The 115,343-nt window shown below is 62.4% G+C and carries 82 protein-coding genes and 1 tRNA gene (2 of these 83 cut by a window edge); 41 read left to right on the top strand and 42 right to left on the bottom strand.

Going from position 1 to position 115,343, the window contains the following annotated elements; genetic code table 11:
- Positions 1-968, bottom strand: the 5' portion of a protein-coding gene (locus tag JN279_RS12345; protein ID WP_096449490.1) for a glutathione S-transferase family protein. The gene continues 16 nt to the left of window position 1, outside the view; 968 of the gene's 984 nt are visible here — the first part of the coding sequence; it begins with the start codon at positions 966-968; its stop codon lies off the left edge, out of view.
- Between the two features lie 273 nt (positions 969-1,241).
- On the opposite strand from JN279_RS12345, the gene JN279_RS12340 reads away from it, so the two are divergent.
- The 5 genes from JN279_RS12340 (at position 1,242) to JN279_RS12320 (ending at position 4,972) form a co-directional block, all read left to right on the top strand.
- Entirely contained in the window at positions 1,242-1,766 is a 525-nt protein-coding gene (locus JN279_RS12340) for a GNAT family N-acetyltransferase (protein WP_096449493.1), read from the top strand.
- A 129-nt stretch (positions 1,767-1,895) separates the two neighbouring features.
- Entirely contained in the window at positions 1,896-2,657 is a 762-nt protein-coding gene (locus JN279_RS12335; RefSeq protein ID WP_096449495.1) for a 3-hydroxyacyl-CoA dehydrogenase, read from the top strand.
- Between the two features lie 131 nt (positions 2,658-2,788).
- The gene (locus JN279_RS12330; RefSeq protein WP_202352892.1) at positions 2,789-3,571 is read left to right on the top strand and encodes a HugZ family pyridoxamine 5'-phosphate oxidase; all 783 of its coding nucleotides are present in this window, start codon (positions 2,789-2,791) and stop codon (positions 3,569-3,571) included.
- Between the two features lie 155 nt (positions 3,572-3,726).
- Positions 3,727-4,071, top strand: a complete 345-nt coding sequence (locus tag JN279_RS12325; protein WP_027047319.1) for an ArsR/SmtB family transcription factor — start codon at positions 3,727-3,729, stop codon at positions 4,069-4,071.
- 103 nt (positions 4,072-4,174) lie between these two features.
- Complete coding sequence (locus JN279_RS12320; RefSeq protein WP_202352891.1) at positions 4,175-4,972, top strand: TrmH family RNA methyltransferase; 798 nt, start codon at positions 4,175-4,177, stop codon at positions 4,970-4,972.
- A 25-nt stretch (positions 4,973-4,997) separates the two neighbouring features.
- Here the strand turns inward: JN279_RS12320 and JN279_RS12315 are convergent, their stop codons facing one another.
- Positions 4,998-6,146 (bottom strand): hypothetical protein, encoded by a 1,149-nt coding sequence (locus JN279_RS12315; protein ID WP_096449503.1) that lies wholly within the window; start codon positions 6,144-6,146, stop codon positions 4,998-5,000.
- A gap of 160 nt (positions 6,147-6,306) precedes the next feature.
- Entirely contained in the window at positions 6,307-6,843 is a 537-nt protein-coding gene (locus JN279_RS12310; RefSeq protein WP_244277619.1) for a DUF1134 domain-containing protein, read from the bottom strand.
- Positions 6,844-7,232: 389 nt separating this feature from the next.
- Between JN279_RS12310 and chpT the strand changes: the two genes are divergently transcribed.
- Together chpT and JN279_RS12300 are read left to right on the top strand one after the other, a co-directional pair.
- Entirely contained in the window at positions 7,233-7,862 is a 630-nt protein-coding gene (gene chpT, locus JN279_RS12305; RefSeq protein WP_096449505.1) for a histidine phosphotransferase ChpT, read from the top strand.
- 225 nt (positions 7,863-8,087) lie between these two features.
- Positions 8,088-8,456, top strand: a complete 369-nt coding sequence (locus JN279_RS12300; protein ID WP_096449507.1) for a response regulator — start codon at positions 8,088-8,090, stop codon at positions 8,454-8,456.
- 97 nt (positions 8,457-8,553) lie between these two features.
- On the opposite strand, the gene ctrA is transcribed toward JN279_RS12300, so the two are convergent.
- Positions 8,554-9,249: a response regulator transcription factor CtrA gene (gene ctrA, locus JN279_RS12295; RefSeq protein WP_006203583.1), complete on the bottom strand. Its 696-nt coding sequence runs from the start codon at positions 9,247-9,249 to the stop codon at positions 8,554-8,556.
- A gap of 451 nt (positions 9,250-9,700) precedes the next feature.
- Between ctrA and JN279_RS12290 the strand changes: the two genes are divergently transcribed.
- A complete protein-coding gene (locus JN279_RS12290) occupies positions 9,701-10,078 on the top strand; it encodes a hypothetical protein (RefSeq protein WP_056578132.1) in 378 nt (125 codons plus the stop codon).
- Positions 10,079-10,175: 97 nt separating this feature from the next.
- Here the strand turns inward: JN279_RS12290 and JN279_RS12285 are convergent, their stop codons facing one another.
- Positions 10,176-10,574, bottom strand: coding sequence for a winged helix-turn-helix transcriptional regulator (locus JN279_RS12285; protein WP_096449509.1), 399 nt, complete (start codon positions 10,572-10,574; stop codon positions 10,176-10,178).
- An 89-nt stretch (positions 10,575-10,663) separates the two neighbouring features.
- Here JN279_RS12285 and JN279_RS12280 point away from each other — a divergent pair, with 89 nt between their 5' ends.
- Positions 10,664-11,590, top strand: a complete 927-nt coding sequence (locus JN279_RS12280) for an NADP-dependent oxidoreductase (RefSeq protein WP_202352890.1) — start codon at positions 10,664-10,666, stop codon at positions 11,588-11,590.
- Between the two features lie 71 nt (positions 11,591-11,661).
- Here the strand turns inward: JN279_RS12280 and sciP are convergent, their stop codons facing one another.
- Positions 11,662-11,937, bottom strand: coding sequence for a CtrA inhibitor SciP (gene sciP, locus JN279_RS12275; protein WP_006203587.1), 276 nt, complete (start codon positions 11,935-11,937; stop codon positions 11,662-11,664).
- Between the two features lie 287 nt (positions 11,938-12,224).
- Between sciP and mnmA the strand changes: the two genes are divergently transcribed.
- Entirely contained in the window at positions 12,225-13,415 is a 1,191-nt protein-coding gene (gene mnmA / locus JN279_RS12270; RefSeq protein ID WP_202352889.1) for a tRNA 2-thiouridine(34) synthase MnmA, read from the top strand.
- 78 nt (positions 13,416-13,493) lie between these two features.
- Here the strand turns inward: mnmA and JN279_RS12265 are convergent, their stop codons facing one another.
- Complete coding sequence (locus tag JN279_RS12265) at positions 13,494-14,453, bottom strand: Gfo/Idh/MocA family protein (protein WP_096449513.1); 960 nt, start codon at positions 14,451-14,453, stop codon at positions 13,494-13,496.
- A gap of 240 nt (positions 14,454-14,693) precedes the next feature.
- On the opposite strand from JN279_RS12265, the gene JN279_RS12260 reads away from it, so the two are divergent.
- A tRNA-Met gene (locus JN279_RS12260) sits at positions 14,694-14,770 on the top strand.
- A gap of 129 nt (positions 14,771-14,899) precedes the next feature.
- On the opposite strand, the gene JN279_RS12255 is transcribed toward JN279_RS12260, so the two are convergent.
- Together JN279_RS12255 and JN279_RS12250 are read right to left on the bottom strand one after the other, a co-directional pair.
- On the bottom strand, positions 14,900-18,028 hold the full coding sequence (locus JN279_RS12255; protein WP_202352888.1) for an efflux RND transporter permease subunit: 3,129 nt from the start codon (positions 18,026-18,028) through the stop codon (positions 14,900-14,902).
- Positions 18,028-19,092 carry an efflux RND transporter periplasmic adaptor subunit gene (locus tag JN279_RS12250; protein ID WP_446720420.1) on the bottom strand — a complete coding sequence of 355 codons (1,065 nt, stop codon included), beginning with the start codon at positions 19,090-19,092 and terminating at the stop codon, positions 18,028-18,030. Before JN279_RS12250 ends, JN279_RS12255 begins: the two co-directional genes overlap by 1 nt.
- A 129-nt stretch (positions 19,093-19,221) precedes the next feature.
- On the opposite strand from JN279_RS12250, the gene JN279_RS12245 reads away from it, so the two are divergent.
- From JN279_RS12245 to JN279_RS12235, 3 genes are all read left to right on the top strand, one after another.
- Positions 19,222-19,800 carry a TetR/AcrR family transcriptional regulator gene (locus tag JN279_RS12245; RefSeq protein WP_202353704.1) on the top strand — a complete coding sequence of 193 codons (579 nt, stop codon included), beginning with the start codon at positions 19,222-19,224 and terminating at the stop codon, positions 19,798-19,800.
- Positions 19,801-19,853: 53 nt separating this feature from the next.
- Positions 19,854-21,155: a beta-ketoacyl-ACP synthase II gene (gene fabF, locus JN279_RS12240; protein ID WP_202352886.1), complete on the top strand. Its 1,302-nt coding sequence runs from the start codon at positions 19,854-19,856 to the stop codon at positions 21,153-21,155.
- Positions 21,156-21,225: 70 nt separating this feature from the next.
- Entirely contained in the window at positions 21,226-22,041 is an 816-nt protein-coding gene (locus JN279_RS12235) for an oxidoreductase (RefSeq protein ID WP_202352885.1), read from the top strand.
- Between the two features lie 292 nt (positions 22,042-22,333).
- On the opposite strand, the gene JN279_RS38085 is transcribed toward JN279_RS12235, so the two are convergent.
- Positions 22,334-22,624: a hypothetical protein gene (locus JN279_RS38085; RefSeq protein ID WP_210347619.1), complete on the bottom strand. Its 291-nt coding sequence runs from the start codon at positions 22,622-22,624 to the stop codon at positions 22,334-22,336.
- A gap of 46 nt (positions 22,625-22,670) precedes the next feature.
- Between JN279_RS38085 and JN279_RS12230 the strand changes: the two genes are divergently transcribed.
- On the top strand, positions 22,671-23,363 hold the full coding sequence (locus JN279_RS12230; protein ID WP_202352884.1) for a N5-glutamine methyltransferase family protein: 693 nt from the start codon (positions 22,671-22,673) through the stop codon (positions 23,361-23,363).
- A gap of 52 nt (positions 23,364-23,415) precedes the next feature.
- On the opposite strand, the gene JN279_RS12225 is transcribed toward JN279_RS12230, so the two are convergent.
- From JN279_RS12225 to JN279_RS12205, 5 genes are read right to left on the bottom strand one after another with little or no spacing between them, the layout of a single operon-like run.
- A complete protein-coding gene (locus JN279_RS12225; RefSeq protein ID WP_096449651.1) occupies positions 23,416-23,676 on the bottom strand; it encodes an acyl carrier protein in 261 nt (86 codons plus the stop codon).
- Positions 23,677-23,731: 55 nt separating this feature from the next.
- Positions 23,732-25,288: a class I adenylate-forming enzyme family protein gene (locus JN279_RS12220; RefSeq protein WP_202352883.1), complete on the bottom strand. Its 1,557-nt coding sequence runs from the start codon at positions 25,286-25,288 to the stop codon at positions 23,732-23,734.
- A complete protein-coding gene (gene asnB, locus JN279_RS12215; RefSeq protein ID WP_096449653.1) occupies positions 25,278-27,305 on the bottom strand; it encodes an asparagine synthase (glutamine-hydrolyzing) in 2,028 nt (675 codons plus the stop codon). The genes JN279_RS12220 and asnB (JN279_RS12215) overlap by 11 nt, the downstream gene beginning before the upstream one ends.
- A gap of 6 nt (positions 27,306-27,311) precedes the next feature.
- Positions 27,312-28,295 carry an NAD(+) synthase gene (gene nadE / locus JN279_RS12210; RefSeq protein ID WP_096449655.1) on the bottom strand — a complete coding sequence of 328 codons (984 nt, stop codon included), beginning with the start codon at positions 28,293-28,295 and terminating at the stop codon, positions 27,312-27,314.
- On the bottom strand, positions 28,292-31,036 hold the full coding sequence (locus JN279_RS12205; RefSeq protein ID WP_096449657.1) for a non-ribosomal peptide synthetase: 2,745 nt from the start codon (positions 31,034-31,036) through the stop codon (positions 28,292-28,294). The genes nadE and JN279_RS12205 overlap by 4 nt, the downstream gene beginning before the upstream one ends.
- A gap of 317 nt (positions 31,037-31,353) precedes the next feature.
- On the opposite strand from JN279_RS12205, the gene JN279_RS12200 reads away from it, so the two are divergent.
- Complete coding sequence (locus JN279_RS12200; RefSeq protein ID WP_096449659.1) at positions 31,354-32,088, top strand: AAA family ATPase; 735 nt, start codon at positions 31,354-31,356, stop codon at positions 32,086-32,088.
- Positions 32,089-32,159: 71 nt separating this feature from the next.
- Here the strand turns inward: JN279_RS12200 and glmS are convergent, their stop codons facing one another.
- Positions 32,160-33,983, bottom strand: coding sequence for a glutamine--fructose-6-phosphate transaminase (isomerizing) (gene glmS, locus JN279_RS12195; protein WP_096449661.1), 1,824 nt, complete (start codon positions 33,981-33,983; stop codon positions 32,160-32,162).
- Between the two features lie 636 nt (positions 33,984-34,619).
- On the opposite strand from glmS, the gene JN279_RS12190 reads away from it, so the two are divergent.
- Positions 34,620-36,095: a hypothetical protein gene (locus JN279_RS12190; protein WP_244734540.1), complete on the top strand. Its 1,476-nt coding sequence runs from the start codon at positions 34,620-34,622 to the stop codon at positions 36,093-36,095.
- A 43-nt stretch (positions 36,096-36,138) separates the two neighbouring features.
- On the opposite strand, the gene JN279_RS12185 is transcribed toward JN279_RS12190, so the two are convergent.
- From JN279_RS12185 to JN279_RS12145, 9 genes are all read right to left on the bottom strand, one after another.
- Positions 36,139-37,482, bottom strand: coding sequence for an HlyD family type I secretion periplasmic adaptor subunit (locus tag JN279_RS12185; protein WP_202353702.1), 1,344 nt, complete (start codon positions 37,480-37,482; stop codon positions 36,139-36,141).
- A gap of 26 nt (positions 37,483-37,508) precedes the next feature.
- Positions 37,509-39,221, bottom strand: coding sequence for a type I secretion system permease/ATPase (locus JN279_RS12180; RefSeq protein ID WP_244734536.1), 1,713 nt, complete (start codon positions 39,219-39,221; stop codon positions 37,509-37,511).
- A gap of 394 nt (positions 39,222-39,615) precedes the next feature.
- Positions 39,616-40,533, bottom strand: a complete 918-nt coding sequence (locus JN279_RS12175) for a class I SAM-dependent methyltransferase (protein ID WP_244734533.1) — start codon at positions 40,531-40,533, stop codon at positions 39,616-39,618.
- An 86-nt stretch (positions 40,534-40,619) separates the two neighbouring features.
- Entirely contained in the window at positions 40,620-41,879 is a 1,260-nt protein-coding gene (locus JN279_RS12170; RefSeq protein WP_202353700.1) for a polysaccharide biosynthesis/export family protein, read from the bottom strand.
- Complete coding sequence (locus tag JN279_RS12165) at positions 41,866-43,143, bottom strand: hypothetical protein (protein WP_202352881.1); 1,278 nt, start codon at positions 43,141-43,143, stop codon at positions 41,866-41,868. Before JN279_RS12165 ends, JN279_RS12170 begins: the two co-directional genes overlap by 14 nt.
- Positions 43,140-44,144 (bottom strand): NAD-dependent epimerase/dehydratase family protein, encoded by a 1,005-nt coding sequence (locus JN279_RS12160; protein ID WP_202352880.1) that lies wholly within the window; start codon positions 44,142-44,144, stop codon positions 43,140-43,142. The genes JN279_RS12165 and JN279_RS12160 overlap by 4 nt, the downstream gene beginning before the upstream one ends.
- 44 nt (positions 44,145-44,188) lie before the next feature.
- Positions 44,189-44,863: a sugar transferase gene (locus tag JN279_RS12155; RefSeq protein WP_202352879.1), complete on the bottom strand. Its 675-nt coding sequence runs from the start codon at positions 44,861-44,863 to the stop codon at positions 44,189-44,191.
- Positions 44,860-45,996 (bottom strand): DegT/DnrJ/EryC1/StrS family aminotransferase, encoded by a 1,137-nt coding sequence (locus JN279_RS12150; protein ID WP_202352878.1) that lies wholly within the window; start codon positions 45,994-45,996, stop codon positions 44,860-44,862. Before JN279_RS12150 ends, JN279_RS12155 begins: the two co-directional genes overlap by 4 nt.
- A 32-nt stretch (positions 45,997-46,028) precedes the next feature.
- Entirely contained in the window at positions 46,029-46,751 is a 723-nt protein-coding gene (locus JN279_RS12145) for a nucleotidyltransferase family protein (protein ID WP_202352877.1), read from the bottom strand.
- Between the two features lie 586 nt (positions 46,752-47,337).
- Here JN279_RS12145 and JN279_RS12140 point away from each other — a divergent pair.
- The gene (locus tag JN279_RS12140; protein ID WP_202352876.1) at positions 47,338-48,015 is read left to right on the top strand and encodes a LuxR C-terminal-related transcriptional regulator; all 678 of its coding nucleotides are present in this window, start codon (positions 47,338-47,340) and stop codon (positions 48,013-48,015) included.
- Positions 48,016-48,144: 129 nt separating this feature from the next.
- Here the strand turns inward: JN279_RS12140 and JN279_RS12135 are convergent, their stop codons facing one another.
- Positions 48,145-49,887: a sensor histidine kinase gene (locus tag JN279_RS12135; RefSeq protein ID WP_202352875.1), complete on the bottom strand. Its 1,743-nt coding sequence runs from the start codon at positions 49,885-49,887 to the stop codon at positions 48,145-48,147.
- Between the two features lie 288 nt (positions 49,888-50,175).
- Here JN279_RS12135 and JN279_RS12130 point away from each other — a divergent pair, with 288 nt between their 5' ends.
- Entirely contained in the window at positions 50,176-50,853 is a 678-nt protein-coding gene (locus tag JN279_RS12130) for a helix-turn-helix transcriptional regulator (protein ID WP_096449685.1), read from the top strand.
- Between the two features lie 253 nt (positions 50,854-51,106).
- Positions 51,107-52,168 (top strand): NAD-dependent epimerase, encoded by a 1,062-nt coding sequence (locus JN279_RS12125; RefSeq protein WP_202353699.1) that lies wholly within the window; start codon positions 51,107-51,109, stop codon positions 52,166-52,168.
- A 62-nt stretch (positions 52,169-52,230) separates the two neighbouring features.
- Here JN279_RS12125 and JN279_RS12120 read toward each other — a convergent pair whose 3' ends face one another.
- The 6 genes from JN279_RS12120 to JN279_RS12095 form a co-directional block, all read right to left on the bottom strand.
- On the bottom strand, positions 52,231-53,433 hold the full coding sequence (locus JN279_RS12120; protein ID WP_202352874.1) for an acyltransferase family protein: 1,203 nt from the start codon (positions 53,431-53,433) through the stop codon (positions 52,231-52,233).
- Positions 53,434-53,693: 260 nt separating this feature from the next.
- The gene (locus JN279_RS12115) at positions 53,694-55,862 is read right to left on the bottom strand and encodes an oligosaccharide flippase family protein (RefSeq protein ID WP_096449689.1); all 2,169 of its coding nucleotides are present in this window, start codon (positions 55,860-55,862) and stop codon (positions 53,694-53,696) included.
- Positions 55,863-55,938: 76 nt separating this feature from the next.
- Positions 55,939-58,140, bottom strand: a complete 2,202-nt coding sequence (locus JN279_RS12110) for a GumC family protein (protein ID WP_096449691.1) — start codon at positions 58,138-58,140, stop codon at positions 55,939-55,941.
- 1 nt (position 58,141) lies between these two features.
- Positions 58,142-60,139, bottom strand: coding sequence for an asparagine synthase (glutamine-hydrolyzing) (gene asnB / locus JN279_RS12105; protein WP_202352873.1), 1,998 nt, complete (start codon positions 60,137-60,139; stop codon positions 58,142-58,144).
- Position 60,140: 1 nt separating this feature from the next.
- Positions 60,141-61,400, bottom strand: coding sequence for a polymerase (locus tag JN279_RS12100; protein WP_096449695.1), 1,260 nt, complete (start codon positions 61,398-61,400; stop codon positions 60,141-60,143).
- Positions 61,397-62,620, bottom strand: coding sequence for a glycosyltransferase (locus JN279_RS12095; RefSeq protein ID WP_202352872.1), 1,224 nt, complete (start codon positions 62,618-62,620; stop codon positions 61,397-61,399). The genes JN279_RS12100 and JN279_RS12095 overlap by 4 nt, the downstream gene beginning before the upstream one ends.
- Before the next feature lie 293 nt (positions 62,621-62,913).
- Here JN279_RS12095 and JN279_RS12090 point away from each other — a divergent pair, with 293 nt between their 5' ends.
- From JN279_RS12090 to JN279_RS12060, 7 genes are all read left to right on the top strand, one after another.
- Entirely contained in the window at positions 62,914-65,682 is a 2,769-nt protein-coding gene (locus JN279_RS12090; RefSeq protein ID WP_202352871.1) for an AMP-binding protein, read from the top strand.
- Between the two features lie 420 nt (positions 65,683-66,102).
- Positions 66,103-67,599 carry a calcium-binding protein gene (locus JN279_RS12085; RefSeq protein WP_202352870.1) on the top strand — a complete coding sequence of 499 codons (1,497 nt, stop codon included), beginning with the start codon at positions 66,103-66,105 and terminating at the stop codon, positions 67,597-67,599.
- 95 nt (positions 67,600-67,694) lie between these two features.
- Positions 67,695-67,919: a DUF768 domain-containing protein gene (locus JN279_RS12080; RefSeq protein WP_096449704.1), complete on the top strand. Its 225-nt coding sequence runs from the start codon at positions 67,695-67,697 to the stop codon at positions 67,917-67,919.
- A gap of 383 nt (positions 67,920-68,302) precedes the next feature.
- The gene (locus JN279_RS12075; protein WP_202352869.1) at positions 68,303-68,950 is read left to right on the top strand and encodes a response regulator transcription factor; all 648 of its coding nucleotides are present in this window, start codon (positions 68,303-68,305) and stop codon (positions 68,948-68,950) included.
- A gap of 306 nt (positions 68,951-69,256) precedes the next feature.
- Positions 69,257-73,702 (top strand): DUF5801 repeats-in-toxin domain-containing protein, encoded by a 4,446-nt coding sequence (locus JN279_RS12070; RefSeq protein ID WP_446720419.1) that lies wholly within the window; start codon positions 69,257-69,259, stop codon positions 73,700-73,702.
- Between the two features lie 78 nt (positions 73,703-73,780).
- On the top strand, positions 73,781-75,610 hold the full coding sequence (locus JN279_RS12065; protein WP_244734721.1) for a type I secretion system permease/ATPase: 1,830 nt from the start codon (positions 73,781-73,783) through the stop codon (positions 75,608-75,610).
- 13 nt (positions 75,611-75,623) lie between these two features.
- Entirely contained in the window at positions 75,624-76,955 is a 1,332-nt protein-coding gene (locus tag JN279_RS12060; protein WP_202352867.1) for an HlyD family type I secretion periplasmic adaptor subunit, read from the top strand.
- A gap of 22 nt (positions 76,956-76,977) precedes the next feature.
- Here the strand turns inward: JN279_RS12060 and JN279_RS12055 are convergent, their stop codons facing one another.
- The 9 genes from JN279_RS12055 to JN279_RS12015 form a co-directional block, all read right to left on the bottom strand.
- Positions 76,978-77,076, bottom strand: coding sequence for a putative RiPP precursor (locus JN279_RS12055; protein ID WP_198421140.1), 99 nt, complete (start codon positions 77,074-77,076; stop codon positions 76,978-76,980).
- A 101-nt stretch (positions 77,077-77,177) separates the two neighbouring features.
- Positions 77,178-77,726, bottom strand: a complete 549-nt coding sequence (locus JN279_RS12050; protein ID WP_202352866.1) for an invasion associated locus B family protein — start codon at positions 77,724-77,726, stop codon at positions 77,178-77,180.
- The gene (locus JN279_RS12045) at positions 77,711-78,172 is read right to left on the bottom strand and encodes a DUF4189 domain-containing protein (protein WP_202352865.1); all 462 of its coding nucleotides are present in this window, start codon (positions 78,170-78,172) and stop codon (positions 77,711-77,713) included. Before JN279_RS12045 ends, JN279_RS12050 begins: the two co-directional genes overlap by 16 nt.
- A gap of 37 nt (positions 78,173-78,209) precedes the next feature.
- Positions 78,210-78,878: a hypothetical protein gene (locus JN279_RS12040; protein ID WP_202352864.1), complete on the bottom strand. Its 669-nt coding sequence runs from the start codon at positions 78,876-78,878 to the stop codon at positions 78,210-78,212.
- 13 nt (positions 78,879-78,891) lie between these two features.
- Entirely contained in the window at positions 78,892-79,452 is a 561-nt protein-coding gene (locus JN279_RS12035; RefSeq protein ID WP_202352863.1) for an invasion associated locus B family protein, read from the bottom strand.
- A 7-nt stretch (positions 79,453-79,459) separates the two neighbouring features.
- The gene (locus JN279_RS12030) at positions 79,460-84,502 is read right to left on the bottom strand and encodes a beta strand repeat-containing protein (RefSeq protein WP_446720418.1); all 5,043 of its coding nucleotides are present in this window, start codon (positions 84,500-84,502) and stop codon (positions 79,460-79,462) included.
- 499 nt (positions 84,503-85,001) lie between these two features.
- Positions 85,002-85,520, bottom strand: coding sequence for an AraC family transcriptional regulator (locus JN279_RS12025; RefSeq protein ID WP_202352861.1), 519 nt, complete (start codon positions 85,518-85,520; stop codon positions 85,002-85,004).
- 194 nt (positions 85,521-85,714) lie between these two features.
- Positions 85,715-86,632 (bottom strand): AraC family transcriptional regulator, encoded by a 918-nt coding sequence (locus tag JN279_RS12020; protein WP_202352860.1) that lies wholly within the window; start codon positions 86,630-86,632, stop codon positions 85,715-85,717.
- 313 nt (positions 86,633-86,945) lie between these two features.
- A complete protein-coding gene (locus JN279_RS12015; protein WP_096449722.1) occupies positions 86,946-87,137 on the bottom strand; it encodes a hypothetical protein in 192 nt (63 codons plus the stop codon).
- Positions 87,138-87,455: 318 nt separating this feature from the next.
- On the opposite strand from JN279_RS12015, the gene JN279_RS12010 reads away from it, so the two are divergent.
- From JN279_RS12010 to JN279_RS11945, 14 genes are all read left to right on the top strand, one after another.
- Positions 87,456-88,919 carry a phospholipase D-like domain-containing protein gene (locus tag JN279_RS12010; RefSeq protein ID WP_202352859.1) on the top strand — a complete coding sequence of 488 codons (1,464 nt, stop codon included), beginning with the start codon at positions 87,456-87,458 and terminating at the stop codon, positions 88,917-88,919.
- Between the two features lie 123 nt (positions 88,920-89,042).
- Positions 89,043-89,897: an endonuclease/exonuclease/phosphatase family protein gene (locus tag JN279_RS12005; protein WP_202352858.1), complete on the top strand. Its 855-nt coding sequence runs from the start codon at positions 89,043-89,045 to the stop codon at positions 89,895-89,897.
- A gap of 63 nt (positions 89,898-89,960) precedes the next feature.
- Positions 89,961-90,308: a hypothetical protein gene (locus JN279_RS12000; RefSeq protein WP_202352857.1), complete on the top strand. Its 348-nt coding sequence runs from the start codon at positions 89,961-89,963 to the stop codon at positions 90,306-90,308.
- A 140-nt stretch (positions 90,309-90,448) separates the two neighbouring features.
- Complete coding sequence (locus tag JN279_RS11995) at positions 90,449-91,051, top strand: ANTAR domain-containing response regulator (protein ID WP_027045429.1); 603 nt, start codon at positions 90,449-90,451, stop codon at positions 91,049-91,051.
- A complete protein-coding gene (locus JN279_RS11990; RefSeq protein ID WP_202352856.1) occupies positions 91,048-92,286 on the top strand; it encodes a CmpA/NrtA family ABC transporter substrate-binding protein in 1,239 nt (412 codons plus the stop codon). The genes JN279_RS11995 and JN279_RS11990 overlap by 4 nt, the downstream gene beginning before the upstream one ends.
- Positions 92,287-92,613: 327 nt before the next feature.
- Positions 92,614-93,942 (top strand): CmpA/NrtA family ABC transporter substrate-binding protein, encoded by a 1,329-nt coding sequence (locus tag JN279_RS11985; protein ID WP_244734526.1) that lies wholly within the window; start codon positions 92,614-92,616, stop codon positions 93,940-93,942.
- A 31-nt stretch (positions 93,943-93,973) separates the two neighbouring features.
- A complete protein-coding gene (gene ntrB, locus JN279_RS11980; protein WP_202352855.1) occupies positions 93,974-94,864 on the top strand; it encodes a nitrate ABC transporter permease in 891 nt (296 codons plus the stop codon).
- Between the two features lie 10 nt (positions 94,865-94,874).
- Positions 94,875-95,672, top strand: a complete 798-nt coding sequence (locus tag JN279_RS11975; protein ID WP_096449734.1) for an ABC transporter ATP-binding protein — start codon at positions 94,875-94,877, stop codon at positions 95,670-95,672.
- 4 nt (positions 95,673-95,676) lie between these two features.
- Positions 95,677-98,127 (top strand): nitrite reductase large subunit NirB, encoded by a 2,451-nt coding sequence (nirB, locus tag JN279_RS11970; protein ID WP_202352854.1) that lies wholly within the window; start codon positions 95,677-95,679, stop codon positions 98,125-98,127.
- A gap of 211 nt (positions 98,128-98,338) precedes the next feature.
- Positions 98,339-98,668 carry a nitrite reductase small subunit NirD gene (nirD, locus tag JN279_RS11965; RefSeq protein ID WP_096449738.1) on the top strand — a complete coding sequence of 110 codons (330 nt, stop codon included), beginning with the start codon at positions 98,339-98,341 and terminating at the stop codon, positions 98,666-98,668.
- Positions 98,669-98,670: 2 nt separating this feature from the next.
- Complete coding sequence (locus tag JN279_RS11960) at positions 98,671-101,349, top strand: nitrate reductase (RefSeq protein ID WP_202352853.1); 2,679 nt, start codon at positions 98,671-98,673, stop codon at positions 101,347-101,349.
- Positions 101,350-101,464: 115 nt separating this feature from the next.
- Positions 101,465-102,883, top strand: a complete 1,419-nt coding sequence (locus tag JN279_RS11955) for an MdtA/MuxA family multidrug efflux RND transporter periplasmic adaptor subunit (protein WP_202352852.1) — start codon at positions 101,465-101,467, stop codon at positions 102,881-102,883.
- A complete protein-coding gene (locus JN279_RS11950; protein WP_202352851.1) occupies positions 102,880-106,014 on the top strand; it encodes an MdtB/MuxB family multidrug efflux RND transporter permease subunit in 3,135 nt (1,044 codons plus the stop codon). The genes JN279_RS11955 and JN279_RS11950 overlap by 4 nt, the downstream gene beginning before the upstream one ends.
- Complete coding sequence (locus JN279_RS11945; RefSeq protein ID WP_202352850.1) at positions 106,011-109,295, top strand: efflux RND transporter permease subunit; 3,285 nt, start codon at positions 106,011-106,013, stop codon at positions 109,293-109,295. Before JN279_RS11950 ends, JN279_RS11945 begins: the two co-directional genes overlap by 4 nt.
- Positions 109,296-109,313: 18 nt before the next feature.
- Here the strand turns inward: JN279_RS11945 and JN279_RS11940 are convergent, their stop codons facing one another.
- Positions 109,314-115,343, bottom strand: partial view of an MBG domain-containing protein gene (locus JN279_RS11940; RefSeq protein WP_202352849.1) — the 3' portion only. The gene runs 594 nt beyond the window's last position; only the last 6,030 of its 6,624 coding nucleotides appear in the window; the start codon falls outside the window, past its right edge — the gene reads right to left on this strand; the stop codon is at positions 109,314-109,316.

Genomic DNA, 115,343 nt, shown 5'->3' with positions numbered 1-115,343 from the left:
GCCCGGTCATGCGGCGCGCCATAGTCGAGTTCCGGGCCTACCGGCACGATCCGCGTCGGATTGATCGTTTCGTGGCTGGCGTAATAATGCGCCTTGATGTGATGCAGGTTCACGGTCGCGGCGACACCAGGCACCTGATAGAGGTCGCGCAAATAGTTCGACAGGTTCGGATAGTCGGCGATGCGGCGCAGATTGCATTTGAAATGGCCGACATAGACCGGGTCGAAGCGCACCAGCGTGGTGAACAGCCGCCAGTCGGCCTCGGTGATGCGGTCGCTGACGAGATAGCGCTGTTTTGACAGCCGCTCCTCCAGCGTGTCCAGCGCCGAGAACAATTCGCCGAACGCCTCCTCATAGGCGCGCTGCGTGGTGGCAAAGCCGGCACGATAGACGCCGTTGTTGACCGCGGGATAGACCAGCGCGTTGACGCGGTCGATCTCACCGCGCAGGTCCTGCGGATAAAAGTCGAGGCTCGCATCGCCCCATGCGTCGAACGCCGAATTGAGCATCCGGATGATCTCGGAAGACTCGTTGGAGACGATCGTCTGCTCCTTCTTGTCCCACAGCACCGGCACCGTCACCCGACCGGAATAGGCGGGATCGGCCTTGGCATAGATCTGATGCAGGAAATCGAGGCCGTAAAGCGCGTCGCCCGTGGCGCCGTCCTCAGCCAGGAATGTCCAGCCATTGGCGCCCATGAAATGATGCACGACCGAGACGGAGATGATGTCTTCCAGCTTCTTCAGCGCGCGAAAAATCAGCGTCCGGTGCGCCCACGGACAGGCAAGCGAGACATAGAGGTGATAGCGCCCGGGCTCGGCCTTGAAGCCGCGCGTCCGGCCCTCGGCCGGCGCCCCGTCAACGGTGATCCAGTCGCGCCATTGCGACTGCGTCCTCACGAACCTGCCGCCGCTGTCCGCCGTATCATACCAGCGATCCTGCCACCTGCCTTCGACCAGCAATCCCATGCAAATCTCCTTGCGTCCTCACCCTAATGTAGGCGCAAGGTTGTCCTGCCGAAGACGTCAGGTGCTGAACAGACCGTCACTTGACGGAGACGGCGGACATATCAGGCCAATTGCAGCGACCGAAAATTGATGCTAGCGGACACTCCGCATGTTCGACTTTGCTTTGATCCGGTTTGACCGACGACGAAAGAGCGCCCGCGCTTGATGAAGCGCTGACTGGCGAATGCTGCCGTTTGCAGCAAACCTTTCCTCCTTTACCGGAACGCAAAGACCATGAGCCTTGCCGACGTGAAATACCTGCCGGAAACTCCGGCGCACGACCCTGAAATCGAAGCCATCAACGACGAGGCCTTCGGGCCCGGCCGTTTCGTGCTGGCCGCCTACAAGATCCGCGAAGCCGGCGGCCACGAGCGGGCGCTGTCCTTTGTCGCGGTCGACGGCGATATCGTCGTCGCCTCGGTGCGCATGACGCGCATCGCAGCCGGCGCCGGCCGCGCGCTGATGCTCGGACCGCTCGCCGTGCGGCCGGCCTTCAAGAACCTGGGTATCGGCCGCCGGCTGGTGGCGATCGCGCTCGAAGCGGCAGCAAAGGCCGGCGCACCAGCCGTCATACTGGTCGGCGACGAGCCCTATTACGGACCGCTCGGCTTCAAGCGGATCCCGCGCGGCCAGATCTCAATGCCGCGCCCTGTCGATCTCGACCGCCTTTTGTCGCACGAGATCACAACGGGCGCGGTTGCCAGGCTCGCCGGCGAAGTCGGCCATGCCAGCCAGGCCAGGGTCGCCGAGCACGTCTAGGCCATGGCTTGACCTTGCCCGCCGATCCGGGCCTGATCCGTCCCTGTTTTCTTGGAGCAATTCCAGGAAGATGTGAAACGGTTCGGCGCTTTCGTGAAATAATGAATTGCTCCGGGAGAGGATGACGTCATGAACCCGAACGGCCAGATCGCAATCGTCACCGGCGGCGGCTCCGGCCTTGGCGAGGCAACGGCGCGTGCGCTTGCCGCCAAGGGTGCCCGCGTCGCCATCTTCGATGTCGGCATCGACCGCGCCGCCAAGGTCGCGGCCGAGATCGGCGGCATTGCCGTGCAATGCGACGTCAGCAACGCCGACAGCGGCGCCGCAGCCGTCGCCGAGACGGCGAGCAAGCTGGGCGAACCGCGCATCCTGGTCAATTGCGCCGGCATTGCCATAGGCGTGAAGACGATCGGCAAGGATGGGCCCCATCCGCTCGATCAATACCGCAAGGTGATCGAGGTCAATCTGGTCGGCACCTTCAACATGATCCGCCTCGTCGCCGACCGCGCCGCCAGGCTTGAGCCGCTGCAGGGTGGCGAGCGTGGCGTCATCGTCAACACCGCTTCGGTCGCCGCCTATGACGGCCAGATCGGCCAGGCCGCCTATTCCGCCTCCAAGGGCGGCGTCGTCGGCATGACGCTGCCGGTGGCGCGTGATCTTGCCCGTTCCGGCATCCGCGTCTGCACCATTGCACCCGGCATCTTCAAGACGCCGATGATGGCCGGCATGCCGCAAGACGTACAGGATTCGCTGGGCGCCGCGGTGCCCTTCCCGTCCCGCCTCGGCGAGCCATCCGAATATGCCGCGCTTGCCTTGCACATCGTCGAAAACCAGATGCTGAACGGCGAAACCATCCGCCTCGACGGCGCCATCCGCATGGCGCCGAAATAGCGCTGGCCGACCTGCTGTCGGAAGGACCGATCCGCCTGCAGGGCCAAGGTGAGGAAGGAAGCGGATCAGGCGACCTTGCCAAATCCGACCTGCGGCGCCGATAAGCGATAGAAATTGTGGCGAGCGTTTTGATGCAACAAAATCCAGATAAGGACGTGATCCGCGAGACCGACGCGGAGGCGATCCGGTTGGCGAAAACGCTTCTGCGCAGCGCCCGCTTCGGCGCGCTGGCGGTGCTGGAACCGCGGACCGGGTCGCCGCTGGCAAGCCGGGTGGGCGTCGCCACCGACATCGACGGCGCGCCGCTGATCCTGGTCTCGATGCTCTCGGCGCACACCCCTGCCATGCTTGCCGATCCGCGCTGTTCCCTGCTGCTTGGCGAACCGGGCAAGGGCGACCCGCTGGCGCATCCACGCCTGACGCTGATCTGCCAGGCATTGCTGCTCGAGCGAGGCTCGGACGCGCATGCCCGTGCCGAGCGCCGCTATCTCAACCGCAATCCCAAGGCGAGCCTCTATGCCGGGCTCGGCGACTTCTCGATCTTTCGCCTCGAGCCGCAACGCGCCAGCCTCAATGTCGGCTTCGGCAAGGCCTATCTGCTCGATCGCGCCGATTTCGTCACCGGCGGACCCATCGTCGAAGAGCTCGCGGCGAGCGAACAATCAGCCGTCGAACACATGAACGCAGATCATCTTGACGCGATCGCCGTCTACGCGCATCATTTTGCTGGGGCATACGGCGACGGCTGGAGCATCGCCGGTTTGGACGCAGACGGCATGGATTTGGTGTCGAGAGACAATGTTTGCCGGGTATTCTTTCCACAACCCCTGGTTTCAGCGCGGGAGTTGAGACCCGTCCTGGTCGATATGGCCAGGCGCGGCCGGGCGGCCGGGCAGGCAAATAATGAAACTTAATTGCATTTGATCAAAAGCAACACTTGAGATTTGAAAGAAATGTTCTACCCTTCAGAGATGGCGCTGACTCGTCAGAGGCCGATCACAAGTGAATTTATGGATTCAGGCACCATTGCCCCCATGGCGCCTCGATGAGCAAACAGCATGGGGCATTCATGGTCTCGACAAAGCTAATCGCCAACGCCGAATCTGCTGCCGAATTTTTGATGCTCATGGGCAACGAAAAGCGGCTCTTGATTATGAGCTATCTGATCGACGGTGAAATGTCGGTCGGCGCCATCGCCGACAAGGTGATGCTCAGCCAATCCGCGCTCTCCCAGCATCTGGCCAAGCTGCGGGCGCTCGACCTCGTGGAAACCCGCCGCGACCGTCAGATGATCTACTACTCCTGCAAATCCGACGCGGTGCGCGAGCTGCTTGTCGTGCTGGATGGTATTTTCGGCACCGGCAAGGAGGATCTGTCCCAGATGGCGCAGAGATTGCGCCGCGCCGGGACTTGACCGAACGCTCCCGCGGCCGTTTACCTCGCTGACGATTTCCGGAGCGTGGCTCGTGCGTCTCTCCCGACGCACGAACCGCGCTCTCGATGTTTGAGCGCGGGACATGGACCCAATTCGCATCGACGACCCACGGGATTCGCGCGTCGCCGCCTATCTCGATATCCGCGAACGCGATCTTGCTGGCCGGCAAGGCCGTTTCGTCGCCGAAGGCAAAGTGGTTCTCGACCTGCTTCTGTCGTCCGGCCGCTTCGGCGCCGAATCCATTCTTGTCCTGGAAAACCGGCTCAACGGCCTGAACGACATCCTGCACAAGGCGCCTGCCGACCTGCCGGTCTACGTCGTCACCTCAGCGGTGATGGACGCGATCGCCGGCTTCCACATGCATCGCGGCATCCTGGCCATCGGCCGTAAGGCGACGCCGCAAGCAGCCGGACCATTGCTGGATGCCTTGCCAGCTCAAGCCTTGGTCGTGGTGCTCGTCGGCATCGCCAACCACGACAATATGGGCGCGATCTTCCGCAATGCCGCCGCCTTCGGCGCCGATGCGGTGCTGATGGACGCGACATGCTGCGACCCGCTTTACCGCAAGGCGATCCGCGTTTCGGTCGGCGCCGCGCTCAAGATTCCGTTCGCATTCTTCACCGACACCGCTGGCTTTACGGCGATGCTCGCCGAACGGGGCTTTCAACAATTCGCCCTGTCGCCGCGCGGACGAACCGACATACGCGATGCAAAGCCGGCCGGGCGCCTAGCACTCTATCTCGGCACCGAGGGCGAAGGCCTGCCCGAAAGCCTGCTTGCGCGCCTGCAAACCGTGCGGATCACCATGTCGAAAGGTTTTGACAGTTTGAACGTCGCCGCGGCATCAGCTATCGCGCTGCATCACTTTTCACATCGTTGAACAGGCGTGACGACAGACCGCCGCTTTAGTTCGCGGCCGCCTTCTGCAAAGCCCGCACGCGGTCGGCGAGGCTGCGGTCGCCGCCGCCGGATCGGCTTTCCTGTGGTGCCGCCAGCGCCTTGGCGATCGGTGAATCAGGCCCCTCGAGCTTGGCCGTCAGGTGGACGACTTCAGCCGCCAGCTCGTTCATCTGCTCGCGCAACGCGGCACTGCCATTCGCCGAGCCCGGCGATGCAACCGCGCCGAGATCCGCCTTGAGCCGCTTGTTCTCGCGCGCCAGTGCCGTCAGCCTGGCCTCCAGCCGCTCGCGATCGCTGTCAAGCTTGGCGATCGCCTGATCCAGATCATCGCGCCTCTTGGCCTCGTCTTGCCCGGCTTCATCCGGCTTGCCGACCAGCCGCAAGGCCGATCCACCATCCTCGGCCTTCGCCTTTTCGCGCAGCCGCGCCAGCTCCTTTTCACGGCGGTCGAGCTTGTCCTCGCGGTCGGCGAGCGTTGCCAGCAGCCGTTCGACCTTCTTGTCGAGTTCGGCCGCCCTTTTCTTCTCCGCCTTCAGCGCATCGCGCGCGGCCTTGCTTTCGGCCGCGATCTCCTGCTGGCGCCGATCCGCTTCCTTGCGCTGGCCGCGCAGCAGCGAGATGTCGCTGGCGAGCTTCTGCAATTCGGATTCGCGCGCCACAAGCTCGATCTGCCGGCTGGAGGAGGAGAAACTGGCATCGTCGTACATATGCTCCAGCTTTTCGAGCTCGAGCGCCCGCTTCTCCAGCTTGCGTTCGGTTTCCTTGAGCCGCTCCGAAAGCTGATGCAGTTCCTCTTCGCGCTGCCGCAGCGCCTCGTTCTTGGCGCCGAGTTCGGCGAGCGCCTGGTTCTTGTCCGTGCGTTCGATCGCCAGCCCCTTCAACGCCTCGCGGCCCCGATTGATCTCGACGAGCTGTTCGGCGGCTTTCTCGCGCAGCGCCTTGACGTTCATTTCGAGGCGGCGCGTCGCCATGGCGTACTCGGCCCGGACGCGGTCCTTGTCGGCCTGGATCTCGGCCTGCGTCAACGGGATAGAAGCCTCGATGCGCCTGCGGGTCAACGCGACGGCACGCCGCCAGACGGCCGGAGCCACGATCAGCGCCAGAAAGCCGGCACACAGAAAGCCGAGGGCAAAGAACAGGACCGACTGAACCAAAGGACTACCCGCTATCGGCGGCAACCGCCGGAACTGGACCGCATCACACTGGCATGGCGGAAATCCGGCGCTGCGGCAAGAGCTTGCCACAGCGCATTGGGGGTCACAGGCCTACAAATCTCATGGAAAACTCGGCGCTGCGGTCATGGCGGATTGGACTTTAGAACGGATTCCACGTCGCCCGCTCGGTCAGCTTCAGATAGCCGAGATTGACACCAAGCCTGGCGCCGACGCCGGTGCGGATCGGCACCAGAAGCACATTGTTGTTCTTCAGCACATTGAAGCCGACGCCCGCCACGACATAGGCCGACCCGGCGACGCCGCCATAGCGGTTGTAGAGGTTGCTGACATCGTCGAGATTGTAGACCAGCATCATCACCCGAGAGCCTTCGCCGCCGAAATCCCAGCCCAGCGACGGGCCTTGCCAGAACACTTTGTGGTCACCGGCATTCTTGGTGTAGAGCGTGCCTTCGCCATAGGTCAGGCCGCCGATCAGCGCGCCCGACCCCTCCTCACCCAGCAGATAGCCATTGGGCAGACCATAGGAGGCGAAGATCTTCTCGACGACGGTGGCGAGACCACCCGACGTCGCGCCGAAGAACTTGTGACCGGAATCGATAATCTCCTGAGCGGTGTATTCCTGGGCTCGCAGGGCTGAAGTCGAGAAGACGAGAACGCCCATCAGCGTGATCGCCATTGAGAGGACGCGGAGAAAGCTCCGGTCATAAAATCGGGAAAACATGCTTCCAATCTCCGTCATGGAGCACTTTCGCCGACGCCTCGCATCCGGTCCGGCTCTTTAGGCGGCCGTTAAGGATGACTGTTAGGGGCAAACTATGCCGTAATCCTTTTTCAACCATTAACTCCCACAGGAAGATGGCGGTTCAAAGGCTGGCTTTTGGGGTCGCGCGGCGCCGGGAGCCTGCGCGAACACGCCATTTGCCCCGACGACAATTTTGGGTTTGTTGCTGTACGTACGAGTGCTGTGTATTCAGAAAGCCTCGGGTTGGAGCGTGATTCGTGTGGGCAGGCGCGACGATCAATCGCTCGGCCAAGATTTGCGGAATTTTGCAGGGATTTTCACCGATGGCCGAACTGTTCACCCTTTCCGCGCCTGACCTGGCGGCGCTTCTGTGCAGCCGCGTCTGCCACGACATCATCTCGCCGGTCGGTGCGATCAACAACGGGCTCGAACTGCTTGACGAGGGCGGCGCCGACGAAGACGCCATGCGGCTCATCCGCCAGAGCGCCAAGAACGCCTCGGCCCGGCTGCAGTTCGCCCGCATCGCCTTTGGCGCGGCAGGCTCCGCCGGCATGCTGATCGACACTGGCGACGCCGAGGCGGTGGCCATCGCCTTCCTCAAGAATGAAAAGCCGGAACTGACCTGGAACGGGGCGCGCGCGCTGCTGCCCAAGAACAAGGTCAAGCTGTTGCTCAACCTGATCCTGGTCGGCAATGCCGCCATTCCGCGCGGTGGCAAGCTGGTCGTCACCCTCGAGAATCTCGAAACCGAGCCGCGCATTTCAATTTCGGCGAGCGGCCCGATGCTGCGCGTGCCGCCGAAGTTCCTCGAACTGCATTCCGGTCACAAGCCGGAAGAGCCGATCGACGCGCATTCGGTGCAGCCCTACTACACGCTGCTTCTTGCCCGCGAGGCCGGCATGACGATATCGATCCATGCAACGGCGGAAGAAATCGTGCTTTCGGCAGTCTGAGCGTCAGGCCGGCTTGTCGGGAGAACAAAGTATTTCAGCGGCGTAATATTGCCGTGACGGCTCGATTGGCAGCGGCAGCGAAGCATTCGCGAAGAAAAGCCTCTTCGGCGGCATCTTTCCAAAAATTTTACCTAAAGGCTTTTCGGGTTCTTTACCAGATCGGTCTAGGGTGCTCAGCAGATGCCCCGCACGACCGGATTGCCCCAGGGCAAAGAGGACCCGGAAATGAAACGCTGTATGTTCGTCGACGACTCAAGCGTCATCAGGAAGGTTGCAAAACGCATCCTGGGCGGTTCCGACATGGTGGTCATCGAAGCTGCCAGCGGGCTTGACGCACTGGAGATGTGCTCCGCCGACATGCCCGACATCATCGTCGTCGACGGCGCGCTGCCGGACGTGCCGGCGGTTGACCTCATCCGCCGCGTGCGCGCCATGGAAAGCCCGATAAAGCCGCAGATCCTGATCTCGCTCGTCGAACTCGACATCGCCTCGATCATGCGGGCCAAGCGCGCCGGTGCCCAGGGCTATCTCCTGAAGCCGTTCAATCGCCCGCAGCTGCTCGAGCGCTTTCGCAATCTGAAAATCGCCGCCTGAGAGGGCGGCCCACTCTCATTGCTGGTCCATAACGCAAAAACCCGGCCGAAGCCGGGTTTTTGTCTGAGATGGCAATAATTTGGACGGCGCTCGCCGCTCAGGCGCTGACGCGAATGTCTTCCGGTTCGCGCAGCACGTAGCCGCGGCCCCAGACCGTCTCGATGTAGTTCTGGCCACCGGACGCGGCGTCGAGCTTCTTGCGCAGCTTGCAGATGAAGACGTCGATGATCTTCAGTTCCGGCTCGTCCATGCCGCCATAGAGGTGGTTGAGGAACATTTCCTTGGTGAGCGTGGTGCCCTTGCGCAGCGAGAGCAGCTCCAGCATCTGGTATTCCTTGCCGGTGAGATGCACGCGCTGGCCGCCGACTTCAACGGTCTTGGCGTCGAGGTTGACCACCAGGTCACCGGTGGTGATGACCGACTGGGCGTGGCCCTTGGAGCGCCGCACGATGGCATGGATGCGCGCCACCAGCTCGTCCTTGTGGAACGGCTTGGTCATATAGTCATCGGCGCCGAAGCCGAGGCCGCGCACCTTGTCCTCGATCCCGGCCATGCCGGAGAGGATCAGGATCGGCGTCTTTACCTTGGAGAGGCGAAGCGTTCTCAGGACCTCGTAGCCGGACATGTCGGGCAGGTTGAGATCGAGAAGGATGATGTCGTAGTCGTAGAGTTTGCCCAGATCGACACCCTCTTCGCCGAGGTCCGTCGTATAGACATTGAAACTTTCCGATTTCAGCATCAGTTCGATGCTTTGTGCGGTTGCACTGTCATCTTCTATCAGCAGAACACGCATTTCATTCCCCTTTTCTGCTGCCGGATCATTTCACGACCCGTCCTGCCCCGGAGCAGTGGTTGCCTTGTGCAGAGGCTGCCATTGAATGGTTAACAAAACCTAATTTCCCGTCCACGACGGTATCAGATTTTTTAACCCCTTTCTACACCCTCTTGAATCTAATAACGAATCCCAGACCCAAATTCCTAATGCAACACATTAATAACCTGGACTAAGCGACTCCAGGGACTCATCGACGCGCCTTCGCTTCGGCGGCCGGAATTTTTACCCGGCCTTAAGCCCTGACCCGTATGATTAACAATGCCCGTAAACGAATGGTTACCGCCGGCAAAAAACTTTAGGGTTTTGTTTCCCATAGTTCGGGGAATGCCGGTGGACATGGGCAGCGCCTGGGCCTTTCCAGGTGGTTTGGACGATATGTGCGGGTGTGCGTTTCCGGGAGTACCGAATCATGAAGTCACGTGAAAACCTCGTTCGGCTGAAACAGTTTCAGGTGAATGAGAAGCGGCGGCAGCTGCTGCAGCTCGACATGATGATTGCCGAGTTCGAACGCATGGCCGTCGAACTGGAGCTTCAGATCACCGCCGAGGAAAAGAAAGCCGGCATCACCGACATCAATCATTTCGCCTATCCGACCTTCGCCAAGGCGGCACGTTTGCGCCGCGACAACCTCAGAAATTCGCAAAGCGACCTCGCCCAACAGCGAAGCGCTGCCGAATCATTACTCGGCGAAGCTGAAGCGGAGCTTTCCAAGGCTGAAATGCTGGAATCGCGCGATACCAAGATTCGCGAGGCCGAAACCGGCGGCCGCAGTGCCATGATCGGCTGAACCGGCCGAAATTCGCATCGTCGGCGCGTCCGCGCGGGCGCGCGGCTGGTGTTGCGGTGGCCTTGAACCCAGCCGAATTGCCGCAGAGATCACCGATCTAAGCGGCCCAATCCCCTTCATTTGTAGCAATCGCCCTGGCACGGGCATCCTTGATGTCTGGCGCATGCTGCTCCGCCCATGACCTGATCTGGGTGAGCAATCCCGCCAGATTCTGGCCGAGCTCAGTCAATTCATATTCGACGCGCGGCGGAATGACTGGGAAGACCTCGCGTCGCACCAGGCCGTCCCGCTCCAGCACACGTAATGTCTGCGTCAGCATCTTGGGCGTGATGCCTTCGAGCTTGCGGGCAAGCTCGCCATTGCGCAGCCGGCCTTTGCGCAGCGCGCAGACCACCAGGTAGACCCATTTGCTGGCCAGCATCTCGAGCACGGTGTGCGAAGGGCAGGTCCGCCGGTACGCGTCATAGCCAAAGGGAGACGTATCTTCACTATCCATGGGGTACCTATATATCAAAAAGGTACATACTAGACAAGGGAATATTACTATCCAAATGATAGCGGCACCAACCAAGCAGGAGAGATCACATGCGTGCCGTTACCCAGAATACCGTCGGCGGTCCCGACGTCCTAATTATTGCCAACCAGCCCGCTCCCTCGCCCAAGGCCGGCGAAGTGCTGGTCCGCGTCAAGGCAGCCGGCATCAATCCGGTCGATGGCGCCGTGCGCGGCGGTTACTATCCGCTGCTTGGCGAGCCGCCCTTCACCCTTGGCTGGGATATTTCAGGAACCGTCGAGGCGCTCGGCGCCGGCGTGACCGGCCTCAAGGTCGGCGACGAAGTGTTCGGCATGCCGCGCTTCCCCAAGCAGGCGGCGGCCTACGCGGAACTCGCCGCGGTGCCGGCCGACGAGATCGCGCTGAAGCCGAAGGCGGCGGACCACATCCAGGCAGGTGCATTGCCGCTGGCCGGTCTGACCGCCTGGCAGGGCCTTGTTCGCCATGGCGCATTGAAATCGGGCCAGCGTGTGCTGGTGCATGCGGCGGCCGGCGGCGTCGGCCATCTGGCGGTGCAGGTCGCCAAGGCGCGCGGCGCTTACGTCATCGCCACCGCCAGCCCGAACAAGCTCGATTTCGTTCGCAAGCTCAGCGCCGACGAGGTCATCGACTACACCCAGGGCGATTTCACCAGCCGGATCAGCGACATCGATCTGGTGCTGGACCCAATGGGCGGCGAGCACGCCGAACGCTCGCTGAAGGTCATCAGGAATGGCGGCGTGCTGGTGTCCTTGCTGAACCTGAACGACACCACCAGGGCGCTGGCCAGCGCCCGTGACATCCGGGTCGAGCGCATGTCGGTCGTGCCGGACCGTGAAGGCCTGGTGGAGCTTGGCCGGTTGATTGATGCGAACAAGCTCACCGTTCATGTCGCCAAGAGCTTCCCGCTCGAAGAGGCCGGTGCCGCCCACGCCTTTCTCGCCACCAAGCCGATCGGCAAGGTGGCGCTGACGGTCTGAGCTTCGGAAGGATCAGGTCCAAAACAAAAGGGCGCGGAGTACCGCGCCCTTTGATCGTGTTCGGGCCGGCTCTAGTGCCGGTATTGCTGGATGCGCGTGGTGCGCAGCCCGGCAAGGCCATATTCGTCGATCGACGCCTGCCAGGACAGGAATTCCTCGGTGGTCAGCTTGTAGCGCTGGCATGCCTCTTCAAGGCTCAAAAGCCCGCCGCGCACCGCCGCAACCACTTCCGCCTTGCGCCGGATGACCCAGCGACGCGTATTGGTCGGCGGCAGATCGGCAATCGTAAGAGGGCTGCCGTCAGGCCCAATAACATACTTGACTCTAGGTCTAACCAGATCGGTCATCGTACTCTCTACAAAAAACTCAAAGACCCAATCCCCGCCACGTTACCGCCACAGCTTTAAAAATTGCCTAAGCAGACCCTAATGACTAGGTAAGGATCGTGAACGGCGCGTTAGTCTTTTCGCAGGCATTTGAAACATCCGGCTGGAAGCCTTGAATTGGCTGGGAAAAATCCAGCCGATAGCGGATCGCCGGCAATCCGGGAATCGCCTTGCAAGCTGGCGTCGGCGGAAAGCTTGACCTATATTCTCGACATTGGCATTCAGATGCCGCGCAGAATGAAAGCATCATGAACAGTCTCGACCTTCCCGGACGTCCCGAAAACACCCGCATTGTCGTCGCCATGTCGGGCGGCGTGGATTCGTCCGTGGTCGCCGGCCTGTTGAAGCGCGAAGGCTATGATGTCGTCGGCGTCACCTTGCAGCTCTACGACCATGGCGCAGCGACACACCGGGCCGGCTCATGCTGTGCCGGACAGGACATCGACGACGCCCGCCGCGTCTCCGAGACGCTGGGCATCCCCCATTATGTGCTCGATTACGAGGAGCGCTTCCGCAAGGCAGTCATCGATCCCTTTGCCGAGAGCTATGTCGCCGGCGAGACCCCCATTCCTTGCGTCTCCTGCAATCAGACGGTGAAGTTCGCCGATCTGCTCGCCACCGCCAAGGAGCTGGGCGCCGACGCACTCGCCACCGGCCACTATATCCGCTCCGGCGCCAATGGCGCCCACCGCGCGCTCTACCGGCCGGTCGATGCCGACCGCGACCAGAGCTATTTCCTGTTCGCCACCACGCAGGCGCAGATCGACTATCTGCGCTTTCCCCTGGGCGGCCTGTCGAAGCCGCAGGTTCGCGCCATTGCCGAGGAGATGGGGCTGACGGTGGCGGCCAAGCAGGACAGCCAGGACATCTGCTTCGTGCCGCAGGGCAAATATTCCGACATCATCGCCAAGCTGAAGCCGACCGCCGCCAATCCGGGCGACATCGTCCACATCGACGGCCGCGTGCTCGGCCGCCATGAAGGCATATTGCGCTACACGATCGGCCAGCGCCGCGGCATCGGCATCGCCTCGGGCGAGCCGCTCTATGTCGTCCATCTCGATGCCGAACGGGCCCGTGTCGTGGTCGGCCCGCGCGAAGCGCTGGAGACGCACAAGATCTATCTGCGCAACATGAACTGGCTTGGCGACGGGCTGCTCGGCGATATCCCCGACGGCGGCCTCGAGCTGTTCGCCAAGGTGCGCTCGACCAGGCCGCCGCGTCCGGCCGTGCTGCGCCACGCGGCAGGCGTGACATCGGTCGAATTGGCCGACGGCGAATCCGGCATCGCGCCCGGACAGGCCTGCGTGCTCTATTCCGACGACGGCAACGAGGCCCGCATCTTCGGCGGCGGCTTCATCGAGCGCTCCGAGCGCGGCGCCGAGGCCGAAGCCATGCTGACGAAGCTGGCGGCAAGGCCGGCGCAAATTCCCGCTGAGTAAAACACCACTCTCCAGAGGCCGTTTCGAAATTCGCTCCGGTGAGTCAGATGGCCGCCGGAGTAGAATTTCCAGACGGTCTCAGGACTTCGTGTGGGTGACCGTGCCCGCCGTCAGGATGCGCAGGACCCTGATCGCCTCCTCGCCGCTGGTGCGTGGTTCGGCGCGCGTCTCGATGCAGTGGATGAAATGCTCCAGCTCGCGCGTCAGCGGCATGCCTTGCGCCACCGCGACATAGGACGGCTCGTTGGTGGTGAACGCCCATTGGCCGCTGTCCTGCCAGACCGCGTGGCGGTAGACGGCAAGCTTGCGCTCCCATGGCTCGACATCGTCGAACACCGCCATCGCCTTGGTGCCGACAACGGTCAGCCGCCGTTCGCGATAGGGATTGAGCCGCGAGGTGAAAAGATGGCTGCGCAGGCCGTTGGGAAAGCGCATGTGCAGATGCGCGAAGTCGCTGAGGTTGTCGAGGAGTGCCGCCCCCTCGCCGCGCACCTCGATCGGCTCGGTGCCGGTGATCGCCAGGATCATCGACAGATCGTGCGGCGCCAGATCCCACAACGCATCGTTCTCGGTGTGAAACTTGCCAAGGCCAAGCCGGTGCGAGTGGATGTAGCGGACCTCGCCGAGCTCGCCATTGTCGATCAGCCCCTTCAGCGTCTCGAAGGCGGGATGGAAACGCAGGACATGGCCGACCATGAAGACGCGGCCATTGTCCTTGGCCGCCTGCACCGCGCGCTCGGCATCCGGCACCGTCAGCGCGATCGGCTTTTCGACCAGCACGTCTTTGCCGCTCTTGGCGGCGCGCACGGCAAGGTCGGCATGGAACTGCGGCGGCAAGGCCATGACGATGGCGTCGATATCGTCACGCACGAACAGCTGGTCGGGCTCGATCGCCAGACAATCCTGTTCGCTGGCAAAGCCTTCGGCTCGCGCCCGGTTGGCGTCGGAAACCGCGTACAGCGCGCCGAGCGCCTTGAGGGTGCGGATGTGGTTGCTGCCCCAGTATCCGCAACCGAGGACTGCAATGCGCGGCTTCATCTGTTTCAAACTCTAAAAACTCGTGGCCGAGACATAGCGACGTGCCCGTTCGAACTCAACCCCGGCAGATGTAACCAAATGTCGGCGCGGCAAAGCTTTTTTCGGCAATGAGAATATGCGGCGATATGGAATGCATCGAAGCTTGACAGGCTCGCCCTCCCAACCTTATATCCGCGCGACCTTGGCGAACGCCTCGAAATGCCTTTCGATTTAAGGCGGATTTCGGGCCTTTCGCCGCCTGGCGGGGTAGCTCAGTTGGTTAGAGCACGGGAATCATAATCCTGGGGTCGGGGGTTCAAGTCCCTCTCCCGCTACCATTTGGTCAATAAGATCAATTGGTTACGTGGGCATCCGCTACCGTTAGCCATGCTGATTGCTCTCACTAGCATCGGCACACGAACCCGCCAGTCGCCCCGTGCAAACAAACGAGGCTCGGCAATGGTGCCCTACTCAGCAGCCATAACTGGTCGCATTTCCAGCTCCTCCGTCGAAACCTCATGGATTTCATCCGCAGTCGGGACCTCATCCGCAGTCGGCTTGATCCGGAACCACGCGGTGTAGAGCGCGGGAAGGAAGAGCAGGATCAACACCGTGCCCGCCGCCGTTCCGCCGATCAGCGTATAGGCCATTGAACCCCAGAATACGGAGTGTGTGAGGGGGATGAAGGCGAGCACGGCAGCAAGCGCGGTCAAAATGACGGGCCGTGTACGCTGCACCGTGGCCTCGATGACAGCGTGATAGTCATCAATGCCGGCAGCACGGTTCTCCTTTATCTGTTCGGTCAGGATCAGCGTGTTGCGCATCAGGATGCCAGCCAGTCCTATCATGCCCAGAATGGCGTTGAACCCGAAGGGCTGGTGAAAGGTGAGCAGCATCGGTACGACGCCGACAAGGCCAAGCGGTGCCGTCAGCATGACCATGAACATCGTTGAGAAGGATCGCACCTGCAGCATGATGACGATCAACATGGCGGCTATCATAGCCGGGAAGACTTTAGCTAGCGCGGTGTTGGCCTTTTCAGCCTCTTCGATTGATCCGCCCATTTCGATGCGATAGCCGACCGGAAGGGACGCAATCAGCGGCTGAAGGGCCTTCATGATCTGCTTGGAGACCTCCGGAGGCTGGGTCGCCTCATTGATGTCCGCGCGGATCGTGACAACAGGCGTGCGGTCGCGCCGCTTCAGGATTGGCTCCTCCTGACGGATTTCCGAATGCCCGATCTGGTCGAGCGGAATCGAGCGGCCGTCTCGACTCACGAGTGAGAAATCCGCCAGACGCGCCGGATCCAGCCGCTCGCCGCCGGCGCTGCGCGCCACGATGGGGACGTTGCGGATGTCCTCGCGAACCTGCGTAACGGGGATGCCGGTGAGAAGGAATTGCAGTTGCTGTGCCACCTCCGCCGGCGAGAGGCCGATGAGGTTCAGCCGATCCTGATCCGGGACGAAGCGAAGCACGGGCGTGCGATTGCCCCAGTCGCGGTTGGCTTGCCGCACATCCGGAACGCTCCGCATGATGTCGAGGGCCTTTTCGGAAATGCTGTAGAGTTGCTTGGAATCGGGTCCCATGACCCGGAACTCGACTGGGAACGGCGTGTAGGGGCCGAACACGAGCTGCGTGACGCGGACATACGCCTCGGGTGCAAGACCCTGCGCCACCGCCTCTCGGAGCCGGTTCTTCAACGCCTCACGCGCCTCGGCGTCCGGGGTTAGCACGACGATCTTGGCGAAGGCGGGATCAGGAAGCTCCGGGGCCATTGCGAAGAAGAAGCGCGGAGCGCCCTGACCGACATAGCTCGTGACGATCTTGGCCTCGGGCTGGCTGTCCAGCCAATTTTCGAGCTTCTCGACGGCTGCGGTCGTTGTCTCGATGCTACCACCTTCCGGCAGGCGAACCTCCACCAACACCTCGGGACGGTCGGATGTTGGAAAGAACTGCTGTTTGACGCCGGCCATACCGACGACTGAAAGCGCGAAGGCGATGCCAACAATACCGCAGGTTAGGAACCTATGGCGCACGGCAAATGTGATGGCCCGCCGCAAACGTCGATAGTTACGCGTGTCGTAAATAGCGTGGTGACCGCCTTCGACCGGTTTGATCGCGGGCAGCATCTTGACACCGAGATAGGGCGTAAAAACCACCGCGACGATCCATGAGACGATGAGGGCGAACCCCACGACCCAGAAGATGTTGCCGGCGTATTCGCCGGCCGTCGATCGCGCAAATCCCACCGGCACGAAGCCGGCGATCGTCACCAGTGTTCCCGATAGCATCGGCGCAGCAGTGTGGCTCCATGCATAGGCCGCCGCCTTGATGCGGTCCATGCCCTCCTCCATCTTCACCACCATCACCTCGATGGCGATGATGGCGTCGTCCACGAGTAGACCAAGCGCCAGGATGAGGGCGCCGAGCGTGATGCGATCGAAGAACCGGCCGGTCTCCAGCATGATGAGGAAGACGACGGCGAGCGTCAGAGGGACGGCAGCCGCTACGACGATCCCGACGCGCCAGCCCATGCTGATCAGGCTGATCAGCAGCACGACGCCGAGCGCCATCGCGAACTTCAACATGAATTCGTCGACCGCCGAGGTGATGTTGACGGCCTGGTCGCTTACCTTGTCGAGCGTCACGCCGAGCGGCAGTGTCTGTGTGATCACGGCAGTCCTGTCCTCCAGGGCCTTGCCCAGCGCACGACCGTCCCAGCCCTCCTGCATAACCGCCGCGAGCATGATGGTGGGCTCGCCCTGGCGTCGGATGAGGTATGTGGGAGGGTCCTCATAGCCACGGCTGACTTCGGCGATGTCGGAGAGCTTCAGCGTCCGCCCCCCAGCGACAATCGGCGTGTCGGCGATCGCCTGAACGCTGTCATAGGCGCCGTCGACCCGAATGAAGAGGCGCGGCCCCATTGTGTCGATCGAGCCTGCGGGCGTGACCGTGTTTCGCCGCTGCAAGGCAGCGACGATGTCCTGTGCCGACACGCCGAGCGTTGCCAGCTTGGCGTATGAAAACTCCACGAATATCTGTTCGGGACGTTCACCAAGGATGTTGATCTTTTTGACGCCGGGCACGTGCAGGAGGTCCTGGCGGATCACCTCCGCCTGCCTCGCCAGTTCCCGCATCGGCATGCCTTTGGCCTTCAGCGCATAAAGAGCGAAGCTCACATCCGAATATTCGTCGTTCACGAAAGGGCCAAAGACGCCGGGCGGCAGGTTGGGCGCTTCATCCCCGAGCTTCTTGCGAGCCTGGTAGAACTCCTCCTGCACGCCGGATGGCGGTGTGCTGTCCTTCAGGGTGAGCGTCATGTACGCATAACCTGGCCGTGTGGTCGTCTCCACCCGGTCGTACCAAGTTAGCTCCTGAAGCCGCTTCTCCAACGGTTCGGCGACGAGGTCCTGCATCTCTTGCGCCGTCGCGCCCGGCCACGCCGTCGTGACCGTCATGGTCTTGATGGTGAAATTCGGGTCCTCCGCCCGGCCGAGCATGAGGAAGGCGTAGGCACCGGCAGCCACCAGCAGAAGGATGAAGAACAGGGTGACGGCGCGTTCGCGAACGGCGATCGCGGAAAGATTGACGCTCATCAGTTGCTCCCGCTTTCGGACTCGGTCCGGACGCGAGCGCCTTCCTGCAGGAGGTGGGCGCCGAGCGACACAATGGGAACGTTGGAGTTCAAACCGGAGATCACGGCGGTTTCGCTGGTAACACGAACAAGCTGGACGGGCTGAAAGTGTACGGTTGAGGTGGCGCTGTCCAACACCCAAACGCCGGTCTTCCGGCCGTCATCAAGCACGGCTCCCAGTGGCACCTGGACCTCCGGCTGTTTCACCTGGCTAGTGAGCCGAATGGTTACCGTCGCGCCAAGCGGTGCCGCGGCAGCCTCACCGTCGAGCACATAGCGCGCCTCATACGTGCGGGTCTGGGCATCGGCGGAGTCCGACAGCTGCCGCAGATGCGCTGAATAACGACGCTCATCACCACCATACACGCTGGCCTCGGCTACCGAGCCTATCGCCGGCCGGATCGTTTCGGGAAGCGCGACAACCGCTTCGCGTGGGCCGGCCTTGGCGGTCCGGATCACGGGCTGGCCCGCAGCGACGACCTGCCCCGGCTCGCCAAGCGTTTCAACCACCGTTCCATCAGCATCCGCCAACAGGACTGCATAAGCCGCCTCGTTCTCGGCGACCCGTGCGTCGGCTTCGGCGGCGGCAAGTTGCGCTTGGGCTGTATCCATCGCAGCCTTCGCCTGCTCGTAGCGCTGCGGTGTAACCCAACCGGCGCGGAGCAAGCTGGCGTACCGCCGTTCATCCGGCTGCGTCTGAACGACTGTTGCGTGCGCTGCGTCAACGGCATTGCGTTTCGCCGAAAGCGCAAGGCGCAGATCGGTGTCGTCAATCCGCATCAGCGGCTGGCCGGCTTTGACCTCCTGACCGACGTCTACCAATCGTTCCACGATCTTGCCGGGAACCCGAAAGCCTAGATTGCTCTGCACCCTCGCCGCGATGACGCCGGTGAAGCCGCGCTCTAATCCGGTCACCGGCGCTGCCGATACGAGTCTGACAAAAGGCGCTTCCTGCCTTGGGTCGGTCACCAAAGGAGCCTCCTGCGCAGGAGTGGCAAACGTGGCGAATGCCGCCACCCATGACATCGCCGTCAGGGTCGATCCCAATACGATAACGGTTCTCTTTTTCACGCTCGTCGCCCCATCTCAAATTAGATTGCGTTCGACTTCTATATCGATTATAGATTACGAACGCAATCGAAAAGGAGACCGATGATGCGCGTGAGCCGAATCCAAGCCGCGGAAAACCGCGAGACCGTCATCAATGTGGCAAGCCGCCTTTTTCGCGAGCGCGGCTTTGACGGCATTGGCCTCAAGGATCTGATGAAGGGTGCAGGACTGACGCAGGGCGCCTTTTACAAGCAATTCGAGTCAAAGGAGGACTTGGCAGCGCAGGCGTCCAAGCGGGCGATGGAGAGCGCCACCCACCGTTGGTCGGACGCAACGGCGGCAAACCCTGAGAATCCGCTCGAAGCAGTGATCTCCTTCTATCTCAGCATGGGCCATCGCGGAGAAAGGATGGACGGATGCCCGATCGTGGCACTCGGTTCGGATGCCGCCAGACAGGGCCAGGACGTGAAAGCGTCGTTCGAAGCAGGCATCAACGAGCATCTGGAGATCCTCGGCCGTTTCATTGCCGAGGCCAATGGCGAGCAGTCCAATAGCAAGGCCATGGCCATTCTCTCGACGATGGTCGGCGCGGTGCTCCTCTCGCGGGTCGTCAATGACCACGACCTTGCGCAGGCTTTTCTGGATGCAGCGACCGATCAGGTGCGCGAAGCAGTCGCCGCTTGAACGGCGTGGGCAGCGCTGTCGGCGCACCCAAGTGACAAGTGATAGGAGAATAGATGCGACGGATTGTTGTTACAGGCATGGGAGCGGTCACGCCCCTAGCTGCCAATGTCGAAGCGTCATGGTCGCGTCTGCTGACCGGTCGTTCGGGCATCCGTAGGCTTCCGGACGATGTGGTGGGAGACCTGCCGGCGAAGATTGGCGGCGTGGTGCCCTCCTTGGATGAAGATCCGGACGCTGGTTTCGATCCTGATGGCATCCTGTCCGCAAAAGATCAGCGCAAGGTGGATCGGTTCATTCTCTTTGCGCTGGCGGCGGCGGAAGAGGCGCTTGCACAGGCGAAATGGAAGCCTGCCTTGGAGACGGATCGCCTGCGCACAGCAACGATTATCGCTTCAGGGGTCGGCGGATTCCCCGCCATCACCGAGGCGGTGCGCACGGTCGATCTGCGTGGCGCCCGCCGCCTGTCGCCCTTCACGGTGCCGTCCTTCCTGGTGAACCTCGCAGCGGGCCACATCTCGATCCGTCATGGCTTTAAAGGCCCATTGGGCGCACCAGTGACAGCGTGCGCGGCCGGCATCCAGGCGATCGGCGACGCCGCCCGTCTCATCCGCGCGAACGAGGCTGATATTGCCGTGTGCGGGGGCACGGAAGCATGCATCAACACCGTCAGTCTCGGTGGGTTTGCTGCCGCACGCTCCCTTTCAACCGGCTTCAATTGGGCGCCGGCTCAAGCCTCACGTCCCTTCGACATTTCGCGGGACGGCTTCGTCATGGGCGAAGGCGCCGGCGTGCTGGTCATCGAGGCGTTGAGCCACGCGCTGGCGCGCGGCGCAAAACCGCTCGCCGAGCTCGTCGGCTACGGAACGACGGCCGATGCTTATCACGTCACTTCTGGTCCCGAGGACGGCGGCGGTGCGCGCCGGGCCATGGAGATCGCGATTGCGCAAGCAGGGATTTCACCGAGCGAGGTTCGTCATCTCAATGCACATGCGACCTCCACGCCAGTCGGCGACCTGGGTGAAATCGAAGCGATCAAGAGTGTATTCGGGCGCGATTTCCCGATAGCTGTCAGCGCAACGAAATCCGCGACCGGGCACCTGCTGGGCGCGGCCGGCGGGCTTGGTGCCATCTTCTCGATCCTGGCGATCAGGGACCAGGTGGCACCGCCGACACGCAATTTGAGCGCACCCGATCCGGCCGCCGACGGCATCGACTTCGTCGCAAACGAGCCCCGGCCAATGGAGATGGAATACGCAATCTCCAATGGCTTCGGTTTTGGCGGCGTGAATGCCAGCGCCTTGTTCAGGCGCTGGATCGCCCCGGCGGACCGACGCGAGCGCCAGGGGCACTCATGATTGGCACCCTTCACGACGACCTTTCGTGCTTATGCCATCCCGATCCAACACAAAGAAAGAAATGATTTCCATGAACAAGATCAATCCTGGCGTCGCCCTGGTGACAGGGGCATCTTCCGGCATCGGGCGGGCTACCGCCGACGCCTTGCTCAGCGCGGGCTATCGTGTATTCGGAACCAGTCGTCGCACGGCCTCCAAACAATCCGACGGCGTTACCATGCTGACCTGCGACGTGACTAACGACGCGTCCGTTGCGAAAATGGTCGATGACGTTTTGGCCAAGGCCGGGCGCATCGACCTGCTCGTCAACAATGCCGGCATGGGTCTGTTTGGAGGTGCGGAGGAGTCCTCGACCGCCCAGGCCCAGGCGCTGTTCGACGTCAACGTCTTCGGCGTTTTCCGCGTGACCAACGCGGTGTTGCCGGCAATGCGGCGTCAAGGAACGGGCAGGATTGTCAATTTGAGCTCCGTGCAGGGGTTAATCCCAGCTCCCTATTTCACGCTTTACGCGTCGACCAAACATGCCATTGAGGGTTATTCCGAATCGCTCGATCACGAATTGCGCCCGTTCGGCATTCGCGTGTCGTTGGTGGAGCCCGCCTATACCCGTACGTCTTTCGAGGACAATCTCGCCGCCCCCGATCAGTTGCTTGATATTTATGATTCCGCGCGCGCTGGCATGACTGTAGCCGTGCGGAAAGCGATGGAAAAAGGCGATGCGCCCGAAGTGGTAGCCAAGACCGTTTTGGCGGCTGCGACCGATCCCGCTCCCAAGAAGCGCTATGCGGCGGGCAAAATGGCGCGCCAGGTCAGTCTCCTGCGCCGCTTCGTCCCCGCGTCCGCATTCGACAAAAGCCTTCGAAAGCAGCTCGGGCTGCCGGTCTGACGATTTCGGCTGCGGACAAAACGAGGTCTTCGAATCCAGATGCTGGCACTAGATAGCCAACGTGTACAACGTGTACATTGAGTAGAGGGAGCTATTCAAAATGGATCCTCATCCAAGACAGCGGAGCAGGAACCGCCGATCTGATGAGTGGGGGAAAGGCGGTAGCGCTCTCCCGCTGCAAAAATTGACTAAGCTATTGAAATAACTATTAAATAATGCCGCCGCGGCAGCGCCATCGGACAACAATCCTCAATAATTTCAATGCTCCCGACTGACGCTACCAACAGGATGCTCATATCCGCCACGAGTCATTCGGGCTGAAGCCGAACGCGGTCGACGGCAAAACGGCGACGAGGATGTTGCTGAGTATGCGATTGCTCCATGCATCATTGGCCCGCAGAGGAGCGTCGCCGCTCCTGATGAGCCGCGCCAACGACACCCGCGCGGTCCTAAAAATCGCTGCTTCTGACGGCGCACCCGGGCCAATGGTGATGCGAACATTTCCTGATTGAATTCGTCCGCCGACGGCGCATTGGACAGGCTCGATAAATTCATGGCTTCGGAGCAGGTTTGGCTGGCGCATGAATGCCGAACACCTATACTGGAAAGATCAAGCGAGTGGGTTCGCCATGAGCAATGAGTTCAGTGTCGCCGACGCCTATGGCACGGGCCGTGCCGCCTTCATGGGACTTGAGCTGCTCGTCGCGCCCGGTGCACTCGTCCCCCGGCCGGAGACGGAGTTGCTGGGCACGACGGCCCTTGGTGTCTTGCATCAAATGAACCTGCCGGCGCCGCGCGTCGTCGACATGTGCTGCGGCACTGGCAATCTGGCATGCGCCATCGCCCATCATGTCCCCACCGCGCGCGTCTGGGCGAGCGACCTCACCGATGGATGCGTTGACGTGGCACGCCGTAACGCTGCGCATCACGGCATGGCTGACCGCGTTTCGGTGCATCAGGGCGACTTGTTCGGCGCTCTCGCCGACCTGGGGCTTGACGGGACGATCGACGTGATCGTCTGCAATCCGCCCTACATTTCGGAAAAGCGGCTCGAGGGCGACCGCGCGCATCTGGTCGAGCTCGAGCCGCGTGAAGCATTCGCGGCCGGCCCTTACGGCCTCAGCATCCATATGCGGGTGGTGAAAGACGCGCCGCGATATTTGCGGCCTGGCGGCATCCTGCTCTTCGAGGTCGGCCTTGGCCAGGACCGGCAGGTGATGAGCTTGATGGAGCGCAGCAAGGCATATGAGAACATCCGCGCCGTCTCGAACGAAGCGGGCGAAGGCCGGGTGGTTCTGGGACAAGCCAAGGCGCAGGCATGAGTGCGGAAAACCAGCGCAATTCCAGGAACCGATCTGGGCTTTGCACCGGCAATCAATTCATCTTGCGGATGATGTATTGCTCGATCCCCTGAATGGAATCGAGGTTCTCAGGCAAGAGCTCACTATCTTCGACGATGATGCCGAAGGTCTCCTCGATAAAGCCGATAATCTCGAGCACCCCCGTCGAGTCGACGATGCCTTGATCGAGCAAGGACGTGTCGTTCACCAATGCCTTCACGTCGCTCACGTAGAAATTCGAAACCAGGAAGTTGCGGATCTGCTCGCTGTAGGTTCGGTCCTTGGTCGTCAACATGAATTCGTCCTCCGTAGCGACACCACCAATTTAGCGACCTCGTCGCCGACCCGTCTCATGACAGGGCCGTTTTCTTGAGTTTGCCCGTGTCAGTCATCGGCAGGCTGGCCACGACGACGATGGACTTCGGAACCATGAAGTTTTCCAACCGCTTCTGGCATTCCATCTGCAGCTGTTTTTCGCCGATCGTTCTACCATTCTCCATCACGACAAACGCTTTCACCGCTTGCCCAAGAAGTTCGTCGGGAACACCGATGACCGCCGCTTCCCGGACGCCGGGAATATCCATAAGGACGTTCTCCACTTCCTTCGGCGCCACCTTCTCGCCTCGCGATTTTATGATCTCGTCACCACGGCCAACGAAGTAGAGGTAGCCCTCCGCGTCCATCCGGCAGTAGTCGCCGGTGTATAGAACCTGCTCGCCGGGCAGCGGGCCTGGTTTGAGTTTCCTGGCTGTCGCCTCGGGCTTGCCCCAATAGCCCTTCATCACCGTTGCGCCGCGAATGACGAGCTGGCCGACGACGCCGGGGCCGACCCGCCTGTCATGTTCGTCGACGATCCACATTTCCGTATTCGGGATCGCGATCCCGACGCTCAGCGGCTTTCGCTTGAGATCCTCCGGCGGCAAATAGGTGCAACGCTTGCACTCGGTGAGGCCGTACATCGAATAGATGCGTGCACTCGAAAACAGCTCCCGAAGCATGAGAATATGCTTGAGCGGCAGGGCCGCCGCGGTGTTGGTGACGTAGCGAATGCTCGAGAAATCCTGATCCTTGAGGGACCTGAGTTCGGAAAGTGCCGCAAAGATGGTAGGCACGCCCGGAAAACCCGTAACCCGCTCTTGCCTGATCAGCCCGAGGACCTGCGCCGGGAAGGCGAACGAGCGTTCAAGCACCAGCCGCGCGCCGGTGCGAAACGCCATGATCATCTGGTACAGGCCGTAGTCGAAGGCGAGCGGAAGGACATTGAGGATCACCTCGTCTTCGGCAAGCTCGAGGTAGGAAGCGATCGAGGCACAAGCGGTCATCATGTTCCTGTGCGTCAGCATCACGCCCTTGGGTTCGCCTGTCGAGCCGGACGTGTAGATGATGGCGGCAAGATCGACATCGATGCAGCGCCGCGCCGGCGGTGCATCGCCGCCATCGGCGACTGCTGTGTCCCAGCGCACGGCATGCGGCAATTGGGAGAGCTCGTCGTCGTCGATCGATCCGGAAACGATCGTCCGCAGAAGTGACGGGCAGTTGTGCGCCGGCTCGCGGAAGATCGAGTGCAGGTGCGCGTCCGTGATCAGCGCCGCAGGTCGGCAATCGTTGAGCAGGTAATTGAGCTTGTCGCTTTTGGTCAGCGGGTTGACGATGCACACCACCGCATTCGCCTTGAGCACCGCCCAGAAGCTCACCACCGTCTCGACGGTGTTGTCGGCGAAGATCATCACGCGATCGCCGCGCACGACCCCTGATGCGGCCAAGTCCCGGGCGATCGCATTGGCGCGCGCCTCCAGCTCACCATAGGTGACACGCTGCTTGCCGCACACCAGCGCCACCTTGTCGCCGAACCGGCCGGCCGAGTGGGCGAGATAGTCGTGCAGCAGGGGTACGGCATCATGCAACATGCAAGCACTCTTCCCGATGTTCGCGGTCGACGTCGACGCTGAGCCCATGCACGTGGGTCGCACTGGGACAGCTCGCGACAAACTGCTGGTGAAGGAGTTGGGTCGACAGCACACCGACGAGCGCCATGTTGTCGGCATTGGAAAGATCGCCGTCGCCGGTCCTGGCCTGGCATTTGCCGAGCAGGCGTGTGACCGAAGCCGGATCAAAAACATTCGCCTTGCGTATCGCCGTCTCCGAAAGCGCTTCGCGAATGTATTCCGGCGCGGCGTCGGCGGTGAAGCAAAGCGCGTTGGGCGCCCGGAATGGCTGCTTCTTGCGTGTCACGACCTCGGCGGGCACGATCGGCTCCGCCACCCGTTTCAGCACGTGCTTCTCATCGAGGACACGCAGCTTGTAGGAAGGCGGAAGTGAATTGGCGAGCCTCACAAGTTCATCGTCCAGGAACGGGAAGCGCCCCTCGACGGAATGAGCCATCAGCATCCTGTCGCCTTGCGAGGAAAGCAGATAACCCGACATCAACGTCTGGACCTCGAGATACTGGTCCTGCGCAAGCGGACTCCAACGCGAAAACGCCGCGGGCAAGCGGGCGAGCAACTCCGACACGGCGTCGTGGCGTTGGGTCTCGGCGCGCAGGTCCGCGGAGAAAAGCCGCTTGATGGCGCTGGTGCTGCGCCAGCGCGTGTCATGAGCGAAGCCGGGCGCGTCATAGGCCTCGATACCGCGCCCGAAGAACTGGCGCGCCATCGCTTGCTGTTGCACCGGCGAGCGGGTGAGATAGGGGTAAAGCCGCTCCAGCAGGCGCGAGCGTCGTGTCGATGCCGGCTGGTGCCCCCAGAACCGGCGGACCTTGCCTTCGCGGAATAGGTCGTAGCCGGCGAACATTTCGTCGGCGCCCTCGCCGGTCAGCACGACCTTGATGCCGCGCTCGCGCACCAGCCTGGAGAGCAGGAACAGCGGCGCCGGGGCGGTCCTCAGTATCGGGCGCTCGGTGTGGTAGATCACCTCCGGAAAGATGGCGGCGATATCGCTGCGCGAAACCACCACTTCATGGTGCTCACTGCCGGTTGCTTCGGCAACCAGGCGCTGGAAGCGGGTCTCGTCATATTCGGCGTCGGCAAAACGCAAGGAGAAGGTCTGGAAGCGTCGGCCGGCGAAGCGCCTTCCCAGCGTCGCCACAAGCGAACTGTCCAGCCCGCCGGAGAGATAGCAGCCGACAGGCACGTCGGCGCGCACCATTCTGAGCGCCGTCGCAGCCTCGAGTGCGCTACGCACGCGCTCCACCGCCTCGTCGCACGACCCGGTGAACTCGCCCTGCGACGATCCGAAATTTTCTGGGTAGGACGGCTGCGAGAACACCTGCTCGCGAACGGTGCCGTCCTGGTAGGTGCGGACATGCCCTGGCACGACCTCATGGATTCCCCGAAATACCCCTTGCGGCGGAACGACCGTCCAGAGCGTGAAAGTCTGATCGAGGCCGGCGGGATCGAAGGCGCGCGGTATGGTCGGATCGGCCGCGAAAATGGCCTTCACTTCACTGGCGAAATAAAGGCGGCCCGCATGTTCACAGAAATGCAGAGGGCAAATGCCGAACCGGTCGCGCGACAAGACGAGACGACCCGCTATCGAGTCCCAGATTGCGATTGCCCACTGACCGTTCATCCGCTCGAAGGCCGCTTCGCCCCACGCACGATAGGCATGGAGCGCAACCTCCGTGTCGCTGCGGGTGCGGAAGCGGTGGCCGAGCGCAATCAGCTTTTCGCGCAGCTCGACATAGTTGAATATCTCGCCGTTGAACACGATCCAGCTCGTATCGCCTGTGTCGGCAAGCGGCTGCTGACCGCTGGAAAGATCGATGACGGACAAGCGGGCATGGGCCAGCCCGGCGCGTTTGTCGCGGTAAAGGCCGCGCTCGTCCGGGCCGCGATGCGAGAGCGCACCCACCATCCGCATCAGCGCCTCACGCGAAGGAGAAGCCGCCGCGGCGTTCAGCGCCACTATTCCAGCGATGCCGCACATCCCGGGTCAATCCTCGCCAATTTCCACGGACAGCAAAGGCCGCGCGTGAAGATAGTGGGCGGCCCGCCGTTTCGCGTCGATGTCCTTGAAGACTTTCTGCAGCTGGGGCTCGGTGAGGCCGGCAACCGCTGCGACCTCGTCGCCCGCGATCCCATGGTTCAGGCCGTAGAGGCATAGATCCATCAGATGATAGGGCAGCGCGAAATAGAATTCCTCCTGGCTTTGCGCCATGGAGAACGTGTCGGTGGTCGGTGCGCGCCGCCGGATTTCCTCGTCCACGCCGAGATATTCCGCGAGTTGATAAACCTGGGTTTTGTAGAGGTGAACGATCGGCATCACGTCGGCGGTTCCGTCACCTTGCTTGACGAAAAACCCCTGGTCGTACTCAAGAAGGTTTGGTGTCCCCGCAACCGCGTATTTGAGGCGGTCGGCGTGGTAGTATTCCGTCATCTTGCGCAGGCGCTGCTTGTAGTTGGTCGCGGCGACGATCTGCAGATAGGCGGCTGGCGGCAAACGCACCGTGTCGACCTTGCCCTCCGGATCCTGGACGGTGAGCCGGGTGATGTTGAGGCCGTTGCTCTCGAGAACCGGCTCGATCACCAGCTTGCACTTCCAGCCTTCCCCATAGTCGGGAACGACGGTCCGGATCGCTTCGAGCTGCCTTCCATAGGCGCCAATAGCCTCCAGTGCCGGGCCGATGTTTTCCAGGACGCTATCAATGCCAAGCTGCGCCGCGACGCGGCGGCCAAGTCTGAGTGAGTCGCCGGAGGAATCCCGCTCCGGCATGAACAGTCCCAGGACCTTGTCCTTGCCGAACGCGCGCGTGCACAAGGTCGCGACGACGGAGCTGTCGATACCGCCGGAAAGGCCGACGACCACGCCGCGACGATGGAGCGTGCCAAGAACCTGCTTGCGCAAGGTGTCAACGATACGATCGACCTCAGCACGAGCATCGAGCGCCAGCACATCCTTGCTGAAATGTGAGATCACGTCGATGACAGATCCTCCCTTTTGCGAGACTCGGCCGGGGAGTAGGTCTGCACGACGGCCGTCTCGATGAGCGGACGGTTGGTGGCAAGATTGGGCTCTATGACAAGGTCGATGTGGTTGCCCATGATCGGAACCACGTCCAGATGTGCCAAAACGCTATCCCAACCCAAGGTTCGAGGCATTCCCTCACGACGACACCGAAACAAGGTGCCGGCGATCGGCAGAGCCGGTTTCGGTGCATCCAGCCACCGGAAAAAAGACTGCGCCCGCAAGACCTCCTGCAGTTCCAGTTTGGTTCTGAAGCTTGTCGGGTTGAACTCTCCTTTGGCAAAGCGGTCGAGAAGCTTGGTGAGATACGCCTCGCGGCCGATTGCAACGGTGATTTTCGCAAGGGCTCGGCAGGCCATCCGGCGGGCGGATATGCGATTCGTGCGAATACGATGGAACGTGCGGGTCAGTGTCTCCCAATGATTGCTCGGCTCGTCCAGAAGGCTCGTATCGAGGATACCCAAAAACCTTACCGGTCGCCCGGCGGCCAGAAGCCGTGCCGCAACCTCGAACGCTACCGCGCCGCCGAGCGAATGGCCAAGAAGCCGCACGGGGCCGGCAGGTTGGGCGCGGCTGATCTGCTCGAGTGCGGCGTCAGCCATGGCCGCGAGACTGTTATGTCCGTCCAATATCGCGGCGAGGCCTGGATACCTTATGGGGTTCACCCGGGCGACCTTGCCCATGGCGGCTGCGAACGCGGCCAGGCTCGGGCCATAGCCGACGGACCCTGGAAACAGGAAAAGAACCGGGGGGTGATGCTTCTTCGCGCGCCGTTCGCCCGCCTGTGCGGACGCGACCGCCTCAACCATCTCGTCGAAGCTCATACCGACGGTGAAGGCCTCGAGGCCCAGCTCTTGCCCGATGGCGCTCTCGATCGCCATGACGCAATGCAGCAGCTGCAGCGAATCTCCTCCCGCCTCATCCCAGTTTCCCGCGGCAACGCCCGTGTTGAGAACCTGCATCCATGCGTGCTGCACGATTTGCCTTGTATTCCGTTCGCCTCCTGCGGATCGGGAAGTGGGCGGCTGGGCGGCCCGCGCCGTCTTTCTCTGCGAACGATCCATCTGGGTGAGCGTTGCCAGGTCGACCTTCCCTCCCAACAGGCGCGGGATCGCGGCAATGGTGTGCAACCGCAAGGGGCGCAGCGGCGCCGGCAACGTCGTTCTGATGAGCTGGCGAAGCTCCTCCGCGAAAGCAGCCCCTGCGAAGCGCTGGGGAACCGCGAAGGCGATGAGTTCCTCGGCCGGCGTCACGATTGCCACGGCATCCGCCACCGAAGGGGCGCAACGCAGGACCCGTTCGAGCTCGGCGGGCTCGACGCGTCGACCATTGATCTTGATCTGGCGGCCTTTGCGGCCGACGATGCGCAACAGGCCATCATCGTCCAGCCGAACGAGGTCGCCCGTTGCAAAAAGCCGAACACCGGGATCGTCCAGGTCCGGCCGCGCGGGAACGACGACACCGTTCTCCCAATGACCAAGCAGAACATAGGGGCTTCGGATCAGAAGCTCTCCGCTCTCGCCTGTCCCAACGTTGTGCCCCGCTTCGTCGACAATGGCGAATGCCATCCCGGGAAGCAGCCGGCCAACGGGGACCGTGGCGTCTTGCTCAGGCCAGTCCGGCGGCAAGAACCATTGCGAACCGGTGGTCTCGGTTGACGAGTAGCCGATCTGGATCAGGCACTGGTCGGAAACGGCTTTGCGCAGCAATGCGATGTCTGTCCACGACACTTTCTCACCACCGAGCCGGGCCACTCTGAGGGACCTGAACGTGTCAGCAGGGGCCTCGCTCAAGAGCGCCCGAAGCAGCGCCGGAACAAGATAGGCAACCGTCACGCCTTCGGCTTGCAACCGCGCGCGCACAGCGCGCAGGCCGACCGCCTCCACCTCGAGAAGATGCAACGTGGCGCCCGTCAGCAGTGCCGTAAAAATCTCCCGGCAACCGGCAATCGTGGCGGGTCCGGTCAGCGGCAGGAAGACGTCATCCGCGTTGATATGGCACGCATCGACATATTGCCGAACCCGCCACAGCAGGCTGCGTTGGCTGTTGACGATTCCCTTGGGACGTCCGGTGCTGCCTGAGGTGTAAAGCACCATTGCGGGTGCATCGACGGAAACGGACGTCGGTGGTGGCGACGCGGGTCGACTGTTCGGCGCGACGCTGGCGGCTATATCGATCCATACGATATCCTGTGCCAAATCGACGGAGCGAACCTCGCCAGCGCCTATGACGGCGCCGAGCCGCGCAGCATTCACAATCTCAATGATCCGGGAGCCCGGATCTCTCATGTTGAGCGGAACGGAAGGCCGCCCGGACATCATGCTCCCCAGCATCGCCACAGGATACCAGGCCGAGTTGGCCTGAAGGATTCCGACCGCCTGTCCTTCGGGAACGACAGCAGCGATCCGGTGAGACAATGTCTCGACAGCCCGGAAAAGCTCAGAATAAGTCAGGCGATTGGCGCCATCGCTGACCGCTAGCTTGTCAGGATATTGCCTTGCGACGTTTCCAAGGTGATCGATGAGGGGAATGTCCGCAAAGCCGGCGCCCATCTGTTGATAATGGCGCAAGACAGGCCCGCCCTCGTCGAGAGCATATTCGGGAATATCTGACCATTTGCGGGTCGTCGCCGGTCGACGATCCATCTTTAGATCTTCGTTCACCGCTTCAGAGTGCAAATACGCTGAAGACATTCAGGGCCCCACCGAACTGAATGTGGTACATTGCTCGCCACTGAAATCTTTTCATCAATCATTCGGATGATGCGTCGATCTTGATCAGACGATGTTTCCCGCCCCGGCCTCCCGGAAAGGTCTCCAGTTTCTCTCCAGCAACGGCTGGTTCGCCCAGAGGTCCCCGACCTGAGACGTTAGCCCAAGGCCGAACCCGCGTGCCTCCGGCAGCCGGTATGAAAAGTCATTCAAATGAATGTTGGTGTGGTTTGTAGTCTGGCTAAGCTTTGACCCGCAGGTGAATGAATGCTTGCTCGGAGACGCTTGGGCATACCGCCATGATCATCGAGTTGTTTGGGCCGCCTGGCGCAGGCAAGACCACCCTTCTTCGCGGCCTTTGCCGGGAGATGGCGAAACACGGCATCAACGTGAAGACAGTGAACGGCTATCGCCTGATCGAATATGGGTCGGTCCAGGATGACAGCCCGGAGGTGCGCCATGCCATTGGGCGTATCGGCAGGAAGATTGCCACCTCCGGTCCCGTCTTGTTGTCGACCTTGCCGAAGGACGGTGTCGCTGCGCGGCTTCTGGCTTCAATTCCCTTGAGAAGCCGCACATGGTCATGGCGCATGAAGATCGACATCGCCCTGTTGTGCGAGTCCTGGCGTCAAGCGCAGGAATCGGAAGGTTACTTCATTTTCGAAGAAGGCCTGATCCAGGCTTTGTGCGCGCTGGTTTTGCTGGCACGAACTCCAAGCATCGACGTGGTTCGTGACTGCCTGACGTTCCTGCCGCGACCGGACCTCCTTATCCAGCTCGATGCGCCGCAGGAAACGTTGCGCCGCCGTCTTATGGATCGGCATGCGCAGCAACCGCTCCTCGAGGTCCTGCTGTTCGAACTCGGCGTGGACAGGGGCTTGAGACAGGCCGATATATCGAGGGAGATCGGCGAGTGCTTGCGCCAAGATGGATGGCCCCTGATACAAATCAACGGTGCTGAACCTCACGATTTTGGCAAGGTCATCACGCGAGTCTTGGAAGAGCGTGAGACCGCCCCGAGTCTAGCGATGTAGTGGTCTCACGCCACCAAAATCCAAATAACAGAAGCCAGCGCGAAAGGCATCGTCGCCGTCCATCTCGCCCCCTACTCCACCGTCACGGATTTCGCCAGATTGCGCGGCTGGTCGACGTCGGTGCCCATGAACACGGCGGCGAAATAGGCCAGCATCTGGATCGGCAGCGCGTAGATGATCGGCGAGATGATTTCCGGCACGTCCGGCAGGATGATCGTCTCCATCGTCTTCACGCTTGAGTGTGCCGCGCCCTTGGCGTCGGTGATCAGGATGATCTTGCCGCCGCGTGCCGCCACTTCCTGCATGTTCGACACGGTCTTCTCGAAAATGCGGTCATGCGGCGCAATCACGATCACCGGCATGTTCTCGTCGATCAGCGCGATCGGCCCGTGCTTCAATTCGCCGGCGGCATAGCCCTCGGCGTGGATGTAGGAGATTTCCTTGAGTTTCAGCGCGCCTTCCATGGCCAGCGGGAAATTCGTGTCGCGGCCGAGATAGAGCACATCCTTGTAACGCGACAGTTCGCGCGCGATGCGCTCGATCTGCTCTTCGAGCTTGAGCACCTGGTTGGCATAGCGCGGCGCTTCCGAAAGCGCGCGCACCAGGGTCTTTTCCTCATCCTTCGAAATCGTACCGCGCGCCACGCCGGCGCGCACGGCGAGTGACGCCAGCACCGAGAGCTGGCAGGTAAAAGCCTTGGTCGAGGCGACGCCGATCTCGGGGCCGGCCAGTGTCGGCAGCACGACGTCGGATTCGCGCGCCATGGTCGATTCCCGCACATTGACGACGGCGCCGATCTTCATGCCGGCCTTGCGGCAATAACGCAGCGAGGCCAGCGTGTCGGCGGTCTCGCCCGATTGCGAGATGAAGAAAGCGGCGTCGTTGGCCGACAGCGGCATCTCGCGATAGCGGAACTCCGAGGCGACATCGATGTCGACCGGCAGCCTTGCATAGCGCTCGAACCAGTATTTGCCGATCAGGCCGGCCAGATAGGCGGTGCCGCAAGCCGAGATCGCCAGCCGGCCAATCTTGGCAAAGTCGAATGGCAGGTCGAGCGGCTTCGAGACGCCGGAGACGAAGTCGACATAATGCGCCAGCGTGTGCGAGATCACCTCGGGCTGTTCATGGATTTCCTTCTCCATGAAATGGCGCCGGTTGCCCTTGTCGACCATGAAGGAGGTCGACAGCGACTGCTGGCGCTTGCGCTCGACCTTCTTGCCGTCAATGTCGAAGATGGCGACGCTGTCGCGGCGCACCACCGCCCAGTCGCCGTCTTCGAGATAGGTGATCGAATTGGTGAATGGCGCCAGCGCGATGGCGTCCGATCCCAAGAACATCTCGCCATCGCCATGGCCGACAGCCAGCGGCGGGCCATTGCGGGCGCCGACGATCAGGTCTTCGTCACCCTTGAACATGATGGCCAGCGCAAAGGCGCCTTCCAGCCGCTTCAGCGCCTGGTGCGCGGCCTCGACCGGCTTCAGCCCCCTGGCGAGTTCGCGCGCCACCAGATGCGCGACGACTTCGGTGTCGGTCTGCGACGAGAAGGAATAGCCGTCGCGGACCAGCTCGTCGCGCAGTTCGGCAAAGTTCTCGATAATGCCGTTGTGGACGATGGCGACCCCATCGGAAAAATGCGGATGCGCATTGGTCTCATTGGGCACGCCATGGGTGGCCCAGCGGGTGTGGCCGATGCCGATCGTGCCATCGAGCGGCTCCTCCTTGAGCCGGCGCTCAAGGTTGATCAGCTTGCCTTCGGCGCGGCGGCGGGCAAGCTCACCACGCTCGATGGTGGCGACGCCGGCCGAGTCATAGCCGCGATATTCGAGCCGCTTCAGCGCATCGACGATAAGCGGCACAACCTGCGAGTGGCCGACGATCCCAACGATGCCGCACATGGCTTTGCCCCTCGACCTGCAGAATTCCGGTCCTTGTCGCCGTAGAAGCCACGATATCCCTCCTCGACTACGGGCTGATCGTTCATTTGAAGGAGCCTACGGCCTTATTCGCGACCAGAAACCGCCGTGCTTGCGAAGTGGTCCAAGAGGGCGCGGTCCGGGGGCGGAGTTTGCCTCACTAGCCGCGTGAAGCCGCCCGACGAACAGTTCGTTCGAATGATGCGCTTGCGTCGGCCCAGGCGCATGTTGGGTCAGCCGGCAAACCAAAACACACCCAACAGCCGGTTAGGCCCGGCCGCCTGATGCCCCCCTACAAGAGGCTGTCGGGCCGCTTGATCTGTCCGGGGCTTACACGCGAAAGCGCTCCTGACTGCCTCGCGTGCCGGCAAGCGAGCGGCGCTGGTGTCCACGCAACAAAAGACGTCAAGATGAACACGAGAGGGACCATCCGACGCAAAGCCATCCTGGCATAGGCCACAAAGGTGGGTGGAGGTGATTGGCGACCGCCAAACCGACGACTCGTTGCCGTCAAAAGCGCTGAATCGCTGGCACCCGGCATCGTTTGATTGCACGAAGACGCTGAACTGATCTCTCGATACAAATGGAAGCTCAATCCGCGCCTTGCTGGGTCCAGGCATGCGCAAGGGGGTGCAGGGCATGAAGTTCAGGGATCTGATCAAACGTGCCGACAACAGTGTGGAGAAGTCATTCGAGGACCTCGAAGCTGACTTGGCTGATGCCGTTGACGAGTGCCTCGGTTTGGATGACCTGTCAGCGTCGGCAATAGACCACGGCGCGGGCGAGCCGCCCATGCCAGACGACAACAGCGAACAGGACGACAGCGCGCAAACCGAGGATAATGCTGGCACCGACGATGCCGCCATTCCGGAACCCGTGCGACGGCTGACCTCTCATACGCAGAGCCGCATGGCTGCCTTGAGTTCCTTTGACGGGCTGTTTCGCGATGCGAAGCTGCATTTCGAGGAGATCAACGCGAAACTGTCCGAGATCGCAAGCACACATCAACTGACCTTCGAATTCTTTCACATCCTTCACGCCGACATTCTCCGCGCCAACGAACTGGAGCTGGCCAATCTAAACCTGACCGCGGAGCAAAGGAGCCTGTCGGACAAGCTCAATGATCTGAACCGAAGGCAGCATGAGCGTGAAAGCATGGTGGAAGCTTTGCAGCAGCGCGAGGCAAGCCTGGTTCAGGACAGCGAGGCGCTTCGTGGCGCATTGGCTGCGGCAAGGCTGGAGCTCGTGGAGGCCGCGAACACCAACGCAAAGAACGAAGCGGATTTCGGAGACCTCACAAACACGCTTGCCGCCGCGACCGTCGAGGCCGACAGACGCGCGCGCGAAAACAAACAGCTGCGTGAAAAGAATGTCAGCCTGTCGATCGACCTGGAAAAGGCGCTGAAGCGCGAGGACGAGGCGCGGCACAGGCTGGACGCATTCTCCTCGATCCATGCCACCGAAGCTGCGAAAAATTCCGAAATACTGGGTGCGCTCGGCAAGAGCGAAAAGGAAGCGACACGGCTCCACCACGCACTCGAGGTCACCCAGGCGAAACTGTCGGAGGTCACAGAAACCGCAAAGATCATGGAGGCGGACAAGGATGCCGAGCTCGAACGCTGCCGAGCCGAGATTCGGGGATTGCGTTCCGAAGTTCAGAGCCTCAACTCGCGACTGGAGCTCGCATCGAACGCAAATAACGAGGCCTCGGCCGAGATCGACAGGCTCAGGCTCCAATGGAGCGACGCCGTGGCGGAAAAGCAGGTGGCGGATGAGAGGTTGGCTGCCCTCACCAAGGAGGCCGAAACCGACAAGCTGAACCTTTCGAAGATAACCGCCAATTTTTCACAGCTGTCGCTGCAGCAGGCATCCGATCAAATACAACTCGATATCAGACGGCAGGAATGCGAGGACCTACGGGCCGAAATTGCATCGGTCAACGCCCGGATCAGAGATTTGCTGCCTTATGAGAGGCTCCATAGCACCACGAACGCCATGCCGCACAAGAACGATATGGCCAAGATTCCGGTGACGGCGGAGCGAACGGTGCGTACCGCTCGCCGCGTTCGCCGACGGGCGCTCACCGCGTCGTAGGAGCTAATCGCATTTTGCGGCTCGCTTCCAACAGTTCGCCATGTCATTGGCGGAAGGCCCTGGACATCTGATCCGTGAGAGGCTTCAGCAGATAAGACCAGACGCTGCGTTCGTCGGTGCTTATGTGGACCTCTGCCGGCATACCTGGTTTGAGCACCTTGGCATCGGTCAGGCAGGCTGCCTTGTTCTCGACATTGATACGCGCCGAGAAATACGAAAGCTGTTTTTGCTGATCCTTGATCAGATCCGCCGAGATGCGCTTGACCGATCCCTCGCAAGCCGGCGTGGTGCCGGCATCGAAAGCCGGAAACCGGATCGAGACGTGCTGACCTGGACGAACGTCGTCTATGCGCGATGGGGGGATTAGCGCGTCGACGACGAGGTTGTCGGCGTCGGGTACAATCATCATGATCACTTCCCCAGGAGCGATCACGCCGCCGATCGTGTGGATGGAGGATTCCTGCACCGTTCCCGATTGTGGAGCGCGGATGTTGGTTTTGGTCAATTCGTCTTGCGCGACGACCTTGCGCTCGCTGAGTTCGGTCTGCTTGGCTTCCGTTTCACGAAGCTCGCTCGTTACTTCACTGCGCCTTTGTTCATCAAGCTGAAGAATCTGCAATTCGGTCTCGCTGATCCGGGCCTGTGCCTCAGCGACCGCCGCCGCGAGGCGTCCTGATTCTCCGTGCGCCCGGGTGGCATCCAATCTGATGTTGCTCAGTCTCTCCTTGGACACCAACTTCTTTGTATAAAGCGCCTGGACATCGGTAAGATCTCCGTCCAGCAGGACCACGGACTGGTCTTCCGCGGCCTGCTGCGCCTTGAGGCCATCGATCTGGCGTTCGAGTTGCTTTGAACGGCTTTGCAATTGTGCCTTCTGCCCCGTCAACGCCGTTGCGCGGCTTTCGAACAGGGTACGCTCCCCGTTCACCAGTGCAGCCAATTCCGGGTCGCCCATCCGTGTTTGAAGGCTGGACGGAAGCTGCATTTCCGGCAGCCCCTGTCGCTCGGCCTCCAGCCGCGCAAGCCGGACGGTTGCGCGATCAAGATCCTGACTGATTATTTGCAGGTTGGCCCGCGTCAGCGTGTCGTCCAGCCTGGCCACCACATCGCCGGCCTGCACGTGATCCCCATCTTGCGCGAAGATGCCGCCGATCGTGCCGCCGGTCAGGTGCTGGACTTTCTTGATGTTGCTTTCGACCACCACGGTGGCAGGCGCAATCACCGCGCCGGCGATCTTGGTCAAGCCGAGCCAAAGCCCGCCGCCGGCAATCAACATGACGGTGACCGCCGCGCCCAGGATCAGGTTGGCCCTGATACCATCCCGCGCCTCGGCCGAATTCGCCTCGCCCCCTCGGCTCCCATCGTCGATCGGAGCAAATAAACCCATCGTCGCGTCAGACACGAAACAGCACCTCACGCATGACCGCTCACCCCTTTATGCATCGGGACAACCGCCGCCGGCCGTTCAGCAGGCGAAGGGAAAGGCCGGATAACGTTAGCCAGGACCTCTTCGCGGGAGCCAAAGGAGTGAAGCGTCCCATTCGCCATGACGAGCACCTTGTCGATATTGGTGAGGGCAGAAGGACGGTGAGCAACAACGATGACGATGCCCCCACGTCGGCGCACGCCCAGGATCGCGCCGGCCAGGGCGGTATCGCCATCGACATCCAGGTTTGAATTCGGCTCGTCGAGGACGACAAGAAACGGGTCGCCATAAAGTGCCCTGGCAAGCCCGACGAGTTGCCGCTGTCCGGCCGACAGGGCTGCCCCTCCCTCGCCGACGCGTGTTTGAAACCCATTCGGCAATCGCATGATCATCTTGTCGACACCCGCGGCCCTGGCGGCTGCCAGAACGCCCTTGGCATCGCCCTTACCGCCAAATCGCGAAATGTTATCGGCAACCGTTCCATCAAACAGTTCGACGTCTTGCGGCAGGTAACCGATATGAGCGCCAAGCTGCTCATGGCCCCATTGGTCGAGCGAGGCTTCGTCCAGCCTGACCGTTCCGCGAAGCGGCTGCCACACGCCCACCAGCGCGCGCACAAGCGTCGTTTTGCCGGAACCGCTTGGCCCGACAATGGCCATGCCCGTTCCTCCAGACAGGCTGAAGCTGACATTGGCTACGGTCGGTTTTTGCTGGCCTGGCGGAGCTATCGTGACTTCCTCGACCGCAAGCATCGCCTGCGGCCGCGGCAATTCCATGAGTTCGCCTTGGCTACCAAAGGCGGTCAGCGCCGCTGCCAGTTGGGAATAGCTCTGACGGAACGCCACGAAGCCTCGCCAGTTGGCCATCGCCGCGTCAACCGGGGCCAGCGAGCGGCCCAGCAATATGGAGGATGCTATGATCACACCTGGGGACGCTTCTCCTCCGATCACGAGATAGGCGCCCAGTCCTAGAACGCAGGACTGCAGGGCCATCCGCAGCGCCCTCGAGAGGGCACCGGTGGCGCCGACGATGTCGGAAAGCCGCTCCTGGTGCGAGAGATATGCCTGATTGATCTCGCTCCAACGGCGGGCAAGCCGCCCGGAAAGGCCCATCGCGCGCACAACCTCCGCATTGCGGCGGCCGGAATCGGCAAGATTGCGTTGCGAAACCATTGTCTCGGACGCGCGCGCCGCGGATGAGCGACCAAGGACTTCCGCGATCACCGTGAGCAGCACGACAACAATCGCACCGCTCGTTGCCAAGAGACCGAGCGCTGGATGCAGGAAGTAAATGATCAGCAGATAAAACGGTATCCACGGTGCGTCGAAGATGACGGTCGGCCCCAATCCTGAAAGGAAACCGCGCAACTGGTCGAGATCACGAAGCGGATGTATCCGGTTCGCATCCTGGCCGCCGATGAGCGGTAAGGACAGTGAGAGGCCGAAGACCCTTTGCTGCAGCTTCTTATGGAGACGATTGCCGATTCGAACCAGGAGGCGAAGCCGCACGAAATCAAGCAACCCGTAGACCGCGTAAAGGCCCAGCATTCCGATCGTAAATCCGACAAGCGTCGGAACGCTCTGTGAAGGCAGAACGCGGTCGTAGACTTGCAGCATATAGACGGAGCCGGTCAAAGCGAGAATGTTTATGACCGCCGAGAACACACCAACGCCTACCAGCGCGGGCACAGCGTCAAGCATGGCGCCACGTAGATCGGGCGAGCGTATCCCACCGGAACTCATGGCTTGCGACCTTCGACAAGAAGTCGTCGGGTCGGCCGATCGGCTCCGCCGGCCATGGACAAATTTTGGGTCTTCAGGAGCGTATCCCTCTTTGCCTTCTAATATTACGCCCCACTAACGTATCTGGCCTTCCGTCCAAATGTAGCGAAATCGTGGCGCCAGCCCGAGAAACCCGGAACTGACGCATTAAATCAGGGGAAAACTGTCGGTTTGAGGTGTGCTGGAAGGCTGCGGGGGCGTGTTCGAGGCAATGAGAGCGACACCGCGCCCTGCTTTCGAGGGGGTGAGTCGCCCCTCAGACAAACGGCTCTCCGGCGGTCTTCTGGGAGCCATTTGAATGTGCGATCTCTTTTTAGCGCTTCTTCGCAACAACCAGGAAATGCTGCGCCAGTTGTCCAGGAACGCGAAGAGTTCTGGACACCTTCTCGAAGGGCTCGATCAACGCTCCACAGACCCCTGGCAACAGGTTTCCCGGCCGCGGCAGATAGCCGTAAGGTATCATCTCCTCGACACGGAAGCCCGACGCGGTCAGGAGCTCCTTGAACGCCGTTGTGCTCAGCGTGTGGCGAATTGTGCGTCCAGACAACCGGTTGAGCAGCCGGCAAACCAGGCCGATGGGTGAAGTCGCATTCATGTGAACATTGCACACGAGTCGCCCGCCGTCTTTCAGATGCTCATTTATTGCCTTCAGCGCGTCCGACTTCAGTTGATCCTCTGCGTTCAGGAAGAAGCGAAATGCCGTTACGACGTCGAAGGTCTCGCCGAGAGGCTCCCTCGTCATATCGATGTGACGCAGTCTCACGTTGGGCGGAACTTGCGCGCAGTCGAGCATGGGTCTGGAAATGTCGGCGCCCACCACCTCGCCGAAGAGCCGGGCTGCCACGTTGGCGATGCGACCTGTTCCGCATGCGAAATCAAGGCACTTTCGGCCGGCTCCGCCCATTGGGCGCAGAACGTCCAGGATCAGCGGCTTTTCGATTTTCTCCCAAAGCGCGCCATAATAGCCGGACTCATGTGTTTTGTTGTAATGCGCGCCGTAGCCTGGCGCGCAATGGCTGGCTCTGTAGTCGTTCGACACTCGGTCGCCTTGCGGGTGGACCTGCTGGCTGGACGTCAGCTCCTGCCAAACCCTGGACTTACCGGTCTGAGGCCTGGCCCGCGGAATCCGCGCTGCTGAAGGCGTATCGTAAGCATAATTTGCCGACTGAGCCATTTGAGCCGAGTTCGTCGACGGCGCCGGCTTCACCCCTTGCTTGGAATTGAGCCTCACCAGTATCTCCCGTTACATTGCGTTCGACTGCCCAATCGAACAGTGAGCTCCCCAAGCCCATTTTATCGGACTGCGACCGAGGCGGCCTATTGGATCGCCGCGCTTTGCAGATCACTGTTGAACCGGGCTTCGACGGTATCCCCCGGCATCACAACCGTATCCTCGTCAGCCGAGAGCTTGCGCCACTCATCGCCTATCTTGCGGACGATCGTGACCTGAGCCTGGATCGTTTCGCCGGCAATCGGCAATGGCTGGGTGGATGCACCGGTCGGTTGCAGCTTCTCGCTGACGGCGTGGAGCCTGGCGGTGACATCCGCCAGCCGCGCGTTGGTGTCCTTCAGATCCGTCAGCAAGGCAATCTTCTTTTGATTGTCATTGCGTTCGTGCTGCCTGACATAGTCCTCCTGCTGGCGCCGCGCTCTCATAAGCTCGACCGTGGTTTGCAGCGCACCGCTCGACGACAGAAGCAAGGCGCGCCTGACATCGGCGAGACGGTTGTTGGTCAGATTGCCTGCGTCAAACGCCTTGGTTACTTTCGCCAGGTCTTCCTGGTCCGCCTTCACGCTCTCGGCCTCGACCTGTTCGCGCTTCTGCAAAACCTCGATTTGATCGGCCGCATCCTTCTCGCCCTTCTCGAGAAAAGCCTGCTCCTGCTGGAAATCGCTCAGCGCAATCTTCAGCCCGTCCGCTTCAGCCTGGGCGATCGCGGCTCCGACGCTGGGCGACAGGGGTGATCCCTGCGGCGTCTGCTTGTCGAAATCCGCCTGCCCCTGAAGTTCGGCGCGGATACGGGCGGCGTGAAAATAGTCTTTGGTGTAATCCCCCCAAAGTGTCTCGTAGTCGCGCCTGAGATCAACCGGATCGGGGCCTGTCTGGCCTGCCCGTGACCGCAAAAGGCTGAAGCCGCCGGAGACGGCAAGCGCCTGCCGCACGGTCATGAGCGGACGATAGGCCTGTTGTCCCGGGGTAAGCACGTCGCCCATCACATAGATCGGACGATACTCCGCGATGATGGCAGTCACGTCGTCCGGCTTGACGACAACCATCTGCTCGCGTCCATCGGGCAGACGCACATGGAAGATCTTGGTCGGCAAAAGCGCTTGCATGCGCGTCTGCAATTGAGACGCCGTCAGGCCTGCGACCATGATCATCCCGACTTCGGGAAGGGCGATGTTACCGTCCATCTGGACAACCGCGCGCTGCGTTCGCTCCGGGATCGGCGCTATCCCAATCTCGACGGTATCGCCAGGTGACAGTTGATAGGGCTCGGCGCCGCCTGCGATGGCCATCGATGTCAGGGACATCACGGCAGCCGCGGCAAGAACAGTTCGTTTAGTGAAGGCCATTTGCGACAATCTCCTTCTGGTTCGGCACCGGCTCCGAAGGCCATTCAACACGGGTAACGAAATCGTATACCGGCCCACCGGGCACACCCCAATTGCTCGACCAGACCACTTGTGAGCCATCAGGAGACGGCGAGGCATGCGTCTCGCTCCAGTAGTCGAAGTGCACGTTTTGCGTGTCCACGATGCGGCGGACCTCTCCGCTGCCGTCCATGCGCAGCGCAATGACCTGCTGCGCGTAAGGCGCCCAATCCGGGTGCTGCGATATTTCGTCTGGCGTGCCGCCATAGCTCAGAAACACCCAGCCCGGCCTGTCCAGGGATCTGAGCGACGCATGCATGGCCTCGCCATATTTCATCAGCAAGGTGACCTTGCCATCGGCCAATCGGCGCTTGATCACCTGATATTTGTCGGGATCCGATTTGCTGATCCCGACAGAGATTTCGCTGCCGTCGGCATCGACCGTCATGTCGCCGTGACCGGGCCGGTGGTGCTCCATCCACTTCTGGCGCAAGACGCCGTCGATGGAAAAGACGAAGGTCGGTTCATGGTCGTCCGACAAGGCCTGTGAGCACACTATGTTGATCCCGAGCGGGGAGATGGAGCAGGAGCCGGTGGTTCCTGGAAGCTGGCCAAGATCGATATCCGGGAATTTCTGCCGCTCCTTCAGGTCGTAGCCGAAGACCACCGCTTTGCCGTCATTGCGCGTCGCACGCACCGCAATGCGGTTGCCGTCGCGGCTCGGATTGCCTTTGTTGGGTCCGAACTGAAGCTTGCTGTAGGCCGCCGAGGTGAACACGATGTCCTCATGATCGGTGCGTGGCGCCCAGGTTGAAATCTGCCGGCCGCCAACGCAGATCATCAGCTCGGGATCCTTGGGATGCCATTCGCATTCAGTCGAGCGGTTGCGGTGGAACAATGGAACGTAGCTGTGCCCGTCGAGAAAGCACATGCCACCGCAACCGTTGACGATCAGGAGAAGGCTCTGGTCGGCGTTCCAAGCCTGTGCGCTCGAGTAACGGTGGGTGCAGTATTTCTTCCCGCAGACACCCGCCAGGCCGAGAATTCCGGGTTCGGTGATCCGCACGAAAATCATGCCGGACCATGGATCCGTCGTTTCGCGCAGATAGCCCGGCAGGTTTTTTGCGGCCTGTGAGGGCGACGGTTGCGATGCGCTGCTTTCGCGACCGCCGGCCATGTAGATATTCAGGAACATGGCACCGGCAATCAGCAACATTGCCAACATATGCCGGCGGAGCAGGGTCATGTCATATAACCCATTTCGCGCCGCACCCGGCCTTCACTAAAGCGCGCGCGCCACCATGCGATCGTTCGCTCCAGCCCGTCGCGCAGGCTGGTCTGCGCCCGCCATCCAGTCTCGCCCTCAAAGAGCGAGGAATCGGCGAGCAAGGCGCGAACTTCCGAATTTTGCGGCCGCAAACGACTTTCGTCGCGATGGATCGGTTTTTTGGAACCGCTCAATTCGAGAACAAGGTCCAATACGTCGGAGATGGTCACGGCGCGTTGGCTGCCGGCATTGTACGCGTGGCCGAATTCAAGCCCGGCCATGCCCGCAGTCAGGAACGCTGTCGCGGTGTCTTCCACAAAGGTCAGGTCGCGGATCGGACTTGTATCGCCGACCATGATCGACGGGCAATTCGGGTCGAGGGCCTGTCGGATGATGGTCGGCACGATGGCGCGCTCACTCTGCCGCGGACCATAGGTGTTGAAGGGCCGCATGATGACCACAGGCACATCGAACGACCTGGCGTAGGACTCCGCCATCATGTCGGCGCCGATCTTGGATGCCGAATACGGCGACTGTCCCTGCAGCGGATGCGTTTCGCGGATGGGCATGGTCTGGGCCGTTCCATAGACCTCGCTTGTGGAGGTATGCACCACGCGCTCCGTCTCCCATTGACGCGCCGCTTCGAGTACGTTCACCGTGCCCAGGATGTTGGTTTCCACATAGGACTGCGCAGCCGCGTAGGAATATGGAATCGCAATGAGCGCGGCCAGGTGAAACACAACGGCCTGGCCGCGCACGATCCGGTTCAGGAACGCGCTGTCGCGGACGTCGCCGCGGACAAGCTTCAGTCGGCTCCGGATGTTGTCCGGCAGATCATCCAGCCATCCATGGCTGTCGAAGGAATTGTAGAGCGCCAGAGCCGTGACATCCGCTCCGTTGCGGACGAGCGCTTCGGTGAGATGCGAACCGATAAATCCATCCGCGCCCGTCACCAGAACTTTCTTGCCGTTGTAGCTCATAACTGCGCATTCCCTTGGCTGACTGGAGCGCCTCTCTTTGGGGTTCATACATCGATCGGCTGTGATGGAACCCAGCCGACAACCGCCAGGAAGCCCCGCATCATCCACACGATGTCGGAGGCGATGGTGCGCTGTGGATAGTAGGAGAGGTCGAGTCTGGCTTTGGCGGGGAACATGACCTCCCGGTAAAACAGGATCGGATCCGTGGATTGGGGAAAGAAATGCGCCTCGTGCCGGAAGAGAACCTGGCTTGGCCCCAGCAGGCCGGGTTTGTATTGCAGGACGGCCTCGAGGCCGCCCCGGAAACAATCGGCGAAAGCCATGCTCTCAGGTCGCGGCCCGACGATCGCCATCTCGCCTTTGAGGACGTTCCACAGCTGCGGCAGTTCGTCGAACTTCGTTGCGGCCAGGAACCGGCCCACCGTCGTCATGCGGCTGTCGCCCACGACGGTCAGCGCGAGGCCTTGAGAGCCGCAGTTCACACCGAACTTGCGAAATTTGTACATGCGGAAGGGTCGGCCACCAGCGCCCATGCGGGTCTGTGCGAACAAGATCGAGCCTCCGCCTTCGAGCAGCAGCGCTCCGGCGATCAGCAGCATCAATGGTGCGAATAGGACGGCCGCGACGCCGGCGACCACGAGATCGATCGAACGTCTCGCCAGGCCGTGTACGGGCCTTGAGACGACGCGCCGATGCACGGAAAGATCTAATGCATTCATGCGGCAGTTCCTGTTTGGGCGCCGCCGTTGAGCGCGGTTGCGAGTGCAGACACAACCGCTTCGGCGACAGGTGAAGTGATCTGGGGATGCAGTGGAATTGTCAGCTCTCGCTGCGCAAAGTCCTCTGTCCGCGGCAAGGTGATGCCGGGATAACGCTCGCGATAGAACGTCATCTGGTGCACCGGCGGATAATGAATCGTGGTCTGTATCCCCTGCGTCCGCAGTTCGTCGATAACGTCCTGCCGCCTCGCGTAGCGCGGCAGGAGGACCGGCATGATGTGGTAAGCCGACGTCCGGGGTTCGCTGAATGGAATGGTCACGGCCGGGCAATGTTCTGCGATGAGGCGCCTGTAGAGGACAGCCAGGATGCGCCTGATTTCGTTCCACTCTTGCAGGTTCTGCAGCTGAACCAGCCCAATCGCCGCCCGCATCTCGTCCATGCGGTAGTTGAACCCGAGCATCGTGACATCATATAGCGGGGTACGACTGTTCAGCCGCTGATGTGTCCCGCTGGTCATCCCGTGCCCACGGGCCTGGCGAACCCTGTCGAGGAGATCGGGATCGCGGGCGATCACCGCGCCCCCTTCCGCCGTTGTCATGTTCTTGTTGCCATAGAAGCTGAAAGCCGCCGCGGTGCCGAACGTCCCCACTTCCCTGAGGCCGGGCGCATGCGCGGCATCCTCGATGATATGCAGTCCTCTAAGCCGGGCGAAACGCTGCCATTGTTCCCGATTGGCTAGATAGCCCGCGAAGTGAACGAGGATCACCGCTTTGGTGCGTGGCGTGCACCGCGTTTCGGCTTCCGAAAGCGACATCAGCGGCACGTCGACCGACTCGATATCGACAAAGACTGGAGTAGCCCCGACATAGAGCACCGCATTCGCGGTCGCCACGAACGTCAGTGACGGAACCAGCACTTCGTCGCCAGGGCCTATTCCCAGTGCATGCAGGATAAGATGAAGCGCCGCGGTGCAGGAACCGACCGCAACGCAATCCTGCGCGCCATGCATGGTGGCAAAGGTCTGCTCGAACTCTCGTACCCTGTCCCCCATGGTAAGCCAGCCGCTGTCAATCACCTTGGACAGGGCTACCTTCTCCGGCACGCCTAGTATCGGGGCGCTCACCAAGAGCATCTTGACCTCCTGAACTCGTTATTTGCAGGTTTTCATGCGGCCGCGGCTGCGACCTCGATCGAGGTCGACTGTTCTTCCCAGGCAATCGCTTGCGCATTCTGGAAGTCATCGACGCGACCGATGTCGAGCCAGAGACCGTCATGCTTGTACACATGGACGGTCGTGCCGCCCTGCATCATCTGCAGCATCAGATCGTCGAACCCAAAGGGGATGCCGGAAGGAATGAACCGCAGGACATCCGGGTTCATGCAGTAAATCCCCATGCTGACGAGATGGGAAAGCGTCGGCTTTTCCCGAAAGAGCTGAACGGCATTGTCGATCTCGTCGATGACGCCGAAGTCCATCTTGATATGGCGGCAGGCCGTGGCGATCGTAACCGGATCCTTGTGCATGCGGTGCGCGGCCACGAACCGGCTGAGGCTTAGATCGGTAAGAACATCGCCGTTGAGCACGACAAATGTATCGTTCAGTTCATCCCTGATCAAAGAGAGAGGCCCGATGGTGCCCAGTGGCTCCATTTCCTGGGTGTATCTGATCTTCAGATTCCATTGCGATCCGTCACCGCAGACGCTGCGGATCAAGTGCCCGAGATACCCGGTCGTGATATAGACCTCTTCGATACCGTTGCGCCGCAGCCACTTCAGAAGCAGCTCAAGAACGGGCCGGGCTCCTATCGGCATCAAGGGTTTCGGCAGGACCGACGTGAAAGGCCGAAGGCGCGTACCCATCCCACCACATTGAATCACCGCTTTCATCCGATCCTCCCGAGTTTATTCAGCCCGAACATCATAGTTGCGAATGGAGTGCTCGCAGGGTCGCCCACGAGCCAATCCGAACACCTCATCATGAATGGTATGATCACTCTGAATGGGTGTCGTCGTGCATTCGAATGGTAACGATCCCAAGCGTTTCCGGTATTAGATAGCCGCAGGATCAAGGGCAGACCCAAGCGCTTTGGACCTGACCATGAGACCAATGAAGTCGACTGAGTCTTGCGATCAAAAACAGTGATCCGCCAAGTGCCGGAACCGATCTGCGCGCGTCCAGTGAAGGCAGGTGCCGCATCCCGCAAACTGGTTCCGGACAAACGGGCACTCGACATCGCTCGGCAGGCAGTCACGAGAAGCCAGCGTTAAAAAAAATAACGACGGCTTTCGCAAATTAGTATTATATTAGCCATGCTTGATGTGCGCGAATGGGGATGTGCGGACATCACAGCGATGGGAAGACCAGTGGTTGGCCATGACTTCAGGGATCACCACGGTTCCGACCATCACAGAGGAATGGGAGGTTCCAGCGGGTTTTCTCGTCGGGAACCGGGTAACGCGTTGGGGTAGTTCAATGTATCGGATCGTCATCGCCGACGATCACGGCTTATATCGGCGCGGCCTTCGGCTAGCACTTATGGCTGGAATTCCAGGTGCCGAAATATTCGAGGCTGCGTGTTTCGATGCTGTGGTCAATCTTCTGGAGGAGCAGGCATCCGTTGATCTTGCGATCCTCGACCTGAACATGCCTGGGTTGTTTGATCAGCAAGTGCTCAGCGACGTTCTCTCCGCCTATCCTCACACACGCTTTGCCATCGTTTCCGGGGACGATTCCCGCTCGGAGATCCTGACCGCTCTTTCGATCGGGCTCCATGGTTACATCGTCAAATCGCAGAAAGACGAAGAAGTCGTGCTGGCCGTAAATGAGATCCTCGCGGGTCGGATCTACGTACCAGCACTCTTGTCCCGAACGTCTGGGGACCAGAGATCGTATGCCGCCCTGCCCTCGGCGAAAAATCCTTCCCGTCGACGCGTGGGTTCGAGCGATCTCGGCAGGCTGACATCGAGGCAGAAGGACGTCCTCAAGCTGATGGCGGAAGGGTATTCGAACAAGGAAATCGCCCGCAATCTGGATATTGCCGAAGCGACAACCAAAATCCATGCCGCTGCCATTCTGCGCGAGCTCGGGGTACGAAACCGGACTGAAGCAGCCGTTTTGCTGCAAACCTGGCAGTCGAGAAATGTGAGCTGATTTATGCCACCCGAAGCGGGTAGCGGTTTGGACCGGCATGCTGAGGGTAGACCTGCGAGACCGGCGCGTTTTGGATCCTGCTATGGATGCTGGTTTCCCAAATCCCAGATCGCATTGCGGCGACATGCGCTATAGTTCAATTTCCTTCCGCGATAACCGCAACGAGTATCGCAGTCCGTGCTCCGATATTTCCAGTTTCGGGGAATGACCGACAAGCGGTGTGCCATCCACGCCGATTATCATGGATCCGAAACCGTGGCGCACGACCTTTGAATTCTTCCGCCGTCCCGATTCCACCCAATCGAACACGAGATCGCCTCCTGCGCCGTCGGATGCGAATTGCCACTTAACTTCGACCTTGCCTTGTGAGTCACCCAGCGCACCGTGTTTCACGGAGTTTGTCGTCAGCTCGTGAAGGATCATCGCAAAGCTCTCGGCGGCGCCAGCTGGCACTGTGAGGGAGGGGCCGTCGATCGTTATGTCCCGCGTCTCCTTGAAGGGTTGCAACTCCTGGGCCACGAGATCGTGGAGCATCCCCGACAGGCTGGTATGACGAGACAGGAGCAGATGCGTCGCTTCCAGCGTTCTGATCCGGTCGACCAGCATCTCCTTGTATTTGGCAACGTCGTTCTCGGGAACATTGATCATCTTTACCAGGGCCGTGATCACCGGGAACAAATTGCTGAACCGATGGCGGTCTTCGAGCATGATGCGCTCGCGCTTCTTTACGGCGGCGCGAAGAAGCGTGGTTTGTCGACGCTCGGTCAGATCGGCCGCGATCCCGATGCGGATTGCGCGGTCGCCGCGTTCTTCCTGCCGTCCGCGCAGAGCAACCCAGCGTATGTGACCATCCATCCGCCTGACACGAATCTCGATGTCGTAGTTCACGGCCGACGAGGGTTTTGCCGAGGCAGCCAATTTCGGCCAGTCGGCTGGATGGATGACGGCCGAGAGTTCTTCCAAGCGGCGGACGGGCGTCGGCGGCAGGCCGAGAATGTCCCAGAACTTGCCGGAGCCCTCGACTGTCCCCTCCTTGAGATCTATTCGCCACGTACCCAGGCGTCCGGCAGACAGAGCGAGATCAAGCCATTCCTTCTGAGCACGGAGGGCCTCGCGTGCGGCGCGTCGCTCGGAAATATCGTCGATCACCACGAACACGCTCTCGGTCGATGCCTCGTCAGGCCGCGATGACGACAGGGACAGACGAGCCCAGAATGCCTTGCCGTCCTTCCGCAGCAGGCGAATATCCGCAGCGGACGACGAGGCGCCATTATCCAAATCCTTCAACACCCCCCGCACGGCATCTCGATCGTCGCCAAGAACGAGCCCTTCCAGCTTGAGCTGGGCAAGTTCCTCTCCTCCGTAGCCGGTCATCTCACAAAAGCGTCTGTTCGATTGCAGCAGTTCGCCACGTCGATTGGCATTTGCAAAACCCAGGGCAGCGCGCTCGAACGCCCAACGGTAACGACTCTCGGCGGCATCGATGGCAGCAAGCCTGGATTCTGCGACCTCAAGCGCCCCGCGCAGATCCTGTCGCAGGCGGTGGAACACAAATGCGATCAGGCCACCGGAGACCAGAAGGAAGATGGCGCTCGTCCAATCTTCAGCAGAGAGATGGGCGTTCAGAACGCATCGCATCCACAAGCCGGCGGCCGCCATGAGAAACGTCGCGGCGATGGCAACCAGACGCCCTTCGAGATAAACGATAACAATAATTATGGGGATAAACGCAATAAACGTCACCCCCTCGCCGAGATATATCGTATTTATCGCTTCGAGTACTATCGCTGCTGCAAGGACCAATAGCGAAGCTACATGAGCCAACGGCGTGTTTGACACGTTCGATTTGAGCCAGCGCAGATACGAACCCATGCGCCAGACTACAACCTTCTATCTAGTTCGTCGAGACTAGGCCGCGACAGGGCAGCCTAGTACCACTGCCGGATTGCTATGGCTTTGCCGGCGAATAGAATCAGGCTCGGTTGGGCTCATCAAAAGGCATGTTCAACGAACGCTGCGGAACAGACTTCCCGCGGATGTCTTCAGACGTGTCGAAATTCAAGCCAAAGGAGTGCATTCCCGTCGGTTGGCGGAATTCAAAGCAAGTAAATCGTGCAAAATTTACTTGGGTCAGTAGCAACTAGGGTTGGGGTAGAAGCGATGACACTGATTGAGAGGCGCAACGAGGCGGTTGCGATCAGCCAATACATTACTCTGAAAGATACTCGTCACGCACGTCCGATACATCTGCCGGATCGGCCGGACGCCAGAATTGGCGGACCGCAGCGACGCAGTTTGGAATCCATAACCGGCATGCTTGACCGCATCGGCTGCGGCTATCTCGTGCTGGACCGCGACAGGAAAGTGATCGAATGGAACGCTGCCGCTCAAGAGACGCTTGAGCGGCAGGGCGAAGCGGCCGACACAGCCATCGAGCTTTCCGCCGGGCTAAGGCGGCTGGTTGCGAATGTTCCGGTCCACTTCCAGCCGGGCTCACTCTCATGGGTGGTGATCCGCAGCAGGGGCGACAGGCCGGTGGTCCTGAATGAGACGGGCGTCGTCACACCGGACGGTACCAGCATCGTCGCATTGCTGGACCGGGAGAACACATCGTCGGCAAACCCTCAGACCTTGCAAAGGATGTTCGGTTTGACCAGTGCGGAAACGCAGCTGGCGTTGCGCCTGGCGCATGGCGATGCGCCCCTGGAGATCGCTCGCAGTTGGCATCTCAGCCGCACGACAATCCGTTCCCAGCTTGCCTCGCTGTTCGCCAAGACCGAGACAAGGCGTCAGGCGGAGTTGGTGGCTCTCCTGGGGCGCATTTCGGTCCTGCCATGAAATAGCAACCGCCGGGCGTCGGCAGCCGCCCGGACTCAGGCGATCGAGATCGGGCCAATGCAACGCGGCGGCATTCTGCGCGGCCGCGTTTGCGCAGATCGTAAAATTGGCGGCGCCATCTCCACGCTTTCGACGCGTCATCGAACGCGGTCAGCGCGGGATCTCGCTGCGGGGGTGACTTGCCATGGTCGAAGCGAATTCGACGGTCCACAAGCTGGTGGATACCGCCCGAGCGTGGTCGGATGGGGCTGTATTGAAACTTGCACGCGCGGGCCCGGTCGTCGTCACCGGCGCCGCCGGGTTCATCGGATTTCATGTTGCGTTGCGGCTCTTGCGACACGGCGCCGACGTTATCGGTGTCGACAATTTCACGCCCTACTACGACCTGAGGCTGAAGGAGGCGCGATTTGCACAGCTCTGCGCCGAACCGAGATTTACGCCCATGCGGATGGACCTGGCGGACCAGGCGCTGGTAAAAGCCCTGTTTTCGGACTTCCAGCCATCGCACTTCGTGCACCTCGCCGCTCAGGCCGGCGTGCGTTATTCGCTCGTCGACCCGCATGCCTATGTCCAGTCGAACATTGTCGCGTTTCTCAATATCCTGGAGGGCTGCCGGCACGCCGGCGTCAGCCATCTCGTCTATGCCTCGTCGAGTTCCGTTTACGGCGCCAATCGAAGCATCCCGTTCTCCGAGCACCATGGCGCCAGTCATCCGGTCAGCTTCTATGCCGCGACCAAAAGCGCAAACGAATGCATGGCGCATTCGTACAGCCACCTGTACGGCTTGCCTGTGACCGGATTGCGTTTCTTCACTGTCTATGGGCCTTGGGGCAGGCCCGACATGGCGGTCTATACGTTCACCCATGCTATCGCCGAGGGACGGACGATCAAAATCGCCAATGCCGGCCGCGTATGGCGAGATTTCACCTATATCGACGACATCGTGGAGGGGGTGGTTCGCGTGCTGGCCGCGCCGCCTCGGCCGGATCCGGACTGGGACAGCCGTGCGGCCGATCCCGCCACCAGTTCGGCGCCATATCGGATCTACAATATCGGCAACGACCGGCCCGAAGAGATCAACCGTCTGATCGCGATCATCGAGACGGCCCTTGGCCGCCGCGCCCTACGTGTCAACGTGCCCTTGCCCCCAGGCGATGTCCTGGAGACCCGCGCCGACGTCAGCGACCTCCGCCGCGCTGTCGGCTTCGCGCCGGCGACAGCACTCGAGGACGGCGTGCAACGTTTTGTGGAATGGTACCGGGATTTCCATGCAAGGCCCGTCGACCGGGAACGACAAGCGTTCGTTCAGGCATAGGGCGGAAACAGCGGGTGGGGGCCGGGCGGCAAGCACAACGCCGGCTCACACCCAACGCCCGATCAGTCTGTCTTGGGATACGCCGGCACCGGAAATGGGCGAAGCTGCTGTCGAGTGCTGGACCCGGCTCCCAGAAGCCGTCGGGCACGGCGAGTTAGAGGCTTCTCGAACAGGCGATAGGTGATGAGTGCCACACCAAAGGTGATCACCAGCGCCGACGCGATAAAGGCCCACGGGCCGAGTACCAAAATCAAGCCTGTTCGCCAGAAGAAGATGCGCGTGGCGCGGATCACGAATGGATGCAGCAGGTAGAGAGCATAGGACGCGTCGCCGACGCCAGCGCCCCATCGCGCGGCCAGGCTTTCATGCCTCAGCTCGGCTGGCGCCAAGGCAGCACTCCAGACGATGAGAGATGCCGGGATGCCGTAAACCACGGGGCGGGAAAGGCCGATCGAGATATCGGGAAAGGCCGCCGCCAGCATCAGGGCGGCCAGTCCGGTTGCAGCGACGCAGGCCCTTATGAAACCGGAGGGCCGCAGACCCGAGGCGCACATGATCCCGATTGTCACGCCGAAAGCGAACTCAAGGACGATTGGATCGGTCCAGAACGCGAATGGCTCTGGCAAAGGCGCCGCGAGACGGCCTGCGAACACCATCCCCACCAGGGTCGTGAGCAGGACCGTGACGGCCCAACGCATGGGCAGCAAGATCGTCGCCGTAAACAACACGTAGAAAAGCATCTCATAGTTGAGCGTCCAACCCAGCTCGTAGACAGGCTGAACGACTCCGTCGGGGCGAGCGGCCGGAATGAAAAAGTAGGATTCGATGACAAACCGGAAATTGATGTAGTCCTGGTTGAGAAATGAGGGAGCGAGCAACGCCACGGCAAGGTAGAGCGTGGTGACCGCCCAATATAGCGGGACAATCCGGGCGAGCCGGCGGGAAAGGAAGAGACGCGCGCCACCCGTCTTGGCGAACAGCTGTCGCGACGTGTGCACCATGATCAGGCCGGAAATCACGAAGAAGATATCGACTCCAGCGCTCCAGGGTATCGGATTCCACGCCTGAAAGGTGCGGCCGGCTTCTAGTTGCAAGCTCGCCGCATCGTGCTGGGCGTGGCGCAACGCGACCGAGGTGGCCGCGAGGGCACGCAGAACCTGGACCTGTGTGAGGGTTTCGCGTTGGCCGGGCTCGACAGGCGTCGACCTTTCGGACCGCTGGCGCATCGAAGGCGTCGAGGCCGCCGCCATTGGTTCTTGTTCCATGAATGCTCCGCAGCTTGCACAACACCGTGAGGCACGTCCGAAGCTCATGCATCCTTCAAATGACGGACACAGCCCTCAATATATGGAGGCCCTGCCGGCGGAGCGCAGGAGTAGGAGGCGGGTGAACGTCGACGCTTCCGACGCACGCCTTCATCTCGGCGATGCCTGGGCCTACTTGCCGCAATGCCGATCAAAAATGCATCCGGCGCTCGTTCAAGTCGGGGCCATCATGAGCACCGGCACCGACGCATGGAGTACCGTCATTTGCTCGCCCTCAAGAACCAATTCCATTGATGGGCATCGATCGCGCTCGGCCTGATCGACAGCAGTGCAAAAACCAAGCCTGGCATGATTTTCAGGCGCTTGCCGATATAGACAGCCATGGCAACGCTCCAGATGCTCAGGGCTAGCGCGACACCCACGGCGGCGCCAATCGGGCCGTAAATCGCGACGCCCGCTGCACAGGCTATGATATTGGCCACAGCACCGGCAATCATGGTCGTTGCGGCGGCCCATTCGTTTCCAGTCATGGTCAGGAGATTCTGCTGAGGCCCACACAGCGCGACAAACACGTATCCCAAGATGAGAACCCGCGCGATCGGCGCGCCCGCGGCGTAACCCTCACCGAAGAACCTCAAGAACGGCTCGGCGATCACCATCATTGGGATGGCGACAACGACGGCGCCGCCAGCAGAAAGCAAGGTAGCCCGCGCGAACAGCTGCTGAAGTCCGTTGCGATCGCCTCTGGCATACAGATCGGCAGCCGTTGGCGAAAACATGGTGGCGACGGCAATGCGGGAGAGCCCCACAAGCATCGCTATATTCAACGCCAAGGCGAAAATACCAGCTTCACGGATATGGTCTGTCCAGCCCAAAACCAGCACGCCTGCTCGGCTGACGAAAACATCGAGCCCGGTGATGAGCATGAGTGGGGGGACTGCAAACCACCACTCTCTCGATGCATAAGTGGGCTTAGCCTGCCGCAGGCCGGGTGGTTCAAACTTCCTGGCGGTGATGAACACCAGCCCAACCGTGAAGGCGGAACTTACCACCACGGCGAGGGTCACGGATGGCGCGTCCACCGTTCGCAATCCGGACTTGGCCAGCAGTGCCACCAGCACGAGCAGGAGCCCGTCTCGTACGATGCGCTCCGGCAACAGCGCAGAGACAACGCCACCGAACGCACGCACCAGCGTGGCTCCGAGAGCATAAGCGGTAATCAAGGGCACGGCCACCATACCGAGCATGATGCTTGTCTCAAGCCCACTTTGCTTGTGGTCTGAAAAAAGCAGCACGGAGGCAGCGCCGATCATCCCGAACAACGTCGCCGCAATCAGCGATCTTTGCAGGGCAAATCTTATCACCCCCCGCGCCAGATCAAGCCTGCCGTTGGCTCTGTAGGCAGGGACAAAACGCAACAATGATACGTTGAAGCCAAGCGTTGCCAGATAGGCGAGCACGGAGGTCCATGCCAGAACGTAGGAATAGATGCCGTAGTTGCGTGGCCCGATGAGGCGTGCAATTGCCAACTGCGCAAGACTGGTCAGCCCAGCGCCTCCAATATAGATCAACAGAGCGAAGATGCTCGCCCAGGCGAGTCGCGAACCCATGTCCTTGTTCCGCGGTGGCGCCGTTGCCGAAGCAGGAACGCCGATGGGAAGATTCGGGAACTCCCTTTGTTTTTCGGCGGCCGGCCTATCTGTGCGTAACAATGCGGAAATTATTTGCTTCTCGACATAACAAATACTTTTGAAGGTCGATTGACGGTCAACGTTGTCGACGGAAATGATTTCCCGACCCGAAGTCGTCAGGAGATCATTTATCGATTCAAAAACACCAATAGAGCGCATATTCACGCTCAAGTCGGCCTCGAAAATTCGTTCTGCCGGCGGCTCGCGCTCGATACGCTGTCGGAGCCGAGTCTCCACAACCGCGGCTGGCACCACCAGCCTGACGATGAGATCGGCCGGCGGCGCGAGGCTGAGCGCCTTTTCGAGCGCTCCGAGTTCGGTGCCCCCATTGAACATCGCCAGCGATCCAATCGCTTGAACATACCCTTGATCGAATATGACAATTTCCGGCGATTGCTCAGCGGCATTCCAGCAACGCGAAAGGTGCAAGATATATCGCCAGATACGCGCACGCCAGATTCGTTTCTTTGGTGGTATCAACCTCACCATCGAGAACGAATTGGAAATTTCGTCCAGTCGCCCTGTCGAGGAAAGCAATATTCTTGCGGTCGAAAATATTGCCGACACGATTCTTGAGACGAACAGCAGGATTCCAAGATCGAAGCTCCCGGCCCTGGTGCTGGGTCTATAGCTGAGAGCGACCCTGGCGTTATAGCCTTTCCCGCGCAACTGCTTGGCGAGTGCATGCGCAAACGTTGTTTTGCCCGATCCAGGCGGTCCGAAAAATTCAATGATCATTATGGGTCAAGCCCGATTGCGGGAACGCACCTGGTCCCTTGCGGCATTGCTTGGAGAGCGGTGATGACGGTCCTCATCAAACCCTCGCCAGCAGGAGATCGGCGCTATCCCCGAGCTGATAGCCGGCATGCCTCTTGAGATTCACCTGGGTGAGCACACTCCCTACAGGAGCGGTGACGGGTCCGCCGGCCCGCAGCGACTCCAGAACACCACGGGCAATGCTGCGCCGCGTCCTGGACCAGCGAACGGCAAAAAGCACCGCATCGGCCCAGCGCTTTAGAAGTCTGGTTTCGGGGCCTCCAAGTCCCAGCGGCCCGTTCATGATGACGACGTCGTAGACCGAGAGCAGTTCATCAGTAAACTGCGATTTGTCGACAGTGGACAAAAGCGTCAGCAGATCATCCGAAGGTGCTGGAGCGGCCATCAGATCGATGCCGATTTCCGGCATTCTCGTGATTGCGTCCTTCAGAGTGCAGCGTTCACTTACATAGTCTCCAAAGGAATTGTGAGCCTTGATGGTGCCGAATTCGCCACGAAACTCGTTCGTGAGCCGTGCGTCCTTGCGGTCGAGGTCGAGGAAAAGCACCCTTCCTCCCAGTCGTGTTGCCGCCAGCGCCAGGCTCCATGCCAACTCCGTCTTGCCATCGTCCTGGATGCTGGACGTTACGAGGATGATATGCGGCGGCTGCCCCCTGCCTTGAGTTGGGGCCGCAGTGACGAGAAGGGATGTCGCGGCGCGACTGAACGGCGAGTTCTGCTGGCCCAGAACCAGATGCCGCAGCTGTCTGGCATGCAGTCCCGGAACCTTGGGAAGCAGTCCGATGCACGGGATCCCAAGCTCGGCTTCGGCTTCAGCCTCGCTGCGCAAGGTTTGATTGAACATGTTGCGGACCAGAACCAAGACCGCCCCCATCAGACCAAACACGATCATGCCGGGTGGAATCAGGAAAAACGGTGACAGGGTCTTGGAATTTGACGGCGGCCATGCCGTCGACAGGATCGCTACACCTGGCGAGGGAGCGGCGATGCGCCGTATCAAGTCCTGCTGCCGGCCAAGGAGCTCGTTGTAGTGTTGCGTCACGATGGCCACCTGCGGCTCAAGGGCCCGCAACCCGGAAAGCTGGCTCGCCGTGTCGGCCACGGCCGCGTCGAGCATCCCCTTGCGCTCCTCGAGAGCCGCCACCTGGGCGCGGTAGACGTTTGCCTCGGCCGCAATGCGCGCGATGCCCTGTTCCATTTCACGGGTGATCGCGTTGCCCAGATCGCCGTCCGCAGCGGCGCCCTGCTGGCGTGCCACCAGGTCCGTCAACACAGGCGATCCGATCGCTTCGGCGATGGCCGACACAGGGGCGCCCGCCTTTCGCAGGTCCTCAATATGGTGAAGGCGTGCTTCCGAGGCGGAAAGATTGGCTTTCGACAAGAAAATCTGTCGGCCGAGCTCCGCTGTCTCACCGGCTGCGTTGTTGGCCGCGCTTTGATCAACGGCACCATGTGTCAGCCGGTATGTCTCCAGCCGATCGGTCGCTTCGACCAGATCCTTTTGCACCTGCGGCAGGCTGGCGACCAGCGATTCCAGCTCGAACTGATCCGACGCACGGCGTTTCTCTACGAGATCTTCGATATAGACTTGAGCGAATGTGTTCGCGACAAGCGCGGCACGCGCCGGACTGGCATCGGTAAAGCCGATGGTGATGACGCGCGAGCGCAGCTCTTGTCCGACCCTCATTCCGTTCCGCAGGGTCTTCAGCGCGGCCGCGTCCGCTTCCGGACTTCCTGCCGCCGGCTTGCCCTGCGTCCAGACCCGGCTCAGCAGATCGCTCAAGAACGAGCCTGCGGCGGGCGGGACGGCACTGATGCCGCTTTTTGCGGCAAGGTCGGCCGCCCGCGGTTGGCGAAGAGCCGCCAGAACCCGACGCAGGTGGCCTTGCGACGAGAGCATCGTCAGATGGTCATCGATGCTCGACTCCAGCGAGTCTTGGGCGGATGCCGTGGCGCCCGAAGTACCGCCGCTCGGGGCGTCGATGATGACCTGCGTCGTCGCCTCGAACAGCACCGGGCGAGTAAAGCCCGCGAGGCCGGCCAGAATGCCGCCCAGAAGAGCGACGGCAAGCAAGAGCCATTTTCTCGTTGCCAAGGTGACGACGAGTTGATGGAGGGGAGACGGCGACTGCACGGGCTCGCGTGACGGCCGGCTCATACGCGAATTGGTGTCGAGCGTTGCGACAGTCATCTGCTTAGCGCGCGGAAGCCTGGCGCGGCTGGCTATAGAACCTTCCATTTCAATCCCCTGTCAGTTCAATATCGTAAGAAGGGCGCGTTGCCGGCGCTGATGGCCGTATGGCTTCGTTGCGCCACGCCTGAAACATCAGCAGCGGCCACAGGTCACGGAAATGATCCTGGTTTCCACGCAGATGATCGCGCCAGCATGCGTCGACCCTCGCACAGTCGATGACCCCGTCTCCGGACAGGCGTATCGTGGCGATGATATCCGTCGCCCAGTCGCGCAGGGGTCCCTTCAGCCAGGCCCCGACCGGAACGTCGAAACCTTGCTTGGGCCGATCAACCAGTGAGCGCGGTACATAACGATCAAGGAGCTGGCGAAGTATCCATTTGCCCTTGCCATTTCGGACCTTGGCACTGCTCGGCAGGCGCCAGGCGAATTCGACGACGCGATGGTCCAGGATCGGGCATCGTCCCTCGAGGCTGTTGGCCATGGTGGCGCGATCGAGCTTCACCAAGATGTCGCCGGGGAGATAGCCGGTCATGTCGTCAAACAGGAGACGCGATAGCAAGTCGTCGAGCTCTGCCGCGCAGGCATTCGATGCCGGCGGCTTGTGATGAAGAAGGTTGTTGGTCGAAGATTCCGTCAGCCGCTGAAGCAGTTGGTCCTCATTTGCCGCCGCGAACAGGCGGGCGAGCCGGTTCAACCGGTCACCGCGCAAACAGTGCCGCATATTCGCCGAAAGCGGCAGGCTGCCGAAGATGTCTTTCTGGGAGGCCTGAGCCAGCAATCCAGCCCCCGCCGCCAACATCCGACGAAATGACGATGGCAACTCATGCTGCCTTCTGAGGCGGGTTGCCAGGAAGTGCCGAGAATAGCCGGCGAAGCACTCGTCGCCGCCATCACCCGATAGAGCCACCGTTACGTGTTGCCGGGCGAGGCGCGACACAAGCAGCGTCGGTATCTGCGACTCATCGGCGAACGGCTCGTCCCAGATCCGCGGTAGTTCCGGAATGACTTCTAGCGCCGCGGTCGGTGAAAGGTGAAGTTCGGTGTGATCGGTGCCCAGATGCCGCGCAACCGCGGCCGCATGAGGAGCCTCATCGAACCCGCTCTCACCGAACGCTATGGTGAAGGTGCGAACGGGCTTTTGGGACTGTGCCTGCATCAGGGCGACGACCGTCGAGCTGTCGATCCCGCCCGACAGAAAGGCGCCAAGCGGGACATCGGCGATCATGCGTTCGTTGACGGCAAGGCGAAGCAGGCTGTCGAGCTCGGTCGTGAGGTCCTCGTCGCTGCCGGCAATCGGATCTCGCTGCGCCTTGCTGGCGACATCGGCCAGCGACCACCAGCGGCGAATGCGATGCGCAAGCGAGCCTGCACCGCGGGCACTGGCGAAATCCGCCGCTGTCACCGACAGGACTGAACCGGGCGGCAGCTTGAACACGCCCTGCCAGATGCAAAGGTCATCCGGCACCCATCCTTTCGAAAGCATCGTTGCCGCCGCATCGACGTCGAGTTCCGGGTTGAAGCCCGGGAAGCACGTGATCGCCTTCAACTCCGAGGCGAAGACAAGCGCTTCACGTGTCGAGGCGACATAGAGCGGCTTCTTGCCCATTCGGTCGCGGGCGAGATGGAGGATCCGGTTCTTCAGATCCCACAAGCCGAAAGCGAACATGCCGGCGAAGCGCTGCAGTGCCGCGTCGAGGCCCCAGCTCTCGATCGCGCACAGCATGACTTCCGTGTCGCTGGTGCCGCGGAAATGGTGGCCCGCCCCTTCGAGTTCGCGACGCAGATCGCGAAAATTGTATATCTCGCCATTGAAGGTGATCACATACCGGCCGCTGGCGGAGTGCATCGGCTGGCGACCTGCCTCCGACAGGTCGACGATGGCCAGACGCCGGTGGCCGAAGGCGATCCCGGCTTCCCGGTTCATCCAGAACGCCTCGCCATCAGGCCCGCGATGACGAAGGGCCATCGCCATCGGCCCGATCGCCCTGAGAGCATTCGTATCGGCCGCATCGGGCGCCAAGAGAATTCCGGCGATCCCGCACATTCTAATATCTCCTCTGGCGAACGGTCGCGGGGATCGCCTGCGGCATTCCAGCGACGAGGCACAGGGTCAGACAGAACCACACGATCGGATGGCGGATGATCAGGTGCGGAGCACTGAAGACAGCGATCGAGGCTACGAGCGCCACGAGGACGTCCAGTCTCGCACGCCACGCTGACAAGGCGGCCGAGCCAAGGATCCACAGCAGGGCCAGGACTGAAATCAGGCCGCCCTGAGTGTAGAGATCGAGGATTGTACTATGGGCTTCGAAAGGCCGCGGCAGAAACTGCTGATTGACGACGGGGGGAGTATCAAGGTGCGGGCCTGGACCGAGACCCAGAGATCCGGATCCTGCTCCCTTGTTCAATGCCTCCTCCCAGAGGTAGAGGCGAAGTGCCGCGGTTTCCGCGGTCGCTTCCCCGCCCTTGTCCTTGGTGAGGCTCTTGGCGAAGTCTTCGGCGCTGGCGGCCTCGCTGAGAGCGTAAGGCGCCATTGATATGGCCAACGGAAGGAATCCAACGGCCAACAGCAGGGCAAGTTGCCGTGGAAGGCTGACCTTGCCGCCGTCGCTTGTCAGCCAGGCCCGGACCCGCAGTCCGAGAAGGATCAGGCAAGCCAGGACAGTCGTATAGAGATAGGTATCGCTCTTTGTCAGCCTTCCGACATAGAAGGTGAGGATCAGGCTGCACAACCCGAGACATCTTGCCCAAGGATTGCTGGTGGTCGTGGCAAGATGCAGGGCCAAGGGACCAAGCAGCGCGCAGTAGAGCGCAAGCTGGTTCGGATTGTCGGACCAACCGCAGAAACGGTCCCAGTACCAGGGATCGACGCCAGACTGATGGATCCAGCCGAAACCAAGCCCTAGCTGAACGACAAAGCCTGCACTCGCGACAGCGATCATCCACCAGGCGATACGGCGTAAACGGAGGGCCGCGTTGGGCTCCGCTGCAGCCAGACAGGTAACGCAGGCCAACAGCACGTACGCCATCGTGTCATGCAACAACGGATCGAGGAACAGTGTGGTCGTCAGAAAGCCGATGATAAACCCCACGCCCAGGGTAAGCGTCAGGATCAGCCAGAAACGTGCAAGCTTGGCCAGGGCCGGCGTAGCCTCAAGCCGGCCGCCTGCAAGGATCCGCGTGATCGACAGCAATATCCAGAGCGAGAGGAACAGTTCGCTATAGCCGAACGGCAGCCCCGGGATGCTGAGTTGCACCGCGTAGGACATCGCGACACCGAAGGCCAGGAGCGCATCACGGATCATTGCCGCGCCTCACCCAGCCGGGGGTTCCGCGCACCCTCTTCCCTCAAGATCGCGGGCGCTGATCGAGCAAGGCTGCCGCGGTATTTGCCGTCGAGCACGGTCTTGTATAGGTCGCAATACTGGTCGACGACCCACGACAGCGAAAAGCGCTCACGCACCAGGCCGACGGAACGGCTGCCCATGATCTTGCCACGGGCGCGATCGGACAGAACATCGACTATTCTGGATGCCAGGCCATCCGCATCGCGCGGCGCGACGAGGTAGCCATTCCAGCCATCTTCAACCACGTCATTGCAGCCGGGCATTCTCGAAGCGACGATTGGCAATCCGGACAATCCTGCTTCCAGCAGGACGCGCGGAATACCTTCGCGATACTGCGTTGGAAACGCGAACAGATCCGCCATGCCAAGCAGGGCAGGAACGTCCCGCCTTGGCCCCAGGGCTATGACATGAGGAGCATATTGCTCGATATCGGACCTGCTGACCGCAAACGGACCTTCGGAGTCTTGCGGACCGACAAGCACGAAACGCGCGTTGGGCCTCTTGGAGAGGACGCGGGGAACCGCCTTGATGAGGGTCGGGATCCCCTTCTGGCGAGTCAGCCGACCGACAAAGATTATGACCTCGGCAGACTGCAGCCCAAGGTCCTCGCGCATCGTGGTGGCCGAAGGGCCACGATACCTTGCGGTCGAGAATGCATTCGGGTCGATGCCGGAGCTCCGGATCAGCCGCCCCTTGCCGTGGCCCACCAGCCGATAGCGCTCGAAGAAGGCCTGATCGTCGCGATTTTGGAACACGGTCGTGGCTGTCCAAAGTGACGCCAGCCACTGAAGGCCGCAAAAGACCGGACGCAGGGCCAGTGCCCGCGGTTCCCGTGACGAGAATGTCCAGCCAAGCCCATTGATGGTGCGAATGACCGGAACCTGCCCGCGCACGGCCAAAGGGGTCAGGAGGTTGGGCTTGGTGTCGAAACTTTGAACGATGTCAGGACGCAGTTCGGACATCAATTTGCGGACAGCGTTGACTGCACCCCATTCTCCACCGCCACTGGCAAAGCGGTCGAAAGCAAGCCGGCGATGCGCAATGCCATGGGGTGAAAAGGCGCCTCCGGCATCGCTCGAGACGGCAGTGACCCGAAAGCCCCTTTCACGCAGCGCCAGAAGGAACGGGATTCTAAGCCGGTGATCCTCGCCTCCAACGCAAACCAGATGCGGACTCATCCCGTCCCTCCTGGATGCCGGCAGTATCCCAATCGCGCAAAACCGCTGGCCCTATCTGTTTCCATGGCCCGGTTTCATCGCCCCTGCACACACAACACCCAAGTCCACGCTAGGAGCAGGCCTTCGCGCTGTCCTCGTCTGTTTGAATGAAGCAAGGGCTTGGACGATGCGGCGATGCAACGACGACTGCCATCGGATCGATGAGTTGACCCGGAACTCATTCGTTCTGACGATGCGAGGGCCAACATGGTCGCGTACGACACTGCGAAGCCAGTCAGCAAAGCAAGGGGGCTGTGTTGGAAACGTCGGGGCGCCCGCGTTTAGAAAGCTATTTTGCACGCACCTTGCCGTTGGTTGGCGGACTGACGGATCAAGATGTTGTGGCAAATCGCAACACCAGCCCTCCAGATGGCTTCACATGGAAACAGGCCTCCTCCCGCCCTCTTGACATCGACGGACCAACCAGCCGCCTCTTCCCACGGATGGGCGACGACTTCTCCGAAAAATCGGCGTTCTTTCACCTGGAGCGGATTGTCGAAAAATACCCGGACAAGATCGCGATCAGCGACGGCTCCAAATCCCTCAGCTTTTCGGAACTGCTGAACGCAGTCCAAACCCTGGCGGGTGCGATTGCTGGTTCGGCCCCACCGGGCAAGGCGGTCGGGCTTCTTATCGGAAATACCCTCTGGTATCCGGTGGCCATGCTGGCCGCCATGCGGGCTGGCAGGCCCGCCGTGCCGTTGAACCCACGGGATCCGTTTCAGCGCCTCGCCGCAATTGCCACCAGCGCGCGGCTGGCCGCGATCGTCAAGCCAGGGCCGGGCAAGCCGCCAGGCTGGCCCGATGCCTCCTCACTCGAATGGATCGATGCGGCGAGTTGCATGGCCGCGACGCCGGATGGCAGCTTGCCGGCGTTGCCGTCCGAAGTGTCGATCGATGCCCCGGCAATCGTTCTCTACACGTCAGGCAGCACCGGGGCGCCGAAGGGCGTCGTGAACAGCCAGCGGGCGATCCTCCAACGCGTTCAGCAATATGTGGATGCCTGTCACTTCGGTCCCGACGACGTGTTCATGCCGCTGACCGGGCCGGCGACGATCGCGGGATGCCGCGAGATGATGACCCCGATGCTGTGCGGCGCCACACTGTACCTCTCCGACATCGAAAGCGTCGGCATTCGCGCCGCCCGCGAAAATTTCGAGAAATGGCGGGTAACGGTCGTCTATCTCGTGCCGGCGCTGCTGCGTGTGTTGATGAATGGTGCTGCGCCCAATGCATTCTCTTCCTTGCGGATCGTGCGGGTTGGCGGAGAAAAGATCCTTTGGTCCGACATCGATCGGCTCCGCGACAACGTTCCCGAGTCCTGCCTTGTCCAGATCAGCTATTCGTCCACGGAAACGACGGGCACGCAATGGTTCCTGCCGAGGGACTACCCGGAACGGGGCGCAACGGTCCCGGTTGGCTTCGTCCTACCCGGCATCGAATACACCGTCGTGGATGAGAACGCATGCGAGGTCGCCCCGGGCGATGAAGGAGAGCTGCTGATCAGAGGCAACTACACCACGCTCGGCTATTGGACGGATGGGGAAAACGTCCCTCTTCAGGCGAACTCCGGCAATCCCCGGCTTCGAACCTTCGCAACGGGCGATCTGGTCAAGGTCGACGATACCGGAATGATGTGGATCGTCGGGCGAAAGGGACGCCAGATCAAAATAAACGGGCGACGGGTCGAACCGGCCGAGTTGGAGCTCGTCTTGCGCCGAGCGCCTCAGGTGAATGATGCCGTTGCGGTGGTGACGGACGCGAACGAACTGGTGGCTTTTGTCGTCCCCGCGAGACCTGGCGGAGGCGAACTCATTGCTGAATTGCGCGAGATGATCAGGGCGGCTCTGCCGCCGGCGGTTCATCCAACGCGACTGCACAGCATTGCCGAGATCCCGCAGCTCAAGGGCGGCAAGGTCGACGGCGTCAAGTTGCGGGAACTGGACCGCGCACTGAAGGCGCAAGACGCCCATGACATGCCCATCGCCGGGCAGGCAGCGAACCCGCTTGATATCGAAGGCACCGCGGCGGCCGTATGGGAGAGGATTCTTCCGGGCAAAAGGGCGGCTGGCAGTCGCTGGGACGATGCCGGTGGCGATTCATTGAAGCTGCTACAATTCGTCATGGAACTTGAGACGGCTCTGGGGCGGGAACTCAACCTGGACGCGTTCACGGTCGGGATGAGCTTTGCCGATGTCGTCAGGGCAGCGTCTCTAGGGCAAGACACAAAAGGCGCGCTTGTCGAGGCCTCCGACCCCAGGCCCATTTTGTTCATCGTGCCCGGATCGATCGGCTACGGTCCAAGCCTGGCGGCCTTCGGTGTCGAGATGAGCAATGTCGCCAGGGTGGTTGCCGTGCGCTACGGGGATTTGAACGACCTGCTGAAGGGACATGGCACCATACCGCGGATGGTGGATGCGGTCGTCGACCAGATCAACCAGGCCCAACCGGACGGCAATGTGAATCTGATCGGTTATTCGCTTGGCGGCGGCGTCGCGTTCGAGGTTGCCGCTAAACTCGTTGCCGCCGGTCGATCGATCACGTTCCTGGGAATACTCGACACCAATATCGGCCCTGGGCAGCACAATTACCGTGAAACTCTCGCACGCACCGCTCAGCGCATCCACACCCACAGAGTGACGGTGGATCGCATGCTTTTGCGGGCTATCGCCAAGATATTTGCCAGATTTGGTGCCGAGGCGTTGCTCGCGAGAGGCATCGACTGGCTGAAATGGAAGACCTTCGCCAGAACGCGGTTCATTTTGCGCCTCGAGCTCGAGGAAATCCTGCGGATGCGCGCATTTGCCCAGTGGCTCGCGCAACCAAGGACGGTGCTGCCGATTACCGCCACCCTGTTTCGATGCAGGCGTAAAGGCGTTCCGACAGATCTTGGCTGGAGTGCTTCCCTGGCCGGTCTGAGCATAGTCCCGATCGTCGGCGGACATCTCGATATGCTGGTTGAACCCTACCTCAGCCACAACCGGCCGCTGATAGAAAGAGCCTTTCTGGTGAGCGGCGCATAGTGGATGGACGACCGCTATGCGCACTCTCCGGGGCTGAAATCAGGACAGGATGCTGGTGCACCTTCCTGATAGATCCACAACAAAATCCGGGGGCGCTGCCGCCGTGGCGGGGACAGTCTGGTCCTGCGTTGCCGCGCTGAAAATATCTTGGAACATGATCCCGAAAACTGGGAACCGGCTTTCGGAAAAGATCATGCTTCGACAAAGAGTTAGATAGATCAGGATGAAGATCCAACCAAACGTCATCCTGATCTAGACAGTCGACAAGTCCCTGGACCAAGACAGCCTTCCAATCGCGTAGGCTCTCCTGGCCATGATCAACGATTCTATCAATGGGCGCCGGTATTTGATTTGGCTCTAATATATCCTTTCCAATAGGCAGGCATGGGGTGCCTACCGAATCGGACGAAGGATATTTGCATGACAACCCTCCACTACGCCTCGGGTGGGTCGGCCTCCGAGGTCACAACCGCCGGATTCAACCTTGTCGACGTTTCATCCGTGGACCAACTCAACGCCCTGCCTGCCGGCACGAAAGGTCTGGTCTGGCTCAATGAAGCCAATGGCGCAACCTCGTCATTCATCCAGAAGGTCACGCCTTTCATCGGCAATCCGAACCTGTTTGGCTTTTTCCTCGTCGATGAACCGGACCCCACCGGCAAATGGGGAACCTACGCCACCGCCGCGAATCTGAGGGCGGAATCCGACTGGATCCACACCAACCTGCCCGGCGCCAAGACCTTCATCACCATGATGAATATGGGGTCCTCCGCAAATCCTGATTTTTCAAACACCTACAATCCCGCCAACACCCATATCGACTATTACGGCCTGGATCCCTATCCGGTGCGCACCGGGATAAGCACGGTCGACTACAACATGATCGACAGGACCGTGGCCGCGGCTGTCGCCTCGGGCATCCCGGTCAACCAGATCGTCCCGGTCTACCAGACGTTCGGGGGCGGTAGTTTCACCACCGACACGGGCGGCCAATATGTCCTTCCCACCGTTACCCAGGAACAGACCATGCTGGATCACTGGGCCAAGCTGGTTCCGTCGCCCGCCTTTGACTACGCCTATGCGTGGGGTTCTCAACAGGGCGACACGGCGCTTGGCAGCTCGTCGGCACTACAAGCCCTCTTCCTTCAGCACAACCAGAGCACCACCAGCACGCCTTCGACCGGCGATACGACTGGCACCACCACGCCCCCCACCAGCACTGTGCCCCCTCCCAGCACTGTTCCTCCGACCACCGATCACATCTTCTACGGCACGGGCGGCGCGGATGTGCTTCACGGCACCACCGGCGTCGACACCATGATCGGTGGCGGTTACAACGATACCTATTATGTCGACAACGCCGGCGACAAGGTGGTGGAACTGAACGGCGGCGGCAACGATACCGTGCTGGCATCGGTGAGTTATGTATTGTCGGCCGGCTCGGAGATCGAACATCTCGCCACCACGAACAAGTCCGGCACCGCCCCCATCAATCTCAAAGGAAACGAGTTCTCCCAAACCGTAGACGGCAATGCCGGCAACAACTACATTAACGGCGGTGGAGGGAAAGACGTTCTCACGGGAAATGGGGGCGCGGATGTCTTTGTCTTCAAATCCGCCCTCAACTCCAGCAATATCGACAAGATCACCGACTTCAATGTGGCCCAGGACAAGATCCTGCTCGACCACACTGTGTTTACCGGCCTTCAAGGCAGCACCCTTCAAGGCATCCCCCTTACCACCTCGGCATTCTACGTCGGCAAGGGTGCGCATGACAGCAGCGACCACATTATCTACAACAGTTCGACCGGCGCCCTCTCTTTCGACCCCGATGGCGCAGGCGGCGCGCATCAGATCCAGTTTGCCACTCTTGCTCCGCATCTGTCGTTGACGGCGTCTTCGTTCCTCGTCATGTGAGCCTTGGGGATGTCAGGCCTCTGATCACAAGGGTCTGACGTTTTCTTGAACATACCTCGGCGGAACGAAATCGCTCCAACGTGCATTAGTCCGTCATGAGCGCTCGGGGCATCGAATTCCTACAGAAATGGGTGGAGGATAATGTTCCACCCATTTCGACGTCCGATCCGTTCCTTGCAGCGAAACTCGCCGACCGGGTGACGGCGGACGCCATCAAGGCGGGAATTCGCCCTGAGGAAATCTCGGAAGAAGTTGGAAGCATGCTGTCCACCATGCTTGAATTGCTCGATCATCGCGACACTGATCGCGACACTGAATGATTGGGCATCCGGCCGCGTCGACAACGCGAGAGCCTGAAGTCTGCCCGGATGTATTTTCTACCTGTTGCGGCCTCAGCTGATGATGCTTCAGGCACCCATCCTACGTGATGGGCTGAGCCAGGTCGCCGACACCAGTAGCGACATGGGCAGGTGAACCTGCGACGATGGATTGCTTGCGCGGCCAAATGAGGGCTGCCACGGCCATTGGCGTCAGCCGAATCTGCTGCCGTGCGAGGTGTTCCAGCCAATCGGCCGGGCAGCTCAGGCTTGCTATCATAGCCAAATGTATATTAGCTGTTACTTGACAAACTGCTTAAGCTCTGGTTTCCTGATTTTACGGGTTTTTAGACAAGTTCGTTCCGTTTTTTACGGACGGTGTTCGCATGTCGACTCTGGTTGTGGCGGACCCGCGGGGGGTGTATCTCGCCGGTCTGGAATCGGTTCTGCATAAGGCTGGACACGATGTTGTCGCCCAGTGCCGCCGCCCTGTCGACGTTGTCCCCCATGTGGAGCGCCATCGGCCCGATATAGTCATCGTCGGCCTGGACATCACCGACCCGCAAGCAGCCGGTCTTTCCTCCCGGCTGAAGGCCTGCAACAGCGCCCTCGGCATCATCTTCATCGTGCAGCCACATGGCAGGCTCGACATCAAGGAGATACAGGTGCTGAACGGCGACGGTCTGCTGCTCGACGGCATCAGTCACCGCTATCTCATCGAATGCGTGAATGCGGTAGCGGCCGGCAAGAAGTGGATCGACAACAAGATCGTCCAGCAATTGCTGATGCCCCGATCTCAGCCCCAGTCGAAATCCAGGCTGACCGGGCGGGAGACCGAGATCGCCGACCTCGTCTCGCGCGGGTTGCGCAACAAAACCATCGCACAGCGGCTGCATGTATCCGAGGGCACGGTGAAGATGCACCTGCATCACGTCTACGAGAAGCTGCACCTCGGCGGCCGGGCGGAATTGGCCTGGGTAGCGCATGGCAACGATGCCGACCACCCGGGAATGGGCCGAACCGGCCTGCTCTGACCATCGCCTTCACGCTTGCATCGACATGATGCCGGCATCGGGCCGGAACGCCGCCTGATGGCATCGGCCGTGATACCAGCGCAACCGCACGCGCCGAGCTGACCTATCGAAGGATATATATCGTTCGATCAGATACGGCCATCCACCATAACACTATCCAACCGGGAATGGACGCGCCCTCCGCGCCGGCGGCACATTGCGGGATTAAAGGCCGCAATTGTGCGCCAGCGGATGCGCTTGGGTAGGGGCATCCGGCATCGGGGGGAACCCCTTTTCTTGATGCGTTTTGAACCGGGGAGAACCTCCATGGCACTCGACATCACAACTCAAGACATCATCATCGACGAAACCACCGGCCTTCAGGACGATGACGTTAACTCGTCCGTCCCGCCGCACAACAACGCCACGGTGCAATATCTCCTGGGTCTCGACGCCGCAGGCGGGCTGCCCTCACCGGAGGTCGCCTTCCAAAGCAACTTCGTGGTGGCTTCGGCGAACGCTGGCGAAACCATCACCTCGGTTGTTCTCACGCAGAGCGCGTCCGGGACCCCGTTTTCCACCACCGTCGGCGTGAACAGCGGCATTCAGACGGTCGACGGCAATTATGTCTGGCTGTTCCAGGATGCAACCCATGCGAACGTCGTGATCGGCGTCATCGGTACCTCCGACCCGCTCGCGGAGCCCGCCGAGACCGGGCCGCTCGCCTTCTCGCTTGGGCTGATCAACACCAGCGCTACCAATGCGGACCTCTACACGGTCGAGTATGTGCCGTTGCTCCATCCGGACACGACCAACCCGGACGACCGCATCAATCTGGCCGACAAGGTGTTCGCATCGGTCACCGGAACCTCCGTGAACAATTTCCTGGGCTCGGCCGCCGCGCCCGGCAATCATGATTTCTACCTGATCAATTCGGCCAATGATGCTTCCAAGCAGCTTCTGGTGATCGGTTTGAACGGTGCCACCGCCAACGTGAGCACACAGGGCTTCGGCGTCGACAACCAGAGCATCAATCCGAACGAAACGCTGCAGGTCGATTTTGTGACCGGCGGCAATCTGAACGCCGGCACCGCCGCGCAAATCCAGTATGGCGCCCATATCGAGACCATCAGCCAGGCCGGGTTCACGATCAACCAGATCACGCCTTCCACTCCGACTGCGCGTGTGGACATCAGCATCAGCGCCTTCAACAATACCGGCAACGAGCAAGGCACGGACTTCTTTGACGGCACCGCGACCAGCTCCGTGGACATCACCAGCATCAAGTTGACGGGTACATCGGGATTTGCCTCCGTCATCACCGCTGATGGCACTTATGCGACGGGGGCCGGCAACGTCACGATCACCGGCCTCACCGGGAGCGGGAACACCGTCACCATCACCGGGCTCGACAACGTCACCACCGTCGATGTCACCACCGCCAGCCCGATGGATAGGTTGCAGGTCAAGGGGGTGGATGCAAACGAAGGGTGCGATATTAGCGAGTTCCATTTCTCTTCGACGAGCACCAACGCCTACAGCGAAGAGGTCGGCTCCCACATCAACTTCGATGACGACGGGCCGACGATCTCGACCACCGGCACCGAGCCGACATTGACCGTCGACGAGACAGTTCTGGCCACCAACGACACGCAGAGCTTTGCCGCCAACTTCAGTTCGGCCTTCGGCGCCGACGGCGCCGGCACGCTCACCTATGCGCTGGGCTTCAACGCCGGCTCAACCGGCATCGTCGATACGCTAACCGGTGAGGCGGTTGTCCTCTCGCTCAATGGCGGCGTCGTCGAAGGTCGCACCGCCACCACCAACGCCCTCGTCTTCACCGTCTCCGTCAGCGCAGCCGGCAACGTCACCCTCGATCAGCTCCGCGCGGTGGTGCATCCGACCGCCGACCCCGACGAGAGCAAGACCCTGACCGCCGACAATCTGGTCCAGCTCACCGCCACCATCACCGACAAGGACGGCGACCACCGGTCGGCCACCCTCAACATCGGCCAGAACCTCATCTTCAAGGATGACGGGCCGACGATCTCGACCACCGGCACCGAGCCGACATTGACCGTCGACGAGACGGTTCTGGCCACCAACGACACGCAGAGCTTTGCCGCCAATTTCAGCTCGGCCTTCGGCGCCGACGGCGCCGGCACGCTCACCTATGCACTGGGCTTCAACGCCGGCTCAACCGGCATCGTCGATACGCTAACCGGTGAGGCGGTTGTCCTCTCGCTCAATGGTGGCGTCGTCGAAGGTCGCACCGCCACCACCAACGCCCTCGTCTTCACCGTCTCCGTCAGCGCCGCCGGCAGCGTCACCCTCGATCAGATCCGGGCGGTGGTGCATCCGACCGCCGCCCCCGACGAGAGCAAGACCCTGACCGCCGACAATCTGGTCCAGCTCACCGCCACCATCACCGACAAGGACGGTGACCACCAGTCGGCCACCCTCAACATCGGCCAGAACCTCATCTTCAAGGATGACGGGCCGACGATCTCGACCACCGGCACCGAGCCGACATTGACCGTCGACGAGACGGTTCTGGCCACCAACGACACGCAGAGCTTTGCCGCCAATTTCAGCTCGGCCTTCGGCGCTGACGGCGCCGGCACGCTCACCTATGCACTGGGCTTCGACGCCGGCTCAACCGGCATCGTCGATACGCTAACCGGTGAGGCGGTTGTCCTCTCGCTCAATGGTGGCGTCGTCGAAGGTCGCACCGCCACCACCAACGCCCTCGTCTTCACCGTCTCCGTCAGCGCCGCCGGCAGCGTCACCCTCGATCAGCTCCGCGCGGTGGTGCATCCGACCGCCGACCCCGACGAGAGCAAGACCCTGACCGCCGACAATCTGGTCCAGCTCACCGCCACCATCACCGACAAGGACGGCGACCACCAGTCGGCCACCCTCAACATCGGCCAGAACCTCATCTTCAAGGATGACGGGCCGAGCATCTCGACCACTGGCACCGAGCCGACGCTGACCGTCGACGAGAGCGCGCTTGGGCCTGACGCCACGCAAAGCTTCGCCGCCAACTTCAGTTCGGCCTTCGGCGCCGACGGCGCCGGCACGCTGACCTATGCGCTGGGCTTCAACGCCGGCGCAACCGGCATCGTCGATACGCTGACCGGTGAGGCAGTCGTCCTCTCGCTCAATGGCCTCGTCCTGGAAGGCCGCACCGCCACCACCAACCTCCTCGTCTTCACCGTCTCCGTCGATGCCACCGGAAGTGCCACCCTCGATCAGATCCGCTCGGTGGTGCATGCCAACCCCAATGACCCCGACGACAGCAAGACCCTGAATGCCGACAATTTGGTCCAGCTCACCGCCACCATCACCGACAAGGACGGTGATCACCGATCGGCCACCCTGGACATCGGCACGAACCTCGTCTTCAAGGACGACGGGCCGACGATCACGGTGCCGTTCGACGGTGACCAGAGCGGCGCTCCCGGAACCCACGAGACTCTGGCCAACACGCTCAACGCGTCGGCCACCGGAGCCTTCGGGTACGACATCGGCGCGGACAGCCACCCGGCTTCGTTCTACAACGCCACGCACTCTGACTTTGTCGATGCCAACGCTAACCTCGCAGGTATCCAGATCGACCTGACCGGCACGATCTCCGGCGGCGGCGGTGGTAATATCCTCAACCCGGTCGTGACGCTTGCGTCGGAGAGTGCGCTCTCAGCGACGTTCAACTTCAGCTTCACCTACGACAAGGATCCGGCGCCTAACGTCCAGACGGGCACCGCGGCCGGCACCCTCGTCTTCGACAAGGTTGCCGACACTTATACCATCCAGCTGACCGACCCGCTCGAAGGCTTCAGCTTCGACGTGCTGCACACCAACGAGTTGCTGGCCAAGGCGCCCACCGGCAATACCGGACACCCGCTGATCGTCGCGGAGCAGCTGACGCCAAACGCGGATCCGGATCCGTTCTTCGTGCAGTTCACCGCGAACTCGATAACCAATTCCATCGGGTTCGGCTTCAACTCGACCGGCGACGGAGCGGTTGCTGGCGGAAACACCCCCGACACTGCGTTCACGCCGAATGCCCACGACATGATCACCAACCTTCACGAAGACTGGGTTTCCGCTACCCAGGCGACGAACGGGGTCGCGGGCGATACGATCCAGAAGGGTGAAGCCCTGACCTTGAGGTTCTTCACGGAGAACATCCTGCCGGATGTCAACCCGCAGGCCCCCGACGGCGGCACGGAGCGGATTGACCCGACCGCGAAGGCCAGCGGTGTCGTCATCAAGTTCGACGGCATCGGCAACAGTGAAGACCTGATCCTGATCCTCGACCTGAAGGATGCCAACGGGAACGAGATAACCAGAGCGGTCAATGTACAGAACTCGGACCTGATCAAAGGGAACGCCAATGTCCCCTCCCCTTACAGCACCGAGTTCACGCTTGATAACAACGATGCCCTGCTCATCGTCGAACAGAACGACTACACGGTCACTGGCGAGACCTACCAGATACAGGGCATTCAGATCATGCAGAGCGCCAATGGGTTGACGGGCAACGCCATCAACCTGAACGGGGCCATCGGCGTCAATGGCGGCAGCAGCGCCACCACCAACCTGACGACCTGGGACCCGACCGACAACGATGTCCTGAAGATCGTCGACATCGGCTTTGTGCAGCAGAGCAGTGGGACAGTCGACGCCCATCTCGACTTCGCCTTCAAGGTGGCGGACGCGGACCTGGACCAGACGGTGCCGCAGCACATCCTTGTCGATGTCGCCTGACACGTGACCGAAGGGGGCAGCCATGGCTGCCCCCGCACTGCCTCCCGCGATCCGCTGCACGGAGATGTCATCCAGATGATGAAAGACAGACAACAGCCCCCTGCCTTGCGGGTGGTGATGAAGGAGGCCAGACGCGCCATCCGGCCGCTCATCTGGTTCAGCGGCGGCATCAACGTGCTGATGCTGACCGGGGCGCTCTATATGCTGCAGGTCTACCATCGCGTGTTGTCCAGCCACAGCCTGGAGACGCTGGTGATGCTGTCGCTGATGGCGGCGGCGGCGCTGGCGACGATGGCGGGGCTGGAGGTGGTGCGCGGGCGCCTGCTGGCGACCGTCGGATCGTGGATGAACGCGCGATTGGCACCGGTTCTCCTGACCGCATCGGTGGAATATGCCGCCTCGGCGCCCGGCCATGCCAACGCCCGCCCCTTGCGCGACCTGGATCAAGTGCGGAATTTCTTCACCAGCCCAAGCATCTTCCCGATCCTTGACGCGCCCTGGGCGCCGCTGTTCTTCGCCGCCATATTCGTCATGCACCCTTGGCTGGGCTGGTTGGCGCTGTGCGGTGGCATCGTTCTGTTTGCCTTGGCGGTGCTCAACGAATACCTCACGCGCAAGCCGTTGACCGAGGCAGCGAACGCACAGTCGCGCGCCTATGTGCAGGCCGAGGCGGCGATCCGCAACGCCGAGGTCGTCCAGGCGATGGGCATGTTGAAGCCGCTGCTGGAGGGATGGAAGGCCCAGCAGGACGAGGCCAACAAAGGACAGGTTCTCGCCGCCAACCGTGGCGGCGTCATCGCGGCCATAGCGCGTTGCCACCGGCTGGCCCTGCAAATGGCCATACTGGGTCTTGGCGCTTATCTGGTGCTTCGCAACGAGGCTTCGCCCGGCATCATGATTTCCGCCTCGATCCTGATGGGGCGCGCGCTGTCCCCGGTCGAGCAAGCGATCGGCACATGGAAGGCGACGGTCGGAGCGCGTGCCGCTTACCGGCGTCTCACCGCGGTCGCCGGAGAGCACCGGGAAGCCACGCCGGTTCTGCCGCTGCCCCGTCCCAAAGGCAGGTTCGAGGCCGAGAACCTCGTGCTTGCCCGGCAGGGTGGCGAGCACATCCTGAAAGGCATCAGCTTCCGGCTCAATCCGGGTGAAGCCATGGCGTTGATCGGCCCGAGCGGGGCCGGCAAGACAAGCCTGGCGCGCATCTTGGCCGGTGCCTGGCGCCCATCCGGGGGGCGTGCGTTGCTGGACGGAATGGACGTTGCCCAATGGGCGGCGGAAGACCGCGGCCATTATGTCGGTTACCTGCCGCAGGACATCGAGCTCTTCGCCGGAACCGTCTCCGAAAACATCTGCCGCTTCGCGAATGTCAACCCGGCGGTCTTCAACAACGTGGTCAAGGCCGCGCAGTTGGCGGGAGTCCACGAACTGATCAAGGGGCTGCCGAAGGGTTATGCCACCGAGATCGGCGAATCCGGCGCGGTGCTGTCGGGTGGCCAGCGCCAGCGCATCGGGCTGGCGCGGGCCCTCTATGGCGATCCGGCACTCATCATCCTGGACGAGCCCAATTCCAATCTCGACCGCGAGGGGGAGGACGCCCTGATCGCGGCCCTCGGTGCGGTCAAGGCGGCCGGCACGACCATTATCCTGATCGCCCACCGACCGAACATCATGGACAAGGTCGACAAGATCTTGGTCCTCAACCGGGGTCAACAAGACCTCTTCGGCTCACGTGACCATGTCTTCAACGAACTTGCCGCGCGCATCCGCCCGGTAACTCAGATACCAGCGAGCCCGATCCCGGAAATCTCCGCCTCCGCGGTCGGCGCCGGCGGCGAGCCACGTTCCACTTCAAAGCGTACGCCGCGTCAAGGCGCATTGAGCACGGCCGTCGTGGCCAACCAGGCATGAAATGAGGACAGAGATGAACGTCGTGCCGTTACCCGTCCCGCCGCCCTCCCTGCTGGAGCCGGCACCCCTGCGCCTCATGGGCGTGACGAGTACCGGCTTCGCGATCCTGTTCCTGTTCTTCGGCGTGGCCGGCGGCTGGGCCGCCCTGGCCCCGCTGGACAGCGCCGCGATGGCGCCGGGCGTCGTCAAGGTCGTCGGCGACCGCAAGCTCATCCAGCACCTCGAGGGTGGCATCATCGCGGAGCTGAACGCTGCCAACGGTGATATCGTCAAGGCGGGGAAGGTCCTCGTGCGGCTCGACGACACGCAGGCAAAGGCGCAGCTCGACCTGATCCAGAACCGGATAGCCACGCGAGAGGCGCTGGCCGCGCGCCTCAGGGCCGAGCGTGACGGCAAGGCCGAGATCGCGTTTGATCCGGCGTTGCTCGCAAATCCCGCCACCGCCGCGAAGGACGCGGTTGCCGCACAGCGTGACGTGTTTGCGGCCAAGCACCACAATCTGAAGGACGAACGGGAAATCCTCAGCCAGCGTCGTCAGCAGACCCAGGAAGAGATAACTGGACTGGAGCAGCTGATCGTCACCAAGGACACGCAGATCAAGGCGATCGAGGGCGAAACCAAGGACCTCGAGAGTCTCCTCAAGAAGGGGCTGACCACCCGCGAGCGGAACCTGTTGCTCAGAAGGCAACAGCAGGAGATCGAAGGGGAGCGCGCTACCAACACCGCGGCGATCGCCCGTGCCAGAAGCGCCATGGCCGAGATCGACATGCAAATCCTGAACCTCGACACTGTGCGGTTGAACGAGGCCGTCGACGAGTTGAGCAAGGTCGAGGCGGAGTTGTTCGACCTCGGACAGCAGGAGCGTGCCGCAAAGGACGTGCTTGCCAGGACCAATGTCGTCGCACCGGTTGACGGCATCGTCATGGACCTGAAGGTCCACACGGCAGGTGGGGTCGTTAAACCCGGCGAGACGTTGATGACGGTCGTGCCGCTCGAACAACAACTCGTGGTCGAGGCCATGGTCAAGCCGGAGGATGTCGAGACGATCGCCCCCGGACAGCCCGTGCGCGTCAGCTTCCCGGCCTTCGCCCGCTACAACCTGCCGCCGCTCGACGGCGTCGTGGAGATCGTGTCGGCCGACCGCATGGTGGAGGAGCGCAGCGGCGCACCGTATTTCGCCGCGACCGTGTTGATCGACAAGGGCGAACTCACCAAGCTGGAGGGTCGCAAGCTGCTGCCCGGCATGACCAGCGAGGCAATGATCCGCACTGGCGCCCGCACCGTGCTTTCCTACCTCGCCGAGCCGATCACGCAGAACTTCCGCCGGGCGATGCGGGAAAAATAGCCGGAAGCGCCAGGAGATACGACTACTCGCCCAATATGACCCCGGATGCCACGATCTGTGCCGTGCGCTCGGTCAGTTTTCCGCGTTTCACAAGCGTGGGTTTGACGTAGGTCTTCTTCATCATCACGATCCGCTGGCAATGGCACCGGACTAAACGGCCTCGGCACGCCAACGTTCCATGGGATCAGCGGCGGCAGGCTTCGAAGGCAGCCGCCCTTCCCTTCACCGTGCGCTCAACGCCACCATGCGGTCGAGCGCCGCGGTCAGGCCGTGCAGCGACACCGGGAATGTCAGCGGCGTCTCTGCGTCGGTCGTGACATTGAGCTTCAGCACCTCGCCTCCCCTCAGCTTTCCGAGCACCGAACGGTCAATGGAAAACACCGCGATGCAACCCGTCGGCAGGCAGGTTCTGAAGCGCTGCGCGGACAAGGGCGGCTGATCGTCTATCTGGAGCGTCACACCGGAATCAAGCAAGATACCGAAGGGCAGAAGCAAGGTAGCCATGGTCGACCCGTCCGCGCGCCTCTGTATCTCCACGGCAAGCAGCCTTTGGCCGTTCTTCTGGACCTGGTCCTGCGAAAGCGAGCAGACCCGCACATTCTCCTGGACGGAGCAAGCCACGCTCCAGTCCTGATAGACTTCGCGCAGCGACGACGGCCCGTCAGGAACAACCGCCACCTGTTGCTGCGCCGCAGCCGGCGACATCAACGAGAATACGATTGCCCCGTATGCGCAGGCGGCCTTGAGGCCACGCTTCATGTGCAGACCCATTCACGGATCTTGCATTTCTCTCCCGACGCCTCGCAGGCCTGCAAAGCGAGGTCTTCGGCTTCGCGGCGGGTCTCGGCCGAGTTCGCGCCCCAGGGCGTGAAACGGTTCTCGACCTTGTCGGCCACGGCGAGCGCACCGCAGTGCTTGTAGGGAAAGCCGGTCTCGTCGTCATCGTTCCAATGGCGATGGTTGCGGAAGACGGTGACGACGCTGCAGGCCTTGCCGCCGGCGTTCTCGCAATATTTCTGCGCGATGTCCTTCGCTTCCTGCCGCTTGTCGGCCCCCCAGAAGAAGCCGTATTTGCTGTCCGACTGCGAATAGGCGATGGCCGCCCAGATGCCTTTTTCCTCCTGCTGCGGCTCCGACGGCGCCACCAGGTCGGCCGAGACGACGTGTCCGCTCCACAACAAGGTCAAGCCCAAAACCGCCAAAGCCCGCAATCTCATGGTCGGCACCCCTTTCCTTGATCTCACTCGCTTCGCCTTACTTTGCCGCCGAAGCGACGGAGATCACCACGCAGCTTTTGCCGGTCGGCAGAAGGAGGGCTTCTCCGGCACTGCCGCCGAGTTCGTACACCTCGACCTGTCCAAGATGGTCGGTGATCTTGCTGCCCTGCGGAAGGATGGACGGGATGTCAGCGCACGGACTGGCGAACGGCGCCACCCGCACCATCGTCCCCTCGCAACCCGAGGCGGTGGGCGATGCGAAAACGACGCCGGCGGCCGGCCCGCTATAGCGTTCCGTCGCATAGTCCATGCCGACGAAGGCCTGGACGGCATGCTTGTCGGCGGCCTGGTCGTTCCACAGCGATTTGACGCTGTATTTCGTGCCGGTCGTCAAAATCTGTCCAAGCACCGGATAGACGGTCGAACAGGCTTGCACCCCGGCCTGCTTGACATGCTCAAGGAAAGGCGTGTCCGGAAGCGCCGGGTTGGTCGCCTCAGGCTGCGCGGCCGTCGCGCTGCCGACCAGATTGGCGATCGCGGCATAGTTCCCGGCAGCGAAGCCAAGGCCCGCCACCACCAGCCCCAACAGTGAAAATCCGACGACGCGCGGCCAGCGCCGCCGTGCGGGTTCGACGAGCCTCTGCCGATCCGCCTCGACGGTCGGACTGCTGCGTTTTGCGGATATGAACTGGTCCTGTTGGCTCATGGTGCTGCCCCGGTTATTTGACTGGCGAAAGGGCCTCCGTCAGCCCCTTGAGTGTTGCTGCGGTCACGGTGATCGTCTTGCCGTCGACGGTCGGGTAGGAGATTGTCGGCGTCGCGTTCTTCGAGATCTGCTGGCGCATGACGGGCCCGACCGGCAGCATGCCGACGCAGACCACGTCATTACAGCCGTTCAGGTGAACGTCGATCGCCTGGCCCAGCCCGTCGAACTTCAGCGACACCAGCCCGTCGCTCCTGGCATTCGGCGCGGTGCGCAGGATCATGTACGGCTTACCGTCCTGCGTGGCGGCAAGCGACCAGCTGAAGGCCATCTTGCCCGACGCGTCCTCGATCACCTGCGAGACATTGCAGACCTTCTTGCGGGCCTTGAGGTTCTCGTCGCAGATCAGCGTCCAGTTCTCGAACGGACGGATGGTGCGCTGATAGGTTCCCAGTTTCACGTCGGGTGGCAGCACCACATCCGACGGCTTGATCCTGTACGGTGCGGAAACCTGTCCCGCAGCCGGCGCGAGGCCGCCGCAGAGCGCCAGGCAAGTCAGTGCGACAAGTCCTTTCATTCCTGCCTCAGTTCAAGGTGAAGCTGAGGCCAGCGCCGACGCCGACATTTCCACCCGCCGCCGTGCCCGACACATTGCCACGGATGCGTCCATCCTCGCTCGTGTAGCCCGCGCCAAAGGCAAAGGCGCTCGAGTCCCGCCAGAAGCCGCCACCCGCCGCGACGCTCAACTTTCCGGGCCGGTCGTCGTAGCGCAGCGAGGCCGCGGCCAGCCCGATCGCCGCCGCCTGGCGGGCTTCGTCGCGGATGCCGCCGATGTCCGTATTGAGCTGGCTGAGCTTCTGGTCCGTATAGTTGTTGGCCTGTTGCAAGGTCGTGGCCGCCACCTTGTCGGTATAGGTGTTGGACGTGTTGATGCTCGTGGCCAGCCCCTGGTTCAGCTGGTTGACGTTAACCGCATCGGTGCCGGCAACGCCGGGACCGACATTGGAGATGACGACCGGCGCGTTGACGTCGCCGCCCTGCAGCGTGATGCTGTTCTTCTTGCTGCCGTCCGGATTGGTGTCATACGTCACCGCGTTCTGGGTGAGCGTTCCAAGACCCGATTTCAAATCCTCGACCGCCGTGTTGGTGGCGTAGAGCTGCGAGCCGTTGATCGCATCGGTGCTGTTGGCGTTGATCTGTCCGGCGGCGACATTGGTGATCGTCCGCTCAGCGCCAGCACTGCCGACGCTGACGGTGCCGATCGGAGCGGTTCCGGCGAAGGTATAGGTCTTGCCGTTGATGACGGTGCTGGAGGTGCCGACCGCGGTCTGCGTCACCGAGCCCGAACCCAGCGCCACATCATTGGCATTGTTGGCCTTGGCGCCCTGGCCGAGCGCCACCGCACCTTGGCCCGTGGCTGTGGAGCCATTGCCGGCGGCAAGGCTGTTGGTGCCGCTGGCCACGCTCGCCGGTCCGATCGCCACGCTGTCGGTGCCGCTGGCCGTGGAGTCGGCCAGCGTCGAATTGGCGTGGAAATACTTGATGCCGCCGCCATTGCTGATGTTGGTCAGGGCGTTGTCGACCGCCGTGAGCCCGTCATAGACTGTGGTGTAGGTGTTGCCCTGGACGGTGTAGGTCGGTCCGGTGATCGAGCCGTCGGGATTGATCGTAGTGCCGCCGCCGAACAGGTTGGCGATGTTTTGCGACACGCCCTTAAGCTGGGAGACGTTGACGCCATCGGTATCGGCAGAACCAGCCGCGACATTGGTGAGCTTGCGTTCGGCCCCGGCTGCGCCGATCGACACCTCGCCGACCGAGGTCTGCGGAGCAGTGAGGCCAAAGGCCGTATAGCCGGTCTGTGCGCCTACCGAGGTGATGGACTGAGCGCCCAGCGCGACGCTGTTGATGAAGGTGCTTTGGGCGCCGGCGCCGAGCGCCACCGACTGGATGCCGGATGCCAGCGAATTGGTGCCGAGCGCCAGCCCGTCGGCCAGCATGACATGGGCGTTCTGGCCTATGGCCGTGCCGCCGGGCGCGGTCTGGTCGACGATGGCGCCATTGCCGATGCCGACGCCGTTGTCGCCGTTGACGACCGTCGTCGGGCCGACCGCGACCGACTCCGCGCCGACCGCGAGCGAGTCGCCCGCCGCCGAATTGGCATGGAAGTATTTCGTCGAGGTGACCGAGACAGACGCGATGGCGCCCTGCAGCTGCCGCACGGTTACGGCATCCTGGGCTTGCGTGCCGTCAGCCACATTGGTGATCTGGCGGTAGGATGTAGCCGTGCCGACCGAAACGGCGCCGAGCAATGTCTTGTCGGTCGTGTTGTACTGGATGAAGTTGGACGGACCGGCGGCGATCTGTCCGGTGGCCGGTGCCAGGGCGCGGTCGGACACCGAGCCGGAACCGAGCGCCACGCCGCCGTCGATGCTGACATTGCTGTCGCGGCCGAGCGCCAGCCCGCTGACGCCGGTCGCGGTCGCCTGGTAGCCGACGGCGGTGGAGCCGACCCCTTGCGCGAAGGAATCGGTTTGCGCCAATCCCGTCTCGTTGGTGCGGGCGTAGCGGATGCCTATGCCATTGGCGTCGGTATAGGCGGTCGAGGTATCACCGGCGATGTTGTTGATGGTGTTGCCAAGATTGGTGACGCCACTGCCGATGTTGGCAATATCGGTGGTGTTCTGCGTCACCTGCTGGTTGGTTGCGAACAGCTGCGAGCCGTTGACCGCGTCGGTCGAGCCGCCATTCAACTGTCCGGCCGCGACGTTCTGGATCTGGCGCTCGGCACCAGCCGACCCGACCGAGAACGCGCCGGCCGGCGTGGTGCCGGCGAAGGTGTAGTTCACGCCGCCAATCGTCGCGCCACCCACCGCCGTGGTGGCGCCGGATGCGGAATTCAGGCCGATCGCCACATCGCCGGCATTGTTGGCCACGGCGTTGGGTCCGACCGCGACGGAATTCGTTCCAAGGGCCTGGGAATCCGGCAAGGTCGAGTTGGCGTGGAAATACTTGATGCCGCCGCCGACATTGATGTTGTTGAGCGTGGTGCCGATGGCGTCGACCGCCTGGTTGGTGGCGAAGAGCTGCGAGCCATTGACGGCGTCGGTCGAGGAGCCGCTGATCCGCCCCGCCGCCAGATTGGTGAGCGTGCGCTCGGCCCCGGGCGCGCCGATGCTGACCGTCGAGGTCGGGGTGGTGCCTTGGAAGGCATAGGTGGTGCCGTTGATCACCGTGCTGGGCGTGCCGACCGCGACGGCGGTCACCGAGCTCATGCCGAGCGCCACGTCGCCGGCATTGCCGGCGCTGGCGCCGGCACCCAGCGCAAGCGCATTCGCGGCGCCGGCATTCGCTCCTACGCCGAGAGCGGTCGCTTGGAAGCCGGTTGCGAACGCGTTCTGGCCGATCGCCGTGCTGGACGTGGCTGTTGCATTGGCGTTGGCGCCGATGGCGGTGCTGTATTGGCCCGAGGCCTTGGATATGTAGCCCAACGCCGTTGCATCGAGAGCCGATGCGACGGCGCCGGTGCCGATGGCCGAGGCGTTGACGTCGGAGGCGCTCGCATTGGTACCGGCCGCGATGGAACTCGTTCCAGACGCCGTCGAGGTGGGTCCGATCGCGACCGAGTCCGTGCCTGTCGCCGACGAGTCCGCCAGCGTCGAATTGGCATGGAAATATTTGATGCCGCCGCCGACGTTGATGTTGTTGAGCGTCGTGCCGATGGCATCGACGGCCTGGTTGGTGGCGAAGAGCTGCGAGCCGTTGACCGCATCGGTCGAGGAGCCGCTGATCCGGCCCGCCGCCAGATTGGTGAGCGTGCGCTCGGCCCCGGGAGCGCCGATGCTGACCGTCGAGGTCGGATTGGTGCCCTGGAAGGCATAGGTCGTGCCGTTGATCACGGCACTGGCCGTGCCGACCGCCGCCGTCGTCACCGAGCCGGAACCAAGCGCCACGTCGCCGGAGCTCGCGGCCGCCGTCGCGCCATCGCCCAGCGCGACATTGCCCGCAAGGCCGGCGGCACCCGCCGTGGAGCCGTTGCCCAGCGCCACGGAGCCCTGGCCGATCGCCTTGTTGTTGTTGCCGATGGCGACAGCGCCCGCCGCCATATTGGCCGCGGTGGCGCTCGCCGTGCCGTCACTGTTGGCGATGTTGTTGGCGCCGCCGGTGAAGGCGCCGGTGCCGCTGGCATAGCTGGGGTCGCCTATGGCGACCGCGCCGTCGCCATAGGCGGTGTTGCCGGCGCCGATGGCCACGGCCTGGCCGCCATCGGTGGTCGCGCCCGTGCCGATGGCGACGGAGTCGGCGGAGAGCGCAGCGGACTGTAGACCGACCGCGATGGCGTTGGTTGCCGTCGCCTGGCTGTCGCGCCCCATTGCAAGGGCGTCGTCCGCAGATGCCGTCACGTCCGTGCCGATGCCGATGGCGTTGTCTCCACTGGCGCTCGTTGCAAAAGTGCTTGAGCCGACATAGACGGCGCCTATCCCGGTCGCCCTCGTCCCAGCGCCGAGAGAGATGGAGTTCTGGGCGCTGCTTTGGGCGCCGCGGCCGAGCGCGGTGCTGTTGAGTCCGGTGGCGCGGGCTTCACGTCCGACGGCAGTGGAATTGTCGGCGCTGGCTACGGTGCCGATGCCGAGAGCGGTGCTGTCGAGTCCGCCGGCGTTGGCGCTGACGCCAGCGGCGAGAGAATTGTCTCCTGCCGCAGTTGCTCCGGACCCGAATGAGGAGGCGTTTGTGCCGCTGGCGACGGCGACGTTACCAACCGCTGTGCTGGCGGTGCCACTCGCCTTTGACGTAGTACCCATGGCGATGGAGTCTTGTGCGCTCGCATTGGCTTGCTTGCCGACCGCCGTGCCGTCTACACCGCTCGCAGTGGCGCCCAGTCCGAGCGCGGTTGCGCTGGCGGCGGTCGCCGCGGCATTGTTGCCGAGCGCTGTGGCGGACACCCCCGTGGCTTGGGCTCCCGAGCCCGCTGCCACCGAGCCGACTCCACTCGACACAGCCTGGTTGCCCAGCGCCAATGAGAAATCTGCCGAGGCATTGGTGCTGGAGCCTAGCGCTGTCGAGTTCAGCCCTGCCGCGCTGGCCGATTTGCCTACGGCGACGGCACTGTCCGCGCTAGCAACAGATGCCCAGCCTCCGGCGAACGAAAAGGCGCCGCTGGCCAAGGAGCTGGTGCCGACGGCAGTGGAATTCCCTCCCGAAGCGACGGAGAAGGTGCCCAAGGCGTTGGCGCCGGCCGCGATGGCTTGGGCCTGAACACCGAGCGCTACGGAATTGACGTTGCTTGCGATCGTGCCTTGCCCCAGCGCCATCGCGCCGCCTGTACCCGTGGCTTTGGCGTTCAGGCCGAGAGCCACCGAGTATTGCGCCGACGCAACGGATGAACGCCCTATCCCGATGGCGTCGGCCTGGGATGCCGTAACATCCGTGCCAATGCCGATGGCACTCGTGGCAGTGGCACCTGTCCCAGCGACGGTCCGTGAGCCAAGATAGATGGAGTTGATCTGGGAGGCGATCGTGCCGAAGCCGATCGCGACAGCATTCTGGGCACCCGCGCTGGCATTGGTGCCTTCGGCTATTGAATCGGCTCCGTTTTGCACGGCTCCGGACCCAAACGCGATACCGCGCACTCCGTTTGCCGTGCCGCCGCCGCCGAAAACCTGTGCTAGTGCCGGCGTGGAAATGCCACCCAATGCGATCGCACCCAGCGCCGCCGCCAAAATCCTGCCGGTGCCGAGCATGCCGAGCCCATGTCCCTTGCGGCGCATGCCGAGCACGCGGTGCGCCATGCGCAGGACCGCCATCAGGCGCCGTCGCACCGAGCGGGAGCCGTGATCGGCGCCAGCGATCCAATGTCCGGCGAAAGGCGCCGCGCAGCGCTGAACAAACGAGCCGTTCGAAATCTGGCCGCTCGAAATGCGATTGTCGGTCATGGTTTCCTCTCCGCTGGCCGGCACGAAATGTCTGACAATTCCGCTTGCCACCAGAAAGACATGATTCCTGCTTGCGGTATTTCACGAAATTGCTGTGTTACGACAAAAGAAGCGTGCAGACAGACAGAGGTTAATGGCTAGTTACCTTAGACGATGCTTAAAAACCAAGTAATAAAGCAACGCCGCAGGCGCCGCCTCATCTAACCTTGGAGTTAAGCTTGCCCACCCTTGCCTGCAGCGGCGTCACTTGCCGGTATTTCTTCATGACGGTGGTGAAATGGCTCTGGCTTGAAAAGCCAGCAAGGTGGGCGATATCCGCGATCGCCATGCGGCTGTCGGCAAGCAGCCTTTCCGCGAAGTCCAGCCGCAGATCGAGGACATATTGATGCGGCGGCATCCCGAACGTCCTCGAGAAGGCCCGCATGAAGTGATAGGGTGAAAGCCCGCAGACCGCGGCCATCTCGGCAAGCGCGAGCTTCCGCGTAAAATTCTCGTCCAGAAATTCCTGCACGCGGCGGGCGCTGCGGGCGGAAAGCCCGCCTTTTACGTTCAGCGCCGGCTGTCGCGTGGGACTGGGTCCGGACGCCGATCCCGGAGCGCCATCATCAGACCGCATCTTTCGGTCCCTTGATATTTCGCAGATGGAATTCAACCCGAGACCGCCCTCCCCGTTCCCCCCAAAAACAATTCGTGATCGATCGAGCTGTGGCTGCATTGTCGCTCCGATTCATTCGATCAGTCCGGCCAGATGGCGAATGATGCACAGGCTCCATGCTATTTCGAATGACTCCCGTAATGCCTGGGGCACAGTGGTGACGGACGTATTTTGGAAAACTCCGGAAGCTTTGTAGGAAATTCCGGTCTTGGATTATCGGACGGCAGGTGTTGCCACTTTGCCATCCCGAGCTTTCAGTTTCTGCCTGGCGCATATCCGGTCATGGTCGGTGTTCTGCCTCTGTATTTTTTCATGGTTGTGGCCAGATGACTCTGATCCGAAAACCCTGCGAGGTAGGCGACTTCGGCGATTGCTAGCCCGCCGTCAACGAGCAGCTTTTCGGCGAAGTCCAGGCGCAGGTTGATCAGGTAGCGATGCGGCGGCATGCCGAACGTGCTGGCGAACCTTGCGATGAAATGATTGGGCGAAACCCCCGCGACCGACGCCAGCTCGGCAACCATGACTTTTCGCGCGAAATTCTCGTCGAGATATTCGCGCACGCGCCGGGCGCCGACGGCGGACAGACCGCCTTTGGGCGACACGGCCGGCCTGCTGCGGCTCGTGTATGTGCGCAGCAGATGCACGCCGAATACCGTGAGCAGCGAATCCAGATAGAGCTCATTCGGTGGCAGCGTCCCGGTCAGCTCGGCGGTGATCATCTGGGCTATATTGAGGGCCCTCAGGTCGACCGTGCCGAACGCGGGCGGCGCAAGCTCCACGTCGGCGCGATCGGACTCATGCGCGGCCAGTTCCGACAGCGCTTCCGGCGATATGGAGACGACGGCGTTTTCCCTGGTCTGCGACCAGGCGAAGGTGCTGTCGACCCCCGCGGGATTGATGATGAGGCATCCGACCGGCGCATCGTATTCGGTGATCCTGTCGCTGCCAAGCGAGGCTCTGAATTTGCGTCCCGGTCTCAGCACAATGCCCGCGGAATGTTCCACGGCCAGGAACGTCTGCGACCCGGGACCCCGGACGGAATGGATGACGCTGCCGCGCGCGGTGGCTCTTCTGGGACCAGCACTTTCCGGGATGATGTCCAAGACGTATCGGGCTGTCCGATCGACGCCTCGGGAAACGCCGCTCTCCCGAGCCTCGTCCGCATTTTTCATTGCATCGCCTCGGCCGTCTTGCTGCCGCTCGAATCCCCCTTTGCCTTGCCCGAAAACAGCGTAACGCACACACCTCGGCTAGGGAAGAACTCCCCCGCGCAAAGAAAAATTTTTATTCGCGAAAAGACAGAAAAAATGACCGATCGAGGAAGTTGGCGAGCATTCTATTTCATAGGATTGGCAGGTCTTCGCCATCCCTGAGTTTCGCTCATCAGCCGTGGCGCGGCTTTCTCGAATCCATTGCTGCGTTCTTTGGCCCGAAAACGATGGCCAGGCAAGACGGGGCGCCGAGCCGACAGCTTACGGCCGGCTGCTACAGACCACGACGTTTCTCGTACAGATCCCAGGTGAGTTCCACAAAAGCCAGGAGGACATCGTCCTGATTCCAACCGGCCGCTACCGCCGCCTGGACGATCTCATCGACAAGAGGCAGCAATTGGCCCTGGCATGCGGCCGACATGTCGCCGTCACCCACGGGAGGTCCCTCGAAGTTGAATCCCGTCATTCGGCGCTCCCCCTCGCCTCTGATCAAAGTGTTATAGCGCTAATTTCGTTCCCTCTGATATACAATAGATGTGGTACAAAAGTACAGGACGCCTTGGATCACCAAAGCAGCATAGGACGATGCCGGACCACGCCGTCTCTATGCTTTCCCTCGAGTCAAGTTGGCTTTCCCAGGCGGGATTTCCGGGGGAACTTGATCGACCCAAGCCCTGCATGGGAATTGATTTTCTCAATGACCAGGTCGCGACCGCCATCCGCCGAATGCGAAGCCTGACTGGCTGCATTGCCTTCTGCAATCGCTCGCTCGATAGTCCCGGCAATGTTCGAGACCATTGCGACTCACTGGACCCAAATCCTGGCGATCATCTCGGTGGTGATGGCGACCGTCGGCATCGCCCACGCCGTCATGACCAAGGAGGATGTGCGGGCAGCCACCGGCTGGGTCGGCGTGATGGTGCTGTCACCGATCCTCGGCGTGCTGATCTATGCCGTGGCCGGCATCAACCGCATCCGTCGCGCCACGATCACCGCGCAGCGCCCGCTTGCCGGAGACCCAGTATCCGCCAAGGATGAGCGTGACATCGCCGCCGAGGAGGCGCTGATCGTCGAGCGCTACGGCCAGCGCTTCACTGGCCTGCGCACGCTAGGCGACAGGGTGGCACGGCGCGCGCTCAATCCGGGCAATACCATCGACGTGCTGGAGACCGGCGACGAGACCTATGCCGCCATGTGCGCGGCGATCGACGGCGCCGAGCGCAGCGTCCTGCTCGAGAGCTATATTTTCGACAATGATGCCGTCGGCCTGCTTTTCGTCGAAGCGTTGGCTGGTGCCGTCCAGCGCGGCGTCACCGTTCGCGTGCTGATCGACGCCGTCGGCGCCCGGTACTCCGTTCCCAGCATCCTGGGCCATCTGCGCCGCGCCAACATCCCCGCCGATGTCTTCAACGGCAACATCGTCATGGGCCTGCGCCTGCCCTACGCCAACCTCAGGACCCACCGGAAGATCCTTGTGGTCGACGGCACGGTTGCCTTCACCGGCGGCATGAACATCCGCAAGGGGTTTTCCGCCGAGTTCGCAGGCTCCAGCAGCGCCAGGGACACGCATTTCAAGGTCTCCGGACCAATCGTCGCCGACCTGTTCTCTGTTGCCGCCGAAGACTGGCGTTTCGCCGCCAATGAAGCGCTGAAGGGCGATGCCTGGCGTATTGCCCCGCTGTCGCCGGCACCCGACCAGCCGATGCTGGTGCGGGCGGTCGCGTCCGGGCCGGATGCCAGCAACGAAACCAACCACAGACTGCTGATCGGCGCCTTCTCGGTCGCGCGCAAGTCGATCCGCCTGATGTCGCCCTATTTCCTGCCGGATCGGGAACTGATCAGCGCCTTGATCACCGCTGCCCGACGCGGCGTCGAGATCGATGTCGTGGTGCCCGCGGTCAACAATCTCTTCCTTGTCGACCGCGCCATGACCGCGCAATTCGATCAGATCCTGAAGAATTATTGCCGCATTTGGCGAACGGAAGGCCCGTTCGACCATTCCAAGCTGCTTTCGATCGACGGCGTCTGGGCCTATGTCGGCTCGTCCAACCTCGACGCCCGGTCGCTGCGGTTGAATTTCGAGATCGATCTGGAAGTCCTCGACGCGGGCTTTGCCCGCGAGATCGAAGCCCGGATTGGCTCGGCAATCGAAACGGCCATTCCTGTCACGCTGGACTCCTTGCGGGCCCGGCCCTTCATCATCCGGCTGTTCGACCGTATCCTGTGGCTGGGTTCGCCCTATCTCTAGAAAGACCCTTCATCTTTAACAAAACGACGTGTTTGACGGATAGTTTGGTGTCGGCCATGGAACATAAGCGCAGAGACTCTATTTGAGGTGCATGGTGGAAGCAGCACGCATGGCAGGCACACGGTGCGGATGAACGGACGCAGCCTCCCGGCAACCATGCTTTTGTCCATCCGCGACAGGCGGATGCGCAAGGCAAACGCGGCTGCGCACAAGGCGACCGCCACCACAGGCACGCTGGTCGCTTCCTACAACGTCCACAAATGCATCGGCGTCGACCGCAAGTTCGATCCCGACCGCACCAGCCGCGTCATCCGCGAAATCGATCCCGACGTCATCGCCCTGCAGGAAGCGGATAACCGTTTCGGCGACCGTGACGGCCTCCTCGACCTGCCCCGCCTCGAGCGGGAAACCGGCCTGGTGCCGGTGCCGATTTCAGCCACCGGCAAGGGCCATGGCTGGCACGGCAATGTCCTCCTGTTCAAGAAAGGTGTCGTCCGCGACGTGCATCAGATCAGGCTTCCGGGCCTGGAACCGCGCGGTGCGGTGGTGGCGGAGATCGACCTCGACGGGAACCGGACCTTGCGCATCATCGCCGCCCATCTTGGCCTGCTGCGCCATTCACGCTCGCAGCAGGCCCGCGTCGTGCTGGACATTATGAGCAGCGCCGATGAAAAGCCGACGCTACTGCTTGGCGATCTCAACGAATGGCGGCTCGGCAACCGCTCCGCGCTCAACACGCTGCATGCGACTTTCGGGCCGCAGCCGCCGGCAGTCCCCACCTTCCCCTCGAACCTGCCGCTTTTGGCGCTCGACCGGATCATGACCAACCGGCACGGCATGATCGCAGCAGTGGAAGCGCATGATACGCCGCTTTCGCGCGTCGCCTCCGACCATCTGCCGCTCACGGCGTTTGTCCGCCTGGATCGTATGGTTCCCGCCGATAACGCCATGATATCCCCGGCGTCGCAAAGCGTGTAGATTCACAATGGAACGCCCGGTTGTTCCGCGAGTTTATATGTCTTGAATGCGCAGGAGGACAAAATGAAAAAGTTGATTTTAGCGTCCCTATTGGCAGTGGCCGCTACGGCGGCAGTGATTGCGCCGACGCAAGCTGCAAGCGTGATTATCCAGTCCGACGACGGCAACCAATATTCACCGGATGACAATTCCGACAATGGCGGAATTGTTATTCGCCGGCACCATGACCGGCGCTATGACAACCAATATAACCAATATGATGATAACCAATATGGTGACGACCAGAGCGTTCAGTACGATAATTATGGCCAATACCGGCGCCACCACCGGCACCATCGCTGCCACCTGGAAACGGTCGTGCATTGGCGCCACCACCACAGGGTGGTCGAAGACGTTCGCGTCTGCGGCTAGCCCGCGCCTCGCTCCGCTTTGACAAGACATGATCCTTGGCCGCGAGAGAGCGCCGCCAAGGATCGGGCATAGCTGCGCTCCCTGCACGGACGTAGCTATGCCGCATTGCACAATTTCGCGGCCTTGCCCACAATGCCGGCATGGTCCGATCCTCCCTAGCCGTCCTGGTGATCGATGAAAATCGCATCCGTGCCTCGATCATCGAGGCCGGCCTGCGCGAGGCCGGCCATCAGCGGGTCACCGTCATCCATGACGTGACCGGCATTGCCCGGCGGATCGCCGAGATCGAACCGGACGTCATCGTCATCGACCTCGAAAATCCCAACCGCGACATGCTCGAAAACATGTTCCAGCTGTCGCGTGCCGTGAAGCGCCCGATCGCCATGTTTGTCGACCGCTCCGACCAGGCTTCGATCGAGGCGGCTGTCGATGCCGGCGTTTCGGCCTATGTCGTCGATGGGCTGCGGCAAGAGCGCGTCAAGCCGATCCTCGACATGGCGGTGAGCCGCTTCAATGCCTTCTCACGCATGGCGCGCGAACTGGAAGAGGCGCGCAGCGAACTCGAGAGCCGCAAGGTGATCGACCGCGCCAAGGGCATATTGATGAAGTCGCGCGGCCTCTCCGAGGAGGCAGCCTATACGCTGCTGCGCAAGACGGCGATGAACCAGAACCGCAAGATCAGCGACATCGCCCAGAGCCTGGTGACCGCGGCCGGTTTGCTGGGGCCGGCGGAGGACGAATGAGCATGAGGCACCAGATCACCGCCGGCTTCATGCCGCTTTTCGACAGCGCCGTGCTGGTCGCCGCAAGCGAGCTTGGCTTCGCCGCACGCGAAGGCATCGATCTCACGCTGCACCGCGAGACATCCTGGGCCAACATCCGCGACCGCATCGCCATCGGCCACTTCGATCTCGCCCATATGCTGGGACCCATGCCGCTCGCCTGCAATCTCGGGCTGACACCGCTCGCTTCCGAAACCATCGTGCCGTTCTCGCTCGGGCTGGGCGGCAATTGCGTCACCATCTCCAATGCTGTCTGGGCTGGCATGGCCGCGCACGGCGCCGAAGCCGATCTCGATCCGGCGCGCGCAGGCGTTGCCCTTGGCGCCTTCATCCGTGAACGGGCGACGGCGGGCCGCGAGCCGCTGCGCTTTGCCGTCGTGCATCCGCATTCCGGGCACAATTACGAACTGCGCTACTGGCTTGCCGCCTGCGGCATCGATCCCGACCGTGCAATCGAGATCGTCATCGTGCCACCACCCTTCATGGCCGACGCGCTGGCCGCAGGCCGCATCGACGGCTATTGCGTCGGTGAGCCCTGGAACAGCGCCGCGGTCGCCGCCGGCACCGGCCATATCGTTACCGTCAAGGCACTATTGTGGAAGAACAGCCCGGAGAAGGTGATCGGCGTGCGCAAGGCCTGGGCGGACGAGAACCCGGAGGCTCTGGCGGCACTGCTGCGTGCGCTGCATCACTCGGCGCGCTGGTGCCAGGATCCGGTCAACCATGCCGAATTGGCCGCTGTGATGGCGCAGCCTGGCTTCCTCGGCCTACCGCCGGCCGTGCAGATGCCGATCCTGACCGGCCACCTCCAATTGGGCGGCGGGGCAGAGCGAGATATCGACGACTTCTTCCTGCCCTTCGACAAGGCGGCGAATTTTCCGTGGAAGAGCCATGCGCTGTGGTTCTACACCCAGATGGTGCGCTGGGGACATGCGGCGCACACGCCGGAAAACCTTGCGATCGCCCGCGATTGCTACCGGCCGGACCTCTACCGCGCGGCGCTGAAGCCGCTTGGCGTCGCGCTTCCCGGCGCCAATGCGAAGGTCGAAGGCGCGCTCAAGGTCGCCACCGCGGTCGGCGCGACCGGGGCGGGCCTGGTGCTCGGCCCGGACGGTTTCTTCGACGGCCAGATCTTCGATCCCGACGAGATCGATGCCTACATAGCGCGCCAGAAATCGGCCCGCGCGGAAGCCTGATCATTTCCGCGCCATTCTTGTGCATTGCACAAAAATTGTGCGCGCGATGACGCTAATGAACAATCTTTGGCCTGGTCACCATATTGCCCGGTACGCAGTCGACGGGCGCGAATCGCTGATTCCATTGATGTTTTTTCTTTCTCCGCAAACTGGCACGGTTCCTGCTTTGAAATGGTGAGGCCCTTTATGGGCCACGGAACAGGCGTCCAATGACGGGCGCCACAGGCAAAGCTGCCGCTCAGGTCAAAATGCGCTCCCGGTCTCTCGGGCGCGAAGACCTGGCCGGCGGCTTTTTTGTTTTGGAATCGCGTTCAACCGGAGACGACGATGAAGAAGACGATGAAGAATTGGATCGGGACGGGAACATCGCCCAAGGATGTGACGCGTCGCGATTTTCTGGTCAGCAGCGCCATGACGGCAGGCCTGTTCATGGCGGCCCGCAAGCTTTTCCCCTCCGGCGCCTATGCCGCCACCGCCGCGCCGGAAGTCACCGGCGCCAAGCTCGGTTTCATCGCGCTGACCGATGCCGCCCCCCTGATGATCGCCAAGGAGAAAGGCCTGTTCGCCAAATTCGGCATGCCCGATGTCGAGGTGCTGAAGCAGGCTTCCTGGGGCGCGACGCGCGACAATCTGATGCTCGGCGGTGCCGCCAACGGCATCGACGGCGCCCACATACTGACGCCGCTGCCTTACCTCATGCACACCGGCAAGGTGACGCAGAACAACCAGCCGATGCCGATGGCGATCGTGGCGCGGCTCAACTACGACTGCCAGGGCATTTCGGTCGCCCAGGAATATGCCGCCACCGGTGTCGGCCTCGACGCCTCCAAGCTGAAGGATGCCTTCGCCGCCAAGAAGGCGGCCGGCAAGGACATCAAGGCCGCCATGACCTTCCCGGGTGGCACGCATGATCTGTGGCTGCGCTACTGGCTGGCCGCGGGCGGCATCGATCCCGATAAGGACGTCTCGACCATCGTCGTGCCGCCGCCGCAGATGGTGGCCAATATGAAGGTCGGCAACATGGACGTGTTCTGCGTCGGCGAGCCGTGGAACGAGCAGCTCGTCCACCAGGGCGTCGGCTTCACCGCCGCCACCACGGGCGAATTGTGGAAGGGTCATCCGGAAAAGGCGCTCGGCCTGCGCGCCGAATTCATCGAGAAGAACCCGAACGCCACCAAGGCGATCCTGATGGCCGTGATGGAAGCCCAGCAATGGTGCGAGGCCAAGGAAAACAAGGACGAGATGGCCGCCATCATCGGCAAGCGGCAATGGATGAACGTGCCTGCCGCCGACATTATCGGCCGCCTCAAGGGCGACATCAATTATGGCAATGGCCGCGTCACCAACGGCACCGATCTCTACATGAAGTTCTGGAAGGGCGGCGTTTCCTACCCGTTCAAGAGCCATGATTCCTGGTTCCTCGCCGAGAACATCCGCTGGGGTAAGTTCGCGCCGACCACCGACATCAAGGCGCTGGTCGATCAGGTCAACCGCGAGGATCTGTGGCGCGAGGCGGCCAGGGATCTCGGCGTGGCCGCAGCGGATATACCCGCTTCTTCCTCGCGTGGCACGGAAACCTTCTTCGACGGCAAGGTCTTCGATCCGGCCAACCCGTCCGCCTATCTCGACAGCCTGAAGATCAAGGCATCCGCCTGATCGCCGGCGCCCCCACGGAGTTTTCCCAGACATGTCGATCCAGACTATCGAGGATACCAAGGTGAAGGCGTTCCCCGCCAAACCGGCCGAGGTGATTGCCTTCACCTCCAAGGCGCGGCGACGCGTCGAGCCGATGGCAACCGCCGGCAAACTGGCGAGCGCGCTGGTGCCGCCGGTCATCGTCATCGCCCTGATGCTCGTCGTCTGGCAGGTAGCATGCTCGTCGCCGACATCGAGCCTGCCGCCGCCAAGCCAGGTGTGGAACGAAGCCTACGATTTGATCGCACATCCGTTCTTCAACAACGGCCCGCAGGATATCGGGCTGGCCTGGCGAGTGCTGATCTCGCTGCAGCGCGTCGCCATCGGCTTTGGCCTAGCGGCGATCGTCGGCGTCGCGCTCGGCGCGCTGGTCGGCCAGTCGATCTGGGCGATGCGCGGCCTCGATCCGGTGTTCCAGATCCTGCGCACCGTGCCGCCGCTGGCCTGGCTGCCGCTGTCGCTGGCGGCGTTCCGCGATTCCAGCCCGTCGGCGCTGTTCGTCATCTTCATCACCTCGATCTGGCCGATCATCATCAACACCGCCGTCGGCGTGCGCAACATCCCGCAGGATTACCGCAACGTCGCGCGCATCCTGCGGCTCAACCCGTTCGAGTTCTTCGTCAAGATCATGGTGCCGGCCGCGGCCCCCTACATCTTCACCGGTCTGCGCATCGGCATCGGCCTGTCCTGGCTCGCCATCGTCGCCGCCGAAATGCTGACCGGCGGCGTCGGCATCGGCTTCTTCATCTGGGACGCGTGGAACTCGTCGCGGCTGCCCGACATCATCGTCGCGCTCGCCTATATCGGCGTCACCGGCTTCTGCCTCGACCGCCTGGTCGCTGGCGTCGGCGCCTTCGTCACCCGCGGCACAACGGCAAAGTGAGGAAAGCGCCATGACCGCCTATCTGAAACTCGACCATATCGACAAATCCTTCGCTCGCGGCGGCCAGGTCAGCGAAGTGCTGAGGGATATCAGGCTGACCATCGACAAGGGCGAATTCGTCTCGATCATCGGCCATTCCGGCTGCGGCAAGTCGACTTTGCTCAACCTGATCGCCGGGCTGACCAATGTGTCCGCCGGCGCCGTGCTGCTCGAAAACAAGGAAGTCGACAGCCCCGGACCCGAACGTGCGGTGGTGTTCCAGAACCACTCGCTGCTGCCCTGGCTGACCGTCTACGAAAACATCAACCTGGCGGTGTCGAAAGTCTTCGGCCGCACCAAGAGCAAGGCCGAGCGGCATGACTGGATCATGCGCAATCTCGACCTCGTGCAGATGGCGCATGCCAGGGACAAGCGGCCGGCCGAAATCTCGGGCGGCATGAAGCAGCGCGTCGGCATTGCCCGGGCGCTGGCCATGGAGCCGAAGATCCTGCTGCTCGACGAACCTTTCGGCGCGCTCGACGCGCTGACGCGCGCGCATCTGCAGGATGCGGTGATGGACATCCATTCCAGGCTCGGCTCGACGACGATCATGATCACCCATGATGTCGACGAGGCGGTGCTCTTGTCCGACCGCATCGTCATGATGACCAACGGTCCGGCCGCGACCATCGGCGAGGTGCTGCCCGTGCCGCTGGCAAGGCCGCGCCGGCGCATCGAACTCGCCTCCGACCGCACCTTCCTGCGCTGCCGCGAGGCGGTGCTGAAGTTCCTCTACGAACGCCACCGCTTCGTCGAAGCCGCGGAGTAGCATCATGAGCGAAAAACTCGTCATCATCGGCAACGGCATGGCTCCCGGGCGCATGCTCGAGCACCTGCTGGAGCAGGCGCCGGGCCGCTACAGCGTCACCATCTTCAACGCCGAGCCGCGGGTCAATTACGACCGCATCATGCTGTCGCCGGTGCTGTCGGGCGAAAAGGCCTATGAGGAAATCATCATCCATGGCGACGGCTGGTACATCGCCAACAACATCACCCTCTACAAGGGCCACAAGATCGTTGCCATCGACCGACAGGCGAAGACGGTCACCTCCGATCACGGCGTCACCGAACCCTACGACAGACTGGTCATCGCCACCGGCTCGGTGCCGTTCATCATCCCGGTGCCGGGCCACAATCTGCCGGGCGTGCTGACCTATCGCGATCTCGACGACGTGCAGGCCATGATGCTGGCCGCCCAGTCGCGGGCCAAGGCGGTGGTCATCGGCGGCGGCCTGCTCGGGCTGGAGGCGGCAGCCGGCCTCAACGCGCAAGGCATGGACGTCACCGTGCTGCACGTCATGCCGACGCTGATGGAGCGCCAGCTCGATCCGGCCGCCGGCTATCTCTTGCAGCGCGCCGTCGAACAACGTGGCATCAAGGTCATCACCAAGGCCAACACTCAGGCGATCACCGGCAATGGCAAGGTCGAGCAGGTGGAACTCGCCGACGGCACCATCATTCCGGCGACGCTTGTGGTCATGGCCGTCGGCATCCGGCCGAATTCGGCGCTGGCGAAAGAAGCGGGTATCGCCGTCAACAGAGGCATCGTCGTCGACGCCGGCATGCGCAGCAACGACCCCGACATCTACGCGCTCGGCGAATGCGCCGAGGTCAACGGCATGGTCTACGGTCTGGTGGCACCGCTCTACGAGATGGCGCGTGTTGCGGCGAGCCAGCTTGCCGGCGACGAGACCGCTGCCTTCGTCCATTCGGACACGCCGACCAAGCTCAAGGTCACCGGCATCGACCTGTTCTCGCTCGGCGATTTCGCCGAGGGCGAAGACCGCCAGGAGATCGTGCTGCGCGACGCCGCCGCCGGCGTCTACAAGCGCCTGGTGCTCAAGGACGACCGCATCATCGGCACCGTGCTCTACGGCGAGACGGCGGACGGCGCCTGGTTCAACGACCTCAAGAAGAAGCAGACCGACATTTCGCAGATGCGCGATACGTTGATCTTCGGCCAGTCATACCAGGGGGGTGCCCCGCTGGACCCTATGGCGGCCGTTGCAGCCTTGCCGGATGATGCGGAAATCTGCGGCTGCAACGGCGTCTGCAAGGGCAAAATCACCGGCGCGATCACGGCCAAGGGCCTGACCTCGCTCGACGATGTGCGCGCTCACACCAAGGCGTCGGCCTCGTGCGGCTCCTGCACCGGGCTGGTCGAGAAGCTGATGGTGCTGACCCTCGGCGACACATACAACCCGGCGGCCGTCCAACCCATGTGCTCCTGCACCACGCTCGGCCATGACGAGGTGCGCCGGCTGATCAAGGCCAAGAGCCTCAAGACCATTCCGGCCGTCATGCAAGAGCTGGAGTGGAAGACGTCCTGCGGCTGCGCCAAATGCCGGCCGGCGCTCAACTACTACCTCGTTTGCGACTGGCCAAACGACTATGCCGACGACTACCAGTCGCGCTTCATCAATGAGCGGGTGCATGCCAACATCCAGAAGGACGGCACCTATTCCGTGGTGCCGCGCATGTGGGGCGGCGTCACCAATGCCGCCGAACTGCGCGCCATCGCCGATGTCGTCGACAAGTTCGAGATCCCGATGGTCAAGGTCACCGGCGGCCAGCGCATCGACATGCTGGGCATCCGCAAGGAGGACCTGCCGGCGGTGTGGGCCGATCTCGGCCAGGCCGGCTTCGTCTCCGGTCACGCCTATGCCAAGGGCCTGCGCACGGTGAAGACCTGCGTCGGTTCCGACTGGTGCCGCTTCGGCACGCAGGATTCGACAGGTCTCGGCATCCGCATCGAAAAATTCATGTGGGGTTCGTGGACTCCGGCCAAGGTCAAGATGGCGGTGTCGGGCTGCCCGAGGAACTGCGCCGAGGCGACCTGCAAGGATGTCGGCGTCATCTGCGTCGACAGTGGTTACGAGATCCATTTCGCCGGAGCCGCCGGCCTCGACATCAAGGGCACCGAAGTGCTCGGCCTTGTGAAGACGGAAGACGAGGCGCTGGAGCACATCGTGGCGCTGACTCAGATGTACCGCGAGCAGGGCCGCTATCTCGAGCGCATCTACAAATGGGCCAAGCGCATCGGCATCCCCGAGATCAAGCGCCAGATCATGGACGATGGCGAGAAGCGCAAGGCCTATTACGACCGCTTCGTCTTTTCCCAGAAATTCGCGCAGGTCGATCCGTGGTCGGAGCGCGTCTCCGGCAAGGACAAGCACGAGTTCCGGCCGATGGCTTCGGTCGGGTTTGCGCAGGCGGCGGAGTGATGGAGATGTCTGCGCGAGGCACCCCCCTCTGGCCTGCCGGCCATCTCCCCCTCAAGGGGCGAGATCGGATGTTGTTTCGGCTTTCGCCAATCTCCAACGTCACAGGACGGTCGCCGTCATTGATGCTGCCAATCTCCCCCCTTGAGGGGGAGATGTCCGGCAGGACAGAGGGGGGCGCCTTGGCGCAATCCTATCAAGCAAAGGCAGCCCAATGAACTGGATCGCCATCGGCACCATCTCCGACATCCCGCGCCGTGGCGCGCGCTGTGTCGCCACCCCGCAAGGCAAGGTCGCCGTCTTCCGCACACAGGACGATCAGGTCTATGCCATCGACGACCACTGCCCGCACAAGGGCGGGCCGCTTAGCCAGGGCATCGTCCATGGCGCGGCGGTGACCTGTCCCCTGCACAATTGGGTGATCTCGCTGGAGACAGGCAAGGCGCTCGGCGCCGACGAAGGCGTGGTGCGCACCATTCCGGTCAAGGTCGAGGGCGAGCACCTGTTCCTGGCGCTGGAAGCGCTGGCCAGCCGCGCCGCCTGAACATGGAGATCGACGCAGCACGCGAGGTGAGGACCACCTGCCCCTATTGCGGGGTGGGCTGCGGCGTGCTGGCGAAGGTCGCCGCGGATGGGCAAGTGTCCGTCCGCGGCGACCCCGACCATCCCGCGAATTTCGGCCGGCTCTGCTCCAAGGGGTCGGCGCTGGCCGAGACCATCGATCTCGAGGGCAGGCTGCTCCATCCCGAAATCCACGGCTGCCGGACAGGCTGGAACGAGGCGCTCGACCGCGTCGCCTCGACCTTCTCGCGAACCATCGCCGAGCACGGGCCGGATGCGGTCGCCTTCTATGTCTCGGGCCAGTTGCTGACCGAGGACTATTACCTCGCCAACAAGCTGATGAAGGGTTTTGTCGGCTCGGCCAATATCGACACCAACTCTCGCCTCTGCATGGCCTCGTCCGTCGCCGGCCACCGCCGCGCCTTCGGCTCCGATACGGTGCCGGGGACCTACGAGGATCTGGAACTTGCCGACCTCATCGTGCTGGTCGGCTCCAACCTCGCCTGGTGCCACCCTGTGCTCTTCCAGCGCATCGCGGCGGCCCGGGAAAAGCGGCCCGCGATGAAGATCGTGCTGATCGATCCGCGCCGCACCATGACCGCTGATATCGCCGACATGCATCTGGCGATCGCACCGGATGGCGACGTCGCTCTGTTCACCGGCCTGCTCGCCTGGCTCGGCCAGCACAATGCGCTCGACCGCGCCTATATCACAGCGCATACGACCGGCTTTGGGCAAGCGCTCTTTGCCGCCTCCACGCTTGATCTTGCCGATGTTGCCGCTACCACCGGCCTGAGCGAAGACGAACTTGTCCGCTTCTACAGCCTGTTTGCTGCCACCGCGAAGACGGTGACCGTCTACAGCCAGGGCGTGAACCAGTCGTCGTCCGGCACCGACAAGGTCAACGCCATCATCAACTGCCATCTCGCCACCGGTCGCATCGGCAAACCGGGAGCCGGGCCGTTCTCGGTGACCGGCCAGCCCAACGCCATGGGTGGCCGCGAGGTCGGCGGCATGGCCAACATGCTGGCCGCCCACATGGAGATCGAGAACGCCGAGCACCGCGACCGCGTGCGCCGCTTCTGGAATGCGCCTGGCATCGCGCAGAAGCCCGGCCTGAAGGCGGTCGAGATGTTTCAGGGCGTGGCCGACGGGCGCATCAAGGCGCTGTGGATCATGGCCACCAACCCGGTCGATTCGATGCCCGACGCCGATGCCGTCGAAGCGGCGATCAAGGCTTGCCCGTTCGTCGTGGTGTCGGACGTTCTGGCGAGCGCCGACACGGTGCGTCACGCCCATGTCCGGCTGCCCGCCACCGCCTGGGGCGAGAAGGACGGCACCGTCACCAATTCCGAACGCCGCATCTCGCGCCAGCGGTCGTTTCTGGCGGCGCCCGGCGAGGCGAGGCCCGACTGGTGGATCATCGCCGAGGTGGCGGGGCGGATGGGGTTTGGCGAGGCGTTCGCGCATGAGACCCCGGCAGAGATTTTTGGTGAGCACGCCGCGCTGTCCGGGTTTGAGAATGATGGCGTGCGAGATTTCGATATCGGTGCGTATGCCGGGGCCGATGCTGAAAGTTACGCATCACTTGAGCCATTCCAATGGCCAGCCCCCAGCCCACGAGGCGGCACGACGGAGCACCAGACCACCCGCTTCTTCGCCAACGGCAATTTCTACACACCCGACCGCAAAGCCCGCTTCATCGCCATCCGTCCCACCACCGAAATCCGCACCACCCCTGATTTCCCGCTCATCCTCAACACCGGCCGGATCCGCGACCACTGGCACACCATGACGCGCACCGGCAAAAGCCCGCGTCTGTCCCAGCACATCGCCGAACCCTTCGTCGAAATCCACCCTGTGGACGCGCAGCATCACGGCATCGGCGGCGCCGACATCGTGCGCATCTCCAGCCCGCGCGGCGACGTGCTGGTCCGGGCCCTGATCACGTCCCGCCAGCGCCAGGGCAGCGTCTTCGCGCCGATGCACTGGACCGATCAGTTCGCGGCAAAGGGCCGGCTCGACGCGCTCACCGCGCCGCTCGTCGACCCCGTTTCAGGCCAGCCGGCGCTGAAACATGTCGCGGCCCGCATCGAGAAATTTGCCGCAAGGGCCTTTGCTTTCGCCGTGATGCGCCGGAAGCCGGAACGGGTTGAGGCGAGCTACTGGGCGGTTGCCAAATGCCGGGGCGGATGGCGGGTCGAGCTTGCCTTTGCCGACGACGCCGCCGACTGGACGGCGTTCGCCGGCTCGCTCTTCGATGCGCCCTTGGCCGAAATGCTCGCCTATCACGACCGGGACGCCGGCCAGCATCGCATCGCCGCCTTCGATGGCGACCAGCTCGCAGGCGCGCTGTTCGTCGCGCCCGGCCCGGTCGCGGTGTCGCGTGGCTGGGCGGCTGAACAGCTTGAAGAAGTCCACGCCAGCCAGCGCGAACGCTTTCGGATCGTCGCCGGCCGCGCCGGTGCCGATCGGCCTGATGCCGGCGCCACCGTCTGCTCCTGTTTCAACGTCGGAGCCAACCAGATCGTCGCTGCGGTGGCGGCCGGCTGCACGACCGTCGAAGCCATCGGCAGTGCCCTGAAGGCCGGCACCAATTGCGGCTCCTGCCGGTCCGAAATCCGCGCCCTCATCCAGGCGAACCGCGTTCAGGCCGCCGAGTAAACAGCGCCTCGAAGGCGATTGGACGGGTCGCAAGACCGCGCCAAACCTGTCCAAGTGTTAATTCGACTTGGGGTCGTTTCAGCCATATTGGTTCACGGGGGTGAAAGATGCCGCCATGGACCAGCAATTGGAAATGCCCCTGCAGACGACCGTCGCGCCACGCCGTTCGCGTCGCTGGATTCCCTGGCTGATCTTCATTGCCATCGTCGTCGCCACCGGCGCCTATCTCTATCAGCGTCCGCATGTCGAGGCCAGGCAACCCGGCGGCAGGCGGGGCGCGCAACCGACGACGATCGGCGCCGCCGCCATCGAAAAGGGCACGATAGACGTCACCCTCAACGCGCTCGGCACGGTGACCTCGCTCTCCACCGTCACGGTCAAGCCGCAGGTCACCGGTCCGCTCATCCAGGTCAATTTCAAGGAAGGCCAGGACGTCAAGAAGGGCGACCTGCTGGCCGAGATCGACCCCCGCCCCTACCAGGCGGCACTCGCTCAGGCCCAGGGCCAGCTGGTGCGCGACCAGGCCATGCTCAAGGATGCCCAGCTCGACCTCGTTCGTGACCAGAAGCTGGTGGCCCAGGGGACGGCGACGCCGCAGACCCTCGACGCGCAGGTTGCCCTTGTCGCGCAGGACCAGGGCTCCGTCCAGGTCGACCAGGCGATGATACAGACCGCCACCCTCAATCTCGACTATTGCCGCATCCTGGCTCCCGTCGACGGACGGGCCGGCCTGCGCCAGGTCGATCAGGGCAACTACGTCACCCCTGGCGATACCAACGGCATCGTCATCATCACCCAGGTGCAGCCGATCAGTGTGCTGTTCACCGTGCCCGAGGATGAACTGCCCGCGATCGCGCAGCGCATGCAGCAAGGCGCCTCGCTGCCCACGTCAGCCTTCGACCGCGCCGGAGCCAAGAAGCTTGCCGACGGCCAGCTCGAAACCTTCGACAGCCAGATCGACCCGAGCACCGGCACCATCAAGCTGCGGGCGGGTTTCGCCAATGAAGCGCGCGTCCTCTATCCGAACCAGTTCGTCAACGTCACGCTTCTCGTCGACGAGCACAAGGACGTGGCGATCGCCCCGATCGCCGCGATCCAGCGCGGCCTGCCCGGCACCTTCGTCTATCTGGTCAATCCCGACAGCACGGTCGCCGTGCGCAAGGTCACGCTTGGCGTTACCAATAGCGAACGCGTCGAGATCCTTGCCGGCCTGACCCCCGGCGACCGCGTCGTCGTCGACGGCGCCGACAAGCTCCGCGACGGCGCCCATATCAACCTTCAGCAGGACGGCCAGGCACCGGCACAGCCTCGGGCGACGGCGCCAACCCCGGCGGCGGGCCAGACGCCGGCGCAGACATCAGCCCAGACCTCGCCACAGGCAGCAGCCCCATCGGATGGACAGACGTCGGACGGACGGACGCCGAATGGGCAGACGCCAAATGCGGAAACGTCAGACGGACAGGCGCTGGATGGCACGGCACACAAGCATCAGGGCCACAAGCACCGTCACACGGGGTCCGGGCAGCAGCAATGAGCCCGTCGCGCGCCTTCATCCTGCGGCCGGTGGCGACGTCGCTGTTCATGGTCGCCATCATGCTGTCGGGCCTGCTGGCCTACCGATATCTGCCGGTCTCGGCGCTGCCCGAGGTCGACTATCCCACCATCCAGGTGCAGACCTTCTATCCCGGCGCCAGCCCTGACGTCATGACGTCCTCGGTCACGGCGCCGCTGGAGGTCCAGCTCGGCCAGATCGCCAACCTCAACCAGATGAACTCCGTCAGTTCGGCCGGCTCCTCGGTCATCACGCTGCAGTTCAGCCTGGCGATCTCGCTCGACGTCGCCGAGCAGGAGGTGCAGGCCGCCATCAACGCCGCCGGCAATCTGTTGCCGGCTGACCTGCCGGCGCCGCCGATCTACGCCAAGGTCAATCCGGCCGACGCGCCGGTGCTGACGCTGGGCCTGACCTCGGCGACCATGCCGCTGCACGACGTGCAGCAGCTTGCCGACACCAGGCTGGCGCAGAAGATCTCGCAGTTGCCGGGCGTCGGCCTGGTCAGCCTCAGCGGCGGCCAGCGGCCTGCCGTGCGGGTCCAGGCCGATCCGCGCAAGCTCGCCGCCTATGGCCTCAATCTCGACGACCTGCGCACCACTTTGGGCAGCGCCAACGTCAACACGCCGAAGGGCAATCTCGACGGACCGTCGCGCGCCTACACCATCAACGCCAACGACCAGATGAAGAGCGCCGACGAATACCGCTCGCTGATCGTCGCCTACAAGAACGGCGCCCCGGTGCGGCTGAGCGATGTGGCCGATGTGGTCGACGCCACCGAGAACAATCGGCTGGCCGCCTGGATGAACAGCACGCCGGCGATCATCCTCAACATCCAGCGCCAGCCCGGCGCCAACGTCATCGACGTGGTCGACCGCATCAAGGCGCTGCTGCCGCAGCTCCAGGCCTCACTGCCGAACGCCGTCGACGTCAAGGTGCTGACTGACCGCACCACGACCATCCGCGCCTCCGTGCGTGACGTCGAATACGAGCTGACCCTGTCGATCATCCTCGTCGTGCTGGTCATTTTCGTCTTCCTGCGCAGCGCGCGCGCCACGCTCATCCCGAGCCTTTCGGTGCCCCTGTCGCTGGTCGGCACGCTGGGCGTCATGTACCTGTTCGGCTTCAGCCTCGACAATCTGTCGCTGATGGCGCTGACCATTGCCACCGGCTTCGTCGTCGACGACGCCATCGTCGTCATCGAGAACGTCGCCCGCTATGTCGAGGAGGGCGCGACGCCGCTGCAGGCGGCGCTGAAAGGCTCGCAGCAGATCGGCTTCACCATCATCTCGCTCACCGTGTCGCTGATCGCGGTGCTGATCCCGCTTCTGTTCATGGGCGATGTCGTCGGCAGGCTGTTCCGCGAATTCTCCATCACGCTTGCCACCACCATCCTGATCTCCGCCGTGGTGTCGCTGACGCTGGTGCCGATGGCCTGCGCCAAGCTGCTGAAACCCTTGTCGGCGGTGCGCGAGAACGCCCTGCAGCGCGCCAGCCGCGACTTCTTCGACTGGGTGATCCGCGGCTATGGCCGGGCACTGACCTGGGTGCTCGACCGGCAGACGCTGATGCTCGTGGTGGCGGCGGCGACCTTGGTGCTGACGGCGGTCCTCTATGTGGTCATTCCCAAGGGTTTCTTCCCGGTGCAGGACACTGGCGTCATCCAGGCCATATCAGAGGCGCCGCAGTCGATTTCCTATGCCGCCATGGCGGACCGCCAGCAGCAGCTGGCCGCCATCATCCTTAGGGATCCCGATGTCGACAGCCTTTCGTCCTTCATCGGCGTCGACGGCACCAACACCACGATGAATGTCGGCCGCATCCTGATCAACCTCAAGCCGCATGAGAAACGTACCGCTGATATCACGCACGTCATCGTCCGCCTGAAACAGGAAGCCGCTTCGATGGCCGGTGTGACGCTCTACATGCAGCCGGTGCAGGACCTGACCATCGACGGCCAGGTTAGCCGCACCCAGTATCAATTCGTGCTCCAGGACGCCAATGCCGACGAGCTGGGAGAATGGACGCCGAAACTGCTCGCCAGGCTGCACGCGTTGCCGCAGCTCGCCGATGTCGCCAGCGACCTGTCGAACAGCGGCCTTGCCGTCTTTGTCGACATCGACCGCGACCAGGCCGCCCGTTTCGGCATCACGCCGGCGACGGTCGACAACGCGCTCTACGACGCTTTCGGCCAGCGCATGGTCTCGACCATCTACACCACATCAAGCCAGTCCCGCGTCATTCTCGAGGCCGCTCCGTCCGAACAGGATTCGCTCAAGGCGCTCTCTTCCGTCTACCTGCCCTCGTCGACGGGTGGCGCCCCGGTGCCGCTGTCGGTGGTGGCGACCACCCATATCGCCACCACGCCGCTGCAGATCACCCATATGGGGCAATTCCCCGCCACCACCGTGTCGTTCAACCTGGCGCCAGGCGCGTCGCTTGGCGAGGCGGTCACCGCGATCGAGCAGGCGCAGGCCGACATCGGCATGCCGCTCAGCATCATCACCAGTTTCCAGGGCGCGGCGCGCGCCTTCCAGGCTTCGCTCGACAACACGCTGTTCCTGATCCTGGCGGCGGTGGTGACGGTCTACATCGTGCTCGGCGTGCTCTATGAGAGCTTCATCCACCCCATCACCATCCTGTCGACGCTGCCTTCGGCCGGCATCGGCGCGCTGCTGGCGCTGATGATCGCCGGCCAGGACCTGACCGTCATCTCGATCATCGGCATCATCCTCCTGATCGGCGTGGTCAAGAAGAACGCCATCATGATGATCGACTTCGCGCTCGACGCGCAGCGCCATGAAGGCAAGGCGCCGCGCGAGGCGATCTACCAGGCCTGCCTGCTGCGCTTCCGCCCGATCCTGATGACGACGCTGGCGGCGATGCTCGGCGCCCTGCCGCTGATGCTCGGCACCGGCGTCGGCTCGGAACTGCGCCATCCCCTGGGCGTCTCCATCGTCGGCGGCTTGCTGCTCAGCCAGATGCTGACGCTGTTCACCACGCCGGTGATCTATCTCTGGTTCGACCGCCTCGCCGCCCGCCTGCGCGGCATCGAACCCAACCTTCCCCGCGCCCCCAATCTTCCCCGCATTCCTGGGGCGGACGCCAGGCCATGAACCTGTCGGTTCCGTTCATCCGGCGGCCGGTGGCGACGACGCTGCTGACCTTCGGCCTGCTGGCGGCCGGGCTGGTGGCGTTTCCGCAATTGCCGGTGGCGCCGCTGCCGGCGGTCGACTACCCCGTGATCTCAGTGTCGGCCTCGCTGCCTGGTGCGAGCCCCCAGGTGGTGGCAAACACCGTCGCCAGCCCGCTCGAGCGGCATCTCGGTGAAATCGCCGATGTCAACGAAATGACCTCGTCGAGCAGCGTCGGCAGCGCCCGCATCACCTTGCAGTTCGGGCTGGACCGCGACATTGACGGCGCCGCGCGTGACGTCCAGGCGGCGATCAACGCCGCGCGCGCCGACCTGCCATCCAGCCTGCGCTCCAACCCGACCTATCGCAAGGTCAATCCCGCCGACGCCCCGATCCTCATCCTGTCGATGACATCGGACACTTTGTCCAAGGGCCAGCTCTTCGATGCCGCCAGCACCGTGCTGGCGCAAAAGCTCTCGCAGGTCGACGGCATTGGCGAGGTGTCGGTTGGCGGCAGCTCGCTGCCGGCGGTGCGCGTCGAACTCAACCCGCAGGTGCTCTATGATTACGGCATCGGGCTGGAGGACGTGCGCGCAGCGCTCGCCTCGGCCAACGCCCACAGCCCCAAGGGGGCCATCGACGTCGGCGACCAGCGCTACCAGATCTACGCCAACGACCAGGCCAACCAGGCGGACGCCTACCGCTCGCTGATCGTCGCCTACCGCAACGGCGCGCCGGTCAGGCTTTCCGATGTCGGCCAGGTCAATGATTCCGTCGAGAACATCCGCAATGCCGGTCTCGCCAATGGCGAGCCGGGCGTGCTGATCATCCTCAACCGCTCGCCCAACGCCAACATCATCGCGACGGTGGACCGGGTGAAGGCGCTGCTGCCGACGCTGCGCGCCTCGATCTCGCCGGCCATCGACCTGTCGCTGGCGGTCGACCGCTCGACCACCATCCGCGCTTCGCTGAGCGAGGTCGCGCAGACGCTGATGATCGCCATCGGCCTGGTGATCCTCGTCGTCTTCGCCTTCCTGCGCGACGTGCGCTCGGCGCTGGTGCCGATCGTGGCCGTGCCCGTATCCCTGGTCGGCACGCTGGGCGCCATGTACCTGATGGGCTTCAGCATCGACAATCTGTCGCTGATGGCAATGACGGTGGCCACCGGCTTCGTCGTCGACGACGCCATCGTCGTGCTCGAAAACATCGCCCGCCACACCGCGTCCGGCATGGGCCGCATGGAAGCCGCGATCAAGGGCTCCCAGGAAGTCGGATTCACCGTGCTGTCGATGAGCCTGTCGCTGATCGCCGTCTTCATCCCGATCCTGCTGATGGGCGGCATCGTCGGCCGGCTGTTCCGCGAATTCGCCATAACACTCTCGGCGGCGATCCTGGTCTCGCTGGCAATATCGCTGACCACCACGCCGATGATGTGCTCGATTCTGCTGCGCCCCGAGGGACAGCGCGAACACGGCCGGCTCTACCGCTTCAGCGAACGTATCTTCGAGGCCATGCTGGGCTTCTACCGCAGGTCGCTGTCCTGGGCGCTCGACAATCCGCTGCTGATCATGGCGGTGCTGGCGGCAACGCTCTGCCTCAATGGCTATCTCTATGTCACCATCCCAAAAGGCTTCTTCCCGCAGCAGGACACGGGACGGCTGACCGGCTCGATCCAGGCCGACCAGGCAACCTCCTTCCAGTCGATGTCGCGGAAGCTCACCCAGTTCGCCGGCATCGTCAGCAAGGATCCGGCCGTCGATGCCGCTGTCGCCTTCACCGGCGGCGGCCAGACCAATTCCGGTTCCATGTTCGTGTCACTGAAACCGCTGGCCGAGCGCAAGATCTCCGCCGACCAGGTCATCGCCAGGCTGCGGCCCAAACTGGCCGTGGTGCCGGGTGCCACGCTCTTCCTGCAGGCGGTGCAGGACATCCGCGTCGGCGGGCGGCAATCGAACGCGCAGTACCAGTACACCCTGCAAGGTGACAGTTTCGACGAACTGGCGGAGTGGGCGCCGAAGCTGGCGGCTGCGCTGCAAACCGAACCCAGGCTCACCGACGTCAACTCCGACCAGCAGAACAAGGGCCTGGAAGCCGACGTCACCATCGATCGCGACACCGCAACGCGCCTCGGCATATCAGCCAGCGAGATCGACAACACGCTCTACGACGCCTTCGGCCAGCGCCAGGTGTCCACCATCTATGTCCAGCGCAACCAGTACCACGTCATCATGGAGGTGGCGCCGCAATACTCGCAAAACCCCGATGCGTTGAAAAAAGTCTATGTCAGCACATCGGGCGGATCGGTTGGTGGATCGCAGTCGAGCAATGCGGTGGCCGGCACGTTCGCTGTATCAGGCAAGTCCACCAGCGCCCAATCGGTCGCCGCCGACGCGGCGCGCAACCAGGCCAACAATTCCATCACCAGCACCGGCAGGACGGCAGCCTCGACCGGTTCGGCGGTCAGCACCGGAGCCGAGACCATGGTGCCGCTGTCGGCCGTCGCGCATTACGGTCCCGGCAGCACGCCGCTTTCGGTCAACCACCAGGGCCTGTTCGTCGCCACGACACTGTCGTTCAACCTGGCGCCGGGCGTCGCGCTCAGCGAAGGTGTCGCGGCGATCAACGCGGCCGCCGACCGCATCGGCATGCCGGCAACCATCCATGGCAGCTTCCAGGGCACGGCCAAGGTGTTCCAGGACTCGCTGTCCGACCAGCCGCTGCTGATCCTTGCCGCGCTGATCGCTGTCTATGTCGTGCTCGGCATTCTCTACGAAAGCTACGCGCATCCGCTGACCATTCTGTCGACCTTGCCGTCGGCCGGCGTCGGCGCCTTGCTGGCACTGACCCTGGTCAACATCGAATTCTCAATCATGGCGCTGATCGGCATCATCCTGCTGATCGGCATCGTCAAGAAGAACGCGATCATGATGATCGACTTCGCGCTGGCCGCCGAGCGCAACGAGAACAGATCGGCGCATGACGCCATCTACCAGGCATGCCTGCTGCGCTTCCGCCCGATCATGATGACGACCATGGCGGCACTGTTCGGTGCCGTGCCGCTGGCTATCGGCCTTGGCGAAGGTGCCGAACTGCGCCAGCCGCTCGGCATCGCCATCGTCGGCGGGCTGATCCTGAGCCAGATCCTGACCCTCTACACGACGCCGGTCATCTACATCTACGTCGACCGTTTCGGTCGCTGGTGCCGGCAGTTGCGCTTGACGATGCCGCGCCCGCGGACGCTACGGCCACAGGCGGGCGAATGAATGCCGCCGAACAGCCTCCTATTGCACCGACCCGGCGCTACAGACAGCCGCGATCTCGCCGATATTCTGGCAGAAGGCAGGGCTTTCGAGGCGCGGATCCTCGACCAGCATCTGCGTGTCGCTGGCAGCTGGCTGGCCGGTGAAGAAAACCGGGACAGGCTGTCCGCTGCCATGGATGGTGGCGTTATAGGCAACAACGCTGGCGGTGTCGGCCGGCTGCACCACATCCGTGGTCTGCACCACCAGATCGGCGCCGACATAGGTCAATTCGTAATTCGTCGAGGCGGCAAGGCTCCCCTGTTCGATGGCATAACGGCCCGGCGCGCTTGCCGTGGTCGCATCGGTCGAGAGCGAGCCGCTGAGCGTGTCGCTGCCGGCCAGCCCGAGCCCGCCAACCGTGTAAGTGAGCGGCGGATTGGCTGCTCCCTGCGCCCGGCTTTGCGCATCGGCGACGACGGTGATCGATCGCTTGCCGATGGTGAAACCGGCGCCGGCAAAGCTGATGTCGTAGTTCGAATTGTTGGCATTGGTGATGGTGCCCTGGCCAATCGTATAGATCCCGACATCCTCTCCCGAAGCGCGATCGAGCGCGCCGACAAGAGCCGTGCCGCTGCCAAGGTCGGAGAAGCTGTAGCCAAGTGCCGGATCGGCATTGCCGTAGATCTTGCCCTGACCGGCATTGGCGGTCACCGTGACCGCCCGCTTGCCGATGCTGAAATTGGCGCCGACATAGGTGATGTCATAGTTCGTATTGGCGGCATTGGTGATCGTGCCTTGCCCGATCCCATAGGTGCCGACGGTCTCGCCCGTGCCACGGTCGAGCACGCCGACAAGCGCCGTGCCGCTGCCAAGGTCGGAGAAGGTGTAGCCGAGCGATGGGTCGGCATCGCCATAGGTCTTGCCCTGAGCGGCATTGGCCGTGACCGTGACCGCCCGTTTGGCGATCGTGAAATCCGAAGTGGCGAAGCTGATGTCATAGTTCGCGTTGTTGGCATTGGTCAGCGTGCCCTGGCCGATGGCGTAGGCACCGACATTCTCGCCGGCGGCGCGGTCAAGCGCTCCGATGAGCGCGATGCCGGTGCCAAGGTCCGAATAGCCATAGCCATAGGATGACGGGTCGGCATTGCCGTAGGTCTTGCCCTGGCCGGAATTGGCCGCGACCGTGACCGACCGCCTGGCAATGGTGAAATCCTTGCTGACGAAGCTGATGTCGTAATTCGCATTGTTGGCATTGGAGAGCGTGCCCTGGCCGATCGCATAGGCACCGGCATTTTCGCCGGCAGTGCGGTCAAGCGCACCGACGAGAGCGATACCCGTGCCAAGGTCCGAATAGGTGTAGCCCAGGGATGACGGATCGGCATTGCCATAGGTCTTGCCCTGACCGGCGGTGGCTGTGACCGTGACCGTGCGCTTGCCGATGCTGAAGTTCGAACCGACATAGGTGATGTCGTAGTTCGAATTGTTGGCGTTGGTCAGCGAGCCCTGGCCAAGGGCATAGCTGCCGACATCCTCACCCGAAGCGCGGTCGAGCGCGCCGACAAGGGCCACACCGCTGCCAAGGTCGGAGTAGGTGTAGGCATAGGATGACGGGTCGGCATTGCCGTACGTCTTGCCTTGTCCGGAGGTCGCCGTGACGATGACCGCGCGCTTGCCGATGCCGAAGGTCGAGCCAACGAAGGTGATGTCGTAGTTCGAATTGTCTGCGTTGGTCAGCGAACCCTGGCCGATGACATAGCTGCCGACATCCTCGCCCGAAGCGCGATCGAGGGCGCCGACCAGCGCCGCGCCACTGCCAAGGTCGGTATAGCTGTAGCCAAGGGTCGGATCGGCATTGCCATAGGTCTTGCCCTGGCCGGAATTGGCCGTGACGGTGACCGCGCGCTTGCCGATGCTGAAATCCGCGCCGGTGAAGGTGATGTCGTAGTTCGAATTGTCGGCATTCGTCAGCGTGCCCTGGCCGATCGCGTAGGTGCCGACATTCTCACCAGAAGCGCGGTCGAGCGCACCGACGAGAGCGACACCCGTGCCGAGATCTGAGCAGCTGTAGCCATAAGACGACGGATCGGCATCGCCGTAAATCTTGGCCAGGCCCGAATTGGCAGTGACGGTGACCGCCCGCTTGTCGATGCTGAAATCCTTGCTGACGAAGGTGATGTCGTAGTTCGCATTGTCCGCATTCGTCAGCGTACCCTGGCCGATGGCGTAGGCGCCGACAGTCTCACCAGAAGCGCGGTCGAGCGCCCCGACAAGAGCGACACCCGTGCCGAGATCCGAGTAGCTATAGCCGTAGGACGACGGGTCGGCATCGCCATAGGTCTTGCTCATGCCGGAATTGGCCGTGACGGTGACCGCCCGCCTGGCGATGGTGAAATCGGCGCCGACGAACGCTATGTCGTAGTTGGAGTTCGAGGCGTCGAGCGTACCCTGGCCGATGGCGTAGGTGCCTGCATTCTCGCCCGCAACACGGTCAAGGCTGCCCGTCAGCGTCAAACCGCCGAGATTGGAAACCGAGTAGGTGTAGGCAGCCGGATCGCTGTCGCCATAGACCTTGCCTTGCCCTTGATCGACGGTGACGGTGATCGCCCTTTTGCCGATGGTGAAATCGCCGCCGACATAGCTGATGTCGTAGTTCGCATTGTTGGCGTTGGTCAGCGTGCCCTGGCCGATGGCATAGGCGCCGGCATCCTCGCCGGCGTCACGGTTGAGTGAGCCTGCCAGGGCGACGCCATTGCCGAGGTCCGAAACCGTATAGGTGTAGGCAGCAGGATCGGCGTCGCCGTATGTCTTTTGCTGGCCAGGATCGGCCGTCACCGTGACCGCGCGCTTGGCGACGGTGAACAATCCGGCGCTGTTGAAGGCGAGCCCGTAGCCGGTCAAGGCAGCGATATCGCCAGCGCCGACAGTAATCGTATAAGTCCCGGCTCCGAGTTGCTGAGTGGCAAGCGTGAGTGGGGGTGAGAGCGACGGCGCGCCGCTGAAGGCGGTGGCGGCGCTGTCGCCGAGATAGGCGTTGGCCACCCCTGCCTGATAGCCCGACACCGTGTAGGTCAATGTCGGCATGGCGGTGTCGCCGTAGATCTTCGAAGCATTTTGGGAGGTGAAGGTCAGCGTCGGCTGGTAGGCAAACACATAGCGGTTGCCGCTCACGCTCACCGTTGCACCGGCTGCCGTATTCCAGACCGCCGTGTTGCCGCTGTTGAGATTGCCGAATGTGTTGCCGGTCGGTGCTGCCGCGTAGACCAGCCAGCGTCCGCTGGTCGCGGTGACGGCATCGCTGCCGCGGCTGTTGATGAACTTGCCGCCTGCCGCCAGCACGGGGTTCGCTCCGCTGACCGTGGCGCTTGCTGCGATCGTCAGGTCGCCTGATGTCCGCAGCTGCACCTGGCCTGTTGTGTTGGCACCGGTCGTGGTCGCGCCCCGCGCGCTGGCGACGCTGCCGATGGTCAGTCCGCCCAGATCGACAAGATTGACCGATCCCGCATTGGCGGCAACCGTGCCGACCTGGTTGCCGGCGTTCGTCAGGCTGAAATTGCCGGTACCGCCTAGCCACAGCGATCCTGCCGCCAGACTGCTCGTCTGCGTAACCGCGCCGTTCGACGACAGCGCCAGCGTGCCACTGTCGATCGATACCGCCTGGTCGAGCGCGAAGGTTGTCGCTGCCGTTTCGATCTGCCAGTTGGCGAAGGTGAGGCTGCCGACATAGGTCGACCCGACGGTGGCATTGGCGATGTTTTGCAACGCCGAGAGCGACGTGATCGAGCTGTCGGCTTCGTCGAGACGCCAGTTGCCGTAGACGTTAAGATTGGAGACGTTGCCGCCCGACAGGCCTGTGCGGAACGTCACGCCGTTTTGAGCGCCCGAGCTGTCGTTCGGATCCGCGTCGCGCACCGTGTAGGCGAGCACGCTGTTGTTGATCCAGCCGGTCGGCACGGCGATGTAGTAGTAGCCGTTGACGCCGGTAGTGACCGTGCCGATATCGACGCCGTTCGAGACGCCGGTGACGAAACCCGGGTTCTTGACGTAGTAGGGTTGGCGCGTGCCCGACGACAGCGGCGTGACGCCGCCGTCCTTATAGGCAATGCCGGAGATGGCCTGGACGCCGTTCGGATAAAAACTGCTCAGATAGGGATAGAGGCCGCCGGTCCCGCCACCGAAGGCCGCGCTCAGGGCCGTGGCGCCGCCTGATTGCAATTGCGCCGTGGTCAGGCCGGTGCTGGTGACACCGGGTGTGCCGCCGCTGCCCACGCCAATGGTCGTTCCCGAGGTGGTGGTGTCGAAATAGACATTAGTAACGGTCCCCCAGGAAAAGCCAACGCTGCCGCCGATGCCGGTGGCGCCCATCGTTCCGTTCACGGCCCCGGTCGAATAACCGTCGCTGAGCGAGCCCAGATTCAATCCGACCAGGCCACCGGTCTTGTCGCCGCCGAGAACCGAGCCGCTGGCATAGACCTGGCTGATCGTGCCGCTGTTGTAGCCTGCAATGCCACCTACGTTGTTGGAATCGCGCGATTGCACCGCCACCGTCGAGAACGACCGGGTGATCGTGCCGTAGTTGGTCCCGACCAGGCCGCCGGAGCCGCTAACGCCTTCGAGGTAGCCGCTTGCCCAAACGCCGGAGATCGTACCCTTGTTCAAGCCGGCAATAGCGCCGGTGTCATACGAGCCGCTTGTATAGCTGTCGACGAGGCCGACATTGCGCACCACGCCCGAGCCGCCGACATAGCCGAACAGGCCGACATAATTGGCCGGGATCTGCCTGACCCAGATCTGGTTGATGATGTGGCCAAGACCGTCGAACGTGCCGTTGAAGCCGTTGCCGCCATTCTGGATATTTGTGTTGCCGTCAGTGCCGAGGGCCGTGAACCCCATCAAATTGTTCCAGGAATAGGTGGAACTGGCCTCGATGTCGTTGGCGAGCGCGTAGCGACCGTTCAGCCCGCTGTTGATCGCCTGCAGCTGGTTGATGTCGTAGATCAGTGTGTAGCTCTGCCCGTTGATCGACAGCGCCTGCGCCCCTTGCGTCCCGGTGAAGGTGATCTTCGCACCAAGCGCATAGGAGGTGATGCCGCCGCTGCCGCCATTGTTGGTGACCAGGGACAGGCCGCCAACGCCGCCGATCGTGGCGCCGGCGTTGAAGACGATCGAATGATAGGCACTGAGCGTCAGCGTGTTGGCGCTCCAACTGATTGGCGCGGCGATGGTGATGTCCCCGGCCTGCGCGCCGCCGCTGCCCGTCGAGATGGTGACGTTGGCCAGCGCCAGCTGGTTCTGCAGCGTGGTGACATTGATGACGCTGTCATTGGAACTGGCGGTGAAACCGCCGGTATCGGCACCATTCGAGATGGTGACGTTGTAAGGGTCGAGCAGCAGGTCGCCGGTGTCGCCGAAGCGGGCGCGCAAGTCGACCGAACCGGTGAAGTCGAACCGCTGCTTGCCGGACACTTCCGTGAAGCCGCCGTCGCCACCACTGTCGCCGCCGCGTGCCGAGATCTTGCCGGCGAAATTCGTCTGCTCGTCGGACCACACAATGACCGTGCCGCCATTGCCGGTGCCGGTGGCGTCGGCGCTGATCGTCGTATTGGCATCGACGTCCGTCGTCTCGGCCCGCTGCAACGTGCCCGAACCCTGCTTGTCGCCGCCGATCTTGATGCTGCCGCCGCCATCCCTACCCGAGGCATCGACCTTGGCTGCCTTGAGCTTCACCTTGCGGCCGGCCACCGTGACCTTGCCGCCCGAGCCGCCAGCCTTGGCCGAGGCGTCGAGCGTACCGGAAATCTCGACTGAGCCTTGGTCGCCGCCGAGCACGATGGCGCCCGATTGACCGGACACAGTGCGGGCCTCGATGACACCGGACATGTTGACCGCCTGGCGTGCCGCATCGCGCACCGCCGCCGCCTTGAGTTCGACCGTCCCGCCATCGGCGCTGATTGTACCGGAATTGCTGACCAGCGCGTTGCTGCCGTCCGCCTTGGTCGGGACGGAAACCTGCAAAAAGCCGTCGCCGGAGAGATCGAGCGTCGCCTTCTCGCCCGAGCCGAGCCCGACCTT

Origin of the sequence: Mesorhizobium sp. 113-1-2, from assembly GCF_016756475.1 — a bacterium.
Classification (GTDB): domain Bacteria; phylum Pseudomonadota; class Alphaproteobacteria; order Rhizobiales; family Rhizobiaceae; genus Mesorhizobium; species Mesorhizobium loti_C.
The sequence above is the reverse complement of the archived record's forward strand: the minus strand, read 5'-3'. Positions and strand labels throughout refer to the sequence as shown.

Coding starts and splice junctions, on each gene's coding strand:
- JN279_RS12115 (WP_096449689.1), bottom strand. CDS start 55,862: ATGATCATTGAATTTTTCGGACCGCCTGGATCGGGCAAAACAACGTTT.
- JN279_RS12220 (WP_202352883.1), bottom strand. CDS start 25,288: ATGTTGCATGATGCCGTACCCCTGCTGCACGACTATCTCGCCCACTCG.
- JN279_RS12310 (WP_244277619.1), bottom strand. CDS start 6,843: ATGGCGATCACGCTGATGGGCGTTCTCGTCTTCTCGACTTCAGCCCTG.
- ctrA (WP_006203583.1), bottom strand. CDS start 9,249: ATGCGTGTTCTGCTGATAGAAGATGACAGTGCAACCGCACAAAGCATC.
- JN279_RS12300 (WP_096449507.1), top strand. CDS start 8,088: ATGAAACGCTGTATGTTCGTCGACGACTCAAGCGTCATCAGGAAGGTT.
- JN279_RS12040 (WP_202352864.1), bottom strand. CDS start 78,878: ATGAGCCAACAGGACCAGTTCATATCCGCAAAACGCAGCAGTCCGACC.
- JN279_RS12190 (WP_244734540.1), top strand. CDS start 34,620: ATGCGCAAGGGGGTGCAGGGCATGAAGTTCAGGGATCTGATCAAACGT.
- JN279_RS12235 (WP_202352885.1), top strand. CDS start 21,226: ATGAACAAGATCAATCCTGGCGTCGCCCTGGTGACAGGGGCATCTTCC.
- sciP (WP_006203587.1), bottom strand. CDS start 11,937: ATGACCGATCTGGTTAGACCTAGAGTCAAGTATGTTATTGGGCCTGAC.
- JN279_RS12120 (WP_202352874.1), bottom strand. CDS start 53,433: ATGGAACAAGAACCAATGGCGGCGGCCTCGACGCCTTCGATGCGCCAG.
- JN279_RS11945 (WP_202352850.1), top strand. CDS start 106,011: ATGAACCTGTCGGTTCCGTTCATCCGGCGGCCGGTGGCGACGACGCTG.
- JN279_RS12140 (WP_202352876.1), top strand. CDS start 47,338: ATGTATCGGATCGTCATCGCCGACGATCACGGCTTATATCGGCGCGGC.
- JN279_RS12205 (WP_096449657.1), bottom strand. CDS start 31,036: ATGTCTTCAGCGTATTTGCACTCTGAAGCGGTGAACGAAGATCTAAAG.
- JN279_RS11990 (WP_202352856.1), top strand. CDS start 91,048: ATGAGCATGAGGCACCAGATCACCGCCGGCTTCATGCCGCTTTTCGAC.
- JN279_RS12065 (WP_244734721.1), top strand. CDS start 73,781: ATGAAAGACAGACAACAGCCCCCTGCCTTGCGGGTGGTGATGAAGGAG.
- JN279_RS12165 (WP_202352881.1), bottom strand. CDS start 43,143: ATGACCCTGCTCCGCCGGCATATGTTGGCAATGTTGCTGATTGCCGGT.
- JN279_RS12155 (WP_202352879.1), bottom strand. CDS start 44,863: ATGAATGCATTAGATCTTTCCGTGCATCGGCGCGTCGTCTCAAGGCCC.
- JN279_RS12015 (WP_096449722.1), bottom strand. CDS start 87,137: ATGACGGGATTCAACTTCGAGGGACCTCCCGTGGGTGACGGCGACATG.
- JN279_RS12325 (WP_027047319.1), top strand. CDS start 3,727: ATGGTCTCGACAAAGCTAATCGCCAACGCCGAATCTGCTGCCGAATTT.
- ntrB (WP_202352855.1), top strand. CDS start 93,974: ATGTCGATCCAGACTATCGAGGATACCAAGGTGAAGGCGTTCCCCGCC.
- JN279_RS12035 (WP_202352863.1), bottom strand. CDS start 79,452: ATGAAAGGACTTGTCGCACTGACTTGCCTGGCGCTCTGCGGCGGCCTC.
- asnB (WP_202352873.1), bottom strand. CDS start 60,139: ATGTGCGGGATCGCCGGAATTCTCTTGGCGCCCGATGCGGCCGATACG.
- JN279_RS12170 (WP_202353700.1), bottom strand. CDS start 41,879: ATGGCCTTCACTAAACGAACTGTTCTTGCCGCGGCTGCCGTGATGTCC.
- JN279_RS12145 (WP_202352877.1), bottom strand. CDS start 46,751: ATGAAAGCGGTGATTCAATGTGGTGGGATGGGTACGCGCCTTCGGCCT.
- JN279_RS12335 (WP_096449495.1), top strand. CDS start 1,896: ATGAACCCGAACGGCCAGATCGCAATCGTCACCGGCGGCGGCTCCGGC.
- JN279_RS12080 (WP_096449704.1), top strand. CDS start 67,695: ATGAGCGCTCGGGGCATCGAATTCCTACAGAAATGGGTGGAGGATAAT.
- JN279_RS12225 (WP_096449651.1), bottom strand. CDS start 23,676: ATGTTGACGACCAAGGACCGAACCTACAGCGAGCAGATCCGCAACTTC.
- JN279_RS12075 (WP_202352869.1), top strand. CDS start 68,303: ATGTCGACTCTGGTTGTGGCGGACCCGCGGGGGGTGTATCTCGCCGGT.
- JN279_RS12070 (WP_446720419.1), top strand. CDS start 69,257: ATGGCACTCGACATCACAACTCAAGACATCATCATCGACGAAACCACC.
- mnmA (WP_202352889.1), top strand. CDS start 12,225: ATGAACAGTCTCGACCTTCCCGGACGTCCCGAAAACACCCGCATTGTC.
- JN279_RS12330 (WP_202352892.1), top strand. CDS start 2,789: ATGCAACAAAATCCAGATAAGGACGTGATCCGCGAGACCGACGCGGAG.
- JN279_RS12055 (WP_198421140.1), bottom strand. CDS start 77,076: ATGAAGAAGACCTACGTCAAACCCACGCTTGTGAAACGCGGAAAACTG.
- JN279_RS12150 (WP_202352878.1), bottom strand. CDS start 45,996: ATGCTCTTGGTGAGCGCCCCGATACTAGGCGTGCCGGAGAAGGTAGCC.
- JN279_RS11955 (WP_202352852.1), top strand. CDS start 101,465: ATGGACCAGCAATTGGAAATGCCCCTGCAGACGACCGTCGCGCCACGC.
- JN279_RS11985 (WP_244734526.1), top strand. CDS start 92,614: ATGAAGAAGACGATGAAGAATTGGATCGGGACGGGAACATCGCCCAAG.
- chpT (WP_096449505.1), top strand. CDS start 7,233: ATGGCCGAACTGTTCACCCTTTCCGCGCCTGACCTGGCGGCGCTTCTG.
- JN279_RS12230 (WP_202352884.1), top strand. CDS start 22,671: ATGAGCAATGAGTTCAGTGTCGCCGACGCCTATGGCACGGGCCGTGCC.
- JN279_RS12340 (WP_096449493.1), top strand. CDS start 1,242: ATGAGCCTTGCCGACGTGAAATACCTGCCGGAAACTCCGGCGCACGAC.
- JN279_RS11950 (WP_202352851.1), top strand. CDS start 102,880: ATGAGCCCGTCGCGCGCCTTCATCCTGCGGCCGGTGGCGACGTCGCTG.
- JN279_RS12045 (WP_202352865.1), bottom strand. CDS start 78,172: ATGAGATTGCGGGCTTTGGCGGTTTTGGGCTTGACCTTGTTGTGGAGC.
- JN279_RS12320 (WP_202352891.1), top strand. CDS start 4,175: ATGGACCCAATTCGCATCGACGACCCACGGGATTCGCGCGTCGCCGCC.
- JN279_RS12200 (WP_096449659.1), top strand. CDS start 31,354: ATGATCATCGAGTTGTTTGGGCCGCCTGGCGCAGGCAAGACCACCCTT.
- JN279_RS12280 (WP_202352890.1), top strand. CDS start 10,664: ATGCGTGCCGTTACCCAGAATACCGTCGGCGGTCCCGACGTCCTAATT.
- JN279_RS11960 (WP_202352853.1), top strand. CDS start 98,671: ATGGAGATCGACGCAGCACGCGAGGTGAGGACCACCTGCCCCTATTGC.
- JN279_RS12160 (WP_202352880.1), bottom strand. CDS start 44,144: ATGAGCTACAACGGCAAGAAAGTTCTGGTGACGGGCGCGGATGGATTT.
- JN279_RS12010 (WP_202352859.1), top strand. CDS start 87,456: ATGTTCGAGACCATTGCGACTCACTGGACCCAAATCCTGGCGATCATC.
- JN279_RS12110 (WP_096449691.1), bottom strand. CDS start 58,140: ATGGAAGGTTCTATAGCCAGCCGCGCCAGGCTTCCGCGCGCTAAGCAG.
- fabF (WP_202352886.1), top strand. CDS start 19,854: ATGCGACGGATTGTTGTTACAGGCATGGGAGCGGTCACGCCCCTAGCT.
- JN279_RS12050 (WP_202352866.1), bottom strand. CDS start 77,726: ATGGGTCTGCACATGAAGCGTGGCCTCAAGGCCGCCTGCGCATACGGG.
- JN279_RS12095 (WP_202352872.1), bottom strand. CDS start 62,620: ATGAGTCCGCATCTGGTTTGCGTTGGAGGCGAGGATCACCGGCTTAGA.
- JN279_RS12000 (WP_202352857.1), top strand. CDS start 89,961: ATGAAAAAGTTGATTTTAGCGTCCCTATTGGCAGTGGCCGCTACGGCG.
- JN279_RS12290 (WP_056578132.1), top strand. CDS start 9,701: ATGAAGTCACGTGAAAACCTCGTTCGGCTGAAACAGTTTCAGGTGAAT.
- JN279_RS12180 (WP_244734536.1), bottom strand. CDS start 39,221: ATGCTTGACGCTGTGCCCGCGCTGGTAGGCGTTGGTGTGTTCTCGGCG.
- JN279_RS12060 (WP_202352867.1), top strand. CDS start 75,624: ATGAACGTCGTGCCGTTACCCGTCCCGCCGCCCTCCCTGCTGGAGCCG.
- JN279_RS12245 (WP_202353704.1), top strand. CDS start 19,222: ATGCGCGTGAGCCGAATCCAAGCCGCGGAAAACCGCGAGACCGTCATC.
- JN279_RS12285 (WP_096449509.1), bottom strand. CDS start 10,574: ATGGATAGTGAAGATACGTCTCCCTTTGGCTATGACGCGTACCGGCGG.
- JN279_RS12100 (WP_096449695.1), bottom strand. CDS start 61,400: ATGATCCGTGATGCGCTCCTGGCCTTCGGTGTCGCGATGTCCTACGCG.
- JN279_RS38085 (WP_210347619.1), bottom strand. CDS start 22,624: ATGCGCCAGCCAAACCTGCTCCGAAGCCATGAATTTATCGAGCCTGTC.
- JN279_RS12020 (WP_202352860.1), bottom strand. CDS start 86,632: ATGAAAAATGCGGACGAGGCTCGGGAGAGCGGCGTTTCCCGAGGCGTC.
- nirB (WP_202352854.1), top strand. CDS start 95,677: ATGAGCGAAAAACTCGTCATCATCGGCAACGGCATGGCTCCCGGGCGC.
- nirD (WP_096449738.1), top strand. CDS start 98,339: ATGAACTGGATCGCCATCGGCACCATCTCCGACATCCCGCGCCGTGGC.
- JN279_RS12250 (WP_446720420.1), bottom strand. CDS start 19,092: ATGTCATGGGTGGCGGCATTCGCCACGTTTGCCACTCCTGCGCAGGAG.
- JN279_RS12255 (WP_202352888.1), bottom strand. CDS start 18,028: ATGAGCGTCAATCTTTCCGCGATCGCCGTTCGCGAACGCGCCGTCACC.
- JN279_RS12185 (WP_202353702.1), bottom strand. CDS start 37,482: ATGGGTTTATTTGCTCCGATCGACGATGGGAGCCGAGGGGGCGAGGCG.
- JN279_RS12085 (WP_202352870.1), top strand. CDS start 66,103: ATGACAACCCTCCACTACGCCTCGGGTGGGTCGGCCTCCGAGGTCACA.
- JN279_RS11995 (WP_027045429.1), top strand. CDS start 90,449: ATGGTCCGATCCTCCCTAGCCGTCCTGGTGATCGATGAAAATCGCATC.
- JN279_RS12025 (WP_202352861.1), bottom strand. CDS start 85,520: ATGCAGCCACAGCTCGATCGATCACGAATTGTTTTTGGGGGGAACGGG.
- JN279_RS12265 (WP_096449513.1), bottom strand. CDS start 14,453: ATGAAGCCGCGCATTGCAGTCCTCGGTTGCGGATACTGGGGCAGCAAC.
- JN279_RS12130 (WP_096449685.1), top strand. CDS start 50,176: ATGACACTGATTGAGAGGCGCAACGAGGCGGTTGCGATCAGCCAATAC.
- glmS (WP_096449661.1), bottom strand. CDS start 33,983: ATGTGCGGCATCGTTGGGATCGTCGGCCACTCGCAGGTTGTGCCGCTT.
- JN279_RS11975 (WP_096449734.1), top strand. CDS start 94,875: ATGACCGCCTATCTGAAACTCGACCATATCGACAAATCCTTCGCTCGC.
- JN279_RS12135 (WP_202352875.1), bottom strand. CDS start 49,887: ATGGGTTCGTATCTGCGCTGGCTCAAATCGAACGTGTCAAACACGCCG.
- asnB (WP_096449653.1), bottom strand. CDS start 27,305: ATGTGCGGCATCGCTGGAATAGTGGCGCTGAACGCCGCGGCGGCTTCT.